The 93,499-nt window shown below is 67.3% G+C and carries 87 protein-coding genes (1 of these 87 running past the window's edge); 47 read left to right on the forward strand and 40 right to left on the reverse strand.

Translation table 11 applies throughout. The annotated features are described in order from the left end of the window. On the forward strand, positions 1 to 82 hold the final stretch of the coding sequence (locus tag ACXJKJ_RS11035) for a YbaN family protein (RefSeq protein WP_457390125.1). Its footprint begins 287 nt before the window's first position; only the last 82 of its 369 coding nucleotides appear in the window; its start codon lies beyond the left edge, outside the window; the stop codon is at positions 80 to 82. Here ACXJKJ_RS11035 and ACXJKJ_RS11040 read toward each other — a convergent pair. Further along, entirely contained in the window at positions 79 to 975 is an 897-nt protein-coding gene (locus ACXJKJ_RS11040) for a LysR family transcriptional regulator (protein WP_157281943.1), read from the reverse strand. The two genes, ACXJKJ_RS11035 and ACXJKJ_RS11040, sit on opposite strands and share 4 nt — an antisense overlap. A gap of 119 nt (positions 976 to 1,094) precedes the next feature. Between ACXJKJ_RS11040 and ACXJKJ_RS11045 the strand changes: the two genes are divergently transcribed. From ACXJKJ_RS11045 to ACXJKJ_RS11065, 5 genes are read left to right on the forward strand one after another with little or no spacing between them, the layout of a single operon-like run. After that, positions 1,095 to 2,411 carry an NAD(P)/FAD-dependent oxidoreductase gene (locus tag ACXJKJ_RS11045; protein ID WP_457390126.1) on the forward strand — a complete coding sequence of 439 codons (1,317 nt, stop codon included), beginning with the start codon at positions 1,095 to 1,097 and terminating at the stop codon, positions 2,409 to 2,411. Between the two features lie 12 nt (positions 2,412 to 2,423). Next, positions 2,424 to 3,206, forward strand: coding sequence for a 3-hydroxybutyrate dehydrogenase (locus tag ACXJKJ_RS11050; protein ID WP_457324868.1), 783 nt, complete (start codon positions 2,424 to 2,426; stop codon positions 3,204 to 3,206). A 41-nt stretch (positions 3,207 to 3,247) separates the two neighbouring features. Next, positions 3,248 to 3,748, forward strand: coding sequence for a cupin domain-containing protein (locus tag ACXJKJ_RS11055; RefSeq protein ID WP_457324869.1), 501 nt, complete (start codon positions 3,248 to 3,250; stop codon positions 3,746 to 3,748). Between the two features lie 52 nt (positions 3,749 to 3,800). After that, positions 3,801 to 4,913: a patatin-like phospholipase family protein gene (locus ACXJKJ_RS11060; protein ID WP_457390127.1), complete on the forward strand. Its 1,113-nt coding sequence runs from the start codon at positions 3,801 to 3,803 to the stop codon at positions 4,911 to 4,913. Continuing rightward, the gene (locus ACXJKJ_RS11065) at positions 4,910 to 5,827 is read left to right on the forward strand and encodes a YeeE/YedE thiosulfate transporter family protein (RefSeq protein WP_457390128.1); all 918 of its coding nucleotides are present in this window, start codon (positions 4,910 to 4,912) and stop codon (positions 5,825 to 5,827) included. Before ACXJKJ_RS11060 ends, ACXJKJ_RS11065 begins: the two co-directional genes overlap by 4 nt. On the opposite strand, the gene ACXJKJ_RS11070 is transcribed toward ACXJKJ_RS11065, so the two are convergent. The 4 genes from ACXJKJ_RS11070 to ACXJKJ_RS11085 form a co-directional block, all read right to left on the reverse strand. Then, a complete protein-coding gene (locus tag ACXJKJ_RS11070; protein WP_457390129.1) occupies positions 5,805 to 6,587 on the reverse strand; it encodes a hypothetical protein in 783 nt (260 codons plus the stop codon). The genes ACXJKJ_RS11065 and ACXJKJ_RS11070 overlap by 23 nt on opposite strands. Further along, entirely contained in the window at positions 6,584 to 7,597 is a 1,014-nt protein-coding gene (locus ACXJKJ_RS11075; protein ID WP_457390130.1) for a hypothetical protein, read from the reverse strand. The genes ACXJKJ_RS11070 and ACXJKJ_RS11075 overlap by 4 nt, the downstream gene beginning before the upstream one ends. 63 nt (positions 7,598 to 7,660) lie before the next feature. Then, positions 7,661 to 9,700 carry a M3 family metallopeptidase gene (locus ACXJKJ_RS11080; RefSeq protein ID WP_457390131.1) on the reverse strand — a complete coding sequence of 680 codons (2,040 nt, stop codon included), beginning with the start codon at positions 9,698 to 9,700 and terminating at the stop codon, positions 7,661 to 7,663. 77 nt (positions 9,701 to 9,777) lie between these two features. Further along, positions 9,778 to 10,440, reverse strand: a complete 663-nt coding sequence (locus ACXJKJ_RS11085) for a hypothetical protein (RefSeq protein ID WP_157281937.1) — start codon at positions 10,438 to 10,440, stop codon at positions 9,778 to 9,780. A gap of 115 nt (positions 10,441 to 10,555) precedes the next feature. Between ACXJKJ_RS11085 and ACXJKJ_RS11090 the strand changes: the two genes are divergently transcribed. From ACXJKJ_RS11090 to argG, 3 genes are read left to right on the forward strand one after another with little or no spacing between them, the layout of a single operon-like run. Continuing rightward, positions 10,556 to 11,116: a YaeQ family protein gene (locus ACXJKJ_RS11090; protein ID WP_056201997.1), complete on the forward strand. Its 561-nt coding sequence runs from the start codon at positions 10,556 to 10,558 to the stop codon at positions 11,114 to 11,116. Next, the gene (locus ACXJKJ_RS11095) at positions 11,113 to 11,376 is read left to right on the forward strand and encodes a GNAT family N-acetyltransferase (RefSeq protein WP_056201994.1); all 264 of its coding nucleotides are present in this window, start codon (positions 11,113 to 11,115) and stop codon (positions 11,374 to 11,376) included. Before ACXJKJ_RS11090 ends, ACXJKJ_RS11095 begins: the two co-directional genes overlap by 4 nt. Before the next feature lie 12 nt (positions 11,377 to 11,388). Beyond that, entirely contained in the window at positions 11,389 to 12,702 is a 1,314-nt protein-coding gene (argG, locus tag ACXJKJ_RS11100; protein WP_457352845.1) for an argininosuccinate synthase, read from the forward strand. Positions 12,703 to 12,864: 162 nt separating this feature from the next. On the opposite strand, the gene ACXJKJ_RS11105 is transcribed toward argG, so the two are convergent. Beyond that, the gene (locus tag ACXJKJ_RS11105; protein ID WP_457390132.1) at positions 12,865 to 13,683 is read right to left on the reverse strand and encodes a DNA ligase; all 819 of its coding nucleotides are present in this window, start codon (positions 13,681 to 13,683) and stop codon (positions 12,865 to 12,867) included. Beyond that, positions 13,680 to 14,753 carry a UDP-N-acetylmuramate dehydrogenase gene (murB, locus tag ACXJKJ_RS11110; protein WP_056201985.1) on the reverse strand — a complete coding sequence of 358 codons (1,074 nt, stop codon included), beginning with the start codon at positions 14,751 to 14,753 and terminating at the stop codon, positions 13,680 to 13,682. The genes ACXJKJ_RS11105 and murB overlap by 4 nt, the downstream gene beginning before the upstream one ends. A 73-nt stretch (positions 14,754 to 14,826) precedes the next feature. Here murB and ACXJKJ_RS11115 point away from each other — a divergent pair, with 73 nt between their 5' ends. From ACXJKJ_RS11115 to ileS, 10 genes are all read left to right on the forward strand, one after another. Next, the gene (locus tag ACXJKJ_RS11115) at positions 14,827 to 15,315 is read left to right on the forward strand and encodes a YajQ family cyclic di-GMP-binding protein (protein ID WP_056201983.1); all 489 of its coding nucleotides are present in this window, start codon (positions 14,827 to 14,829) and stop codon (positions 15,313 to 15,315) included. 110 nt (positions 15,316 to 15,425) lie between these two features. After that, positions 15,426 to 15,986, forward strand: coding sequence for a retropepsin-like aspartic protease family protein (locus tag ACXJKJ_RS11120; RefSeq protein ID WP_457325664.1), 561 nt, complete (start codon positions 15,426 to 15,428; stop codon positions 15,984 to 15,986). Positions 15,987 to 16,042: 56 nt separating this feature from the next. Further along, positions 16,043 to 18,847, forward strand: coding sequence for an XrtA/PEP-CTERM system TPR-repeat protein PrsT (gene prsT, locus ACXJKJ_RS11125; RefSeq protein ID WP_082532908.1), 2,805 nt, complete (start codon positions 16,043 to 16,045; stop codon positions 18,845 to 18,847). A 172-nt stretch (positions 18,848 to 19,019) separates the two neighbouring features. After that, positions 19,020 to 19,928 (forward strand): PEP-CTERM sorting domain-containing protein, encoded by a 909-nt coding sequence (locus tag ACXJKJ_RS11130; RefSeq protein ID WP_056201975.1) that lies wholly within the window; start codon positions 19,020 to 19,022, stop codon positions 19,926 to 19,928. A 145-nt stretch (positions 19,929 to 20,073) separates the two neighbouring features. Next, on the forward strand, positions 20,074 to 21,273 hold the full coding sequence (locus tag ACXJKJ_RS11135; protein WP_457352850.1) for an acyl-CoA dehydrogenase family protein: 1,200 nt from the start codon (positions 20,074 to 20,076) through the stop codon (positions 21,271 to 21,273). 16 nt (positions 21,274 to 21,289) lie between these two features. Further along, on the forward strand, positions 21,290 to 22,417 hold the full coding sequence (locus ACXJKJ_RS11140; protein WP_457352852.1) for an acyl-CoA dehydrogenase family protein: 1,128 nt from the start codon (positions 21,290 to 21,292) through the stop codon (positions 22,415 to 22,417). A 49-nt stretch (positions 22,418 to 22,466) separates the two neighbouring features. Further along, complete coding sequence (locus ACXJKJ_RS11145) at positions 22,467 to 23,021, forward strand: DUF3617 domain-containing protein (RefSeq protein WP_056201967.1); 555 nt, start codon at positions 22,467 to 22,469, stop codon at positions 23,019 to 23,021. Further along, positions 23,018 to 23,755 carry a 16S rRNA pseudouridine(516) synthase gene (locus ACXJKJ_RS11150; protein WP_457390133.1) on the forward strand — a complete coding sequence of 246 codons (738 nt, stop codon included), beginning with the start codon at positions 23,018 to 23,020 and terminating at the stop codon, positions 23,753 to 23,755. Before ACXJKJ_RS11145 ends, ACXJKJ_RS11150 begins: the two co-directional genes overlap by 4 nt. Before the next feature lie 21 nt (positions 23,756 to 23,776). Continuing rightward, complete coding sequence (locus tag ACXJKJ_RS11155; protein ID WP_457390134.1) at positions 23,777 to 24,793, forward strand: bifunctional riboflavin kinase/FAD synthetase; 1,017 nt, start codon at positions 23,777 to 23,779, stop codon at positions 24,791 to 24,793. Between the two features lie 73 nt (positions 24,794 to 24,866). Then, on the forward strand, positions 24,867 to 27,689 hold the full coding sequence (gene ileS, locus ACXJKJ_RS11160; protein ID WP_457390136.1) for an isoleucine--tRNA ligase: 2,823 nt from the start codon (positions 24,867 to 24,869) through the stop codon (positions 27,687 to 27,689). 235 nt (positions 27,690 to 27,924) lie between these two features. Here the strand turns inward: ileS and ACXJKJ_RS11165 are convergent, their stop codons facing one another. After that, complete coding sequence (locus tag ACXJKJ_RS11165; protein WP_056201958.1) at positions 27,925 to 28,431, reverse strand: hypothetical protein; 507 nt, start codon at positions 28,429 to 28,431, stop codon at positions 27,925 to 27,927. A 113-nt stretch (positions 28,432 to 28,544) separates the two neighbouring features. On the opposite strand from ACXJKJ_RS11165, the gene lspA reads away from it, so the two are divergent. Together lspA and ACXJKJ_RS11175 are read left to right on the forward strand one after the other, a co-directional pair. Continuing rightward, positions 28,545 to 29,039 (forward strand): signal peptidase II, encoded by a 495-nt coding sequence (lspA, locus tag ACXJKJ_RS11170; RefSeq protein WP_457324332.1) that lies wholly within the window; start codon positions 28,545 to 28,547, stop codon positions 29,037 to 29,039. Positions 29,040 to 29,122: 83 nt separating this feature from the next. Further along, positions 29,123 to 30,592: an ATP-binding protein gene (locus tag ACXJKJ_RS11175; RefSeq protein ID WP_457390137.1), complete on the forward strand. Its 1,470-nt coding sequence runs from the start codon at positions 29,123 to 29,125 to the stop codon at positions 30,590 to 30,592. A gap of 6 nt (positions 30,593 to 30,598) precedes the next feature. Here ACXJKJ_RS11175 and ACXJKJ_RS11180 read toward each other — a convergent pair whose 3' ends face one another. Next, complete coding sequence (locus ACXJKJ_RS11180; protein ID WP_457390138.1) at positions 30,599 to 31,588, reverse strand: quinone oxidoreductase family protein; 990 nt, start codon at positions 31,586 to 31,588, stop codon at positions 30,599 to 30,601. A gap of 62 nt (positions 31,589 to 31,650) precedes the next feature. On the opposite strand from ACXJKJ_RS11180, the gene ACXJKJ_RS11185 reads away from it, so the two are divergent. From ACXJKJ_RS11185 to ACXJKJ_RS11205, 5 genes are all read left to right on the forward strand, one after another. Beyond that, positions 31,651 to 32,553, forward strand: a complete 903-nt coding sequence (locus ACXJKJ_RS11185; protein WP_457390139.1) for a DMT family transporter — start codon at positions 31,651 to 31,653, stop codon at positions 32,551 to 32,553. Then, complete coding sequence (locus ACXJKJ_RS11190) at positions 32,553 to 33,143, forward strand: pseudouridine synthase (RefSeq protein WP_457390140.1); 591 nt, start codon at positions 32,553 to 32,555, stop codon at positions 33,141 to 33,143. Before ACXJKJ_RS11185 ends, ACXJKJ_RS11190 begins: the two co-directional genes overlap by 1 nt. Before the next feature lie 2 nt (positions 33,144 to 33,145). Then, positions 33,146 to 33,850 (forward strand): SDR family NAD(P)-dependent oxidoreductase, encoded by a 705-nt coding sequence (locus ACXJKJ_RS11195; protein WP_457390141.1) that lies wholly within the window; start codon positions 33,146 to 33,148, stop codon positions 33,848 to 33,850. Positions 33,851 to 33,907: 57 nt separating this feature from the next. Continuing rightward, positions 33,908 to 34,756, forward strand: coding sequence for a Tim44 domain-containing protein (locus ACXJKJ_RS11200; RefSeq protein ID WP_457390142.1), 849 nt, complete (start codon positions 33,908 to 33,910; stop codon positions 34,754 to 34,756). A gap of 82 nt (positions 34,757 to 34,838) precedes the next feature. Then, positions 34,839 to 36,857 carry a prolyl oligopeptidase family serine peptidase gene (locus ACXJKJ_RS11205; protein ID WP_457390143.1) on the forward strand — a complete coding sequence of 673 codons (2,019 nt, stop codon included), beginning with the start codon at positions 34,839 to 34,841 and terminating at the stop codon, positions 36,855 to 36,857. Here ACXJKJ_RS11205 and ACXJKJ_RS11210 read toward each other — a convergent pair. From ACXJKJ_RS11210 to rpsP, 9 genes are all read right to left on the reverse strand, one after another. Further along, complete coding sequence (locus ACXJKJ_RS11210; protein ID WP_457390144.1) at positions 36,832 to 37,353, reverse strand: histidine phosphatase family protein; 522 nt, start codon at positions 37,351 to 37,353, stop codon at positions 36,832 to 36,834. The two genes, ACXJKJ_RS11205 and ACXJKJ_RS11210, sit on opposite strands and share 26 nt — an antisense overlap. A 5-nt stretch (positions 37,354 to 37,358) precedes the next feature. Beyond that, positions 37,359 to 38,120, reverse strand: a complete 762-nt coding sequence (gene cobS / locus ACXJKJ_RS11215; protein WP_457390145.1) for an adenosylcobinamide-GDP ribazoletransferase — start codon at positions 38,118 to 38,120, stop codon at positions 37,359 to 37,361. A gap of 4 nt (positions 38,121 to 38,124) precedes the next feature. Beyond that, positions 38,125 to 39,150: a nicotinate-nucleotide--dimethylbenzimidazole phosphoribosyltransferase gene (gene cobT, locus ACXJKJ_RS11220; RefSeq protein ID WP_457390146.1), complete on the reverse strand. Its 1,026-nt coding sequence runs from the start codon at positions 39,148 to 39,150 to the stop codon at positions 38,125 to 38,127. A 168-nt stretch (positions 39,151 to 39,318) separates the two neighbouring features. Beyond that, positions 39,319 to 40,308, reverse strand: a complete 990-nt coding sequence (locus ACXJKJ_RS11225; RefSeq protein ID WP_056201928.1) for a CobD/CbiB family protein — start codon at positions 40,306 to 40,308, stop codon at positions 39,319 to 39,321. 23 nt (positions 40,309 to 40,331) lie between these two features. Beyond that, entirely contained in the window at positions 40,332 to 41,015 is a 684-nt protein-coding gene (locus ACXJKJ_RS11230) for a CoA pyrophosphatase (protein ID WP_457390147.1), read from the reverse strand. Between the two features lie 66 nt (positions 41,016 to 41,081). After that, positions 41,082 to 41,435 (reverse strand): 50S ribosomal protein L19, encoded by a 354-nt coding sequence (gene rplS / locus ACXJKJ_RS11235; RefSeq protein ID WP_056201923.1) that lies wholly within the window; start codon positions 41,433 to 41,435, stop codon positions 41,082 to 41,084. A gap of 134 nt (positions 41,436 to 41,569) precedes the next feature. After that, on the reverse strand, positions 41,570 to 42,310 hold the full coding sequence (gene trmD, locus ACXJKJ_RS11240) for a tRNA (guanosine(37)-N1)-methyltransferase TrmD (RefSeq protein ID WP_457390148.1): 741 nt from the start codon (positions 42,308 to 42,310) through the stop codon (positions 41,570 to 41,572). 8 nt (positions 42,311 to 42,318) lie between these two features. Next, a complete protein-coding gene (gene rimM / locus ACXJKJ_RS11245) occupies positions 42,319 to 42,834 on the reverse strand; it encodes a ribosome maturation factor RimM (protein WP_457390149.1) in 516 nt (171 codons plus the stop codon). An 81-nt stretch (positions 42,835 to 42,915) separates the two neighbouring features. Next, positions 42,916 to 43,173, reverse strand: a complete 258-nt coding sequence (rpsP, locus tag ACXJKJ_RS11250; protein WP_056201913.1) for a 30S ribosomal protein S16 — start codon at positions 43,171 to 43,173, stop codon at positions 42,916 to 42,918. Between the two features lie 183 nt (positions 43,174 to 43,356). Here rpsP and ACXJKJ_RS11255 point away from each other — a divergent pair, with 183 nt between their 5' ends. Continuing rightward, a complete protein-coding gene (locus ACXJKJ_RS11255; protein WP_457352881.1) occupies positions 43,357 to 43,905 on the forward strand; it encodes an N-acetyltransferase family protein in 549 nt (182 codons plus the stop codon). Next, complete coding sequence (locus ACXJKJ_RS11260) at positions 43,902 to 44,330, forward strand: TM2 domain-containing protein (protein ID WP_056201911.1); 429 nt, start codon at positions 43,902 to 43,904, stop codon at positions 44,328 to 44,330. Before ACXJKJ_RS11255 ends, ACXJKJ_RS11260 begins: the two co-directional genes overlap by 4 nt. Here ACXJKJ_RS11260 and ACXJKJ_RS11265 read toward each other — a convergent pair. From ACXJKJ_RS11265 to murJ, 10 genes are all read right to left on the reverse strand, one after another. Next, positions 44,324 to 45,334, reverse strand: coding sequence for an inorganic phosphate transporter (locus tag ACXJKJ_RS11265; protein WP_056201908.1), 1,011 nt, complete (start codon positions 45,332 to 45,334; stop codon positions 44,324 to 44,326). The two genes, ACXJKJ_RS11260 and ACXJKJ_RS11265, sit on opposite strands and share 7 nt — an antisense overlap. Before the next feature lie 90 nt (positions 45,335 to 45,424). Then, a complete protein-coding gene (locus tag ACXJKJ_RS11270; protein ID WP_056201905.1) occupies positions 45,425 to 46,072 on the reverse strand; it encodes a DUF47 domain-containing protein in 648 nt (215 codons plus the stop codon). A 58-nt stretch (positions 46,073 to 46,130) separates the two neighbouring features. Beyond that, positions 46,131 to 46,487, reverse strand: coding sequence for a DMT family protein (locus ACXJKJ_RS11275; RefSeq protein ID WP_056201903.1), 357 nt, complete (start codon positions 46,485 to 46,487; stop codon positions 46,131 to 46,133). A gap of 15 nt (positions 46,488 to 46,502) precedes the next feature. Then, positions 46,503 to 46,979 carry a 2-amino-4-hydroxy-6-hydroxymethyldihydropteridine diphosphokinase gene (gene folK, locus ACXJKJ_RS11280; RefSeq protein ID WP_457390150.1) on the reverse strand — a complete coding sequence of 159 codons (477 nt, stop codon included), beginning with the start codon at positions 46,977 to 46,979 and terminating at the stop codon, positions 46,503 to 46,505. After that, positions 46,976 to 48,511 (reverse strand): polynucleotide adenylyltransferase PcnB, encoded by a 1,536-nt coding sequence (gene pcnB, locus ACXJKJ_RS11285; protein WP_457390151.1) that lies wholly within the window; start codon positions 48,509 to 48,511, stop codon positions 46,976 to 46,978. The genes folK and pcnB overlap by 4 nt, the downstream gene beginning before the upstream one ends. After that, positions 48,508 to 49,176 carry a histidinol-phosphatase gene (locus ACXJKJ_RS11290; RefSeq protein ID WP_457390152.1) on the reverse strand — a complete coding sequence of 223 codons (669 nt, stop codon included), beginning with the start codon at positions 49,174 to 49,176 and terminating at the stop codon, positions 48,508 to 48,510. Before ACXJKJ_RS11290 ends, pcnB begins: the two co-directional genes overlap by 4 nt. Then, positions 49,173 to 49,871 (reverse strand): DnaA regulatory inactivator Hda, encoded by a 699-nt coding sequence (gene hda, locus ACXJKJ_RS11295; protein ID WP_457324811.1) that lies wholly within the window; start codon positions 49,869 to 49,871, stop codon positions 49,173 to 49,175. The genes ACXJKJ_RS11290 and hda overlap by 4 nt, the downstream gene beginning before the upstream one ends. 7 nt (positions 49,872 to 49,878) lie before the next feature. Further along, entirely contained in the window at positions 49,879 to 50,937 is a 1,059-nt protein-coding gene (locus ACXJKJ_RS11300; protein ID WP_457390153.1) for an AI-2E family transporter, read from the reverse strand. 29 nt (positions 50,938 to 50,966) lie between these two features. Beyond that, positions 50,967 to 51,824: a SirB1 family protein gene (locus ACXJKJ_RS11305; RefSeq protein WP_457390154.1), complete on the reverse strand. Its 858-nt coding sequence runs from the start codon at positions 51,822 to 51,824 to the stop codon at positions 50,967 to 50,969. Continuing rightward, complete coding sequence (gene murJ, locus ACXJKJ_RS11310) at positions 51,824 to 53,386, reverse strand: murein biosynthesis integral membrane protein MurJ (RefSeq protein ID WP_457390155.1); 1,563 nt, start codon at positions 53,384 to 53,386, stop codon at positions 51,824 to 51,826. The genes ACXJKJ_RS11305 and murJ overlap by 1 nt, the downstream gene beginning before the upstream one ends. Before the next feature lie 120 nt (positions 53,387 to 53,506). Between murJ and rpsT the strand changes: the two genes are divergently transcribed. Further along, positions 53,507 to 53,803, forward strand: a complete 297-nt coding sequence (rpsT, locus tag ACXJKJ_RS11315; RefSeq protein ID WP_056201882.1) for a 30S ribosomal protein S20 — start codon at positions 53,507 to 53,509, stop codon at positions 53,801 to 53,803. Positions 53,804 to 53,891: 88 nt separating this feature from the next. Here the strand turns inward: rpsT and ACXJKJ_RS11320 are convergent, their stop codons facing one another. Both ACXJKJ_RS11320 and ACXJKJ_RS11325 read right to left on the reverse strand, forming a co-directional pair. Continuing rightward, positions 53,892 to 54,767, reverse strand: coding sequence for an alpha/beta fold hydrolase (locus ACXJKJ_RS11320; RefSeq protein ID WP_457352897.1), 876 nt, complete (start codon positions 54,765 to 54,767; stop codon positions 53,892 to 53,894). A gap of 76 nt (positions 54,768 to 54,843) precedes the next feature. Continuing rightward, positions 54,844 to 55,182, reverse strand: coding sequence for a DUF3579 domain-containing protein (locus ACXJKJ_RS11325; protein ID WP_457352899.1), 339 nt, complete (start codon positions 55,180 to 55,182; stop codon positions 54,844 to 54,846). Between the two features lie 150 nt (positions 55,183 to 55,332). Here ACXJKJ_RS11325 and ACXJKJ_RS11330 point away from each other — a divergent pair, with 150 nt between their 5' ends. Both ACXJKJ_RS11330 and argF read left to right on the forward strand, forming a co-directional pair. Next, positions 55,333 to 56,538 carry an acetylornithine/succinylornithine family transaminase gene (locus ACXJKJ_RS11330; RefSeq protein WP_457390156.1) on the forward strand — a complete coding sequence of 402 codons (1,206 nt, stop codon included), beginning with the start codon at positions 55,333 to 55,335 and terminating at the stop codon, positions 56,536 to 56,538. Further along, complete coding sequence (argF, locus tag ACXJKJ_RS11335; protein WP_056201873.1) at positions 56,535 to 57,497, forward strand: ornithine carbamoyltransferase; 963 nt, start codon at positions 56,535 to 56,537, stop codon at positions 57,495 to 57,497. Before ACXJKJ_RS11330 ends, argF begins: the two co-directional genes overlap by 4 nt. A gap of 67 nt (positions 57,498 to 57,564) precedes the next feature. On the opposite strand, the gene ACXJKJ_RS11340 is transcribed toward argF, so the two are convergent. After that, entirely contained in the window at positions 57,565 to 58,134 is a 570-nt protein-coding gene (locus ACXJKJ_RS11340; RefSeq protein ID WP_457390157.1) for a PEP-CTERM sorting domain-containing protein, read from the reverse strand. Positions 58,135 to 58,294: 160 nt separating this feature from the next. Between ACXJKJ_RS11340 and ACXJKJ_RS11345 the strand changes: the two genes are divergently transcribed. The 9 genes from ACXJKJ_RS11345 to atpE all read left to right on the forward strand — a co-directional run bounded on the left by ACXJKJ_RS11345 (position 58,295) and on the right by atpE (position 68,805). Next, positions 58,295 to 58,750 (forward strand): copper chaperone PCu(A)C, encoded by a 456-nt coding sequence (locus ACXJKJ_RS11345; protein ID WP_457390158.1) that lies wholly within the window; start codon positions 58,295 to 58,297, stop codon positions 58,748 to 58,750. 103 nt (positions 58,751 to 58,853) lie between these two features. Further along, complete coding sequence (locus ACXJKJ_RS11350) at positions 58,854 to 61,136, forward strand: hypothetical protein (protein ID WP_457390177.1); 2,283 nt, start codon at positions 58,854 to 58,856, stop codon at positions 61,134 to 61,136. A 161-nt stretch (positions 61,137 to 61,297) separates the two neighbouring features. Continuing rightward, positions 61,298 to 62,155 (forward strand): peptidylprolyl isomerase, encoded by an 858-nt coding sequence (locus ACXJKJ_RS11355; RefSeq protein WP_457390159.1) that lies wholly within the window; start codon positions 61,298 to 61,300, stop codon positions 62,153 to 62,155. Next, entirely contained in the window at positions 62,152 to 63,111 is a 960-nt protein-coding gene (locus ACXJKJ_RS11360) for a HupE/UreJ family protein (RefSeq protein ID WP_457390160.1), read from the forward strand. Before ACXJKJ_RS11355 ends, ACXJKJ_RS11360 begins: the two co-directional genes overlap by 4 nt. Next, positions 63,108 to 63,734: a TIGR02466 family protein gene (locus tag ACXJKJ_RS11365; RefSeq protein WP_457390161.1), complete on the forward strand. Its 627-nt coding sequence runs from the start codon at positions 63,108 to 63,110 to the stop codon at positions 63,732 to 63,734. The genes ACXJKJ_RS11360 and ACXJKJ_RS11365 overlap by 4 nt, the downstream gene beginning before the upstream one ends. Then, positions 63,731 to 66,160, forward strand: coding sequence for a fused MFS/spermidine synthase (locus ACXJKJ_RS11370; protein WP_457390162.1), 2,430 nt, complete (start codon positions 63,731 to 63,733; stop codon positions 66,158 to 66,160). The genes ACXJKJ_RS11365 and ACXJKJ_RS11370 overlap by 4 nt, the downstream gene beginning before the upstream one ends. 45 nt (positions 66,161 to 66,205) lie before the next feature. Further along, on the forward strand, positions 66,206 to 66,982 hold the full coding sequence (locus tag ACXJKJ_RS11375; RefSeq protein ID WP_457323550.1) for a metallophosphoesterase family protein: 777 nt from the start codon (positions 66,206 to 66,208) through the stop codon (positions 66,980 to 66,982). 56 nt (positions 66,983 to 67,038) lie between these two features. Next, positions 67,039 to 68,442, forward strand: coding sequence for a protein kinase domain-containing protein (locus tag ACXJKJ_RS11380; RefSeq protein ID WP_457390163.1), 1,404 nt, complete (start codon positions 67,039 to 67,041; stop codon positions 68,440 to 68,442). A 120-nt stretch (positions 68,443 to 68,562) separates the two neighbouring features. Beyond that, on the forward strand, positions 68,563 to 68,805 hold the full coding sequence (gene atpE / locus ACXJKJ_RS11385) for a F0F1 ATP synthase subunit C (protein WP_056201848.1): 243 nt from the start codon (positions 68,563 to 68,565) through the stop codon (positions 68,803 to 68,805). Between the two features lie 8 nt (positions 68,806 to 68,813). Here the strand turns inward: atpE and ACXJKJ_RS11390 are convergent, their stop codons facing one another. After that, positions 68,814 to 69,485: a plastocyanin gene (locus ACXJKJ_RS11390; protein WP_457352915.1), complete on the reverse strand. Its 672-nt coding sequence runs from the start codon at positions 69,483 to 69,485 to the stop codon at positions 68,814 to 68,816. A 58-nt stretch (positions 69,486 to 69,543) separates the two neighbouring features. Between ACXJKJ_RS11390 and ACXJKJ_RS11395 the strand changes: the two genes are divergently transcribed. Then, a complete protein-coding gene (locus ACXJKJ_RS11395) occupies positions 69,544 to 69,870 on the forward strand; it encodes a YkgJ family cysteine cluster protein (protein WP_457390165.1) in 327 nt (108 codons plus the stop codon). Between the two features lie 6 nt (positions 69,871 to 69,876). On the opposite strand, the gene ACXJKJ_RS11400 is transcribed toward ACXJKJ_RS11395, so the two are convergent. After that, on the reverse strand, positions 69,877 to 71,094 hold the full coding sequence (locus ACXJKJ_RS11400; protein WP_056201840.1) for a tetratricopeptide repeat protein: 1,218 nt from the start codon (positions 71,092 to 71,094) through the stop codon (positions 69,877 to 69,879). Between the two features lie 290 nt (positions 71,095 to 71,384). Between ACXJKJ_RS11400 and ACXJKJ_RS11405 the strand changes: the two genes are divergently transcribed. The 3 genes from ACXJKJ_RS11405 to ACXJKJ_RS11415 are packed head-to-tail and all read left to right on the forward strand — an operon-like array spanning position 71,385 to position 75,526. Further along, positions 71,385 to 74,963: an alpha-1,6-glucosidase domain-containing protein gene (locus ACXJKJ_RS11405; RefSeq protein WP_457390166.1), complete on the forward strand. Its 3,579-nt coding sequence runs from the start codon at positions 71,385 to 71,387 to the stop codon at positions 74,961 to 74,963. An 11-nt stretch (positions 74,964 to 74,974) separates the two neighbouring features. Then, the gene (locus ACXJKJ_RS11410) at positions 74,975 to 75,160 is read left to right on the forward strand and encodes a hypothetical protein (RefSeq protein WP_457390167.1); all 186 of its coding nucleotides are present in this window, start codon (positions 74,975 to 74,977) and stop codon (positions 75,158 to 75,160) included. 30 nt (positions 75,161 to 75,190) lie between these two features. Next, entirely contained in the window at positions 75,191 to 75,526 is a 336-nt protein-coding gene (locus tag ACXJKJ_RS11415) for a PEP-CTERM sorting domain-containing protein (RefSeq protein WP_457390168.1), read from the forward strand. Positions 75,527 to 75,568: 42 nt separating this feature from the next. Here the strand turns inward: ACXJKJ_RS11415 and ACXJKJ_RS11420 are convergent, their stop codons facing one another. Both ACXJKJ_RS11420 and ACXJKJ_RS11425 read right to left on the reverse strand, forming a co-directional pair. Beyond that, on the reverse strand, positions 75,569 to 76,717 hold the full coding sequence (locus tag ACXJKJ_RS11420; RefSeq protein ID WP_457390169.1) for a GGDEF domain-containing protein: 1,149 nt from the start codon (positions 76,715 to 76,717) through the stop codon (positions 75,569 to 75,571). A 147-nt stretch (positions 76,718 to 76,864) separates the two neighbouring features. After that, positions 76,865 to 79,573, reverse strand: a complete 2,709-nt coding sequence (locus ACXJKJ_RS11425; RefSeq protein ID WP_457390170.1) for an alpha-1,6-glucosidase domain-containing protein — start codon at positions 79,571 to 79,573, stop codon at positions 76,865 to 76,867. Between the two features lie 127 nt (positions 79,574 to 79,700). Between ACXJKJ_RS11425 and ACXJKJ_RS11430 the strand changes: the two genes are divergently transcribed. Together ACXJKJ_RS11430 and ACXJKJ_RS11435 are read left to right on the forward strand one after the other, a co-directional pair. Then, on the forward strand, positions 79,701 to 81,326 hold the full coding sequence (locus ACXJKJ_RS11430; RefSeq protein ID WP_457390171.1) for an alpha-amylase family glycosyl hydrolase: 1,626 nt from the start codon (positions 79,701 to 79,703) through the stop codon (positions 81,324 to 81,326). Beyond that, positions 81,323 to 83,152 carry a glycoside hydrolase family 13 protein gene (locus ACXJKJ_RS11435; protein WP_457390172.1) on the forward strand — a complete coding sequence of 610 codons (1,830 nt, stop codon included), beginning with the start codon at positions 81,323 to 81,325 and terminating at the stop codon, positions 83,150 to 83,152. Before ACXJKJ_RS11430 ends, ACXJKJ_RS11435 begins: the two co-directional genes overlap by 4 nt. 49 nt (positions 83,153 to 83,201) lie before the next feature. On the opposite strand, the gene ACXJKJ_RS11440 is transcribed toward ACXJKJ_RS11435, so the two are convergent. The 5 genes from ACXJKJ_RS11440 to ACXJKJ_RS11460 all read right to left on the reverse strand — a co-directional run bounded on the left by ACXJKJ_RS11440 (position 83,202) and on the right by ACXJKJ_RS11460 (position 92,339). Next, entirely contained in the window at positions 83,202 to 83,915 is a 714-nt protein-coding gene (locus ACXJKJ_RS11440; RefSeq protein WP_457390173.1) for a PEP-CTERM sorting domain-containing protein, read from the reverse strand. Positions 83,916 to 84,032: 117 nt separating this feature from the next. Then, complete coding sequence (gene malQ, locus ACXJKJ_RS11445; protein ID WP_457390174.1) at positions 84,033 to 85,541, reverse strand: 4-alpha-glucanotransferase; 1,509 nt, start codon at positions 85,539 to 85,541, stop codon at positions 84,033 to 84,035. Then, positions 85,538 to 87,616 (reverse strand): glycogen debranching protein GlgX, encoded by a 2,079-nt coding sequence (gene glgX / locus ACXJKJ_RS11450; RefSeq protein WP_056201823.1) that lies wholly within the window; start codon positions 87,614 to 87,616, stop codon positions 85,538 to 85,540. Before glgX ends, malQ begins: the two co-directional genes overlap by 4 nt. An 86-nt stretch (positions 87,617 to 87,702) precedes the next feature. After that, positions 87,703 to 89,880, reverse strand: coding sequence for a 1,4-alpha-glucan branching protein GlgB (glgB, locus tag ACXJKJ_RS11455; RefSeq protein ID WP_056201821.1), 2,178 nt, complete (start codon positions 89,878 to 89,880; stop codon positions 87,703 to 87,705). A 2-nt stretch (positions 89,881 to 89,882) separates the two neighbouring features. Further along, positions 89,883 to 92,339 carry a glycogen/starch/alpha-glucan phosphorylase gene (locus ACXJKJ_RS11460; protein ID WP_457390175.1) on the reverse strand — a complete coding sequence of 819 codons (2,457 nt, stop codon included), beginning with the start codon at positions 92,337 to 92,339 and terminating at the stop codon, positions 89,883 to 89,885. A 362-nt stretch (positions 92,340 to 92,701) separates the two neighbouring features. Here ACXJKJ_RS11460 and ACXJKJ_RS11465 point away from each other — a divergent pair. Continuing rightward, positions 92,702 to 93,499, forward strand: a 798-nt coding sequence (locus ACXJKJ_RS11465; protein WP_457390176.1) for an ABC transporter ATP-binding protein, incomplete at its 3' end; no start/stop codon positions are given.

Genomic DNA, 93,499 nt, shown 5'->3' on the forward strand with positions numbered 1-93,499 from the left:
GGCGCCGCTGGCCGTGAAGATCGCCGTGCCCGCCATGATGGCCGCCGTGGCGATCTGGCTGTGGCGCCGCCCGGAAGCCTAGGCCACCGGCCGCCAGTCGTGGGCCACCAGTGAATCGATGACGGCCTGCTGCGCCGTGCTCAGCGGCCGCTCCGACTGCACCAGCAGCTTGACCTCTCGGACGATCGGGCAGTCGGCCGTGCGCACATGCATCAGCCCGGCCGCGTCGGCGATGGACCGGGGCATGAAGGCGACACCGAAGTTGGAGCGCACGAAGGCCTGGATCCAGTCCTCGCGGTGGGACTGCTGCACCACCTCCAGGCGCACGCCGCGCTCGTCCAGCAGGCGCTCGATGTAGCTTGAGAACTCGCAGTAGATGCGCTCGCAGTAGCGCTCCCGGTCCAGTTCGGCCATGGCGATGGCGTCGCGGCCGCTGAAGCGGTGATCCTCGCCGATGGCGACGACATAGTCCTCGCGAAACAGCAGCCGCGCGTCAAAGCGCCGCGGCGTTTCGTAGGGCGAGCACATGATGCCGATGTCRACGTCGCCGCGGTCCAGCTCGTCGGTCAGCGCCTCCAGGTTGCCCTCGCGGAAATGCAGTTCGATGGCATGCCGGTCCTGGCTGTCGACAAAGCCCGGCAGCACCTGATGGAAGTCGATGGTGCACATGACGCCCACGCGCACCACCTCGCGCTTCTCGCGCTTGAAGCGCCGCGCCTGTTCGCGGGTGGCCTGGGCGGTGTCGAAGATCTGTCGGAAGTTGGGCAGCATGGCCTGGCCCAGCTCGCTGAGCTGCACGGAGTTCTTGGTGCGGTCAAACAGCCGCCCGCCGATGGTCTCTTCCAGGCGCTGGATGGCCTTGGTCAGCGCGGGCTGGGACACGAAGGAACGCTCCGACGCACGCGTGAAGTTCAGCGTCTCGGCCACGGCCAGGAAGTAGCGGATCTGGTAGAGCTCCATGCGCGGCGGTCGCACGGGCCGGTGGTTTCCTTACACAAACCGCGATAACCGACACGCATCGGGTCATGAATTGATGAGATTTCACGGCTGACGCGKCGATCCAGACACTGCGGCCCTCGCATCCTCCAGCCGCCATGTCCACCACAGCACCTAACCCGCCAGTCCGCACGCTCGCCATCATCGGCGGCGGCTTTGCCGGCACCACGCTGGCCAAGTCCCTGCATGGCCGCCTGCCCGCGGGCTGGCAGCTGCTGCTGATCAGCGAGGAGAGCTACACCACCTTCAACCCCATGCTGCCCGAGGTGGTCGGCGCGGGTGTCTTTCCGGAGCATGTGGTGGCACCCATCCGCGAGATGCTGCCCGGCGTGCGCTTTGTGATGGGCGCCGTCAGCCGCATCGACAAGGCCGCGCAGCGCCTGACCTGCGACACCCTGCACGGCCCATTGACATTCGGCTACGACCACCTCGTGCTGGCCCTGGGCCAGCGCGCCCGGCTGGACCTGCTGCCCGGCATGGCCGAGCACGCGCTGCCGCTGAAGCTGGTGGGCGACGCCATGCACATCCGCAACCGCGTGCTGCAGGCGCTGGCTCGCGTGGAGCTCTGCGATGACGCGACGCAGCGGCGGGCCCTCGCCCACTTCRTCGTCATCGGCGGCGGCTTCTCSGGCGTCGAGGTGGCCGGCGCGCTGGCCGACTTCGTCAAGAGCGCCAGCCGCCACTACCCACGTACCCGCGCCGCCGGCTTCGGCATCACGCTGCTGCATGACGGTGACCGGCTGCTGCCCGAGCTGCCGCCGGCCCTGGGCGACGCCGCCGAACGCTCGCTGTCGCGCCGCGGCGTGCACGTGCGCTGCGGCACCCGGGCCGCGCGCATCCATGCCGACGCGGTCGAACTGTCCGACGGCCAGAAGCTGCCGAGCGCAACGGTTGTCTGCACCGTCGGCACTCGGCCCAACCCGCTCGTGGAAGCGCTGGCCCTGCCGCTGCAGCGCGGCCGCATCGCCACCGAGGCCGACGGTCGCGTGCAGGACGAGCCCGCCCTGTGGGCCCTCGGCGACTGCGCCGCCCAACCCAATGCCCGCGACGGCCTGATCTGCCCACCGACGGCGCAGTTCGCCGTCGCCCAGGCCAAGGCGCTCGCCAACAACCTGCTGCTCAAACTGCGCGGCCAGCCCACCAAGCCCTTTGCCTACGCCGCCCGCGGAATGATGGCCACGACCGGCCACCTCAAGGGCGTGGCGCTGCTGTTCGGCCTGCGCCTGTCGGGCCTTCCCGCCTGGCTGTTGTGGCGCGGCTACTACCTGCTGCGCATGCCCACGCTGGGCCGCAAGACGCGCATCTGGGTCGAGTGGACCTGGGGCCTGTTCTTTCCCCTCGACATCACGCACCTGCGCTTCACCCGCACGACCGAGGTCGACCGCGGCACCTCCAACTCATCCGTTCCCAAGTAAGGAGAACCCACCATGTTCATTGGCAAGACCGCCCTCGTCACGGGCTCCACATCCGGCATCGGCCTGGGCATCGCCCGCTCGCTGGCCGCCCAGGGCGCCAACGTCGTGCTCAACGGTTTTGGCGACGCGCCGGCCATCGAGAAGCTGCGACTCGAACTCATGGAACAACACGACGTGCAGGTGCGCTACGACCCGGCCGACATGAGCCAGCCCGACCAGATCGACCGCATGATGGGCAAGGCGATTGCCGAGTTCGGCGCCGTCGACCTGCTCGTCAACAACGCCGGCATCCAGCATGTGGCGCCGGTCGAAGAGTTCCCGGTCGACAAGTGGTACGCCATCCTGGCGATCAACCTCAGTGCGGGCTTCCACACCACCCGCCTGGCCGTGCCGGCCATGAAGAAGAAGGGCTGGGGCCGCATCGTCAACGTGGCCTCGGCCCATGCGCTGGTGGCCAGCAAATACAAATCGGCCTACGTGGCGGCCAAGCATGGCGTGGCTGGCTTCACCAAGACCGTGGCGCTGGAGTTGGCCGAGGCCGGCATCACGGTCAACGCGGTCTGCCCGGGCTATGTGCTGACACCGCTGGTCGAGCAGCAGATCCCCGACACCGCCCGCGCCCGCGGCATCAGCGAGCAGGCCGTCATCCGCGACGTGCTGCTGGCCGCCCAGCCCACCAAGCAATTCGTCACCGTCGAACAGGTCGCGGCGCTGACGTCCTTCCTCTGTTCCGACGACGCCGCCTCCATCACCGGCGCCGTGCTGCCCATCGAGGGTGGCTGGACGGCGCAGTGATTTTTCTCCCCCCCTTCCCCCCAACGCTCCAGGAGCACCCCATGAAGACCATCCGCACCCGCACTTCCCGCTTCAGCCACCTCGTGGCCGCCGTCGCCGCCCTCGTCGCCAGCCTGGCAGGCGGCAGCTCGCACGCCGGTGAATGCCCGGCCGACAAGGTCATGGCCAATGCGCTGGCCGACGCCGCCACGGCCCCCGTCGGCGTGACTGACACCGAGCTGGCGTCCATCGACCTGGTCAAGGAGAACGTGCACCTGGCCCAGCGCCGCCTGCGCATGCGCCACATGACCATTGCGCCCGGCGGCGTCGTGCCCTTCCACAGCCACGAGGACCGGCCCGCGCTSATCATGGTCAACAGCGGCGAGATCTACGAGAACTCCAGCAAATGCGCCGTGCCCATCCTGCACAAGGCCGGCGACATCTCGCGCGAGTTCCTCGGCACCAAGCACTGGTGGAAGAACAGCACCAACGCACCGGTCGAGCTGACCATCGCCGACATCGTCAACGACGGCAAGCCCGCCACGATGAAGGAACACATGTAAGCCCGCGACCCCGCCCGCCGACCCACGCCCACCTACCCAGCCGAGACCCACCATGGCCACCAAGAATGCTTCCCCCACATCGCGTCCGCAGGTCGTCCTGGTGCTCCAGGGCGGCGGTGCGCTGGGCGCCTACCAGGTCGGCGTCTACCAGGCGCTGCACGAAGCCGGCATCGAGCCGGACTGGGTCATCGGCACGTCCATCGGCGCCATCAACGCCGCGCTGATCGCCGGCAACCCACCGGAGCGGCGCATGGAGAGGCTCAACGACTTCTGGCGCCACGTCGAGCAGCAGAACCGCCTGGCCGGGCCGCTGGACTGGCTGGGTATGGGCAACCTGATGGCCAACATGACGACGGTGATGCGTGGCATCCCGGCCTTCTTCGAGCCCAACCTGGCGGCCCTGCGCGGCAGCCAGGCGCAGCTGGGCGTGGACAAGGCGTCCTACTACAGCACCGAGCCGCTGCGCGAGACACTGCGCGGCCTGGTCGACTTCGAGCAACTGCAACGCGGTGGCATGCGCCTCACTGTCGGCGCGGTGAATGTGCGCAGCGGCCAGATGCGCTACTTCGACTCGCGCGAGGAACCCGTCGGCCTGGAGCACGTCATGGCCTCAGGCGCATTGCCGCCGGCCTTCCCGGCCGTCGTCATCGACGGCGAGGCCTACTGGGATGGCGGCCTCTACTCCAACACGCCCATCGAGGCCGTGCTGGACGACAACCCGCGCCGCGACGCGCTGATCTTTGCCGTCAACGTCTGGCACCAGACGGCGCCGCAGCCTGAGTCGATCTGGCAGGTGATGGGCCGTCAGAAGGACATCCAGTACGCCAGCCGGGCCGACAGCCACATCACCCGCCAGAAGCAGATCCACCGGCTGCGCCACATCATTCGCGAGCTCGGCGGCCTGCTGTCGCCCGCGCAGCAGCGCGGCGCCAAGGAGCTCACCGCCTGGGGCTGCGGCACCACCATGCACGTGGCTCACCTGCTGGCGCCGCGCATTGAGGGCGAAGACCACACCAAGGACATCGACTTCACGCCCGCCGGCGTCAAGGCGCGCCGCTCCGCAGGCCTGGTGGACGCCCGCCGCATGATCGAGCGCGCGCCCTGGCAGGCGCCAGTGGACCCGATCGAGGGCGTCATCGAGCACGTGTTGGAAGAGGCGGCATGAACCCTTTGGCGTTCATCGGCGCCGCGGTCTGCGCGCTGCTGATGGGCGCGGCCATCCAGCGCGGCGCCACCTGTACGGTCGCCGCCGTGGGCGAACTCGTTGACCAGCGCAAGGCCAGCCGCCTGCGCAGCCTGCTGGAAGCCTCGCTGTGGGTGGCCGGCGGACTGCTGTTGTTGCGCTTGCTACCTCTTCCCCACCCAATCCTGCCCGCGCCCTTTGCACTGACCGTTTGGACGCTGCTGGGCGCCGCTCTGCTGGGCCTGGGCGCCTTCGTCAACCAGGCCTGCGTCTTCGGCGCCATCGCGCGGCTGGGCAATGGCGAGTGGGCCTATCTGGCAACGCCGCTGGGCTTCTATGTCGGCTGCGCCAGCGTGGATGGCCTGTTCGCCGCGGCCCGGCCGCAACCGCAGCCGGCCGGCTCCGCGCTGTGGGTGGCACCCGCCGCGCTGGGGCTGGTGTTTGCCGCCTTTGCGTTGTGGCGCGCCTTCGTGCGCAGGCGCCAGCCGTGGTGGACGCCGCACACGGCCACCGTCTCCATCGGCCTGAGCTTTTTGGCACTGCTGCTGCTCGAAGGCGCCTGGGCCTACACCGACGCGCTGGCCGAGCTGGCCCATGGCATGACCATGCGCAGCGCCGCGCGACTCACCCTCTTCGCCTGCCTGCTGGCCGGCGCCATCTTCGGCGGCTGGCACGCCGGGCTGTTGAAGGCCCGCCCGCCGAGCGCGGCCGGCCTGGTGCGTTGCCTGATCGGCGGCCTGCTGATGGGCTGGGGCAGCCTGCTGATCCCCGGTGGCAATGACGGCCTGATCCTGCTCGGCCTGCCTCTGCTGTGGCCCTACGCCTGGATGGCCTTCGCGACGATGTGCGCCGTCATCGCGCTGGCCCAATGGGCTAGCCGGTCCAGACGAGGCTGAGCTGCAGGCGGCGCAGCGCCGTGTGCGGCTGGCGGGCCGATTGCAGCGGTACGCCCTGCAGCGTGATGGGGCGCTCATCGCCGGCGTCCAGCGTCAGGCGTTCGGCCGTCAAGGTCCAGCGCCATCCCGGCACGAGGGAGTCGCCCACGCTGGCCCGCCAGGCACGGGCACTGCCCAGAGGCAGCTCGGCTGGGTCGCGCCCCGGCAGTTGCACGCGGTTGTGGCCATGGGGGCCACCACCGGCTTCGATGCCCACCTGCCAGCCCGATTCGCTGGTGGCCTGCAGGCCCAGCAGCAGCAGACCCTGGCGATAGCGCTCGGGATAGCCGCCGACGCTGCCGGCGTCGCGCAGGCGCCGGCGCCACTGCCAGAATTCGGCGGCGGCCAGGGCTTGCCCCTGCCAGCCGCCGATCAGCGGCTGTGGCGCCAGGCCCCCCTCGATGCGAATGAAGTCATGGGCGACATCGCTGCGCGTCTGCACCTCATTGCCCTGGTTGCTGAAGCCTCGGTAGTCGCGCGCTCCGCGCAACACGCCAACCCGCAAGGCCGCCGTGGCCGAGGCCGGCGGCGCCCAGCGCCAGGTGGCGGCCAGGCCGCTCAGCCGACCGTCTTCGGTCAGCAGGCGGCGGCCGTCGCTGGCGGTTTCACGCCATTGCTGCCATTCCTGCTGGCCCGCCAGCTCGGCCTGCCAGGGCGAATCGGCCCGGGCGGCCGGCGCCAGCAGGCCCGCGAGCAAGGCCAGTGTGACGGCCCCTTTCACTCCAGCTCGGTCCAGGTCTTCAGCACCTGCGTCTCGTAGTTGCCGTCGCCCTCGGCATCCAGTTCCAGCCGAGCCTGGCTGCCATTCACGGCGGAGATGCGCAATGTCGAACTCGCATGGCCCTTGACCATCAGCTGGCCGCTGCTCGGGTAGGCGCTGTCGCCGACGATGATGAGGGGCTGGGGTGTCGTGATCAGCACCTGCTTGTTGTCCAAATTGCTGCTGGCCAGGCTGCTGTTGTAGCTGATGCTCGTGCGCAGGCTGCCGTTGATGGTCTCGATGCGCAGCGCCAGCTTGGTGTCCGTCAGCGTCATCGTGAAATTCTGGCCGCCAGCGCGGCCACTCAGCACGAGGCGGCTGGTGGCCAGCGTCACCTCGCCCACGCCGGCAGGGGTCTGGCTGACCGTCAATGTGATCGTGCCGTCGCCCTGGGCCATGTCGCTGCCTGTCGTGACGCCGAAGGCTGTCAGCGTCATCGCCAGCGTCGCGCTGTAATTGTTGCTGTCGTAGACGCCGGCGAGGGCCTGCACGCTCAGCGCGATGCGGCCCTGCATGACGTCGCCGCCCTCCTTGCAGGATTGCGCGTCGATGGTGAGGCTGTCGCCGAGGTCGAAGTTGCCGTTGTTGTTGCTGTCGTTGACGCTCACCAACAAGCTGCCGCCCTGGCTGCAGGACACGGTCTCGCGCACCTCGGCGCCTGCCAGCAGAGCCTGGCGCCCGCTGGCCACCCGCATGGCGCGACGCGCCGTGTCGACGGCATGGCGCAGCAGGCGCGGGTCGCCACCCGTCTCAGCGCCGGTGAACACGCCGCCGGTGTCATTGAGGAAAAAGGCGCTGGACACGGTGGACTGGCCCACCACCTGGTAGTTGCTCGCGCTGATGCCGAGCATGGTGGACTCGGTCGGCGTGGGGCCGCTTGGCGCGCCGCCAGAGCCACCACCGCCGCAGGCAGCGAGGCCGAACAGGCAGGCGAGGACGGTGGCCGACAGGCCGATGTGATGTTTGGACATTTTTGGACTCCCTGGTAACGCCCGGATCGCACGCAGGGCGACCGTGACAACCGAGGTTTTACCTCAGGCCGGCAGCAGGCCTCTGTCCTTGAGCATCGGTTCGACAACCGGATCGCGACCGCGGAAGGCGCGGAAGGCCTCGCCCGGTTCTCGGCTGTTGCCGGTCGAATAGATGCACTCGCGCAGCCGTGCGGCCACCGCCGCGTCGAACACATTGCCGGCCTCGACGAAGGCGTCGAAGGCGTCGCAGTCCAGCACCTCCGCCCACAGGTAGACGTAGTAGCCCGCCGCATAGCCAGCGCTGCTGAACAAGTGCTGGAAATGGGTCAATCGGTGGTTGACGCCGACCTCGCTGGGCAGCTGCCACTTTTCAAGCGTTTCGCGCTCGAATGCAACCACGTCATCAGGTGCGGCGGGCAGCGCGTGAACCGCCATGTCGACGAGGGCGCTGGCCGTGTAGCGCAAAGTCTCGTAGCCCTGGCCGAACTGGCGCGCGGCCTGCAGCTTGGCCAGCAGCGCATCGGGCAGCGGCTCGTCGGTCTGCCAGTGACGGGCGAAGGTCTTCAGCACCTGGGGCTCGGCCATCCAGTGCTCGTAGAGCTGGGAGGGCAGCTCGACGAAGTCGCGCAGCACCTGAGTGCCCGCCAGGCGCTCATGCTCGACGCTGGACAGCAGGCCGTGCAGGCCGTGGCCAAATTCGTGGAAGAGCGTGCGCACATCGTCGAAGCTCAGCAGCGTGGGCTCGCCAGCGGCGCCGCGGRCGAAGTTGTTGTTGTTCAGGATGACCGGCGTCGCACCCAGCGCGCGGCTCTGGTTGCGCATCGCGTTCATCCAGGCGCCGCTGCGCTTGGTCGGGCGGGCGAAGTTGTCCTGCAGGAAAAGGCCGCGCAGACTGCCGTCGGCGTTGAAGACCTCATAGGCGCGCACGTCGGCGTGGTAGCCGGCGAGGTCGGGCCGGGCCTTGAATTGCAGGCCGAAGAGCCGGCTGGCGCAGTCGAACATCGCCGCCACCATGCGCTCCAGCGAGAAGTAGGGCTTGACCTCGGCCTCGTCCAGCTCGAAGCGGGCGCGCCTGGCCTGCTCGGCGTAGAAGCGCCAATCCCAGGGCTCAAGTTCATGTGTGGCACCGGCCGCGGCCATGGCACCGAGTACCGCCTCGCGCTCGCGGGCCTGAGCGGCCAGCGCCGGGTGCCAGACGCGCTCCAGCAGGCCCATGACGGCGCCCTGGCTGCGTGCCATGGTGTCTTCCAGCGCATAGTCGGCGTAGCAGGCATGGCCGTGCAGCTTCGCCTGCTCGGCGCGCAGCTCAAGGATCTCGCGGCAGATCTCTCGGTTGTCCGTGTCACCGGTGTCATCGCCGCGGCCGACCCAGGCACGCCAGGCCTGCTCGCGCAGGTCGCGCCGCGCGCTGAAGGACAGGAAGGGCACGATCAACGAGCGCGACAGCGTGATGACGTGGACACCCTCTTGAAGGCCACGGTCGACGGCAGCCTGGCGGGCGGCGGCACGCACGAAGCCGGGCAGGCCGGCGAGCTCCTCCTCGGTCGTCAACCGCAGTTGGTAGCCGCTCTCTGCGGCCAGCACGTTCTGCGCAAAGCGCGTGTTCAGCTCAGCCAGGCGGGCCATCACTGCGGCGTAGCGGGTACGCGCCTCGGGCGCCAGGCGGGCTCCGGCACGCAGGAAGTCCAGATGCACGCGCTCCAGCAGCCGGCGCTGCTCGGGCGTCAGCCCCAGGCGCTCGTGCTGTTCGAACAAGGCGTCGACCCGGGCAAACAAGCCCTGATGCATGTAGATGGCGCTGCCATGTTCGGCCAGCGGCGCGGCCAGGGCGCGCTGCACGGCCTGCAGCTCGGGCGAGGTGGCCGAGGCAGCCAGGGTGTAGAAGAGGTGTTCGAGCCGGGTGAGCTGGCGGCCGCCGGCGTCGAAGGCGGCCACGGTGTTGGCAAAGTCCGGCGCCGCGGCCTGCGCCGCGATGGCGTCGATCTCGGCGCGGTGGGCAGCCAGCGCGGCGTCGAAGGCAGGTTGGAAATGCGCCGGGGTGATGTCGGCGAAGGGCGGCAGGCCGTGTGGGCCGGCCCAGTCGTGCAGCAGCGGGTTGCTCATGCAAAGTCCTCGGGAAACAAAAAGGGCCGCTTCCTGCCGGAGGCGGCCCGCTTGCAAGGGTCAGTGAACGGCGCGGATCACTTGCCCGCGGCCGCCTTTTCCTTGCGGATGGCCTTCTCGTCGTTCTCGTCGTAGGCCTTGTTCTGGCACTCGGCCTTCCACTTGTCGTTGCCGTCGAAGTGCTTCTCGGTGCGCTCTTCGAGCGCCTTGAACTGGGCATCCAACGCGTCCACCTTGTCAGAGAAGCCCTTGCGCTTGATGCCTTGCTCGGCATCCGCGGCCTTGACGGCCTCGACCGCCGTGCCGAAAGCCGTGGTGCGCGCCGTATAGGCGTCGTTGCGAGCCTTCAGTTCGGCCTTCTCGAGCTTGGGGGCCTCGGCCGTCAGCGCCTCGTGCGCCTTCAGGATGGCTTCCTTCTCGGCCTTCACGTCGGCGATCTGCTTGCCCAGCACGGCCTCGGCGGCTTCAAGGGTGGCCTTCTCCGACTTGAGCTTGTCGGCATTGGCCTTGTAGGAAGCCTGCTCGGCCTTGATGGCCTCGGCTTCCTTGCTGTTGTTGTCCTGCTGGGTGATGCAGGCGCGCAATTCGTCGCGCGACATCAGTTTGGCCTTGGGCTTCTCGACAACCGGGTTGCTGACCTTGTTGTTCTTCGGGTCGACCTTGGCCTTGGAATTGGTGGTGACTTGTGCCTGGGCGGAGACAGCGAGACCCAAGGCCAACGTAAGAAGAATGCGTTTCATGAAGAGGGCGCAACCGGGTTGCGAAGGTTCAAAGCGGGAGGCGGAATGATGCCACGAGGCTTCGCCGCGATAATCCTCGGCTGCTCTTCGTTACAGGGGCCCCGGCCCCTTCCCCATGGCGCTCAAAGCCACCATCCACAAAGCCCAGCTGCAGATCGCCGACATGGACCGCCATGTCTACGGCGACCACGCCCTCACGATCGCCCGCCACCCGAGCGAGACCGACGAGCGCATGATGATCCGCGTGCTGGCCTATGCACTGAATGTGCCGGCCGACGATCTCAACGGCCGGCTCGAATTCACCAAGGGCCTGTCCGACGTGGACGAACCCGATCTCTGGCAACCCGACCTGACGGGCGAGCTGCAGCACTGGATCGACCTCGGCCAGCCCGACGAACGCCGTCTGATGAAGGCCCATGGCCGCGCCCGCCGCGTCAGCGTCTACAGCTTCGCATCCAGCACGCCGGTGTGGTGGAGCGGCATCGAAAACAAGCTGACGCGCGCGCCACGCCTGGCCGTATGGCAGATTCCCGCCGAGCAGTCCCAGGCCCTGGCAGCCCTGGCCGAACGCAGCATGCAGCTGCAGATCAGCATCCAGGACGGCAGCGTCTACGTGTCGACCGCCAGCGCATCGGTGGAGGTCCACCCGGTTGCCCTGAAGGCACCCACCGAATGACACCCCGGCACGAACCCGGCCACCAGCGCTTCACGCTGCCGACCACGCCCCTCAGCGTGCTCGACTACGAGCTGAGCGCTGGCCGCGTCGTGTTCACCCACACCGGCGTGCCGCCGGCCTATCGTGGCCAAGGTCTCGCCGCCAAGTTGGTTGAGGCCGGCCTGCAATGGGCCCGCGCAGAAGGCCTCAAGGTCGTGCCCGCCTGCAGCTACGTCCAGCTCTACATCCAGCGCCACCCCGAGTGGCAGAACCTCGTCTAAGAGACCCTCACCATGTCCACGATCCTGCAATCCGTTCCCGTTGGCCAGAAGGTCGGCATCGCTTTCTCCGGTGGCCTCGACACCTCCGCAGCCCTGCATTGGATGAAGCTCAAGGGCGCCCTGCCCTACGCTTACACGGCCAACCTCGGCCAGCCCGACGAGCCGGACTACGACGAAATCCCCCGCAAGGCCATGCTGTACGGCGCCGAGAAGGCCGTTCTTGTCGACTGCCGCGCCCAGTTGGTCGCCGAAGGCATTGCCGCGCTGCAGGCCGGTGCCTTTCACATCAGCACCGCCGGCGTGACCTACTTCAACACGACGCCCATCGGCCGCGCCGTGACCGGCACCATGCTGGTGGCGGCCATGCAGGCCGACGGCGTCAACATCTGGGGTGACGGCTCGACCTACAAGGGCAACGACATCGAGCGCTTCTACCGCTACGGCCTGCTGACCAACCCGGCGCTGAAGATCTACAAGCCCTGGCTGGACCAGACCTTCATCGATGAACTGGGCGGCCGCGCCGAGATGTCGGCCTTCATGACCGAGAAGGGCTTCGCCTACAAGATGAGCGCGGAGAAGGCCTATTCGACCGACTCCAACATGCTGGGCGCCACGCACGAGGCCAAGGACCTGGAGCATCTGAACAGCGGCATCAAGATCGTCAATCCCATCATGGGCGTGGCGTTCTGGCGCGATGACGTCGTCGTCAAGGCCGAAGCCGTGTCGGTACGCTTCGAGGAAGGCGTGCCCGTGGCGCTGAACGGCGTCGAGTACCGCGATCCGGTGGCCCTGCTGGCCGAGGCCAACGTCATCGGCGGCCGCCATGGCCTGGGCATGAGCGACCAGATCGAGAACCGCATCATCGAGGCCAAGAGCCGCGGCATCTACGAGGCTCCGGGCCTGGCGCTGCTGCACATCGCCTACGAGCGTCTCGTCACCGGCATCCACAACGAAGACACCATCGAGCAGTACCGCGACAACGGCCGCAAGCTCGGCCGCCTGCTCTATCAGGGCCGCTGGTTCGACCCGCAGGCCATCATGCTGCGCGAGGCCGCCCAGCGCTGGATCGCCCGCGCCGTCACCGGCGAGGTGGCCATTGAGCTGCGCCGCGGCAACGACTATTCGCTGCTGGACACCCAGAGCCCCAACCTGACCTATGCGCCCGAGCGCCTGAGCATGGAAAAGGTCGAAGGCGCCTTCAGCCCCGCCGACCGCATCGGCCAGCTGACGATGCGCAATCTCGACATCAGCGACACGCGCGGCAAGCTGGGCATCTATACCGGTGTCGGCCTGCTGGCCGGCGGTGGCCTGCCCAAGCTCGAGTGATTTCCCGCTGAGGGCTGGCGAGGCCCTGGTGAATACTGTATAAATCAACAGTATTCGCTTTTGAGGAGCCCGCCATGCACAGCCAGTACCGCCAGAACTACGTCCCCGGCCGCCCGCTGCCTCTGTGGTTGCAGAAGCTGCTGAGCTGGCTTTGACAAGCCTTCAGAACGCCTCGGCCACCCGCAGGAAGCTCGCAAAGCGCGGCTTGCCACTCGGCGTCAGGTCGCGATAGCGATAGGTGACAGTCGAGCCGATGGGCGGCGGGTCGCGGCGTTGGGCGTCGCTGAAGCCGGTGCCCAGCTTGAAGCGCTGGCCCTCGGGTGTCTGCAACTCCAGTGCTCCCAGCTGACCCGCCAGCCGTCCCTTGCCCGGCTCATGGCCGACAACAACGGCTTCAGCATCCGCCAGTGGCTTGAGCTTGAGCAGCAGATCGCTGCGGCCCGAGGCCAGCGGCGCGTTGGCCCGGTGCAGCATCAGGCCCTCGCCACCGGCGTCGACCACCTGCTTGAGCCTGGCCCGAAGTTCGGCGTTGGAGTTGAGGCGCTGCTGCTGCACCGGCATGACGACGCCGCCGGCCATCGTCGCGAGCTTGGCCGCGCGCCGTTCGAAATCTCCGTCGCCCGCTGGCAGCTCGAAGACGCGATAGCTGACGAGCCGCCATTCGGCGTCCACCGGCTCGGTGCGCCGTACGGCCGCCGATAGCGCATCAAAGCTGCGCCGCCCCATCCACAGTTCACCGTCGAGCGGCTGCCTGGGAAGTTCGGCCAGGAACCAGGCCGGCGCAGCGACGGTGCGACCGCTGCGGAACTTCAAAGCCTGCCCATCCCACAACGCCCGCACGCCATCGAACTTCTCGCTGACGAGATAGGGCCGCGGGTCGATGCCGGCCGGCGCATTGCGCGCTAGCAGCGGCTCCAGCGCCCAAGCTGGAAGCCCGGCAGCCCCCAGCAGGCCCAAGAGTGCACGCCGGGTTAGCCTCATAGGACGACCGGCTCCGGCTCCAGCCGGATGCCAAAGCGCCCGTAGACGCTCTCCTGGATGGCCCGTGCCAGCGTCACGACTTCCGCGCCGCGCGCGTCCGCCTTGTTGACCAGCACCAAGGCTTGTTTTTCGTAAACCGCCGCTCCGCCCACTGTCTTCCCCTTCCAGCCGCAGGCGTCGATCATCCACCCGGCGGCCAGCTTCACGCTTCCGTCGGGCATGGGATAGTGAACGATGCCGGGGTCGCGGCCAATGATGTCGCGGCACTGCTCGGCCGTGACGACCGGGTTCTTGAAGAAGCTGCCGGCATTGCCGATGACGGCAGGGTCGGGCAGCTTGGCGCGGCGCACGGCGCAGATCCAGTCGTAGATCTGGCGCGCATCCGGCGCGGTGATGCCGGTCTCGGCCATCTTGCGTTCAATTTCGAGGTAACCGAGCACCGGCTGCCAGGGCCGGGGCAGGCGAAAGCGCACACGGGTGATGACGCTCTTGCCCGCCAGACCGCCGAAGTCGCTGTGCTTGAACACGCTGTCGCGGTAGCCGAAGCGGCAGACCTCCGCCGGCAGCAGGGCCGGCCGCCCGGTGATGAGATCCATGACCTCGACGGCCTCCAGCCGGTCCTTGACCTCGATACCGTAGGCGCCGATGTTCTGCACCGGTGCGGCCCCCACCGTGCCGGGGATCAGCGCCATGTTCTCCAGGCCTGGGTAGCCGTGGTCCAGCGTCCAGGTGACCAGCTCATGCCAGACGACGCCGGCACCTGCCTCGACGATCCAGGCGTCGTCGCGCGCTTCCAACAGCCGGATGCCGGTAATTTCCACCTTCAGCACGACGGCATCGACATCCTTGGTCAAGACGAGGTTGCTGCCGCCGCCCAGCACGAACTTGGGCGCACGGCCCAGTTCGGGGTGATCGACGACGCGGCGGACGTCGGCCGCCTCGCGGATGCGCACCAGGCGCTTCGCCACGGCCGGCAGGCCGAAGGTGTTGTAGGGCTTGAGATTGACGTCCGCCTCGATATGGAGGGGGAGCGGCACTCCGTTCGAGGGGGTCTGTAACTGCGTGGACATGGGACAATTTTTGGATGGTTTGCGCGGCGCGCAAACAGCAAAATTTTCGCCGATTCATCTACCGACCTCCCAAATGCCCAGCTTCGACACTGTTCTCGAGCCCGATCACGTCAAGATCCGCAATGGCGTGGACAACGCCATCAAGGAAATCGGCACCCGTTTTGACTTCAAGGGCACGGGCGCCAAGGTCGAGCTCAAGGACAAGGAAATCCACGCCACGGGCGACAGCGAGTTCCAGCTGGAGCAGATCGAGGCTGTGTTGTACGGCAAGCTGACCAAGCAGGACGTGGTGATCAGCTTCCTCGACAAGGCCGAGAAGATCGAAAAGCTCGGTGGCGACAAGGTGCGCCAGGTCTACAAGATCAAGGAAGGCATCGAGGCAGCGCTGGCCAAGAAGATCGTGAACTCGCTGAAGGAAAGCAAGCTCAAGGTCCAGGCCAGCATCCAGGGTGATGCCGTGCGCGTGACCGGCAAGAACCGCGACGACCTGCAGACCGGCATCGCCCACCTGAAGAAGAACTTCAGCGACACGCCGCTCACCTACAACAATTTCCGCGATTGAGCATGCGCCGCTTTACGGGGCTCATTGCGCCCCTTCTCCTGTTGCTGGCCACGAGCCGCGCCCCGGCGCAGCCGCTGCCACCCCCGCCATCGCAGGTCCAGCTCAATGGCATGCTGGGATCACGCGCGGCCCTGTTGGTCATCGACGGTGAGCCGCGCACTGTCGAGGTCGGCGCCATGGTCAAGGGCGTCCGGTTGATCTCACTGGAGGATGGTCGCGCCGTCGTGGAATACGGCGGTCGGCGCCAGGCTCTCGCCCTCGGCGCCGCACCGGGCCGAGTGCTTGCGCAGAATGCCGCGCCGCCGCGCCAGATCGTGCTGCCCGTAGGCCCCGGCGGACATTTCACGACGCTGGGCATGATYAACGGCCAGGTCACGAGCTTCCTCGTCGACACCGGGGCGACCAGCATCTCCATCGGCCAGATCGAGGCCGAAAAGCTGGGCCTGCGCTATATGTACGGCAGGCGCATCGTCACCCAGACGGCCAATGGCGTCGTGCCGGCCTATCAGCTCCAGTTGGCGAGCGTGCGCATCGGCAGCGTCGAGGTTCGCGACGTCGAGGCCATCGTCATCCCCGGCCTGATGAGCCATGTGCTGCTTGGCAACAGCTTTCTGAACCGCTTCCAGATGCGGCGCGAGAACGACGTCATGACTTTGGAGCTGCAGCACTGATAGCAGCGGGCGGCTTCTGCAAGAATCCGGCGCCCCTCCCTAGCCGGTCCGCCTCGATGCCCCTTCAACCCGCCTTGCTGTCTGGCCTGCTGGCCGCCCTGTTGATTGCCGGCGCCCCCGCCGCGCTCGCCCAGGACGCCGCCAAGGCCTCGCGCTTCTACGAAGACGCTCTGCAGCGGTATGAAAAGCGGGACATTCCCGGCGCCATCGTGCAGCTGAAGAACGCGCTGCAGGCCGACAAGAGCCAGCTCTCGGTCCACGTGCTGCTGGGCAAGGCCTTGCTGGCCGACAGCCAGCCGGCGGCGGCCGAATTCGAGCTGGGCGAGGCCATCCGCATGGGCGTCAACCGCGCCGAGGTTGCCGTCGCCCTGGTCATGGCGCTGAATGCCCAGGGCAAGCAGTCCCAGGCGCTGGAGGACCCACGCATTCAGCCCGCCGGCCTGCCATCCGGCATCCAACAGCAGCTCATGCTGGAGCGCGCTCTGGCTCAGTCCGATATGGGCGATACCAAGGCCGCACTGGCAAGCGTGCTGGATGCACGTGCGCTGAACACCAGCGACGTGAACAGCTGGATCGCCGAAGTCCCGCTGCGGGTGCGCGGGCGCCAGTTCAACGAGGCCCATGCCGCGGCCGACCAGGCACTCAAGCTCTCACCCGACAACGCCGAGGCTCTCTATCAAAAGGCATCCGTCTTCCATGCCAACGGCCAGGTCGCCCCGGCGCTGGCCGGCTATGAGCGTGCCCTCAAGGCCCAGCCCAAGCATGCCGAATCCCACCTGGGCCGCGCCGGCCTGCTGATCGACCTGAACCGCGACGCCGAGGCGCTGGCCGAGGTCAACGAGCTCCAGACCATCAAGCCCAACGATCCGCGCGGCGCCTATCTGCGTGCTGTGCTGGCCGAGCGCGCCAACGACGCGCCCACTTCACGGGCCGCGTTGAAACGGATCACCGACCTGCTGGACCCCGTCCCCATCGAGTACATCCGCTACCGCACCCAGTTGCTGATGCTCAACGGCCTGGCGCACTACAGCCTGGGCGAGCTGGAAAAGTCCAAGCCCTTCCTGGAACTGGCCTCCCGCCAGCAACCCGGCAGCCCTCTCGTCAAGCTGCTGGCCCAGGTCGCATTGAAGGAACCCAACGTCAACCGCGCCGTCGAATTGCTGGACGCCTACGTGAAGGCCCGGCCGGGCGACGGCCAGGCATTGCTGATGCTGGCTTCCGCCCACATGAGCCAGGGGCGGCACTCGCGCGCCGTCGCGCTGATGCAGGACGCGATCAAGGCCAAGGATTCGCCGGAGTACCGCACGGCTTTGGGCCTGTCCCTGCTGCAAAGCGGGAAGGCGACACCCGCAGCCGACGAACTTGCCAAGGCCTACAAGAGCGACCCCAAGCAGACCTATGCCGGGCTGGCGCTGGTCACCCTGTATCTGCGCGAAGGCCAGGCCCCCAAGGCCCTGGCCGTGGCCGATACCCTGGCGCGCGCCAACCCGAACAATGCAACCGTCCTCATGGTCCAGGCCTATGCCAAGACCCAGGCGGGCGACTATCCCGGCGGACGCTCCGGCTATGAGAAGGCGCTCAAGCTCGATCCGCAGCTGATGGAGGCCCGCCTGGGCCTGGTTCGCATCGACACCGTGACTGGCAATTTCGAAGCCGCCAACAAGCGGCTGCGGGAAGTTCTGAAAAATGACGAGCGCAATACCAATGTGCTGTTCGAACTGGCCCTGCTGAACGAACTGTGGGGCAAGGACGACGAGGCACTCAAATGGCTGGAAAGTGCCGCAGAGGCCAGCAGCGCCCGCGAAACGCGCGCCAATTTCGCCCTCGTCGCCTGGCACCTGCGCAAAGGCCAGCCGGCCCGCGCGGTCGACGCGGCCAAGTTCTTGCTGGCCAAGCTGCCCGAGGATGTCGAAGCCCTGCAGGCCTATGCCAGCGCCCAGGCTGCCAACGGCGACGCGGCCGGGGCCAAGACCACATTGACCAATGCCGCCCGCCGCGCCGCCTTCGATGCACCGCGCCTGCTGGAAGTCGCGCGCCAGCAAGTCGGCATCAAGGACTACGCCGGCGCTGCCTACAGCCTTGACAAGGCTCTGAGCGGCAACCCCGACTATCTGCCGGCCCAGGCCATGCTCGCCAGCATCGAGCTGACGCAGGGCGATGCGGCGAAGTCGGAGCAGCGCGCCAAACAGGTCATCCAGGCAGCGCCCAAGTCGGCGCTCGGCTACAACCTGCTTGCCGAAGTCGCCACCTACCGGGGCCAGGCCACGGCCGCCATCGACGCGCTGCGCAAGGCCCATGACATCGAGAAATCCCAGGCCAGCCTGGTGCGTTTGATGCGCGCCGTCGGCAACCAGAGTGGTCCCAAGGCCGCCGTCGAGCTGGGAGACGCCTGGCTCAAGCGCAGCCCCAGCGACCTCGCGGTGCGCAACGCCGTCGCTGTGCAGCACTTGCACGCGCGCGACTTCGCCGCTGCGCGCAAGCAGTACGAAGCCATCCTGAAGCAGCGTCCCAACCATGCCGAAACGCTGAACAACCTCGCCAACGTGCTGATGGAGTCGAAAGACCCCGGCGCCTTGGAGATGGCCGAGCGCGCCTACAAGGTCGACATCCGCAACCCCATGTTGATGGACACCGCCGGTTGGGCCAACCACCTCGCCGGGAAACCCGATCGCGCGTTGCAATTGCTGCGCGACGCCCGCCTGCGCGCGCCCGACAACCCCGACATTCGCTACCACCTTGCCGCGGTGCTCGCCAAGGCGGGGCGCAGCGGTGAAGCGCGCGAGGAACTCCGCGCCGCTTTGCGCACCGTGAGTTTTGCCTCGGCCGAGGACGCCAAGAAATTGCTGGCCACCCTCAACTGAGGGGGCGAAAGGCCTTATTTGGCTGTCGGTTGTTCTTACAATTTCCAACAGTCACCACCCTGATCAAATTGGCAAGACATTGAAAGTCAAGGAGTTTTCTGGTTTGGCATCAAGCTTGCTAGAAACCTCTCGAATGCGAATAAAAGCTGGTGACAGCCCAAAAGGAAAACCGATGAAAGCCCAAAAGTCCCGCTGGATTGCCCTGAGCGCCCTCGTCGCCGGCTTGAGCCTGGCTTCGAGCGCCCAAGCCTACTGGGGCCTGGACACCACGCCCACCACCACGGTCGGCGATAGCGGCAACGCCGCCTACACGGTTCAGATGTCGGGCTTCTACGCCTCCAACGACGTCAACAACAAGGTCAATGGCAACTGGACCAGCAGCGCGCTGACCCAGTTCGCGGGCAACGGCCAGGGCATGTACACCGGCACCGACAACGGCTCGCCCTACCACGCACTGGACAATAACCAGAATACCGAGGCGGTGCTGTTGAGCTTCAGCGCTTCGACCGTGCTGAGCAGCGTCGGCCTTGGCTTCACGTCCAACGTCGAGATCAGCTGCAAGAACACCACCACGCAGGCGATGACGTACCAGAACGGCGGCACCTGCGGTGCAGGTACCACGCAAGTCGGCACCGGCCTGGTTGATGTGTCCGTGTTCCGCTGGACCGGTGCCGCAGCGCCCACGCTGACTGGCGCTGCAGCCGGCACGATGGCTGGCTGGGAACTGGTTGGCAACTATGGCGACATGGTTCAGGACACCAGCAATCCCTACAACTCGGTCAACGGCGCCGGCAAGACGTCCAGCTGGTGGCTGATTAGCGCCTACAACTCCGGTTTTGCTCAGACGGCCGGTGGCGCCAACAGCATCGCGACCGAAAACCGCGCCACGCTGACCAATGGCGACGATTTCTTCAAGCTCTACGCCGTGGCCGGCACCAAGTGCACGCAAGCCGTCGATTCCAAGGGCGTCTGCGGTGGCACCAACCTCAAGCTGCCCGAGCCCGCCTCGCTGGCCCTGACCAGCGTCGCTCTGGTCGGTGTCGCCGGCCTGCGTCGCCGCAAGGCAAAGCTCGCCGCCTGATCCGAGTCATCTCGACTGAAAGCCGCCTCCGGGCGGCTTTCTGCTTTCTGGAAACCAGCTCGCTGTTCTGTCCCAGGCCGGACAGCCAGGATGCGAACGACCGTGCTAAAAGCCGGGTATTCCCATCACGACAATACGGCGAGACATGGACCTCAACTTCACCGATGCGGAGCTGGCCTTCCGCGCCGAGGTGCGCGACTGGGTGCGCGCCAACCTGCCGGCCGATATCGCCCACAAGGTACGCAACGCGCTGCGCTTGAACAAGGACGATCTGCAGCGCTGGGCCAAGATCCTCGGCGCCAAGGGCTGGCATGGCTGGGCCTGGCCCAAGCAGTTCGGCGGCCCAGGATGGAACGCCGTGCAGCGCCATCTGTTCGAAGAGGAATGTGCGCTGGCCTGCGCGCCGCGCATCGTGCCCTTCGGCCCGGTCATGGTCGCGCCGGTCATCATGGCCTTTGGCACGCCGGAGCAGCAGCAGCGCTTCCTGCCCGGCATCATGAGCGGCGAGGTCTGGTGGAGCCAGGGCTATAGCGAACCCGGTTCGGGCTCTGACTTGGCTTCGTTGAAGTGCCGCGCCGAGCGCCAGGGCGACAAGTTCATCGTCAACGGCCAAAAGACCTGGACGACGCTGGGCCAGTACGGCGACTGGATCTTCTGCCTGGTGCGCACATCGACCGAAGGCAAGCCGCAGACCGGCATCTCATTCCTGTTGATCGACATGAAGACGCCCGGCGTCAGCGTCAAGCCCATCATCATGCTCGACGGCGAGCACGAGGTGAACGAGGTCTGGTTCGACAACGTCGAGGTGCCCGCCGAGAACCTGATCGGCGAGGAAAACAAGGGCTGGACCTATGCCAAGCACCTGCTCTCCCACGAGCGCACCAACATCGCCGACGTGAACCGCGCCAAGCGCGAACTCGAGCGGCTCAAGCGCATCGCCAAGGCCGAAGGCCTCATGGACGACCAGCGCTTCCGCGACCAGATCGCGCTGTGCGAAGTCGACGTCGTCGCGTTGGAGATGATGGTGCTGCGCGTGCTTTCGGGCGAGCGCACCGGCAAGCAGCCGCTGGACGTCGCGGGCCTGCTCAAGATCCGCGGCAGCGAACTGCAGCAGCGCTACACCGAGCTGATGATGCTGGCCGGTGGCCCGCTGGCCCTGCCCTATGTGCACGAGGCCATGGAGGCCGGCTGGCAAGGTGACCAGTGGCTGGGCGGTGCCTGGATCGGCGGCGCCACGCACGCCATCCCGCTGACCGGCAACTACCTGAACGTCCGCAAGACGACGATCTACGGCGGCTCGAACGAAGTGCAACGCAACATCGTCGCGCAGACGGTGCTTGGCTGAGCGGGAGACAGGACAAATGGATTTCGATTTCAGTGAAGACCAGGAAGCCCTGCGCGACGCGGTGCGCCGCTTTGTCGACAAGGACTACGCCTTCGAGCGCCGAACAAAGATCGAGCGCGCTGGCGGTTTCGACCGCGCCGCCTGGGACGGCCTGGCGGGCCTGGGCCTGACCGCGCTGGCAGTGCCTGAGGCACACGGCGGCATGGGCTTCGGCGCCGTCGAGGCGATGGTGGTCATGGAAGAGCTCGGTCGCGGCCTCGTCATGGAGCCGGTGGCGCAGGGCGCGCTGATCGCACCGGCGCTGCTCGGACGCGCGCCCGATGAACTGCAGGCCGCCTGGCTGCCACGCATCGCCGGTGGCGAGGCCCTCGTCGTGCTCGCGCACCAGGAAGCCAAATCGCGCTACCGCCTGAATCAGGTAGCCACGCGCGCCGTCGATGGCAAGCTGACCGGCGTGAAGAGCCTGGTGCCGGCTGGCGACGTCGCCGACGCCTTCATCGTGCCGGCCCGCGTGTCCGGCACCGACGACGCCCCGCACGGTGTTGCCCTCTACCTCGTTGAGCGCTCGGCGGCTGGCGTGCACACGCGGCCCTATTCGCTCTATGACGGCTCGCGCGCGGCCGAGGTCCACTTCGACAACACGCCCGCCCAGCTCATCGCCGGTCCCGACCAAGGCCTGGCCCTGCTGGAACTGGCCGCCGACATCGGCATTGCCGCGCAGGCTGCCGAGGCCATCGGCGTCATGGAAAAGTACCTCGCGCTGACCGTCGAGTACATGAACACGCGCAAGCAGTTCGGCGTCGTGATCTCCAGCTTCCAGGCGCTCAAGCACCGCATCGCCGACGTGAAGATGCAGCTCGAACTGGCCCGCTCGATGAGCTACTACGCCACACTGCGCCTGGGCGACACGCCCGCCGTGCGCCGCCGCGCGCTGTCGCAGGCCAAGGTGCAGCTTGGCAACTCGATGCGCTTCGTTGGCCAGCAGTGCACCCAGCTGCACGGCGGCATCGGCGTCACCGACGAATACGCCGGCAGCCACTACTTCAAGCGCCTGACCGTCATGGAGATGCAATGGGGCGACACCATGCATCACCTGGGTCAGGTCAGCCAGAGCATGTTGGATACTGCGGGCGTGTTTGCCTGAGCGTGAAGGAGCCAAGGTCTCACCACGCTTTCATTCGGGAGACCTTGCCATGATCGCTGCTCGCTGTATTGCCCTTTCCCTGGTCGCGCTGGCGACTTCCGCCTCGGCCCAGATGATGAAGCCGGGCCTGTGGGAGATGAAACAAACCACCCAGGTCGACCCCGAGCGCAAGGCGCAGATGGAAAAGGCCCAGAAGGCCATGGAGAGCATGCCCCCGGCTCAGAAGCAGATGATGCAGGAGATGATGGCCAAGCGCGGCGTCAGCATGGATTTCGCGGGTGGTGCGGTCACTGTCAAGAGCTGCCTCACCGAGGAGCAGGTCAAGCGCGACCTCACGCCCTCTCATCCGGCCGGCAACTGCACCCACGATGTCCGCCGCAGCGGCAATGTCATCCACAGCCATTTCGTCTGCACCGACCCGGCCACCGAGGGTGAGGGCACGACCACCTTGCAAGGCAACACCGCCTTCACCAGCGACGTCAAGCTGACCCGCCAGCGCGACGGCAAGACCGTGACCACGGCCGTCAGCGGCGAAGGCCATTGGATCAGCGCCGACTGCGGCAACATCCAGCCCATTCAGGCTCGGCCCAAAGCCACGCCGTGAAACAGCGGCTCTCACAGATCCTCTTCAGCCAGGGCTTCGGAACGCGGCGCCTGTGCGCAGGGCTGGTATGGAACGGCGAGGTGTCGGTCAACGGCGAAGTTGTCGACGACCCGGAGGCCGAGTTCGAGACTCAAGGCTTGCGCTTCACGATCAGCGGCCTGGAATGGCCGGTCTTCGACAAGGCACTCATCCTGCTGAACAAGCCGGCTGGCTTCGAGTGCTCGCAAAAGCCCAAGCACCACCCCAGCGTGCTGAGCCTGCTGCCCGCACCGCTGCGCGAGCGCGGCGTGCAACCCATAGGCCGGCTGGATGAAGACACGACCGGCCTGCTGCTGCTGACCGACGACGGCACCTTGATCCACAAGCTGACCTCGCCCAAGCACCATGTGCCCAAGGTCTACGAAGCGCGCTGCAAGCATCCGCTGACGGCGACCATGGTCGAGCAGTTGCTGGCCGGCGTCGAGCTGAAGGAGCCAGAGAGCAAGCTTCCGGCCAAGTTCCAGCGACCGCCCGAGATCAGCAAGGCCGAAGGCGCCGAGATCGCCGACGACACGCTGCTGCGGCTGACCCTCATCGAAGGCAAATACCACCAGGTCAAGCGCATGGTCGCGGCCGTCGGCAACCGCGTCGAGGCCCTGCACCGACCGCAGTTCGGCGCGCTGACGCTGCCGGCCGACCTGGCGCCCGGCCAATGGCGCTGGGTGGCGAGCCCTGCGGAGGTCTGGGGCCAATGACGCAGCGGGGACAATGAGCCCATGCGAGTTTTCAGAGGCTTCCACCACCCCGGCATCGCACCTGCCTGCGCACTGACCATCGGCAACTTCGACGGCGTGCACCGCGGGCACCAGGCCATGCTGGCGCTGCTGCAGTCAGAGGCCCGCCACCGCGGGCTGCCGACCTGCGTGCTGAGCTTCGAGCCGCATCCGCGCGACTTCTTCGCCGCCAAGGCCCACAAGCCCGAACTCGCGCCCGCCCGCATCGCCAATCTGCGCGACAAGCTCGTCGAGCTGGAGCGCTGCGGTGTCGACCAGGTCGTCATCCTGCGCTTCGACGAGGCCCTGGCCTCACTGCCGGCGCCGGACTTCATCCGCCAGGTGCTTGTCGACGGCCTGGGCGCTCGCTATGTGCTGGTCGGTGACGACTTCCGCTTTGGTGCCAAGCGCCAGGGCGACTATGCGACGCTGGATGCCGCCGGCCAGGCGCGCGGCTTCGACGTGGCCCGCATGATGAGCTACGAGGTGCACGGCCTGCGCGTCAGCAGCTCGGCCGTGCGCGAGGCGCTGGCCGCTGGCGACATGGCGGCCGCCGCGGCGCTGCTGGGTCGGCCCTACGCCATCTCGGGCCACATCACGCACGGGCGCAAGTTGGGCCGCCAGCTGGGCGAGAGCGCCCCCGGCGCGGCCGACGGCTTTCGCACCTTGAACCTGCGCTTCGACCATGACAAGCCGGCCGCCCAGGGCATCTTCGCGGTGCTGGTGCATGGCCTGACGCCCGAGCCGCTGCCGGGCGTAGCCAGCCTGGGCCGGCGGCCCACCGTCGAAGATGCCGGCCGCGTGCTGCTGGAGGTGCATTGCCTGCGGTGGCCCCTCGGCCCCGAGGGGGGCTACGGTAAACTCGCCCGCGTGGAACTGCTGCACAAACTTCGCGACGAAGCCAAGTACGACGGGCTTGAAGCGCTCACGGCTGCCATCGCAGCCGACACGGCGGCGGCGCGCGCCTTCCTGGCCACCCACGCCGCCCAGCGACGCCAGACCACGCGCGACCGAATTTGAAGCGGCTCCCCGCCGCTCTTCGCTCCGCCCTCCCCGCTTCTTGATCGCCAGGCACGCCGCCTGGCCGCATGCCATGACCACCCCGGACTACCGCTCCACGCTCAACCTGCCCGACACGCCCTTCCCGATGCGCGGCGACCTGCCCAAGCGCGAACCGGGCTGGGTCAAGGCCTGGGACGAGCAAGGCCTGTACAAGCGCCTGCGCGACGCCCGCGCTAGCGCGCCGAAGTTCGTGCTGCACGACGGCCCGCCTTATGCCAATGRCCAGATCCACATCGGCCAYGCGGYCAACAAGATCCTCAAGGACATSATCGTCAAGKCGCGCYASCTGGCSGGCTTCGACGCGGCTTACATCCCAGGCTGGGACTGCCACGGCCTGCCGATCGAGAACCAGATCGAGAAGACCTTCGGTCGCGGCTTGCCGCGCGACGAGGTGCAGGCCAAGAGCCGCGCCTACGCCACCGAGCAGATCGACGGCCAGCGCACGGACTTCAAGCGCCTGGGCGTGCTGGGCGAATGGGACAACCCGTACAAGACGATGAACTACGCCAACGAGGCCGGCGAGATCCGCGTGCTGAAGCGGATGTTCGAGCGCGGTTTCGTCTACCGCGGCTTGAAGCCTGTGTACTGGTGCTTCGACTGCGGCTCGTCCCTGGCCGAGTTCGAGATCGAGTACGCGGACAAGCAGTCGCCGGCCGTCGATGTGGCCTTCCTGTCGGCCGAGCCCGAGAAGCTGGCCGCCGCGTTTGGCGTGGCGCCGCTGACGAAGGACGCCTTCACCGTCATCTGGACGACCACGCCCTGGACCATCCCCGCCAACCAGGCGCTCAACCTGAACCCCGAGCTGCCCTACGCGCTGGTCGACACGGCCAAGGGCTACTTCGTCGTCGCAGAGGCGCTGGTGGAGAAGTGCCTGGCGCGCTGGCAGCTCGAAGGCAGCGTCGTCGCCGTGGTGCCAGGCCGCAAGCTGGAGCTGCAGAAGTTCAAGCATCCGCTGGCCCACGTCGACCCCGGCTATGACCGCGAAAGCCCGGTCTACCTGGCCGACTACGCGACTGCCGAAGACGGCACCGGCGTCGTCCACTCCGCACCCGCCTATGGCCTGGACGACTTCCAGTCCTGCGTCGCCCACGGACTGGCCTTCGACGACATCCTCAACCCCGTGCAGGGCAACGGCGCCTACGCCGCCGACCTGCCGCTGTTCGGCGGCCAGCACATCTGGAAGGCCAATCCGGTCATCGCCCAGGCGCTGCAGGACGCCGGCCGCCTGATGGCGCAATCCAAGCTCACTCACAGCTACCCGCACTGCTGGCGACACAAGTCGCCGGTCATCTACCGCGCCGCGGCGCAGTGGTTCGTGCGCATGGACGACGGCGACGGCCTGTTCACCCAGGACAAAGCGCCCAAGAGCCTGCGTGAGACGGCGCTGGCCGCCATCGAAGCCACCAGCTTCTACCCCGAGAACGGCCGCGCCCGCCTGCACGACATGATCGCCGGCCGGCCCGACTGGTGCATCTCGCGCCAGCGCAGCTGGGGCGTGCCCCTGCCCATCTTCCTGCACAAGGACACGGGCGAGGCGCATCCGAAGACCCTCGAATTCATCGAACGCGCCGCGCAATTGGTGGAGCAGAACGGCATCGAGGCCTGGTCCAAACTCGACGCCGCCGAATGGCTGGGCGAGGAAGCCGCCCAGTACACCAAGGGCAACGACATCCTCGACGTCTGGTTCGACTCCGGCTCCACCTTCGAGCATGTGCTCAAGGGCAGCCACCAGGGAGCGGGCCACGACAGCGGCCCCGAGGCCGACCTTTATCTCGAAGGCCACGACCAGCACCGCGGCTGGTTCCATTCGTCGCTGCTGATCGCCTGCGCCCTCTATGGCCGCGCGCCCTACCGGGGGCTGCTGACGCACGGCTTCGTCGTTGACGGCCAGGGCCGCAAGATGAGCAAGTCCATGGGCAACGTCGTCGCGCCGCAAGCCGTGTCGGACAAGTTCGGCGCCGAGATCCTGCGCCTGTGGACGGCCGCAACCGACTACTCGGGCGACCTCGGCCTGGACGAGAAGATCCTGGCCCGCGTCGTCGACAGCTACCGCCGCATCCGCAACACGCTGCGCTTTCTGCTCGCCAACGTCAGCGACTTCGACCCGGCAACGGACACGGTCGCACCCGGCGATCTGCTGGAAGTCGACCGCTACGCGCTGGCTCGTGCCGCCGAATTGCAGGCCGACATCCTGGCCCACTTCCAGCGCTACGAGTTCCACCCGGTGGTGTCGAAACTCCAGGTCTACTGCTCCGAGGACCTCGGCGCCTTCTACCTGGACGTGCTGAAGGACCGCCTCTACACGACCGCGCCCAAGAGCCTGGCCCGCCGATCCGCACAGACGGCGCTGTGGCAGATCACGCACGCCATGCTGCGCTGGATGGCGCCCTTCCTCAGCTTCACGGCCGAGGAGGCGTGGGCGATCTTCGGCAAGGGCGAGAGCATCTTCACGGAGACCTATTGGGACTTTGGCAAAACCGACGCCTCGCTGCTGGCCAAGTGGAATCGCATCCACGAGATCCGTGACGAGGTCAACAAGGCCATCGAGGCGGTGCGCACGACGGGCGCTGTCGGCGCCTCGCTGCAGGCCGAACTGGTGCTCAAGGTAAACGAGCAGGACCAGATGCTGTTGGCCAGCCTGGGTGACGACCTGCGCTTCGTCTTCATCACGTCGGCCGTGCGCCTGGCATCAGCAGGCGAACTGGGCGTCGTCGTCACGCCCAGCGCCCATGCCAAGTGTGAGCGCTGCTGGCACTACCGCGCCGACGTCGGCAGCATTGCGGCTCACCCGACGCTCTGCGGGCGCTGCGACAGCAACCTCTACGGCGCGGGCGAGACCCGCACCGTCGCGTAAGCACGCGCTGGTTTTTGACGCGGACCGACGCCGGGCCGTCCCAAGTCGGCCCGCAGGCGATGTGCATGCGGCTCAATGCCGCATGCATCGCCGTCCCCTCGGGGGCTGAGGCCGGACACGGCAAGTCCTGAGGACTTGTCGTGCCTGCCGAAGAGCAGCCGCTCTGCCGGCTGCGCGGTCTGCAAGACCGGCTGGCCTCACCGGCGTTCAGCCGGAGTGAGGCCGGACGAGGGGCTCACGGAAACGCAGGCACGTTCGGCTCCATCCCCTCGAAGTGCGCTTCGGGGTGGGTGCGAGCCAGCAGTTCCTCGATCTCGGTGATGCGCGAGCGAGGCACGTCGACGATGAGCAGGTATTGGCCTTGCTCGATGGCCGCCTCGAAGCGTTTCAAGCGCCGGCTCGGCGTGGAGCTGCCGATCATGCTGGACGACCAGGTGCCCAGCATGGCGCCTACGGCCGCCAGGCCGATGACGACCGCCGCCGGAGAGGCCGCGCTGATCGCCAGGGCCGCCGCAACGCCGCCCGCGGCGCCGAGGCCGGAGCCGATCAGCGCGCCGTTCTGGGCCGCCTCGACCAGGTCCGAGGTCTGCAGCACATTGGCCGCGTGAAGACCGTCCATCGCGGCACCTTCGGCGGCGACGAAATGGATGTGGTGTTCGGTGATGCGGGCGAGCAACAGCTCGTCCATCGTGCGCCGCGCGCTGCTCAGGTGGGGCAGCAACCAGTAGATGCGCTTTCGCATGGGATCCTCCAGCGAGCAGGGAGAGTTCCGCTTCTACGCCGCTTCTCCTGCGCCTACAAGCCCCGGCTCGGCGGCAAGTTACATTGGCGGCCCTCGCCTCGCGACCCCATTCCATGCCTTCTCGCTCGTCGTCCTCGTCCTCCGGCCTGACTTCCTGGCTGCTGATTGCCGCCCTCATCATCCTGGCCGACCAGCTCACCAAGGTGCTCATCCTGCGCACCTTCCAGCTCGGTGACGTGCACCCAGTCACCAGCTTCTTCGACGTCGTGCGCGCCCACAACTTCGGCGCCGCTTTCAGCTTCCTGCATGGCGCCTCCGGCTGGCAACGCTGGTTCTTCCTCGGCCTGGGCCTGGCCGCGGCCGGCTTCATCATCTGGATGCTGCGCCGCCACGGCCACCAGAAGCTGTTCGCTTGGGCGTTGACGCTGATTCTGGGTGGCGCGCTAGGCAATGTCATCGACCGCGCCATCCACGGCTACGTCGTCGACTTCATCCAGGTTCACGCTCGAAGCTGGTATTTCCCCGCTTTCAACGTCGCCGACAGCGCCATCACCGTCGGCGCCGTCCTGCTGATCCTGGACGAATTGCGCCGCGTGCGCCGCGGTTGAACCTGCGCGGCGCGGCCGCGCAGTAGTTCACGGGCGACAGATGTGACGAGCGGTGACAATCGCGCGCCTCTCAACGCGTCCGCATGCTCCTCGACTTCGCCAGCCTGAGCCACTACGACTGGCTCGACGTTCCTCTGTGGGTCTTCGACCCCGAACAACAGCGCAACCTCTGGGCCAATGCCGCAGCCCTGCGCTTCTGGCATGCCGACAGCGCCGAGGAATTCCTGTCGCGCGACTTTTCCGAGCATGGCGATGCCGTGCGCGAGCGCCTAGCCGTCACGGCGGCCGACCATGCGCAGGGCAAGATCGTCCGCGAGCAGTGGACTCTCTATCCCAAGGGCGAGCCGACGACGGTCATGCTGGTGTCGCGCGGCATGCGCACGCCGGAACGCCGTCAGGTCATGCTGTTCGCGGCCGATTCGCTGGGCGGTGGTGCCGATCTCGCCATGCTGCGCGGCGTTGAGGCTGTGCAACACACCTCGGTGCGCATCGCCGTTTTCGGCCTCGGCCAGGGCGAACTGCTGATGCGCAACCCGGCTGCGGCCCTGACGTTCGGTGACACGCCGCCCGGCCCCGACCAGACCGAGTTCACCCGCCTGTTTGCTCACATTGGCGATGCCGCCAGCATCCTGGGCCGCGTGCAGCGCGGCCAGACCTGCCACCAGGACGTCGAGTTGCAGACGCTGGCCGGCCTGCGTTGGCATGCACTGGACGCGCGGCCCATGCGCGACCCGGTCACCGGCGACACGGTCATGCTCTTCAATGCCCACGACATCGCCGATCTCAAGGCCAGCCAGGCGGCCCTGGTCGCCGCGCGCGAGGCCGCCGAGACCGCCAGTCAGGCCAAAAGCAGCTTCCTGGCCAATATGAGCCACGAGATCCGCACGCCGATGAATGGCGTGCTCGGCCTGACCGAACTGGTGCTGCAGACCGAACTCAATGAGCGCCAGCGCCGCTTCATCGGCATGGCCCACCAGTCGGCCAAGGGGCTGATGACCATCATCAACGACCTGCTGGACGTGGCCAAGATCGAGGCCGGCCGCATCGTCATCGACGAGCAGCCCTTCAGCCTGCACGACTGCCTCGGCGAGTCCCTGCAACCCCTGCTGCTACAGGCGCATGACAAGGGCATCCAGCTGCACGCCCGCGTACAGCCGGGCGTGCCGTCCTGGCTGGTCGGCGACGCCCTGCGGCTGCGCCAGGTGCTGATCAACCTGATTGGCAATGCACTGAAGTTCACCGAGCGCGGCGAGGTGCGCGTGGAGATCGCCCTGGCCGACGCGCGCGACGATGACGGCCCCGACCGCCTGCGCCTTCGCATGGCCGTCACCGACACCGGCATCGGCATGACGCGCGACCAGATCGGTCAGATCTTCGATCCCTTCACCCAGGCCGATGGCAGCATCACGCGCCGCTACGGCGGCACGGGCCTGGGCCTGACCATCGTGCAACGCCTCGTCAGCCTGATGAGCGGCGAGATCACCGTCGAGAGCGAGCCCGGCGTCGGCTCTTCCTTCAGCTTCGAGCTGCAACTCGGCCAAGTGCCGGCTTGAAGGTTCTCAGGGCAGCAGCACGGCGCTGCCCAGCAGTTGGCGGGCTTCCAGATCGCGGTGAGACTGGGCCGCGTCGGCCAGTGCATAGCGCTTGTCGATGCGGATGCTGACCTGGCCGCTGGCCACCATTTCGAATAACTCGTCGCCCATGGCCTGCGTGGCTTCGCGCGTAGCGATGTGCGTGAACAGCGTCGGCCGGGTCACATAAATGGAACCCTTGGCCGCCAGCGTGCTCACACTGAAGGGCGGCACGGGGCCCGAGGCACCGCCGAAGCTGGCCAGTAGGCCAAAAGGCGCCAGGCTGTTCAACGAGCCCTCCCAGGTGTCGGCACCGACCGAGTCGTAAACGACCTTCACGCCGCGCCCGCCGGTGATCTCGCGCACCTTGGCGGCGAAGTCCGTATCACGGCGGTAGTTGATGGCATGCGTCGCGCCGTTGTCCAACGCCAGTTGGCACTTTTCGTCGCTGCCGGCGGTGCCGATGAGCTGCAGGCCCAGTGCACGCGCCCATTGGCAGGCGATCAGCCCGACACCGCCGGCCGCCGCGTGAAAGAGCACAAAGTCGCCCGGCTGCAGACCACCCTGGGGCAGGGTCTTGCGCAGCAGGTATTGCACCGTCAGGCCCTTGAGCATCATGGCCGCGGCGGTCTCGAAATCAATGGCGTCGGGCAGCTTGAGCACGCATTTGGCGGGCATCACTCGGGCCGTCGCGTAGGCGCCCGGCGGGTTGCTGGCGTAGGCGGCGCGGTCGCCCGCCTTCAGGTGCGTGACGCCCTCGCCCACCGCCTCGACAATGCCTGCGCCTTCCATGCCCAGCCGCGCCGGCAGCGGCAAGGCGTAGGTGCCGTTGCGGTGGTAGACATCGATGTAGTTCAGCCCGCAGGCCTCGTGGCGGATGCGGATCTCACCCGGACCGGGGGCGCCGACCTCCACGTCCATCAGCTTCAGTTGCTCGGCCCCGCCCGGGGCTTCGATGACAACGGCTTTTTCACTCATGCGGCGTCTCCTGTTCGCGGGTCCGGTATCGTGCCAGCCCTTTGGCCCACGCGGCGCCACCGATGAAACTGACCCCACGCCTTGCTCTGCTGTTGACGCTGCCGCCACTGCTGTGGGCCGGCAACGCCGTCATCGGCCGCATGGTGCGCAACGACATCCCGCCGATGGCGCTGAACGCGTTGCGCTGGCTGCTCGCCTTCGTACTGCTGGCTCCGCTGGCCCGCCACCTGCTGGCCGACCCGCGGGAGGCCTTGAAGCGTTGGCGCGGTCTGGCCTGGCTGGGCTTTCTTGGCATGGGTTGCTACAACTCGCTGCAATACCTGGCGCTGCACACCTCGTCGCCACTGAACGTCACGCTGATCACCGCCAGCATGCCGGTCTGGATGCTCGGCGTGGGCGCCGTCTTCTACGGCGTGAAGCCGGCTCGCCGCCAGTTGGCCGGCGCAGCCCTGTCGCTGCTCGGCGTGGCCGTCGTCATCGCACGCGGCGACCCCGCTGCCCTGCTGGCCGTGCAATTCGTGCCTGGCGACCTGTTGATGCTGCTGGCCCTCTTCACCTGGGCCATCTACTCCTGGATGCTGGCTCGGCCGGCGCGCGGGCTGCGCCGAGGTGAGCGGCCGGACTGGAACTGGGCCGAGATGCTGATGGCCCAGCTGATGTTCGGTGTTGTCTTCTCGGGCGTGGCTGCCGGTGCCGAGCAGGTCGTTGCACCGGCCGCCATCCACTGGAGCCCGACGCTGGTCGCCGTGCTCGCCTATGTCGCCATCGGTCCGTCGCTGATTGCCTACCGCTGCTGGGGCCTGGGCGTGGCCGAGGCCGGGCCGGCGTTGGCCGGTTTCTTCGTCAACCTGACGCCGGTGTTCGCCGCCGTCATCTCGGCGGCGCTGCTGGGCGTCGCGCCGGCCTGGTATCACGGAGTCGCCTTCGCGCTGATCGCAGCAGGCATCCTCGTCTCGTCACGTTGATGCGGGTGCTGCACGCCGACGACCGCCTGGTCGTCATCGACAAGCCCGCTGGCCTGCTCAGCGTGCCGGGCCGCCGCGAGCCCGATTGCGCCAGCGCACGCGTGCAAATGCTCTACCCCGACGCGTTGGTCGTGCATCGCCTCGACCAGGCCACTTCGGGCCTGCTGCTGTTCGCCCGCGGCCTCGACGCCCAACGCGATCTCAGCGCCGACTTCGCCGGGCGCCGCATCGACAAGCTCTACGTCGCCGTCGTCGCCGGCCATCTCGAGGGCGAAGGCCTCATCGACCTGCCGGTCGGCGCCGACTGGCCCAACCGGCCGCGCCAGCAGGTCAACTTCGAACACGGCAAGCCCTCGCAGACGCGTTGGCGCGTGCTCGGCCATGAAGGCGATCACACGCGCGTGGCCCTCGAGCCCCTGACCGGTCGCACCCATCAATTGCGCGTGCATCTCGCCGCCATCGGGCATGCCATGCTGGGCGACACGCTCTATGCCGCGCCCGACATCGCTGCCGCCAGCCCACGCCTGCTGCTGCATGCCAGCGAACTGCGAATCGGCGACCATCACTTCATCTGCCCACCGGAGTTCTGAGCATGCATCTCTACATCGTCACCGGCAGTTCACGCGGCCTGGGCGCGGCACTGGTTCAACAGCTCACGCAAGCCGATAACACGGTGATCGGCATCGCTCGCAAGACCAACCCGGCGCTGCAAGCGGAGCAATGGGCGCTTGATCTGGCGGACCCGATTGCTGCTGCGGAACACCTGCAGGCCTGGTTGCGCGCCAACAAGCGCTGGGAAAGTGCAACGCTGGTCAACAACGCCGCCCTGCTCAGCGAGCCCGGCCCGCTGGCGTCCTCCGACCTCACCAGCCTGTCGGCCGCGCTACGCGTCGGCCTGGAAGCGCCAACGCTGCTGAGCCGTGTCTTCCTGGCCGAAACGGTGGGCGTGCCGACGCGACGCATCCTGAGCATCTCATCGGGCCTGGGCCGTCGCGCCATGGCCGGCAGCGCAGCCTATTGCGCCATCAAGGCCGGGCTGGACCATCTCAGCCGCGCCCTGGCCCTGGAAGAGCCTGGCGTCGGCGTCGTCTCACTGGCGCCAGGCGTCATCGACACCGACATGCAGGTGCAATTGCGCGGCGCCGACCCCACCCGGTTCCCCGAGCAAACCCGCTTCCAGGGCCTGAAGGATGGCGGCCAGTTGCAGACAGCGGACGCCACGGCCGCGGCGATTGTTCGCTTTCTCATGCGGCCAGACTTCGGGAAAACCGTGGTTTCCGATATCAGAGACGCTTGAAAATCCTGATCCGAACCTGCATCTGCCGGTTCGTTTCCAAGCTTCTGGAGAACTCGCTTGAACCGCATCTTTGCTGTGACCCTCGCCACCCTGCTGGCCGTCACGCTGCCCGCCCATGACGCCGAGGCCAAACGCCTCTCCAGTGGTGGCCTGAAGCGCAGCGTGCCTACCCAGACCGCGCCACAAACGCCGCCGGCCCAGCAGCCTGCGCCCCAGCAAGCCGCTCCCGGCAAACAGGCTGCTGCAACACCCGCGGCCGCTCCCGCTGCGGCGCCCAAACGCTCCTGGCTTGGCCCCATTGCCGGCCTGGCCGCAGGCCTGGGCCTGGCCGCGTTGGCCAGCCACTTCGGTTTTGGCGGCGAACTGGCCAGCATCATGACGATGGTGCTGCTCGGCCTGGTGGCGGTCTTCGTGATTCGCTTTCTGGTGCGCCGCTTCGCCGCGCCGAAGCCGCAGCTCGCCGGCGCCAACGGCGCCAACTTCCGGGCAGCCGAGCCGGCGTGGAATTCGGCAGCGGCCACGGTTTCCGGCGCTGCCGCAGCCCCCGCGGACTTCGACGCCGCGGGCTTCGAGAAGCTCGCCAAGCAGGTCTTCATCCGCCTGCAGGCCGCCAACGACGCCGGCGACCAGGCCGACCTGCGCCGCTTCACGACGCCACAGATGTACGCCAACATCCAGCACGATCTGCTGGAGCGCGGCGCACAGGCTCAGCGCACCGAGGTGCTGCAGCTCGAAGCCAACGTCGTCGATGTCGCGACGGAGACCGGAGAACAGATTGTCTCCGTGCGCTTCTCGGGCCTGGTGCGCGAGAAGAGCGAACAGGCCGCGGAGGACTTCGACGAGGTCTGGCATCTGGTCAAGGCCGGTGACGGCTGGCTGATTGCCGGCATCCAGCAGACCGCATGACCCAAGGCATAGCGGGTTAGACCCGAGTCCGGGCCAGTCGAGAATGGGCGCTTCGAGCGCCCATTTCCTTTTGAGGCCCCACATGATTCGTTTGCGTCTTTCTCTTTGCGCACTCGGCACAGCATTGCTGGCCGCCTGCGCCTCTTCTCCTGCGCCGGCACCGGTCTCCACGGCCGTGGTTGCGCCCAATGCGAACCTGGTCATCCAGGGCATCCCGCCCGTGCCCCAGAGCCTGGCTGACGCCATCGGCCGCTACAACGACTTCCGCGGCCATGCCTTCGCCGACTGGCACCCGACCCAGCGCGAGATGCTGGTCAGCCACCGCAAGGCCGGTGCCAACACGGCGCAGATCTTTCGCATGACGACACCGCTGACCGATGGCGAGCAGCTCACCGACGGCATCGACCCGGTCGTGCGCGCGACCTACGAACCGCGCAACGGTCAGTACATCGTCTTCGAGCGCGCCACCGGTKGCAACGAAGTCGCGCAGCTCTATCGCCTGCCGCTGAACCAGGCCGGTGCCCAGCCGGTGCTGCTGACCAACCCCGACGAGCGCCACTCAATCAACACCTGGCTGCGCAGGAGCGGCCAGCTCGTCTACTCATCGGTGCCCATCGACCGCACCGCCCAGGGCGGCACGCGCACCAAGATCACCACCACGCTGTGGTTGATGGACCCCGAAAAGCCCGAGGCGCGGCGCAAGCTGGCCGAGCTGGACGGCGGCGGCTGGTTCGCGGGCAGCCCCTCGCCCGACGAGCGTCTGGTGTCCTTGACGCGCTATCTGTCGGCCAATGAATCGCAGATCTGGATGCTGGACCTCGCCAGCGGCGTTGCCAAGCAGGTCGCACCGGCCGTTGGCAGCCAGGAGGCCAAGGCCACCTACTCGCCCGCCGGCTGGGCGCCCGATGGCCGCTCGCTGTGGATTGCCAGCGACCGCGCCGGCGAGTTCCGCGAGCTGATGAAGCTGGATCTCGCCAGCGGCCGCATTGACCGTGTCAGCAGCCACATCCCTTGGGACGTCAGCGGTGTCACGCTGACCGAGGACGGTGCCAGGCTGGCGGCCCAGTTCAATGTGGATGGCCGCGACGAGCTGCATTTCTTCGATGCGGCGACTGCCAAGGAAGTACCGGCCGCCGCCCTGCCGAAACTGCCCGAGGGCAATGTCGGCGCCGCTTCCTACCACCACGGTCGCGGTGAGCTCGCTTTCTCAATCAGCAATGCCCAGGGCCCGAGCCAGATCTATTCGCTGGGCACGGACGGCAAGGTCCAGCAATGGACGCGCGCCACAGCCGCGCCTGGTGTCGACACTGCCGCTTTCAGCGAGCAGAAGATCGTGCGCTGGAAGAGCTTTGACGGCACGACGATCTCGGGCCTGCTCACCGCCCCACCGAAGAAGTTCTCCGGCAAGCGCCCGGTGCTGATCTCCATCCACGGCGGCCCCGAGTCGCAGGCCAGCTTCGGCTTCCTGGGCCGCAACGCTTACTACGTGCAGGAGCTGGGCATGGCCCTGATCCAGCCCAATGTGCGCGGCTCCAGCGGCTACGGCAAGAGCTTCCTGGCGATGGACAACGGCTTCAAGCGCGAGGACTCGGTCAAGGACGTCGGCGCTCTGCTCGACTGGATTGCCACCCAACCCGACCTCGACGCCTCGCGCGTGCTCGTCACCGGCGGCAGCTACGGCGGTTACATGACGCTGGCCGTGTCGACGAACTACGCCGACCGCATCGCCGGCTCCATCGATGTCGTCGGCATCTCGCACTTCGTGACCTTCCTGAACAACACCGAGAGCTACCGCCGCGACCTGCGCCGGGTTGAATACGGCGATGAGCGCGCCCCGGCGATGAAAGCCCATCTGGAAAAGATCTCGCCGTTGACCAACGCCGCCAAGATCAAGAAACCCCTCTTCGTCATCCAGGGCAAGAACGACCCGCGCGTGCCCTACACCGAGGCCGAGCAGATCGTCGCGACAGTGCGCCAGGGTGGCACGCCGGTCTGGTATCTGCGCGCGGAAAACGAAGGTCACGGTTTCCAGAAGAAGGACAACCAGGACTTCCAGTTCTACGCCACCGTGCTGTTCATGCAGCAGACGGTGCTGAAGTAGGCCGGCCATAGGGGGGCGGCCTGGGCCAGCTCGATGGCATTGGAGGCGCGCCCTGCCAGTGCCGAGCGGTGATCCAGCCGCCATGCCCCACCCCCAAGGCGCAGGGCGGCTGCCATGCTGCCGCCCGCGCCAGCAGCGCATTGAGCGACTCGCCACCGTCGAACTCGAAGCCGCTGAAGTCGCGCGTCCAGCGCTCGAATTCCGCCGCGGAGATGGCGCTCCAGGGCTGGCCGTCCCAGCGGCCGAAGTCCATCTCCGCCAAGGCTGGGTCGACGCACCACAGGAAGCCCCATCGCTTCAGYCAACGCCCCACCGACGCGGCGCGCGCAAGCGGCGACGTGACGACCTCGCGCGGCAGCCCCTGCAGGCGTGCATGCGTGCGAATGCGATGGGCCAGGCGCTTGGCTTTGCGCGGGTCGACGGGAAGGTCGGTGCGGCCACCGATGCAGCGACCCGCAGCACCGATGGGCTTGGGGTGGCGCCAGATCGTGAACACAGGCTTCAGAACGAGGCCGTGAAGGCCAGCAGCACGGCGATCTCGGCCAGTTGCTCGGTCGCGCCCAGCCCATCGCCGGTGTAGCCGCCGAGGCGGCGCTTCAGCCATTGGTGCATCAGTACTGCGGCAACCGCTGCTGCGCCTGCGGCGGCCAGCAAGCGCGGCAGATCAACGCCTCCGGCGGCGAGCGCCAGCAACAGCAAGCCGCACCAGCCCAGCGCGATGGCGAAATTGCGGGGCGCTGCGGCCATTGCCAGTGGCTTGGCCTTGGCATGCTCCGCATCGCCGCCGTAGGGCAGGCTGACCATCACGCCCACGGCCGCCGCGCGAGCAAAGGCGTGGCTGGCCAGCAAGGCGGCCACGGCACCCAGCAGCGGCCGCGTCGCCAATACGGCCAACAGCGCGGCGCGTAGCAACAAGCTCAGGCCCAGCGCCAAAGCGCCATAGCTGCCGATGCGCGAGTCCTTCATGATCGCCAGCGCCTTGTCGCGGCTGACCACGCCGCCCAAGGCATCGAAGGTGTCGGCCAGGCCATCCTCGTGAAACCCGCCGGTCAACGCGACGGTGGCCGCCAGTGCCAGCACCGCGGCCACCCAGGCCGGCCACAAATGACCGGCCCCCGCCAGCACCACTGCGCCGACGCCGCCGACCAGCGCGCCCACCAGCGGGAAGTGCCGCACGCAATCGTTCAGCCAGGCCGGCTCGAAGCCCTCCAGCCGCACCGGCAGCCGCGTCAGGAACTGCAATGCAACAAGGAAAAGCCGCACAGGGCTACTCGCGGTTGCTGACGCCGGCGCTGTCGAAGCTGGCCATGTCGGCCAGCAGCGCACAGGCGGCCGTCAGCAGTGGCCAGGCCAGCGCCGCACCACTGCCCTCGCCCAGGCGCAGGTCCAGGTCCAGCAGCGGGCGCACACCCAGTTGTTGCAGCCAGCGCGCATGGGGCCCCTCGGCCGAGCGATGGGCGAACACGCAGGCCGCCAACAAGCCGGGGCGCAGCGCCTCGGCCAGCGCGACGGCAGCCGTCGTGATGAAGCCATCGACGACGATGACTCGGCGCTGCGCGGCGGCGGCCATGACGCTGCCGGCCATGGTGAGGATTTCGAAACCGCCGAGAGCCGCGGCGAGCTGCAACGGGGTCTCGGCGTCAGTGTTGGCCGCGAGCGCCTCTGCAAGCACGCCAAGCTTGCGGCCCAGGCCTGCGTCATCCAGACCGGTGCCGCGCCCCACACATTCGGCCAGCGGCAAACCCGTCAGGCGCTGCATCAAGAGGCTGGCCGACGAAGTGTTGCCGATCCCCATCTCACCCAGCAGCAGCGCATTGCCGGGCAAGCGCTCGACGAGGGCCATGCCATTGCGCAGCGCACGCTCGGCCTGTTCGGCCGTCATCGCCGGCCCGACGCTCGCGTCGGCCGTGCCCGCAGCAATGCGCAGGTCGACGGCCCCGTCGGCCAGCGGCGCATCGACGCCACAGTCGGCGATCGTCAGCGCCAGACCTTGTTGACGCGCCAGCACGGACACGGCCGCACCGCCGGCCAGCATGTTGGCCACCATTTGCGGGGTGACCTCACGCGGGTAGGCCGATACGCCGCGCCGGGACAGGCCATGGTCGGCCGCGTAGACGACAAGCTGCGGCTCGCGCAGCGCGGGCCGCTCCACACCCTGGATCAGCGCGAGCTGCAGGGCCAGGGCCTCGATGCGGCCGAGGGCGCCCAGAGGCTTGGTCTTGTGGTCGATGGCGTGCTGCACGCGCGCAGCAAGTCCGGGCTCGGCCAGCGCCGGCAGGTCAGGGAAGTTCATTTCAATTGCTTTGCTTGATATCGACGGGCCGAGCGCTGGGCCGCTCCCGAGCCGGCCCGCTCAGGCGATGTGCTTGCCGGTCAAACCGGCAAGCATCGCCGTCCCCTTGGGGGACCGGCCGGGCTCGCCCGCGTTCAGCGCGGCGAGACTGGACGAGGGGCACCATGACTAGCCGACGAGGTTGGCCAGGGTCAGCAGCGCGAGCAGCAGCATCCACAGCACGACGGAACGCCAGACGAGGCCGACGACGCTTTGCAGATGACCGAGCTGCGGCGGTGCGCCGGCCGTGGAGCCGGCGGCGCCGGTGAACTCGGGTTCGGTACCGGCATCGAAGGTCTTGCTGCGATCCGGCGTGACGCCAGGCGCCGCCGCGCCGCCAAGCTGCAGGCCCACAGCGCCAGCAGCGGATGCGAGGATGATGCCCTCGTTGGAATGCAGCCAGAGGCTGGCGTCGCGGCGCCAGCCATTCACGGCCTCTTCGAAGTTGCCGACGATGGCAAAGCCGGTGGCTGTCAGCCGTGCGGGCAGGTGGTCAATCCAGGTGAAAGCCTGACGCGACAAGGCCAACAGGCGGGTGTTGGTCGGTGCGTCCAGCGTGCGGCTCTTGAAGGCCCAGTAGCGGCCAGCGAATTCGGCCATGCGGTAGACCACCGCGCCTGCCGGCCCCAGGCCGATGGTCGAGCAGACGATGAACCAGAAGAACACGCCGAAGACATGGCGATGCGCGGCGAGCAGCGAATGCTCGATGACATGTCGGATTAGCTCGGTGCGCGGCAACTCGCTGGCATCCAGGTGGCGCCATTCGGCCAGCAACTGGCGCGCGGTGGCGTCGTCGCCGCGCTCGAGGGCATCACGGATGTCGGTGTAGTAGTGGCTGAACTGCCGGAAGCCCAGCGTCAGATACAGGATGAGGACGTCCAGCCCTAGGGCGAGCAGCACGCTGAAATGGCGCAGCGCCCAGTAGATCAGCGCAACGGCCAGGCCCGGCACCAGAACCGTGATGGCCCAGACGACGGCAGCATGATGCTCGTCGCCAGCGTCGAAGTTGCGGCCCGTCCAGCGCACCCAGCCGATGACCGACTGGTGCACGCGGTTGCCATGCCTCAGGGGCTTGAGTTGCTCACACAACAGGGCCAGCAGCACCGCGAAGAAATTCATGGGCCGGGATGATAGTGGCGCGCTCAGGCGCCGCTGAGAAGACGGTAGAAGTTGCGCAACATCGCGGCGGTCGCGCCCCAGATGAAGTACTCGCGTTCGGGCCCTTGCCAGGGCATGGACAGAAAGCGCCGCTCGGCGCCCGCGAACTCGAAACGGTGGTGGCGGTGGTGGGCCGGATCCATCAGGAAGGCCAGTGGCACCTCGAAGGCTTCGGCAACCTCGAAGTCGTCCAGCGTCAGCGTGAAGCCCGGCTCCACGAGGGCCACCACCGGCGTCACCTGGAAGGCCGTCACTGTCGAATAGACCGGCAACTGGCCAATGATCTCGATGTGCTGGCGCGACAGGCCGATCTCCTCCTCGGTCTCGCGCAGCGCGGTCGCGACGGGACCTTCGTCCTCGGGCTCGACACGGCCGCCGGGGAAGCTGATCTGGCCGGCGTGATCGCGCAGATGGTCGGTACGCCGGGTCAGCAGCAGGTTCAAGCCTGCCTCTCGCTGCACCAGCGGGATGAGCACGGCGGCACCAGACGGCTCGCGATTGGCGAAGAGACCCCCGTCGCCGACGAACTCAGGCGTCCAGGCCGCCACCTCCGCCAGGCGCGCCCGTATGGCCGAAGCCGTCAGCGCCAAGTCTGGCACTGCCGGGAGATGATCATCGATGCTCGTGACCGGCACGAGTTGGGGCTGGGTGATGGCGGGGCGGGTCATGCGACAGAAAAACAAAAGCCGCCGAGAGCGTACGCCCTGGCGGCTTTGGCGGTAGGAACCGGCTGATTAAGCCAGCTTCTCTTTGATTCGAGCCGACTTGCCCGAACGCTGGCGCAGGTAGTACAGCTTGGCGCGACGGACGTCACCGCGGCGCTTGACTTCGATCGTGGCGATCAGCGGGCTGTAGAGCTGGAAGGTCCGCTCGACGCCTTCGCCGCTGGAGATCTTGCGGACGATGAAGCTGCTGTTCAGGCCGCGATTGCGCTTGGCAATCACGACGCCTTCGTAGGCCTGCACGCGCTTGCGGGTGCCTTCAACGACGTTGACGCTGACGATCACCGTGTCGCCAGGGGCGAAGGGCGGGATGGTCTTGTTCAGGCGAGCAATTTCTTCTTGCTCAAGGGTTTGGATCAGGTTCATCTGTACTCCTGGAGATCTTGGCGAGACGCTATTTATCGGGATGTTTGCAGCTGGCTCCCAGTGAAGGAACCCAGCCACTCGACCCGCCAGAGGATCGGACAGCCAAATATTGTAGCCTGGACTGCGGGTTTAGCCTAGAGCTTGGCCAGGAAGGATTCATCGGCCTTGCTGAGGCGGCCGGCGGCGCGGGCGGCGGCTATCAGGTCGGGCCGGCGCGCGGCTGTCAGCGCCAGGGATTGCTCGCGGCGCCAGCGCCGGATGTCGGCATGGTGGCCCGACAGCAGCACGGGCGGCACGCCGCGACCATCGGCCAGGACTTCGGGGCGGCTGTAGTGCGGGCAGTCCAGCAGGCCATCAGAGAAGCTGTCCTGCTCGTGGGATTTGGCGTCGCCAAGGACCCCCTCCTGCAGCCGTGCGACGGCGTCCAGGAGAGCGAGCGCCGGGAGCTCGCCGCCCGAAAGCACGAAGTCGCCCAGGCTGAGTTCCAAGGTCACATGACGGTCCAGCACGCGCTGGTCGATGCCCTCGTAGCGGCCGCAAAGCAGGACGGCACCCGGGCCCGCAGCGAGATCCTGCACGCGGGCCTGATCGATTCGCGCGCCGGTCGGGGTGAAGTGGATGACGACGGGCGCCGCCTCGCCACGATCCGCCTTGACAGCGGTGAGCGCCTTTTCAAGCGGCTCGGCCAGCATGACCATGCCTGGGCCGCCGCCATAGGTACGGTCGTCGACGCGGCGGTAGTTGTCCTCGGCGAAATCGCGCAGCAGCCACAGCCGCACGTCGACCTGACGGCTCTCGAAGGCGCGCCGCGTGACGCCATGCGTCAGATGCGGCGCGAACAGCTCCGGGAAGATCGTCAGGACATCGAAGCGCATGGCTTCGGTCAGAAGTCCAGGCCCCAGTCGACGCGGATACGCCGGTCTTCCAGGCTGACGTCGTCGATGAAACGCCCGACGAAGGGGATCAAGCGCTCCTGGTCCGGCTTGGCGGGCTCTTCCACTCCTGGCGGCAGGATGCGCAGCACCGCATGCGGGCCGGTGTCGATGAGGCCGATCACTCGGCCCAAAGCCTCAGACTCGCGATTGATGACGTCCAGGCCGATCAGGTCAACCCAGTAGTACTCGCCGTCGGGTGTGCGCGGGAAGTCGCTGCGGGGAATGTAGATCTCGTGGCCCCGCAGCGCTTCGGCGGCATTGCGGTCGTCCACCCCTTCGGCGATGGCGACGATGCCCTCGCCCTGTTCGCGCACCGATTTCACGGCCAACACCAGTTGGCCGGGCTTGGGGCCGGTCGACTTCAGATACCAGCGCTTGGCGCTGAACAACGCGTCCGCGTCGGCCGAGTAGGCCTGCACCTTGAGGCCACCTTTGATGCCCCAGGCATCAAGGATGCGGCCCACCGGCAGCAGATCTTCGGGCCAGGAAGCAAAAGACGGCGCCGAGGCGCCGTCTTGCTGAGGCTTGTTGCCTGCCACGCCTGCTTAGGCGGCGACAGCAGCCGTCTTGGCATCGCCAACCAGGCGGGCCACCGTGGGCGACAGCTGGGCGCCGACACCGATCCAGTAGCTCACGCGGTCCTGCTCGACGCGAAGCTTCTCGGCGGAGCCGGAAGCGACGGGGTTGTAGAAGCCAACACGCTCGATGAAACGGCCGTCACGACGCTGGCGGCTGTTGGCGACGACGATGTTGTAGAAGGGGCGCTTCTTGGAGCCGCCGCGGGCCAGACGAATCACAACCATGATGTTTCCTAAAAATTGGGTGACCACCGCACGAGGAGACACTCAAGTAGCGACAAGTCGAATGGCAGGAACCCCTGCCGGGGTAGGCTCTGTAGATACGCCGCAGCCATCTGCGACCAGAGCCGAAAACCCAGCATTATAAACTCGATCAAGCTCCTCTTGCGCAGTCCCCAAAACCGACAAATGTCACAGCCCGCCCCCATCACCCTGCCCCTGACGATCCGCCCCAGCACTGACGCCGACTTGGCCGCCATCCAGGCCATTTACGCCCACGCCGTGCTGGAAGGCACCGGCACCTTCGAAACCGAGGTGCCCGGAGTCGACGAGATGGGCCGCCGCCGCGCCGAGGTGCTGAGCCGCAATCTGCCCTGGCTGGTGGCCGAGCGCGGCGGCGAAGTGCTGGGCTATGCCTATGCCAACTACTTCCGCCCCCGCCTGGCGTATCGTTTCTGTGTCGAAGACTCGATCTACCTGTCACCCGCCGCACAGGGCCAGGGCGTGGGCCGGCTGCTGCTGGCCGAACTGATGGCCCGCTGCGAAGCGGCCGGCGCGCGCCAGATGCTGGCCGTCATCGGCGACGCGGCCAATGCCGGCTCCGTCGGCGTGCACACGGCGCTTGGCTTCGAGCACACCGGCGTGCTGAAAAGCGCAGGCTGGAAGTTCGGCCGCTGGCTGGACGTCGTGTTGATGCAGCACACCTTGGGCCTGGGTGACAGCGCCGCCGCCGAATGAGCGGCGTCACCAAACACAAGGCCGTTGCGACCTGGCTGGCCTTGCTGGTCGGTGTCTTCGGCCTGCACCGCTTCTATCTGTATGGGCTCAAGGACCGCTGGGCTTGGCTGTTCCCCGTGCCGACGCTGCTCGGTCTGCTCGGCGTACAGCGCATGGACACCCTCGGCCAGGACGATCGCCTGGCGTGGTTGCTGATTCCGCTGCTGGGCGCCAGCCTCGTCGCCGCCCTGCTCGGCGGCATCGTCTACGGGCTGATGCCGGATGAGCGCTGGAACGCCCGCTTCAATGCTGGCCGGCCGGCCAGCACTGGCGGCTGGGCCGCCGTCATCGGCGTCGTGCTCTGCCTGCTGTTCGGCGGCACGGCGCTGATGGCGACCATCGCCTTCAGCGCCCAGCGCTATTTCGAATCGCAGGCCGGTCAGTAGAGAATGAAACTGACCCAGTAGCAGATGCCGGCCATCAGCGCCGCGGCCGGGATCGTGAAGATCCAGGCCCAGACGATGCTGCCGGCCACGCCCCAGCGCACGGCCGACGGACGCTGCACCGAGCCCACGCCGACGATGGCGCCGGTGATGGTGTGCGTCGTCGACACCGGGATGCCCAGAGCCGTCGCCAGGAACAGCGTGATGGCCCCGCCCGTCTCGGCACAGAAGCCGCCCACCGGTTTGAGCTTGGTGATGCGCTGCCCCATCGTCTGCACGATGCGCCAGCCGCCAAACATCGTGCCCATGCCGATGGCGATGTAGCAGGCGACGATGACCCAGCTGGGCGGTGCCTTGTCGCCGACGCTGACCATGCCGGCGGCGATCAGCAGCATCCAGATCAGGCCGATGGTCTTCTGCGCGTCGTTGCCACCGTGGCCCAGGCTGTACAGGCCAGCCGACACGAGCTGCAGCCGCCGGAACCAGCGGTCGATGCGTATCGGTGACTTGTGCCGGCAAACCCAGGCCACGATGACCATCATCAGTGAACCCAGTAGATAGCCCAGCAAAGGCGACACGATGATGAAGGCAACGGTCTTCCAGATGCCACCAGCGACAAGGGCCGACGGCCCCGCCTTGGCGACGACGGCGCCGGCAATGCCACCGATCAGCGCATGCGAGGAACTGGACGGGATGCCCCACCACCAGGTGATGAAGTTCCAGGCGATGGCGCCGATCAGCGCACCAAAGACGACATGGTGATCCACCACGCCCGGCTCGACGATGCCCTTGCCCACGGTGGCCGCCACCTTGAGCTGGAAGATGGCGATCGCGACGACGTTGAAGAAGGCGGCGAACAGCACGGCCTGCTGCGGCTTCAGCACGCCGGTGGAGACGACGGTGGCGATGGAGTTGGCCGCGTCGTGGAAGCCGTTCATGAAGTCGAACAGCAGGGCCAGCACGACCAGCAGGGCCACCACCCAGAAGGCGATCTCAGCGGATGCCATGTCAGCGGCGCGCGGCCGTCCGAAGGCGCTGACACGCCCCCTCGGGGGGCAACGAACGAAGTGAGTGTGGGGGTCGATTCATCTCGGCGGTCAGGAGTTCTCGAGGACGATGCCCTCGATCAGATTGGCGACGTCTTCGCAGCGGTCGGAGATGGATTCGAGCTGCTCGTAGATCGCCTTGAGCTTGATCAGCTCGCGCACGTCCTCCTGCTCGCGAAACAGACGAGACATCGCCGAGCGCATGACGCGGTCGGCGTCGGACTCCAGGCGGTCGATCTCCTCGCAGGTCTTGAGGGCTGCTTCGGTCGTGGCAGGTTTGCTGAGGTGCGGCAGCAGCGTCACGGCATGCTGCACGCGCTCGCAACAGCGCACCGACAGCGTGCACAACTGCAGAACCTGCTCGGGCACGGCGCGCACATCGTAGAGCGACAGCGTCTCGGACGAATCCTGCAGCAGGTCGACGATGTCGTCCATCGCGTTGATCAGGCCGTGGATCTGCTCGCGATCAATGGGCGTGATGAACGTGCGGTGCAACAGCCGGTTCACCTCCGCGGTGACGCGGTCGGCGGCATGCTCGGCCTTGTCGACCTCGTCGGCGTACTGCGCGCGCAGCGCTGGGTCGGCATAGTTTTCAATCATTTTCTGGAAGGCGCGCGCACCTTCCAGGATGAAGCCACCGTGCTCATTGAACAGCTCAAAAAAATTGCCCTCACGGGGCAGCAGCTTGCCAAACAGCATGGGCGTCCTTGATCTCTCGAAGGGTCGGAGTTTACCGGGCGCCGTCACCGAACCGTCATCAAGCCGACCTGAAGATGAAGTAGACAGCGCCCATCAGACACAAACCCGCCCAGAGGAAATCCAGCTTCAGCGGTTCACCCATGTAGTACAGGCTGAAGGGCACGAAGACGGCAAGCGTGATGACTTCTTGCGTGATCTTCAGCTGGGCCAGGCTGAAGCCGGCGCCATGGCCGATGCGGTTGGCCGGCACCTGAAGCAAGTACTCAAACAGCGCGATACCCCAGCTGATGAGGGCGGCTATCCACCAAGGCTTGGTCGCCAGGCCCTTGAGATGGCCATACCAGGCGAAAGTCATGAAGACGTTGGACAGCAGCAGCAAGCCGACGGTCTGCCAGCCGGCGAGGGTCGAGAACATCGTTGTTTCTCCGAGTCAGAGGGACAGTGGGCCGAGCCGCTCGATGCGCTGGGTCTGCCAGCCCTTCCCCGCCGCCAAATGCACCAGCTCCGGCGCTATCTCCAGCAGCGGGCGCAACACGAAGGCGCGTTCGCCAAGGCGCGGGTGGGGCAGCGTCAGCCGTGGCGTGTCGAGGGTCAGCTCGCCATAGAGCAACAAGTCGAGATCCAGCGTGCGCGGCGCATTGCGGTAGGGCCGCTCCCGGCCGTGCGCCAGTTCGATGGCCTGCAGCGCGTCCAATAGTTCAATGGGTAGAAGCGTCGTGTCCAGTGCCACGACGGCGTTCAGGAAGTCCGGACCGCCAGCATCCACCGGCGCGCTGCGCCAGACGCTGGACAGCGCCGCGACATGGCTGCCCGGCAGCGCCGCAAGGCGCAACGCTGCCTGCGTCAACGTGGCAGAAGGGTCGGCGCCCAGGTTGGCGCCCAGTCCGACGTAGGCGCGCGAGCTCACTCGGCGGCAGTTGCGGGCGCTGCGGCGCCCTCCCCGCCACCCGGCTTGCGGCGGCGACGGCGGCGTTTCTTGGCCGGCGCGTCATCGGCCGCCGGCTCGGTTTCTTCACCGGCCGGCGCCTCGGGACGCGGTGCACGCACGACGCGAGGCTGCTTCTGCTGGGTCGCACGGGCGTCGGCCAGCAGGGCCTGACGGTCGTCATCGCTGCCCAGCGCAAAGTCCTCCCACCAGTCGGCCAGGGCCGGGTCGATCTCGCCGACGTCGGCGCGCAGGCGCAGGAAGTCAAAGCCGGCACGGTAGCGCGGCTGCTCGATGAGGCTGAACACACCCGAGCCGGTACGGCGCTCGAAGCGGGTCTGCATCATCCAGATTTCGCGCATGTCGGCCGCCAGCTTGCCGCGGCCGGAGATGTCGCCGATGCGGGCATCGAAGACGGCGTCGATCGCCTGGGCCAGTGCCGGCACTGGCGGCTCGCCGCCGTTGCGGATCTTGGTCCAGCGGTCCAGCACTTCATGCCAGAGCATGCAGGCGAGCATGAAGCTGGGGCTGACGCCGCGGCCTTCCTGCACGCGCCGGTCGGTGTCCTCGAAGGCCTGCCGCACGAAGTTGCCGCGAATGCCCTCGTGCAGGTCACCGGTTTCGGTCAGCATGGCGTCCAGCACTGCGAACACGCCGCGGCCCAGACCCAGCTTCTTCAACTGCGCGATGCTGGCCAGGGAATGGCCGGTCTGCAACAGCTTGATCATCTCGTCGAAGAGGCGCGAGGCCGGCACATTGGCCAGCAGCGCCGACGAGGCTTTCACCGGTGCCAGTGTCTTGGGCTCGAGCGTGAAGCCCAGCTTGGCGGCGAAGCGCACGGCGCGGATGATGCGGACCGGGTCCTCGCGGTAGCGGGTTTCGGGATCGCCGATCATGCGCAGCAGCTTGGCCTTGGCGTCGGCGAGGCCACCGTGGTAGTCCACCACCAGTTGGCGCTGCGGGTCGTAATACATCGCGTTGACCGTGTAGTCGCGACGGGCAGCATCCTCGATCTGCGGGCCCCAGACGTTGTCGCGCAGCACGCGGCCGCTGGCATCCACAGCGTGATGCTTGCCATCCAGCTCGGCTTTGCCCGTCTTCTCGTTGCCGGCGATGGCTTCCGATTCCGTCGGCAGCGCGCGGAAGGTCGAGACCTCGATCACTTCGTGCTCACGACCGCGGCCGTAGACAACGTGAACGATGCGAAAGCGCCGGCCGATGATGAAAGCGCGGCGAAACAGCCCCTTGACCTGTTCGGGCGTCGCATTGGTCGCGACGTCGAAGTCCTTGGGCCGCATGTTCAGCAGCAGGTCGCGCACGGCGCCGCCGACGATATAGGCCTCGAAACCCGCGTCGGTCAGCGTCTTGACGACCTTGACCGCGCGCTCGTCGAGCAGGTCGGGGTTGATGCCGTGGACTTCGGCCGTCACCTCCACCCGTTTGCCCAGCGGGCTGGTCTTCTTGGGGGCTGCGGCGGGTTTGCCAAGCAGTTTGTCGATGAACTTTTTGATCATGCGAAGAGGTGCAACTGGGGCCAGCCCCGTTCGGCGGCGATCGCGGCGAGGGTCGGGCTGGGATTGGTCGCCACGGGGTCGCTGACGCGTTCAAGCAGGGGCAGATCGTTGGTCGAGTCGCTGAAGAAGTTCACGCGCTCGAAATCGCGCCATTGTGCCCCCAGGCCCTGCAACCAGCCCTCGACGCGCGCGATCTTGCCCTCGCGGAAGCTCGGGATGCCGCGAATGGCTCCGGTGTAGCGCTGCTCGGCGTCGCGTTCCAGCTCGACGGCGATCAGGTGCTCGATGCCAAAGGCCGCGGCAATCGGCGCGGTGACGAATTCATTGGTCGCCGTGACCAGGGCGATGAGGTCGCCCGCTGCACGGTGCTTCTCTACCAGAGCGACGGCCTCGGGCCGCAGCGCCGGGCGCATGACCTCGGCCATGAAGCGCTCCCGCATGGCCAGCGCCTCGGCCAGCGGGCGGGAGCGCCAGGCGGACGTCGCGAAGTCGATATACGCCGGCAGGTCCAACGTTCCCGCGTTGTACTGGGCAAAGAACTCGTCGTTCTTCGCACCCCAGACCACGCCGTCCACCCAGCCCACCTCCACCATGAAACCACCGAAGGCATGGTCGGAATCCATGGGGATCAGCGTCCCATCCAGGTCAAACAGCGTGAGATTCATAAATTAGGGTCAGAGTCGATTTTTTCTTCAACGGCCTCGTCGGCCAGCATGGCCTTCAGCAGCGGCAGCGTCAGCGCGCGCTTGGCTGACATCGCGAATTCATCCAGCCGCTCGAGCAAGGCCATCAGCCCCTTGAGATTGCGCTCGAAGCGGGTCAGCAGATAGGACAGCACCTCGTCGCCGAGCAGCAGGCCGCGGCGATCCGCCTCGCGGCGCAGCACGGCACGCATTTCGGCCTCGCGCAGCGGTTCAAGCGCAAAGCTCGGGCCCCAGCCCAGGCGCGTACGCAGGTCTTCGCGCACGGCCAGGTCGACGGCTGGCGCATCGGCCGTTGCAACGACGGTATAGCCCTGCCCCGCCGTCGCTACAAAAAGGGCAAATGCGGCATGCTGCTGGCCGGCGTCAAAGCGCTGGCAATCGTCCAGCAGCAACAGGCTCTCGTGGGCTGGCAGCTCCCAGGGCAAGGCCGTCTCGGCGTCGTACCACGCGACGCGCTGGCCGGCCGCCTGCCAGCGCTCGGCCAAGGCCTGCAGCAGATGGCTCTTGCCCGAGCCGGTCGGGCCCCAGAGCAGCGCGGGTGGATCGCCCGGCTGCAGGCCCAGCAGGTAGGCCAGAGCCTCGGCATTGGCGCCGGGCAGGAAGTTGTCGAAGCTGTGCGCGGGCGGCGCCAGCAGCGCAAGCGGGATCTGCCTCATTGAACGGCTAACGGAACAGCGAACTCTCGAGATAGGCGCGATGCAGGCGCTTGACCGCGACTGCCGCCACAGCCGACAGCGGCAGCGCAATCAGCACGCCGACAAAGCCGAGCAGATGACCGAAGGCCAGCAGCGCGAAGATGACCATCAGCGGGCTCATGCCGATGCGCTCGCCGACGAAGCGCGGCGTCAGCACGAAGCTTTCCAGCAGTTGGCCGATGCCAAAGACGATGGCGACGGCGAGAACGCCATAAAGATTTGCGAATTGCAGCAAGCCTGCCAGCAGCGCCAGCACCAGGCCCAGGCCAAAGCCCAGATAGGGAATGAAAACCGCCAGGCCGGTGAAGACGCCGATGGGCAAGGCCAGATCGAAGCGCGCCAGCGCCAGGCCGACGCTGTAGAAGATGGCCAGAGCCCCCATGACTAGCAATTGACCGCGCAGGTACTGGCCCAGCGTCTCATGGCATTCGTCGAGGAAGCTGCCAACCGAATCGCGCGCCGCTGGCGGCACGAGAGCGCGCATGCGCTCGACCAGGCCGGGCCAGTCGTCCAGCAGATAGAAAAGCACGACGGGCAGCAGCACCGCATTGCCGATGAAGGCGAGCAGGAAGCTGCCGCCGATGCGGGCCGAGCTCAGCGCCGTCGCCAGCCACTCTTCGAAATTGGCATCCAGGTACTTCAGCACGAAGGCCTTGATGCTGGCCGGGTCGAGCTGCATGTAGATGCCGTGCTCCGCCAGCCAGGGGGAAAGCTTGTCATTGGCCAGCTTGGCCAATGCAGGAATCTGCTCGCGCAGCGCCGGCAGCTCTTTGCTGAGGATGGGCAGCACCAGCAGCACCAAGGCCAGCAGGGCCATCGCAAACAGCAGCTCGACCATCAGCACCGCCAGCGACCGCGGCACGCGCCGGTTCACCAGGGCCTGCACGGCGGGCGCCAACGCGTACGCCAGCACCAGGGCCGCGATGAAAGGCGCCAGCACGGGTGACAGCAGCCACAGCAGAAGAAAGACGCCCAGGGCGACACCGCCCCAGGCCAGGGCGGTGCGTTGGTGCTTGCTGAGCTTCATCATGGTGGTGGGCGGGCGGGCGCGGATTGTCACTGAAGCGGCGGCCGGGCCTGGTCAAGCAGCATCGCCAGGCGGGTTCGCAATCCCGCGGCGTCGGGTGCATCGCCCCGCTCGGCAAGATAGAAGGCCAGATCGTCGGCGGCAGCGGCAAAGGCGCGCAGCGTCGCCAGCACCAGGCCGCGATCGCGGCGCTCGACCGGGTCGCCCGGCAGCAGGATGACGAGGCGCTGTTGCACGGCTAGCAGCCGCGGCCAGTCCTCGGCGGCGCGGTGAACTTCCTTCAGATTGCGCAGCATGCGTGCCAGGATCTGGCGCTTGGATGCAGCGCGCAGGAAGAACTCCAGCGGCAACTCCAGGTCGGCGGGCAGCTCGCTGCCATGGCGGTAGACGGCCAGGCGCTCGTCCAGCCGCGTGGCTGACAACGATTCGCCCGTGAAGGGGTCGATAACGACCTCGCCAAGCCCGACGCGGCATTTGACGAGGAAATGCCCCGGGAAAGCGACGCCCGCAGCGCGCAGGCCCGCCTGCTCGGCAAGCTCCAACAGCAGCACGGCCAGCGTGATGGGAATGCCACGCCGCGTCTCCAGCACGCGATGCACGAAGCTGTTCTCGGCCGCGTAGTAATTGTTCAGATTGCCGGCAAAGCCGAGTTCGCCGTGGAAGAAACGTGTCAGCTGATGCAGCCGCTCGGCCGGCACAGTCTCCGGCGTGATGCGCTCACGCAGGCGGCGCGCCAGCGCATCCACCTTGGACAGCGCAGCCTGGACATCAAGCTGGGGATATTCGTCCTGGGCCAAGCTGATGGCGGCCTCGAGCAGATTGAGGCTCTCATCCTCCGCCACCAGCGTGGCAAAGTAGTCCAGCGGAGTCGGCGCTGCGTACTTCATCAGCTTGGGCGCCCGAGCGCACGGGGCCGCATGCCAACCAGCAGCAGCACCGCGAAATAGACGATGGCGCTGCCCGCCAGGCTGGCCGCCATGACGAGGCCGCGCCGGATCTCGTGCGCGCCGAGGCCGAGCCAGTCCAGCCTGCTGGCCAACTCCCATTGCAACAGGCCCATGGCTGCACAAGCCAGCACCACACGCAGGCCGAAGGCCAGCCAGCCGGGCTCGGGGCGGTAGCTACCCAGCTTCTTCAGCCCCCAGAACAGCCAGCCCGCGTTGACCAGCGCGCCCAGGCCGATGGACAGGGCCAGGCCCGCGACACCGATCCACGGCACGAAGACAAGGTTGAATCCCTGCGTCAGCACCAGCACGGCGACGGCGATCTTGGCCGGCGTGCCGGTGTCCTGGCGAGCGAAGAAGCCGGGCGCCAGCACCTTCACCGCGATCAGGCCCAGCAGGCCAACACCCCAGCCCATGACCGACTGCGCTGTGTGGGCCACGTCGGCCGCCGTGAAGGCGCCGCGGTGGTAGAGCACGGCCGTCAACGGTTCGGCGAAGACCAGCAGGGCCACGGCGCAGGGCAAGGCAAACAGCATCACCATGCGCAGGCCCCAGTCGAGCAGGCGGCTGTAGCGCTCGCTCTCGCCCGAAGCCTGAGCAGCGGACAGCTGCGGGGTCAGCACCGCGCTGAGCGCCACGCCGAGCAGGCCGATGGGGAATTCCATCAGGCGGTCGGCATAGTTCAGCCAGGATGTCGCACCCTCGCCGAGGCGGCTGGAGATCTGCGTGTTGATCATCAGCGACAGCTGGGACACACCGACACCCAGCAGCGCCGGCCCCATGCCCAGCATGACGCGGCTGACACCCGGATTGGCACGTGCCTCCCGCAAGCCTTGCCAGCTGAACCGCATGCGCGGCGTCACGCCGATGGCCCGCAGCGCCGGCCACTGCGCCAGCAATTGCAGCACGCCGCCGAGCATGACACCGAAGGCCATCGCATAGATACCCGGATAGCCCGCGCGCTCAAGCGGCCCGACCAAGGCCCAGCCGACGGCGACGACGCTGAGGTTGAGCAGCACCGGCGTTGCCGCCGGCACGACAAAGCGTCGCCAGGTGTTCAGGATGCCCGCCGACAGGGCCACCAGCGACATGCAGCCGATATAGGGGAACATGAAGCGCGTCATGACGACGGATGCGTCGAACGCCGGCTCCGGCAGCCCGCCGCCGAGCAGCCAGACCAAGAGGGGCGCTGCGACCACACCAATCACCGAGGTCGCCATCAGCGCCCATAACAGCACGGTCGCGACGGCGTCGATGAGGCGCTTCGTTGCCGCTTCGCCCTCGGTGGCCCGCGTCGCCGCCAGCAGCGGCACGAAGGCCTGCGAAAATGCGCCCTCAGCAAACAGACGTCGCAGCAGGTTCGGGATCCGGAACGCGACGAGAAACGCATCGGTCATTCCGGTGGCGCCGAAAAGGCCCGCCACCATGGTTTCGCGGACAAGGCCGGTGATGCGCGAGGTCAGGGTCAGCAGGGAAATGGTCGACGCAGCGCGCAGCAGATTCATGGCGGCGGATTATCTGTGTCGTGAATGGCGCCTTCTTCGATACTCGTCCCAGGCACTTGGCTTTAACCCTGATTTCGGGCTATACTCGTCGTCTTTGCACCAACTGGGTATAGATACAGCATGGCTACCAGCTCCAAAGCCAAGAAGAAGACGGTTCGCCTGGCGTCGGGTCTCAAGCGCGTCCGCCAGGACGCCAAGCTCAACGCCGCGAATACTGCGCTTCGCTCCAAATACCGTACGGTCGTCAAGAACGTGCAAAAGGCTGTGACCGCGGGCGACAAGTCCAAGGCCGCTGACCTGTTCAAGGCTGCCCAAGCCGTCATCGACTCTGTCGCCGACAAGGGCATCTTCCACAAGAACAAGGCTGCTCGTCACAAGAGCCGCCTGTCCGCCAAGATCAAGGCGCTCGCCGCCTAAGAAACAATCCAGCTCTGGTGCAAGCAAAGAGGCCCGCGCAAGCGGGCCTCTTTGCATCTGCGGCCCGCACCTGCGGGCCGCTTGCATTTCAATGCCACTCGCCTGGCACGACGCCCTGGATGCTGCGGTCGCGCAGCCACTCGGCGACGGCCCGGGCCACCCACTGCGGGTCATCCAGCGGCAGATCGTGGCCGGCCTTGGTGTGCAGGCGCAGCGGCGCTCCCCAGGCACGGCTGATGGCCTGCGAGCAACGCCAGTCGACGAGCCCATCCGCTTTGCTGCACAACAGCAGCATGGGCGCAGCCGGGCGAGTGCGGCTGGCGCGATAGCGCATGCTGGCGAGCAACTGGCGGGCCGTGTTGCGAACACCGAGCGGGTGCTGGCGCTGCAACTCCACCCAGCGGTCGATGATGGCCGGAGTCGGCGTCAACCGCGTCGTCAGGCTGAGCACCCTCTCCTCCCGCATACGGGCGCTGAAGCGACTCAGGGACAGCAGCAACAGGCCAAGATAGTTCAGCGGATGCGGCTTGCGAAACAACTCGCTGAAAGGCCGCAGGCTGGGGTTGATCAGCACGCCGGCCTCAACCTCGCTGGGATAGCGGCTCGCCCATTCGCTCAGCACCGCCCCGCCCAGCGACATGCCGACCAGCGACACCGGCCCATTGACGCCGAGGCGTTGCAACTGTTCACGGCAAGCATCAACGATGGCCAACACCTGGGTAGGACTGGCCTGGCGGCGCAGCGCACCCGTACCGGGCAGATCCAGCAGCAGCAGCCGGGACGCCGGTTGCAACGCACGCAATTCGCGCAGCAGATGTTCGGGGAAAACCCCCCAATGCCCGCTGGCGCGTGACAGGCCGCGCAACAGCACCCAGACCGGCGTCAGCGTGCGCTCCGCCGCCACGGCCGGCGCGGTGGGGAGCGGATCTGCGGCGATGGTGGCGGCGCTGGCGTTTATCGGCATGTTTCCAAACATTGCCGGCGAGGATAACGGCGCCCCGCCCAGGTGCGTCCTGGGACTCTTGCTAGGAGAGACGAAATCAAGCGCCCGATTTACCGCCTGGGCCGTCGGGCAGCAGGCAGGCGTCGGCAACTTGCAGGTTGTTGTCGCGCGCGAAGTTCATGACGAAGTCCCAGGCCATGGGTTCGAGGCGCTTGAGCTCTTCGTTGACGACAACGCACTTCACGCCGTTGATGACGGTGGGGACACACAGCGGCGAATAGCCGATGTAGGCACCAATGCCGCCGCGCGCGCCGCCGGGTCGAAAGCAGGACATTGCGCCCGCCAGCCGCTCGGCCCAGTCGCTCGGTCGGAAGGTTTTTCCATCCTGGGTGACACCTTGGATGAAGACTTCGCGCGGCGGGGGGGCAACGGTCATGGACAGAGGGGCTTCGCGGTACAGCGGGGCGCCGCTGCCAAAGACCGGTATTGTGCCTCGACGCCAAGCCATCTGCTGCGGCGCAGCAATTGCTGCGGCATCAACCTTAGAATCAAAAGTTCCTTTTTTCTCGACTCATCAGGAGACCCGATGAACGCTGTCCCTCCCTCGTCCGAGCCCCATGTCATGCYGACCTATGGCCGCCTGCCCGTTGCGCTTTCGCACGGCCAGGGCTGCTGGGTCTGGGACACGGAAGGCCGACGACTGCTGGATGGACTGGGCGGGATCGCGGTCAACACGCTGGGCCACAACCACCCGCGCCTGGTGCCGGCGTTGCAAGATCAGCTCTCCAAGCTGATCCACACCAGCAACTACTACCGCGTGCCGCTGCAGGAGCAACTCGCCGCCAAGCTCTGCGAGGTTTCGGGCCTGGCCAATGTCTTCTTCTGCAATAGCGGACTCGAGGCCAACGAGGCGGCGTTGAAGATCGCCCGCAAGTTCGGCCATGACCGCGGCAATACCTCGCCCGAGGTGCTGGTCTTCGAGGGCGCCTTCCACGGCCGCTCGATCGCGACGCTGTCGGCCACGGCCAATCCCAAGATCCAGGCCGGCTTCGGACCGCTGGTGCCGGGCTTCGTGCGCGTGCCGCTCAACGACATTGCCGCCCTCGAGGCCGCCCTGGCCGCTCACCCCAACATCACGGCCATCTTCCTGGAGACCATCCAGGGCGAAGGCGGCATCAACCCCGCCCGCATCGAGTTCCTGCAGGCCCTGCGCCGCGTCTGCGACGAGCGCGACCTGCTGCTGATGCTGGACGAAGTGCAATGCGGCATCGGCCGCACCGGCAAGTGGTTCGCCCACCAGTGGGCCGGCATCAAGCCGGACGTGATGCCGCTGGCCAAGGGCCTGGGTTCGGGCGTGCCCATCGGTGCTGTCGTCTGCGGCCCGCGCGCCGCCGACGTGCTGAAGGCCGGCAACCACGGCACCACCTTCGGCGGCAACCCGCTGGCCATGCGCGCCGGTGTCGAGACGTTGAAGATCATGGAAGAGGACGGCCTGCTGGCCAATGCCGAAGCCGTGGGCGCCACGCTGCGCGGCGCCCTCGCCGAGGGCCTGGCTGGCGAGTCGGGCCTGGTCGAGATCCGCGGCCAGGGCCTGATGCTGGGCATCGAGTTGGATCGCCCGGCCGGCCCGCTGCTGGGTCAAGCCCTGGATGCCGGCCTGCTGATCAGCGTGACGGCCGACCGCGTGGTGCGCCTGCTGCCACCGCTGATCCTGACGCACGACGAAGCGCGCGAAATCGCTGCCCGCCTCGTGCCGCTGATCAAAGCGCTGCTTGCGCAGCCCAAGCCATGAAGCCGGGGGATGCACTGATGCGTCACTATCTGCAGTTCAAAGACCTGCGCGCCGAGGAATACGCCCACCTGTTCGACCGCGCCGGCATCATCAAGCGCCGCTTCAAGAACTACGAAAAATACCAGCCGCTGCAGGACCGCACGCTGGCCATGATCTTCGAGAAGGCCAGCACGCGCACGCGCGTCAGCTTCGAGGCGGGCATGTACCAGATGGGCGGCTCCGTTGTGCACCTGACGACGGGCGACAGCCAGCTCGGCCGAGCCGAGCCGGTGGAGGACTCGGCGCGCGTCATCAGCCGCATGGTCGACATCGTCATGATCCGCACCTTCGAGCAGAGCAAGCTCGAGGCGTTTGCGGCGCATTCGCGCGTGCCGGTCATCAACGGCCTGACCAACGAGTACCACCCCTGCCAGATCCTGGCCGACCTGTTCACCTTCATCGAGAACCGCGGCATGGACCGGCGCGGCGCCATCGACATGGACTGCCTGAAGGGCCGTGTCGTCGCCTGGGTGGGGGACGGCAACAACATGGCCAACACCTGGCTGCAGGCGGCCGAGATCCTGGGTTTCAAGGTGCATGTCAGCACACCCAGCGGCTATGGTGTGGACCCGGCAGTGGCCGGCATCAAGGACGCGAGCTGCTACCGCGTGTTCAACGACCCGCGCGAGGCCTGCGACGGCGCCGACCTGGTGACGACCGACGTCTGGACCAGCATGGGCTACGAAGCCGAGAACGAGGCCCGCAAGGCTGCGTTCGCGGATTGGTGCGTGGACACGCAGATGATGGCTCGCGCCAAGCCGGACGCCCTTTTCATGCACTGCCTGCCGGCTCATCGCGGCGAGGAAGTGGCGGCGGACGTCATCGACGGACCGCAGTCGGTCGTCTGGGATGAAGCGGAGAACAGAATGCACGTGCAGAAGGCACTCATGGAGTACCTGCTGCTTGGACGCATTGGCTGACACGCCTCATCTCGAAAGCAAAAAGCCGGCTGCGAACAGCCGGCTTTTTCTTTTGGGCGCTCGCTGATCAGGCGCGACGGCGGCGGGCCAGCACCAGGGCGCCCCCGGCGAGCAGCAGTGCGATGCTGCTCGGCTCGGGGACGGCGGAGATGTTGTCCAGCGCGGCAACGCCGTTCGTGCCAGTCAGGTCGAAGGACAGTGCCGTGCCGCTGTAGCTCAGGATCTTCTGGGACCAGGTCGAGTAGTCACCGGTCGCGGTCAGCGTGATGGTGCCCAGAAGCGAGCCTGAACCGTTCAGGCCCGAATAGGCGCTGATGGTGGCCGTGTCAGTGCCGGCGTAATAGAAGCTCAGCCCGCCGGCAACGCCAGCGGCGACATTCATGTAGGCAGCCGTATTGACGACCCCACCGAGCTGCACGAAGGCCACACCGAGCGGCGACGGTGCATTGCCGAAGTAGCTGAAGTTGGCGTCGTTGGACAGCCCCAGCACATTGGTGAAGGTCACGCCGTCGGCCGCGTAGGTGTTGGCCACCTCGTCGCCATAGGACCAGTTCTTTTCAAAGTCCACGGACAGCGGAGCGGCCGCGAAAGCCGGCGAGGCCAGGCCAAGGGCCAGGGCGAGAGTGGCGAGCTTCATTGAAAACTCCAGAGCTTGAAGGTTGAGGCGGCAAATGGAAGAACGCCGCTGCGTTTGAATCGGGCCGGAGTGTGGTGGTCAAAGACGACAGGCGCGTGACGCCCGAGAGTCATCGGCTTCGTCACAGCGCCGTCACCTGCGCCTGCGATGGTTGCCGCCCATGCCCGCCTCTCCCCTGCCCCGCCGCCGACTGCTGCTCGCCGCCAGCGCTGCCTACCTGGGCTTGGCCCGCCCGGCACGGGCCTGCGAGTTCTTCAGCAGCCATCTGCGCATCTGGCACCCCTGGACTCGCACCGCCCGCGTCGACGCCGACACGGCCGTGCTGTGCATGCGCTTCGATGAGGTGCAGCGCGCGGATCGCTTGATCGGCGTCGAAACCCCGGTGGCTGCTGGAGCACGCCTGGCCGGGCCCGGCGCACCCGCCAAGGCGCAAGACTTGTCCCTGCTGATCCAACCAGGCCAGACGCTGGAGCTGACCGAGGACGGCCTGCACATCGAGCTGCTCGATCTGCAGCAGCCGCTGCAGATCGGCCGCAGCTATCCCCTGCGGCTCATCTTCGAGTCTGCCGAGCCCGTCAACGCCACGCTCAACGTCGACTTCGCCGGCTTGCGCTGAACGCGTCTCAGCAGCGTCGCGATGCCGTCACGCCAGGGTCACGGCCGCTTCCTAGCATCCGCCCCGTTCCACGCCTCCCCTATTCCCTTTCGGAGCCGCTTCCATGCCCCACTATTTCACCAAGAGCCAGATCGCCTTGGCCGCCGTGGCTGCCCTCAGCAGCATCGTCGTCATCGCGCCGACCGTCGCCACCGCCGCAGGCAAGACGCCGGGCAAATATGTCTCCGGTGACTTCCACAACCACACCACCTGCTCGGACGGCTCGATCTCGATGCAGAAGCTGGTGAAGAAGGTCACCGACAAGTCCGAGACGCCCTGGGGCCTGGACTGGTTCGTGCAGGCCGGCCACGGCGGCAATGGCAACCGCAATTGCACATTGGTCGAGGACGCTTCGCTGTCCACGCCGGCCTTCCCCTATGTCGCCGGCCAGGGCCCGACGACGACCTGGGCCAACAGCATCGGCGCGGCCAACCTCAAGGGCAACGGCGGCGGCGTCGGCGGCACGGGCAACATGTGGCGCTGGCAGTCGCTGCAGGAGTACCAGTACCCCGTCATCGAGTACCTCGCGGCCCAGAAGAACCTGCCGCTGTTCCTCGGGCTGGAGTCTGTCGTCGCCGGCCATGAGCACAGCTCGATGTCGGTGATCACTGGCCAGATGCCGGCCTCCGTCGACTCCGTCACGCTGCCCACCGCCCCCGGCTATTCGCCGCTCGGCAACGCCAACGCGCTGGCCCAGTGGTCCTACTGCTTCGACCGCAACGACACCGACACCAGTCGCGGCAACGTGACCGGCTCGAGCACGGGCAACAACTGGACTTGCGCCAACCCGAACAGCGCCGACTCCACCTCCGCCATCCTGGGCTGGAGCGCCACCGGCCAGAAGCTCATTCCCGCCACCGGCACCGGCGTCGGCACGCGCGGCCACCTCAAGACCGTCGAAGCCATGAAGTGGATGGCGAACTTCCACGGCAATGCCAGCTACTACGTGCCCGCCCACCTGGAGCGCGCCGGCCCGTTCAACCCGAACGGCAACAACGGCTACAACATCGAGCACCTGCGCAACTTCAACAACGCCGCGCCCAACGTCGCCTTCGGCTTCGAGTCGCAGCCGGGCCACGGCGCGTCTGACAACCGCGGTGAGTACCAGGTCAAGCGCAACAATATCGGCGGCGTGCTGACCGACTCCGTCGGCGGCACCACCTACGGCGGCACCGGCGTCTATGCAGGCCAGGTCGGCGGCGTCTGGGACGCCCTGCTCGGCGAAGGCCGCGGCTTCTGGTTCTTCGCCAGCTCCGACTGGCACAACCGCGGCCAGTTCGGCCCGGATGACCGCCGCTCGTCGCAGGACTTCTACCCCGGCGAATACCAGCGCACACACGTGCTGGTCCGCAACGGTGCCGACAAGCTGCGCCCGCAGACCATCGTCGACGGACTGCGCACCGGCAACGCCTGGGCGGCCTCCGGCCAGCTGATCGACCGCCTGGCGTTCGTGGCCTGCGCTTCGTACCCGGGCATCGCCGCCCGGACGAACGCCTCCGTCGAGGCGATTGCCGTCGCCGCGGCGACCAACGCCACCGACATCGACAAGACCGGCTGCGTCACCATGGGCGAGAAGCTCGCGGTCCGCCCTGGTGCCGAGATCGTCGTGGCCGTCGTGCTGCGCGACCCGGACGGTGCGAACTTCGCCCCCTACTCGTTCCCGAACCCATCGCTGCTGCAGGTCGGCATCAACCAGCCGATCAACAAGCCGGTGCTGGACCACGTCGACGTCGTCCGTGGCCTCGTGACCGGCTACAGGACGCCCGGCTCGGCCGACTACGCCGGCGAATGGCCGCGTAACACCGACTGGCTGCGCGCCGACGGCAGCACCGCAGGCCTGTCGGCCGTGCCGGCCGCCGCCAAGAACACGTCGGCCGCCATCCTGAAGACCTTCAGCGGCAACGGCGGCTCGGCCTGGACTCAAGTGTCGTCAGGCGTGGACAACAGCGTCTTCCTGAAGATGAGCTTGCGCATCCCGGCGGTCCAGGCCTCGCAGTACGTGCGCCTGCGCGGCACCAACATGCCGGCTGCCGTGCCCTACGAGACGGACGCCAACGGCAACCCGCTGGCCGACCTGTTCACCAACGCCAACGACACGACGATGCTTCGCATCCCCTGTACGACGGTAGCCACCAACCTGCCGGCCGCTGGCGCAACCTGGACGCAGGCCAACGGCACCATCAACGGCTGCCCGGCTCACCTGGCCACGGCCACCGGCGCGGGCAACCCGATCGTGGGCCAGAAGGCGGTGTCCTACGACGTCGCGGCCTGGGCCGACCTCTGGTTCTACAGCAACCCGATCTACGTCGAAGTGGCCAATTCGGTCGCCGTCGCAGGCGTCAAGTAAAGGAGCCGGGAGCCCTGCTCCCGACAACACTTGCCAGGGCGCCGCAGCGATGCGGCGCCCTTTTTTCGTCGCGCGTGCGCGTCCCCAGCGGCCACGCTTGTCGTCAATTTGTCTTGCAGCGTCGATAGCATCCGCCGCCTGTGCCCCGCCCCCAGAGACCGATGTCCGCCCAGCTTTCCTTGACCCCCACCGCCAAGGCGCCGCCCCGCCTATCCGGCCTGCCGAACTGGACCCGCGAACCGCTGTTGCACTTCCTGCTGCTGGGCGCTGCCCTGTTCGGCGCCGACCGCCTGCTCAACCGCGACACCGCGGGGTCCAACGAGATCGTCATCAGCGCCGAAGTCGATCGCGAGGCCCGCGAGCTGTTCAAAGCCAAGCGCGGCCATGAGCCCAACGCCGAAGAGACCGCCGCGCTGCGCAAGGTCTGGCTCGACAACGAGGTGCTCTACCGCGAAGGCCTGGCGCTGCAGCTCGACAAAGGCGACACCGCGATCCGAGAACGCGTCATCTTCAAGGCGCTCAGCGTGGTCGACGGCGGCACCCAGCTGCCGCCGGTCAAGGAGCCGGTGCTGCGCGACTGGTTCGAGAAACACCGCGCCCGCTACGACGAGCCGGCACGGTTCGACTTCCAGGAGGCCGTGCTGGGCGACGAGGCGAACGAGGCGGCCGTGCGCACTTTCGTCGACCTGCTGAACAACGGCGTGCCGGGCGACACCAAGGCCGGATTGCGCGTCTTCAAGGGGAGGCCGCACAGCAACCTGTTGCAGAGCTATGGCGAGGACTTCGCGAAGGCACTGGAAGGAGCCACCGCGGGCCAATGGCTGGCGCTCCAGTCGCGCGAGGGCTGGCACGCCGTGCGGCTGGACGCCAGCAGCGGCGCCAGACCGGCCAGCTTCGAGGCGCTGCGCGGCGTGGTGCTGCAGGACTGGACGGACGCGACCCTGGCCGTCCAACGCAGCGCCGCAGTGGCAGCCCTCGCCAGGAAATACACCGTCAAGGTGGAGGCGACTGCCCCATGAAGCGCGGGTGGATGTGGTTGCGTGCCATGCTGTGGCTCGCCGTTGCGGCCGCCGCCCTGCCCGCCTCGGCACACGAAATGAGCATGGCCGAGCTGCAGTTGCGCGAAACGCAGCGCGGCGAATTCGTCTGGCAGTGGTCGGCGGGCGAAAAGCGCCCGGTGGGACAGGATCTGACGGCGGTGTGGCCACAAGGCTGTGCGGCCCAAGCCAACGCGCTGCGCTGCGGCGAGCAAGGCCTGGCCGGCACGATGTCGGTCAAGGGCGTCGGCGAACGCTACTCCGCGGCCGTCGTCAAGGTCGTCTGGATGAACGGCGACACCCGCGTCTACACGCTGACCAAGGCCCAGCCCACGGTGCAGCTCTACGGTGCCGCCAACGACCCGCGCGGCATGGGCGAGATCGCCAGCGCCTACACGCTGCTGGGCGTCGAGCACATCCTCGGCGGCATCGACCACCTGCTCTTCGTCATTGGCCTGCTGTTCCTCGTCGGCTTTCGCCGCCGCCTGGTCTGGACTATCACCGCCTTCACGGCCGCCCACAGCCTGACGCTGGCGAGCAGCGCCCTGGGGCTGCTGACGCTGCGCTCGGCACCGGTGGAGGCCAGCATCGCGCTATCCATCGTTCTGGTGGCTGGCGAGGCGCTGCACAAGCGCGACACCCTGGCGGGGCGCTGGCCAGCCCTGGTCGCCTTCCTGTTCGGCCTCGTGCACGGCCTGGGCTTTGCCGGCGCGCTGAAGGAAATCGGCCTGCCCGAGAACCATCTGCTGGTCGCGCTGCTGACCTTCAACGTCGGCGTCGAACTGGGCCAGCTGATGACTGTCGGCTTCTGCTGGTGCCTGTGGCGCCTCAGCGCCCGCTGGCCGGCCACGCAGCGGCTGCGCACGGTGCTGCTCTACATGATCGGCAGCGCCGCGGCTTACTGGTCGTGGCTGCGCATCGCGGCAGTTCTGGCATGACAGACGAAGTCATCGGCCTTTTCCCGGTGCCGCTGCTGCGCGCGCCGGGCGTGCTGCCCGTGCCCCTCGTCAATGCGCTGATCGACCACTTCAGCACTCGCGCGCTGCAGGCCAACAATAGCTCGGGAGCCCTGTCGCACACCCAGATGCTGCAGCCCGGCGACAGCCCGTTGCTTGTGCAGGCCGCGGCGCTGATCACACCCAAGATCGCCGAGTTCGGCCGCCACCTCTTTGGCGAGACCCTGGGCTGGGCCATCAAGGAGATGTGGGTCAACGTGCTGGACACCGGCGGGCGCCAGGCCATGCACAACCACGCCAACAGTTTTGCCTCCGGTGTGGTCTACCTGACCGCGACCGACGACTCGGCCCGCACCGTGTTCATGAAGTCGCCCGGCGGCCATGACTTCGCGCTGAAGAACGACCACGCCGGCGTGACCGCCGGCCCCTACAACGCCGAGAAATGGGTCGGCCCCGCGCCCAGCCCGGGCGACATGGTGCTGTTCCCCAGCTATCTGATGCACGCCGTGCCGCCCAACGCTGGCGGGCGTCGCATCAGCTTGGCCTTCAACGCGATCCCGACGCGTTTGGAGAGCTGGGGCTATACGCTGAGCTTCAACGCTTGAAGCATCTGGCTTTACTGCTGATGGCCGCGTCCGGCTTTGCCGGGCTGGGCTACCAGATCGTCTGGACGCAGCAGCTCGGCCTCGTGCTGGGCCATGAATCGGCCGCCGTGCTCGCTGTCGTCGCCGCTTTCTTTGGCGGGCTGTCGCTGGGGTCATTGCTGCTGGGCCCACGCATCGACGCGAGCCCACAACCGCAGCGCTGGTATGCCGCCTGCGAGGCGCTGATCGGCCTCTGGGGCGCGGTGCTGATGGCTGCCATGCCCATGGCCAGCAACGCGGCGCTCGCGCTGATCGGCCCCGATGCCGCGCCACTGTGGCAATGGAGCGTTGCCTTTGCAGCGAGCTTTCTCCTGCTGCTGCCGGCCACCGTCGCGATGGGCGCCACGCTGCCGGCCATGGCGCGCATCGGTACCGCCGGCGTCGCGCCGCTGTATGCCGCGAACACACTGGGCGCCGTCGCCGGCGTGCTGGCCACCGCCTTCTGGCTGATTCCGAATTGGGGGCTGACACGCAGCGCAGGGCTTTGCGTCGCCCTCAACCTGGGCTGCGCATTGCTGGCCGGCGTTTCATTGCAGTCCCGCCCCGCGCCGGCGCCTGCCTCACCGACATCGAGCCGGCCACTCGTCCTGCTGGCCCTGAGCGGGTTGCTCGGCATCGCCTACGAAGTGCTGGCCGTGCGCGTGCTCAGCCAGGTGGCCGAGGACACCGTCTACACCTTCGCGTTGCTTCTGGCCGTCTATCTCGCTGGCAGCGCACTGGGCGCCGCAGCCCATGCACGCTGGCCAGCGCTGCGCAACGCGCCGCGCCTGCTGCTGGCCCTGGCCGTGAGCATCCTCCTCGGCATGGCCGCGCTGTGGAGCGCCGACGCGATCAAGTCATGGTTGCAGCCTGAGACGCTGGCCGCAGCACTGGCCACCGAGGCTGTGCTCGCCGTCGCCGTGTTCGCGCTGCCGACGCTGCTGATGGGCGCGCTGTTCTGCCAGCTCAGCGCCGACGCGTCCGCGGCCGGCATCGCGTTCAGCCGCGCACTCGGCGTCAACACGCTGGGCGCCACGCTGGCCGCGCCGCTGTTCGGCGTGCTCATCGCGCCGGCCCTCGGCCCCAAACTCGCCTTGATCCTCGTCGCAGCGGGCTATCTGCTGCTCCTGCCGGCCTGGCGCAGCTTCGGCTGGTCGCTGCCTGCTGCCGCCACCGCCGCGATTGCCGTTCTGGCACCGCCGCTGGCCTTCGTCGACCGCCCCGAGGGCGGCCGCATCCTCAGCTACCGAGAGGGCGCAATGGCCGCCGTCAGCGTCGTCGAGGACGCCACGGGCGTGGCGCGGCTGCGCATCAACAACCGCCAGCAGGAAGGCAGCAGCGCGACGCTGCATGTCGATGGCCGCCAGGCCCTGCTGCCGCTGCTGCTGCATCCGGCGCCGCAGCGCGCCCTCTTCCTCGGCCTGGGCTCGGGCATCACGGCCGGCGTGGCCGCGCGGCTGCCTGACGTGCAGGTGGAAGCCGTCGAGCTGCTGCCCGAAGTCATCGAAGCCTCCGCGCTGTTCCGCCCCGCGCTGAGCGATGGCCCCAGCCCGCGCCTGCATGCCGCCGATGCGCGCCGCTTTGTGCGTACCACTGCGCAGCACTATGACGTCATCGTCTCCGACAACTTCCATCCCGCCCGCAGTGGCTCGGGTGCTCTCTACACGGTCGAGCATTTCCGCGCCGTGCGCGAGCGGCTTGCGCCGCAAGGCCTGTTCTGCCAATGGCTGCCGCTGCACCAGCTCGACCTGGAAACGCTGCGCAGCATCACGGCGGCCTTCCTGCAGGCCTTCCCCGATGGCGCCGCCATCCTCGCCAGCAACAGCCTGGACACGCCCACGCTGGGTCTTGTCGGGCGAATCGGAGATACCCGCTTTGCGCCGAGGGTGGTGCCGGTGCTGGCGGGGCATTTCGGCCTTGGCGACAGCTTCGCCGTGCTCGGCAGCTTCATCGCCGACGCCCCAGCGCTGCGCCGCCTCGCCGCGGACGCGCCGCTGAACACCGACGACCGCCCCTGGGTGGCCTACCGCGCACCCCGCGTCACCTATGCGCCCGACTCCGCACCGCGCGACCGCCTGCTGGCGCTGCTTGGCGAGGTGAGTGTCGACATGGGCACGCTGCTCGCCCAGCCGGATGCCGCAGCGGCCGCGCGCCTCTCGGCCTACACCCAGGCCCGCCGCGACTACCTGGACCTGGGCCGCCGCACCACACCCAGCGCAGACCCGGCCGTCATGCTGGCCCGCGTCGGCCCGCCGCTGCTGGCCGTACTGCGCCGAAGCCCCGACTTCCAGCCCGCTGCCGAACCGCTGCGCCGAATCGCGCAAGCGCTGGCCCCGCGCGACCCGGCAACCGCGCAACGCCTGCTCGCATCCCTGGCCGATATCCGCCCCGATCTCGCCTCCCCCTGACCCGGTGTTGGGCCGGCGTCAGCCCTTCGTGGCAAGCTGCGGCCCATGCGTTGGGCTTTCATCACAGACATTCATGCCAATAAACAGGCCCTGCAAGCCGTCCTGGCGGACGCGCGGGCCCAGGGCGCCACGCGCTATGCGCTGCTGGGCGACTTTGTCGGCTACGGCGCCGACCCGGCCTGGGTGGTCGATCAGGTCATGGCCCTGGTCACCGATGGCGCCATCGCCGTGCAGGGCAACCACGATGAAGCCGTGGTCCATGGCGGCACCCCGGGCATGCACCCCGATGCCCGCGCGGTCATCGACTGGACGCGCGCCCAGCTGAACGAAGACCAGTTGCGCTTTCTCGCGCGGCTGCCGTTGCAGGCTCACGGCGAGCCGGGCCATTGCCTGTTCGTGCATGCCAATGCCTTCGATCCCAATGGCTGGGAATACGTGCAAGGCCGCGCCGAGGCCGTGAAGAGCCTGCACGCCAGCGCGGCGCGCATCCAGGTCTGCGGCCATATGCACGAGCCCATGCTCTTCCACCTCTCCGGCACCGGCAAGGCGGGCGACTTCCGGCCGGTGGCCGGCGTGCCCATGCCGCTGCCGGCGCACCGCCAGTGGCTGGTCATTCCCGGCTCCTGCGGCCAGCCGCGTGACGGCAACCCGGCGGCCTGCTACGCGTTGCTCGACCCCGGCAAGTCCGATCTGGACGATGCCCGCATCACCTTCCAGCGTGTGGCCTACGACGTTGACGCGGCCGTCGCGGCCCTGCGCGCAACCGACCTGCCGCCGCTGATAGCTGAGCGTCTCGCCGGCCGCCTCACCCGCGGAGAGTGATGAGCACGACAGCCCCTGCCTCACCCGCCCCGCCAGCTCCGCTAGAAGCGGGCCAGGTGCTGGACGATTTCCGGCTGGAGGCTCGCCTGCACCAGGGCGGCATGGCCAACCTGTGGCGGGTCAGCCGCGTGGAAGGCAGTGACAGCGGCGCCGATGACGGCATCGAACTGCTGATGAAGGTGCCGCGCATCAAGGGCGGCGAGGATCCGGCCACCATCGTCGGCTTCGAGGTCGAGCAGATGCTGATGCCACAGCTCAGCGGCCCGCATGTGCCACGGTTCGTCGCCCGCGGCGACTGGACACGCCAGGCCTTCATCGTCATGGAGCACATTCCTGGCGACACGCTGCGCCCGCGGCTGGACGATGCGCCGCTGCCGCCCGAGGAAGTGGCCGACATCGGCGCCCGCGTCGCCACGGCCCTGGCCGCGCTGCACCGCCAGCATGTCGTGCACCTGGACATCAAGCCGAGCAACATCATGTTCCGCGCCGACGGCACGGCCGTGCTGGTCGACTTCGGCCTGAGCCGGCACGAGCAGCTGCCCGATCTGCTCGAAGAGGAGTTCACGCTGCCCATGGGCACGGGGCCCTATATGAGCCCGGAGCAGGTGCAGTTCGTGCGCAACGACCAGCGCAGCGACCTGTTTGCGCTGGGCGTCATGCTTTACCACCTGGCCACCGGCGAGCGCCCCTTCGGCCAGCCGGACTCGGTGCGCGGCCTGCGCCGGCGCCTCTTCGTCGAGCCCGTGCCGCCGCGCGCCATCCGCCCCGAATTGCCGCCCTGGCTGCAGGAAGTCATCCTGCATTGCCTGGAGGTCAAGCCCGAGCGCCGCTACCAGAGCGCCGCCCAGCTCGCGCTGGACCTGCGCGAACCCGCCGGCGTGGCGTTGACCGCGCGCGCTGAGAAGCTGCAAGTCAGCGGCAGCATGAGCCGGCTCAGGCGCTGGTTCCTCGCGCTGGGCGCCGAACCCGCGCCCGCGGCGCCGGCCGGCCAGCAACTGGCGCGCAGCCCCATCGTCATGGCGGCGGTGGACGTGGACAACGCCACGCCCGAGCTGCTGGCCCAGCTCTGCGAGACGGTGCGCCGCATCGTGCAGACCGAGGCCGGCGCCCGGCTGGCCTGCGTGTCCGTGATGCGCGTGAACCGCATCGGCATTGATGAGCTGACCGACCAGCATGGCCAGAGCCTGCATGTGAAGCAGCTCATCGCGCTCAAGCACTGGGCGCGGCCCATCAGCAAGGCGCTCAGCCTCGAAGACGGGCGGCTGACCTTCCACGTGCTGGAGGCGCCCGACGCAGCCGGCGCCATCATCGACTTCGCCCACCGCAACGGCGTGGACCACATCGTCATGGGCGCCCGCGGCGCGTCGGCGCTGCGGCGCTACCTGGGCAGCGTATCGGGCCAGGTCGTGGCCGAGTCGGACTGCACGGTCACCGTCGTGCGCGAGCCGGCGGGTGGATAGCGGAAAAACAAGCCTCTAGTTGACCTGAACCGGCGACTGAACTCAATGACTTGCGAGGTCATCGACGCGCCGCAGTGACGCGGCCAGACTCCTTCTCGCCAACACAAAGGAGTAATCAAGATGCCTGCCTTCGATGTCCTGCCCCTCGCCGTCGCGCTGCTGATCGGCATTCCCGCCTTCGGTTCCTGCCTGGGCATCGGCCTGGCCAGCATGAAGCTGCTGGAGGGCATCGCTCGCCAGCCCGAGATCGCGCCCGAGCTGCAGACCAAGTTCTTCCTGGCGGTCGGCGTGACCGATGGCGCCTTCATCATCGCCACCGGCATCGGCCTGTGGTTCGCGACGGCGAACCCCTTTGCCCACTGAGCCTCGGTTCAGCCGCCGAAATAAGGATCGCCCGCGGGCCGCTTCTTGCGCGCCGGAGCGATCTGCGTGGTGATCGTCACCGCGCTGCCGGTGGCGGCGACCTTCACGTCCGTCGGCGAACCTTCGACGAGCTGGTCGGGGTGCCAGATGCGCACCCGGGCCGGGCCTTCCGGCAGCCCCTGCAGCACAGCCTTGCCGTCCTCGCCGCCGAGCTTGGCCCAGGGCGTGTCGGCCACGTAGATGTGGCCGCGCATGGAGCCGTGGATGTGGCAACCCAGCAGATAGGCGCCGGGCTGGCTCAGCACCTTGCTGTCAGAGGCCGGTGGCTTGTTGCCAACGCGGCCGGCGAGTCGGAACTGGGTGTTCTGGCCCGGGTCGACGTAGACACCGCCGGCGCCCATCAGCCCGAGGATGACGTGATGGTCCCAGGTGTCCAGGTTGCTGAAGCTGACCTTGGCGCCCAGGCCGACGACGCTGACCGTGGGCACGAAGCGCAGCTTCTCCTGCACGACGGTCGCCTCCATCACCGTGGTGGGCCGCAGGCCCTGCACCGCACTGTCGACCAGCACGACGGCGTCTGCCAGCGGCTTGCCGTTGCGATCCATCACGGTGACGGTCAGATCCGCGGCCTGGGCTGCGCCGGCGGCCAGCAGCAGGAGGGTGCCAAGGAATGCGCGCATGGTGGGCTGGGATGAGGTGGGGTCGATCCAGTGTCTCACCGCTACCTACACTGGCTGGATGAGTGACAACCCCTGTTTGAGCTGCGGCGCCTGCTGCGCGAGCTTTCGGGTCGACTTCGACCGCAGCGAGCTGGAGAGCGAAGGCGGCGGCGTGCCCGATGGCCTGGCGGTGGAGCTCACCGGCCGCCTGGTGCGCATGCGCGGCACCGACCATGCCCAGCCGCGCTGCGCGGCGCTCAGCGGCAAGGTGGGCGTGAAGGCCAGCTGCGGCATCCACGAGTGGCGCCCCTCGCCCTGCCGCGAGTTCGGCGAGCGGGCGCCCATGGGCATTGGTGACGAGGYCTGTGCCCGGGCCCGAGCCCGGCACGGGCTCGCTGCGATCTGATGGCGACTAGGATCCCGCCGGCCCTCGCAGCGGTATGCGCTGCTGGCGCTGCTGCTCGCGGATCTCGTTCAGCCAGGCCAGCTTGGCGCCGTACATCTCGCGGTCCTTGACCGTCGCGCTGTTCTCCAGCGCCTTGGCGATCTCGCCGCGCGCACCCGACACATCGCCCATGCCGTAGTTGGCCAGGCCCAGCCAGAAATGGAACTCGGGCACATAGGCCGCTCGCGCCAACTCCTTGCGGAACAGCTGGCGGGCGGCCGCGTACTCGCCCGCCCGCATGGCCGCCAGGCCTTCGTCGAAGAACTTGTAGGGCGCAATGGGCTGGATCTGGGCGAGCTGGTTGGAATAGACCAGAGCCTCCTCCCGGCGACCAGTGTCGCTGAGCACGAGAACGAGGTTGGACATTGCCTGGGTGTTGAGCGGCTCGCGGTCCAGCACCAGGCGCAGCGTCGCCTCGGCGCGGTCCATCAGGCCCTTGCGGCGGTAGAGCACGGCCAGGGTGTTGTAGGCCGACAGCCAACGTGCATCGGTGCGGATGGCCTCGCGCGCCCACCAGTAGGCGTCATCGACCTTGCCCACCGTCAGCGCCTCAGCGGCACGGTTGTTCAGGAACATCGCCAGGATGGTGGACTCGTCGACGACCCGGCCGCGATGGCCGCGCACCTGGTCGGGCGGCAGGAAGTCGATGGTCAGCAGCTCCGGGTCACCGAAGACGGTTGTGCGGCCGACGGCCAGCGGCCGGGCCAGGCTGATGTTGACGTGGCCGGCGACGAAGAAGATGCCGTTGGAACGGGTCCAGCTCTCTTCCAGGAAGACGCTGTTGAAGCGCACCGGCATGTTCAGGTGGCGGGCGAAGGCCGCCGTCATCAGCACCAGCGACATGCAGTTGCCACGCTTGGCCTCGAAGGCCTCGGCCGCCGTGCGGGTGTTCTCGGCGTCGTAGTCCAGCTGCAGCCGGCCCTTGGTGTAGAGCGCGTCGATGAGGCCATCGCGCAGACCCTTGTTGCGGATCTCGCTGGCCATCTCCGTCTCGGCGAAGCGCTTCATCGCCGGGCTCAGAGCCAGCGCCTCCTGCGCATCGATGTGGACGCTAGGCGGCTTGAACGCGGAATCGACGAAAACGTCGGTGGTCGGCGGTGGCCTGGTTTCGACGGCGCAGCCACTCAGGCCGACCGCCGTGGCGATCACGGCCAGGGCGGCGCTCAAGGTACGGATCTTGTTCATGGCAGTCCCCTGCTCTCGCTGCAGTCTCCTGGTTGAAGCTTAGTCCTGCGCTGCCCGCATGTCGTGAGTCATCCTCACGATTTCCTCAGTCGTCACATCTTTCGTTTCCTTCCAGACGCAAGGCATCATGATTGAAATAAAACTACACATAGATCAAATAGATCCATGAGCCTTCTGGGCGAATCTCTCTATACATAGTGGAAATTCATGAACTTCCCCTCGGGATTTCACCAGCTTCCATATGTAGTTTTGCTTCAATAGCATCCGCGCACTTCCAAGGAGTGCACGACATGAAGGCATGGGCAGGCTGGGCGCTGCAGGCGCGACAGGCGATCACGGGCTTGGCAATCGGCGCGCTGGCGCTGCTGGGGGCCTGTGGCGGCGGGAGCGTCGAACCACAGGCCACCATGAGCAGCGTCAGCAGCGCGGCAGCCGAAGACAGCAGCGGCGTTGAGCTGCTGGCCGGCGTGCCAGTCGCCCAGCAGGCGCCACGCGCCAAGATTGCCGCCGTGGCTACGCCCGGTGCACCCGCCACCTCGCTGCGCGTGCACTACCGCCGCTCGGGCGGCGACTACGCCGGCTGGCAGATCCACACCTGGAACGCCGCCCAAAGCCCGAACTGGAACGGCGGCTGGAACGCGGCCGGCAGCGACGACTTCGGCGTCTATTACGACGTGCCCCTGGCCGCGGGCAGCGGCACCGTCGGCTTCCTGCTGCACAACGGCGACAACAAGGACAACGGCGGCGCCGACCAGAGCTATGCGCTCCAGGCCGGCGCCAACGAGATCTGGCGCTTGGCAGGCGACAGCACCAGCTACGCCAGCAACCCGCTGCTGCTGCCGGTGCCCGACATCAAGACCCTGCGCGTGCACTACAAGCGCTTCGACAGCGGCTACAGCGCCTGGGGCCTGCATCTGTGGAACGGCAGCGGCCTGAACGCTCCGGCACTGCCCTCAGGCGTCAACATCGAGAACTGGGGCCAGCCCGTCCCGCTGAACGCCATGCCCGGCTACGCGGCTGGCGACGGCGAAGTCGTGTTCGACATCCCCGTGCTGAACCCGCAGGGCGACGTGAACCGCAAGGCCCTGGAATTCATCATCCACGGCATGCCGCCCAACGAGAACGACAAGGATGGCCGCAACGACAACATCCATGTCGAGTACGCCGCGCTGAACATCCAGAACCAGGTCGGCCAGATCTGGCTGGTGGAGCGCGACGCCACCGTCTACTTCGCGCCGCCGGACCTGCGCCAGGTCTCCAGCACCGATGCCCGCGCCGTGTGGCTGAACAAGACGCTGGTGAAGTGGCCGCGCATCGCCACCAGCAGCCCGGTTCGCCTCTATTACTCGGCCACTGGCCAGATCAGCGTCGGCCTCGAAGCGCCGGTGCAAGGCGCTGACGGCTACATCACGCTGGACGCCTTCACCGGCACCGTGCCCGCCGCCGATGCGCTGCGCTTCAAGTACGTGGCCAGCGGCACCGTCTTCAACGTTCGCGCTGCCGACATCGCCCGCCTGCCCGCCCTGCACCAGCAGCAACTCGTCCTCGTGCAGGAAGACGCCAACGGCAAGGTGCAGAACGCCACCACCGCCCAGATYGCCGGTGCGCTGGACGACCTCTACGCCGCTGCCAACAACGTGCCCGACCTGGGCGCCGTCGCCAGCAACGGCAACACCAGCTTCAAGCTCTGGGCACCCACCGCGCAGAACGTGTCCCTGGTGCTGACGACGGCCCTGGGCAACTCGGGACTGACCCGCACGACCACAGAGCCCATGGCGCGCAACGCCGCCACCGGCGTCTGGAGCCTCAGCAAGCAAGGCCATCTGCAAGGCGCCACCTACCGCTACCAGGTCCAGGTCTTCGTCAAGGGCACCGGCCTGGTGAAGAACCTCGTCACCGACCCCTACTCCCTCGGCCTGACCCTGGGCAGCCAGCAGAGCGTTGTCATGGACCTGCAGGCCCAGGCCACCAAGCCCAATGGCTGGGACCAGAGCGCGCCGCCCACCACCGTGGCCGCGCCGTCGGACCTCAGCATCTACGAGCTGCACGTCCGTGATTTCTCGATCAACGACGCCACCGTGCCCGCCGCCAGGCGCGGCAAGTACCTGGCCTTCACCGAAAGCCAGTCCAATGGCATGAAGCACCTGACGGCGCTGGCCGCCGCCGGCCTGACCGACGTGCACCTGCTGCCCGTCTTCGACATCGCCAGCGTCAACGAGAAGAGCTGCGTGACACCCGCCCCCAGCGGCGCGCCCGACAGCGACTCGCAGCAAGCCACGGTGGCCGCCACCGCCGGCACCGACTGCTTCAACTGGGGCTATGACCCGCTGCAGTTCAGCACGCCCGAGGGCAGCTACTCCAGCAATGCCAACGACCCGCTGACCCGCGTCGTCGAGTTCCGCCGCATGGTGCAGGCACTGAACGCCGCCGGCCTGCGCGTGGGCATGGACGTGGTGTTCAACCACACCACCTCGTCGGGCCAGAACGCCAACTCGGTGCTCGACAAGGTCGTGCCCGGCTACTACTACCGCCTCAGCGCGACCGGCGGCATCGAGCGCTCGACCTGCTGCGAGAACACCGCGGCCGAGAACCTGATGATGGCCAAGCTGATGATCGATTCGGCCGTCACCTGGACGCGCGACTACCGCATCAGCTCGCTGCGCTTCGACATCATGGGCCACCACCCGCGCTCGGTCATCGAGGCACTGAAGGCGCGCGTCAAGGTCGCCACCGGCCGCGAGGTGCAGATCGTCGGCGAGGGCTGGAACTTCGGTGAAGTGGCCAACGGCGCGCGCTTCGTGCAGGCCGAGATGCTGTCGCTCAACGGCTCGGGCATCGGCAGCTTCAACCCGCTGATCCGCGACGCGGTGCGCGGCGGCGGCTGCTGCGATTCCGGCAACGCCCTCGTCGCCAACCAGGGCTATGTGAACGGCTTTTTCTACGACCCCAACGCCAACGCCTCCGGCCAGAGCCGCGGTGAGCTGATGTGGTTTGCCGACCGCCTGAAGGCATCGCTGGCCGGTTCCATCCGCAGCTTCCAGATGCAGACGAGCTGGGACGCCAACCTGCGCCTGGACCAGATCGACGTCGGCGGCATTCCGGCCGGCTGGGTGCTGGAGCCCGGCGAAGTCGTCAACTACGTGGAGAACCACGACAACCTGACGCTGTTCGACAACAACGCCTTCCGCCTGCCCACCGGCACCAGCAAGGAGGACCGCGCCCGCGTGCAGATCCTGGCCAATGCCATCAATGCCTTCAGCCAGGGCGTGGCCTATTTCCACGCCGGCGTGGACACGCTGCGCAGCAAGAGCCTGGACCGCAACAGCTACGACAGCGGCGACTGGTTCAACCGCCTGGACTGGAGCTATGCCGACAACAACTTCGGCGTCGGCCTGCCGCCCTCGCGCGACAACGGCGACAACTGGGGCCTGGCCCGTCCGCTGCTGGCGAATGCGCTGATCAAGCCCCATGCCAATGACATCGCGTGGACCCGCGACGCCTTCCGCGACCTGCTGCGCATCCGCAAGAGCAGCACGCTGCTGCGCCTGCGCACGGCCGACGACATCAAGTCGCGCCTGAGCTTCCTGAACACCGGCTCCAACCAGGAAGCCACCGTGCTGGTCGGCCGCCTGAATGGTGTGGGCTATGCCGGCGCCAACTTCGACGAACTCGTCTACCTGATCAACGTCGACAAGACGGCCAAGCAGCTCACGCTGCCCACGCTCGCCGGCCACGCGCTGGAACTGCACCCGGCGCACACCGCCGACCAGCACGCTCGCGCAGCCACGTTCGACCGCACCACCGGCGCCTTCAACGTGCCGGCCCGCACGGCCGTCGTCTTCGTCGCTCGCCCCGCGGCATCCAACTGAGAACCCAAGGCATGAACAAGCAACTCCAACGCCTGGCCACTGCGGCGACCCTGGCTTTCGCCGGACTCACCGCCCAGGCCGCGCCCGTCGTCGTCGACGTGAGCGGCGCGCAGAGCATCAACCTGCTGGGCGAAGCGGGCAACACTGTCTGGCTCATCGACATCGGCGCCAACGCGGTACTGAACTCGCTGGCCTGAACGCTGGACCTGAACGCTTTCGCGCCCAGCGTGTTGTCGGAGATGCAGCTCAGCTTCGGCAACTCCAGCGGTCTGGACTTGTTCACCTTCGCGCCGGGCGCCCTGGACAGCACCAGCGGCAGCGGCAGCTACGCCGGCTCGCTTGACCTGACGCTCCTGGGCGTCAGCGCTGGCGCCGACGGCCTGCTGCGCATCGAGTTCAGCGAGGGCTTCAAGGACTTCGCGCTGAACGTCGCCGAGGGCCAGTGGGTCAGCGGCAATCTCAGCTTCGACGTCAGCACCGTGCCCGAGCCGGCTACTGCGGCGCTGGTGCTCCTGGGCCTCGGCCTGATCGGCGCGCATGGGCACCGCACCCGGCGCGGCTGAGTCGCGCACCATTCAAATCAAAGGCCCTGGCTGCCGCGCGTTTCAGCGTTTCGCATATTCGACGCGGTTACGGCCGGAATTCTTGGCACGGTAAAGCGCCTGGTCTGCGCGCGAGATCGATTCCGATATGTCTTCCACCGGCCGATACTCGGTCAGCCCCATCGACACCGTGACCTTGAAGTCATCTCCAAATCCGGGGAATCTGATGGCTTCGATCAGCCGACGGATTCTCTCTGCGCAGGCCTTTGCGCCATCTGCACCCGCCTGCCCCAGGATCATCATGAACTCCTCTCCGCCAAAGCGCGCTGAAAAATCGCAGCCACGCAAAGTCTTTTGCAGTGCGTTGGCCACCTCCTTGAGCACCTCATCTCCTTTGAGATGCCCAAAGCTGTCGTTGACCAGTTTGAAATGATCAATATCGACAACCACGATTGAGAATAGCTGGCCGGTGCGGTCGGCGCGATTCTTCTCGACGGACAGCACATCCATCAAATGGCGCCGATTGAACAGGCCCGTCAATTCGTCATGAATCGACATATCGTGCACCATCTTCAATGCCTTTTCCAGTTCGGCATTGAGCTGGTGCGCAGCGTCCCGGCTTTGTTCAGCAGCGCTTTTCGCCGCCTTCACCTCGGATCTTTGACGGGCATACTGGTCGGAAAGATTGCAGATAAAAAGGGCGGCGGGGAGAAAACAGAGTGCGTAGAAAATCTCGACACCCAGTGGTCCAGGCTGCTTCAGATGAACGATTGCAACATATGAGCCGGCCATCTGCAGCAATGTCGCGCTGGCAGTAACGATGAGGGACTGGATCAGATTTGCGTTCGACAAGAGAAACGACAGCGCCATCAGGGCGCAAAACAGCGCAGCGCCGCGTACTTCCCTGAGAACGAGAAACCAGGCCGAATACATGACGAGCCAGACGGCAAACTGGCCGAAGAAGACGAAGTTGGCGAATTTCTTGGTAGCTACATTCTTCAGCCTGATCCACAGCAGGAATATCGCCGTAACACCTAGCGATATCGACGCAAGGAGCAAGACCTCAGGAAGCCTGACCGAAGAAATTCCTGCAAGGTAGGCCCCCAGAGTCGCAATCTGTGTGATGGCATACGCGACAAAAACAAGCGTCGTATATTTGAGAAGGATCTTCCTTCTGCGGACGTTCTTGTCGAAATCTTGCGCAGCTTGCATGGTTGACGTCGCCTGACCTCTGTTGACCCATTCCTTGAATCCTCAACCGGCAAGCCCGCGCACCAGCGTGTCGTCGCGTCTCACCGGAAGCCGTTGGCGGAATATCGTTGCTTGTTCGCGCCGCTGCAAATCCCGCCAACGGCGCCCTCAATCCAGCACGAACACGGCCGCACTGCGGGCCGGCACATCGAAGACACCGCGAACCGCCTTGGCCTCGCGCGCCACGCGCCGATCCGCCGCCTGTGAATGGCGCTGCGCCGGGTGCAGGCGCCAGACGGCAGAGGCCTCCTCGGGGAGGTTCAGCGTCTGCGCCGTCGGCGCGACGTTGATCAGCGTCATCACGGCTTTGAAGCCAGCGCCCGGCAGGCCCTTTCCGTCGATGCGCGTCGCCACCAGCACCGGGTTCTGGCTTGGGCCGCTGCCGGGGAAGCTCAACCGCTTCTTGATCTCGGCGGCGCTGCTCAACCGCAGCAGCGGCGTGCTGGCGCGGATCTGCAGCAGGTCGCGAAAGACGTCGCGGGCCCAGGCGATCTCGGCCGGGCCGGGGGAAATGGCCCCATCGGTCAGCCGCTCGCGGGCCAGCGCCCAGTCGCGGCCGTCCTTGCCGAAGTTGTCCTGCCTGGGCGGCAGGCCGGTGCCGAAGTGGTTGCTCTTGTAGCTCCAGTCCAGCCGGTTGAACCAGTCGCCCGAGTCGTAGCTGTTGCGGTCCATGCTTTTGCTGCGCAGGATGTCCTGGCCGGCATGGAAGTAGGCAATGCCCTGGCTGAAAGCCACCACCGCAGCGCCCAGCATCTGCACGCGGGCGCGGTCCGCGCGGCTGGTCGCCAGCGGCAGCTTCAACGTGTTGACGTCGAACAGCGTCTGGTTGTCGTGGTTCTCTACGTAGTTGACGACCTCGCCCGGCTCGGACGCGAAGCCGGCCGGCTGGTCGCCGCCGTAGAGGATGGCATCGAGGCGCTTGGTCTCGCCACGCCAGGTCGTCAGCTCATAGCCGCGCAGCGAGCCGGCCAGGCCGACACGGATCATGTCGGCGGCGGCCAGCAGCTCTTCCGGCTTCGCGTTCGACAAGGCATTGGGCGCGTACACCAGGCCATTGAGCCAGCCCTGGTTGCGCACGCTGTCGTCGCCGCCCTCGCCTGCGCTGCCACCTCGTGCGGCATCCCGGCCGCGGTCGCTGAACGAGCCGATGCCGCTGCCGTTCAGGCTCAGCTGCGAGGCCTGCACAAAGCGTGCGCCGTTGCCCACCTCGCCGAAGTTCCAGCCCTCGCCCAGCAGTTGCACCGGCCGGCCGGCTTCGGCATTGACACGCTTCTGCAGCCTCTCCATCGCCTCGCGCGGCTGGTGGCCCATCAGGTCGAAGCGCATCGAGTCGATCTTGTAATCGCGCACCCACAGCGCCGCCGAGTCGATCATCAGCTTGGCCATCATGCGGTGCTCGGTGGCCGTGTTGTCGCAGCAGGTCGAGCGCTCGATCTCGCCCTTGGCGTTGAGCCGCTGGTAGTAGCCGGGCACGAGGCGGTCCAGCACCGACTTGCGGGCCTGGCCGGCGGCCGACATGTGGTTGTAGACCATGTCCATGCCGACCCGCAGCCCCGCCCCGTGCAGGGCCATGACCATCCGCCGGAACTCGACGACTCGTTTCAGCGGATCGGTCGCATAGCTCCCCTCGGGCGCATTGAAGTGCCAGGGGTCGTAGCCCCAGTTGAAGCAGTCGCCGGCCGCCACGGCCATGACGGCGGCCTGCTGGGCCTCGCCGTCGGCGGGCGCGTCGGGCACCGTCGGCGTCATACAGCCGCGCTCCGGCACGCTGGCGAGGTCGAAGACCGGCAGCAGGTGCACGTCGGTCAGGCCGGCCTTGGAAAGCGCCTTGAGGTGCTTCATGCCGTTGGACTCACCTTGCGTGAAAGCCAGGTATTTGCCGCGCCATTCGGGCCGCACAGTCGTGTCGCTGACCGAGAAGTCGCGCACATGCAGTTCGTAGATGACCTGGTCGGTGGCGAGCCTCACGCGTGTCGGGCGCGGCAAGGCGTCCCAGCCACGCGGCTTGAGCGCGGGGGCAGCAAGGTCGGCGACGACGCTGAGCCGCGAGTCGGCCGTCAGCGCAACCGAATAGGGGTCGGTGACGAGGTTGCGTACGCGACCGTGCGTGGGCGTGACGACGTCGACGAGGTAACGATAAGACTGGCCGCTCAGGTCGCCGGGCAGCTCGGCGCGCCAGACACCGATGGCGGCATCGAGACGCATCGCATCGACCGCCACCGCGGGCGACTCGGGCCCGGCATGGCGACACAGCAGCACGCGCTGGGCCGTCGGGGCCCAGACGGCAAAGCGCGTCTGCGCCTTGGCGGGATGGGCGCCAAAATCCGTCACGCGCTCGGCCGCGGCATAGAGGTCGTCCAGGGCGCCGGGCAATTGCAGGCCCGTCGCGCCGATGACCCGGCCGTCGGCAGCTTCGTGCACCAGCATCAACTGCTCACGCAGCAGGGCCGCGGCATCCGCGCCGCCCGCAATGGCGAAGCGCGGCCCCTCACCGATGAAACGGAATCGCGCCGGCAGCGCCGCCGTGGCGAGCACGAGTTCGACCGCGCCATCGGCGCCAGTGACCCTGTCGCCAGCCGGCGCCTTCAGCCCCGCCGCCCGGGCGTGATACAGGCGTACGCGGTCGCCGCCCTGCAGCTTCAGCCCCGGCCACTGCACGGTCCGCGCATCCAGCCAATAGGCCTCGGCTGCCGGCCGCGCAGCAGGTGCGGGGATCGGCACTTCGGCATTGCAGTCGTCCAGATCGTCGGCGCGCGCTGCACCGGCAATCAGCGTCAGGCCCAGCGCCATGCAGCACAGCAGGGGGCGAGATGGCATGAAGGTCTCCTTGTTGTTTTTAAATAGTAGCAAAACTACATTCATCGAAATCCCGCTAGCGAATCACCCAATGTCGTCGCTATGCTCGACATCAGATTGATAAGTAGTTTGATTACATGACCGCCTCATGGACAAGTTTTCTCGTCCACACCGCCACCTGCTGAACACCATGCAAAAGCAACTGCTGCTCACCCTCGCACTGGCCGCAGCGGCCACGGCACAAGCCCAGATCGACACCCGCGCCGTGCCTTCCCAGCCGCGGGCCAGCACCCTGCCGGCGAACTGGCAGCACGGCGTCTTCATGGAAGTCTTCGTGCGCGGCTACCAGGACAGCAAYGGCGACGGCATCGGCGACCTGAAAGGCCTGACCCGGCGACTGGACTACCTGAAGAAGCTCGGCGTCGGCGGCCTGTGGCTGATGCCCATCACCGCCAGCTCCGATCACGATCACGGCTACGCCACGACCGACTTCCGCGCCATCGAACCGCAGTACGGCACGCTGGCCGACTTCGACGAGCTGATCCGCGAGGCGCACCAGCGCGGCATCGCCATCGTCATGGACTACGTCATCAACCACGCGTCCTGGCAATTCCCGCCCTTCCAAGAGGCCGTGACCGACCGCAACAGCCCCTGGCGCAGCTGGTTCGTCTGGAATACCGCGCCGGGCCTCGGCTGGGACATCTGGGGCAAATATCCCTGGTACGACGCCGCCACCAAGCCGTGGGACTGGCCCGGCGAACTGAAGGACCTGCCCGCGCCGAAGCCTGGTGCGCCGGACGTGTTCTTCGGCACCTTCGGCCCGGAGATGCCCGACTTCAACATGCGCAACCCGGCCGTGGTGCAGTACCACGAGGACTCGCTGCGCTTCTGGCTCAACCGCGGCCTGGACGGCTACCGGCTGGATGCCGTGCCTCACCTCATCGAGAACAACGCCAAGGACTGGAACGACCAGCCCGAAAGCCGCGTGCTGACCAAGCGCTTCCAGGACCTCATCAAGAGCTACCCCGGCCGCTACGTCGTCTGCGAGGCCACAGCCGAGCCCATCGCCTACGGCAACCCCGACCTCTGCGGCGGCGCCTTCGCCTTCAACCAGAACTACGAAATCATCAAGGCTGCCAAGGGCGAGGTTGCGGCGGTGCAGAAGGTGGCCGACTACTACCGCAGCATGTCGCCGACGATGGCGACCTTTCTGCACAACCACGACATCTTCACCGGCCAGCGCGTGTGGGATCAACTGCATGGCGACGAGGCCCGCTACCGCCTCGCCGCGGCGAGCTATCTGCTGTTGCCCGGCACGCCCTTCGTCTACTACGGCGAGGAGATCGGCCAGGCTGGCATCGACGGCAAGGGTGACGATCCGCTGCGTTCGCCGATGAGCTGGACCGCGGCAGGTGGTTTCACGACCAACCCCCAGCCCTTCCGCCCGCTGGCCCTGAACCGCAGTGCCCATAACGCCGAAAGCCAGCAGCGCGACGCCGGCTCGCTGTTCAACTTCTACCGTGAGCTGATCGCGCTGCGCCGCGCGTCGCCGGCACTGACATTGGGCCGCTACGAGTCCGACCGCGTCGACGGCGCCGTCTGGAGCTTCCAGCGCGTACAGGGCAAGGAGCGTGTCCTCGTTGCCATCAACTACGGCGACACACCGGCCACCATCGAACTGACGGCGCATGCCCGGGCGCTCTATCCCAAGGGCGCCGTCTCCGCCACGCTGCAGCCGCTTTCGGTGCGCATCTACAGCTTGCAAGCGCCATGAAGTCCCTGATCACCCTGACCACCGCCCTGTTGATGAGCCTGAACACGATGGCCGCCGGCCTGCAGCATGTCGAACCGCCCAACTGGTGGGTCGGCATGCACGACACCTCCCTGCAACTGATGCTGCATGGCAGCGGCATTGCCGGCGCCCAGCCGACGCTGGCGCCCTACCCCGGCGTGAGGTTGAAGGGCAGCCACCGCGCCACCAGCGCCAACTACCTCTTCATCGACCTCGACGTGAGCCCCGACGCCAAGCCGGGCGAACTGCTGCTGAACGTGGCCGGCACGACGCTGCGCTACCCGCTGCTGGCCCGCGCGCCGGGCTCGGCGCAGCGCCAGGGCTTTGGCCCCAGGGACGCCATCTATCTCGTCGTGCCGGACCGCTTCGCCCAGGGCGGCAGCGGCAAGCCCGCCGACATGAAGGAAGGCATCCACCGCGACGACCCCGGCGGCCGCCACGGCGGCGACCTGGCCGGCATGCGCCAGCACCTGGGCTATATCGCCGGGCTCGGGTTCACCCAGGTCTGGCCGACGCCGCTGGTCGAGAACAACAGCGCCAGGTACAGCTATCACGGCTATGCGGCGACGGACTTCTACAAGATCGATCCGCGCTTCGGCACGAACGACGACTTCGGCGCCTTCGCCACCGAGGCTCGGGCCCAGGGCGTCGGCGTCATCCAGGACATCGTGCTCAACCACATCGGCAGCGGCCACTGGTGGATGGCCGACCTGCCGGCGCCGGACTGGGTCAACCAATGGCCAGCCGGATACACCGAAACCCACCACGCGCGCATGACGCTGCAGGATCCCTACGCCTCGGCCAGCGACCGCCTGCGCTTCACCGACGGCTGGTTCGTGCCCGGCATGCCCGACCTGAACCAGCGCCGCCCCGAGCTGGCCACCTATCTGACGCAGATGACGCTGTGGTGGATAGAACGCTATGGCCTGTCGGGTATCCGCACCGACACCTACTCCTACTCCGACCGCGACTTCCTGACCCGCTGGTCGGCCCGCGTCATGCAGGAGTACCCGCGCCTGAACATCGTCGGCGAGGAATGGAGCCCGCACCCGGCCGTCGTGTCCTACTGGCAGCGCGGCAAGAAGAACCACGACGGCTATGTGTCATACGCACCCAGCCTGATGGACTTCCCGCTGCAGGGCAATCTGCTGGCCGCACTGACCGAGGACGACGGCGCCCACACCGGCCTGACCAAGCTCTACGAGGGCCTGGCGCATGACTTCGTCTACCCCGACCCGGCCAACCTCGTGCTGTTCGACGGCAACCACGACACGCCGCGCCTGTTTTCGCTGCTCAAGCGCGATGTCGGCCTGACCAAGATCGCGCTGGCCTACCTCGCAACGACGCGCCGCATTCCGCAGCTCTTCTACGGCAGCGAACTGCTGATGCAGAGCCCCGTGGAGCGCGACGACGGCCGGGTGCGCGCCGACATGCCCGGCGGCTGGAAGGGCGACACGGTCAACGCCTTCACCGGCGCTGGCCTGACCGCCGAGCAACGCGAGATGCAGGACTGGGTGCGCCGCCTGTTCAACTGGCGCAAGGCCGCGCCGGTCATCCACGATGGCGCACTGATGCAGTACGCGCCGCTGGAGGGCTGCTATGTCTTCTTCCGCTACGGCGGTGGCCGCACCGTCATGGTCGCCTTGAACAAAGGGACCAAGCCGGTCGAGCTCGTGCTGTCGCGCTTCAGCGAGCGTGTGGCAAGCGGCGACCGCGCCCGCGATGTGCTCAGCGGCCGGGATTTCCCACTCGGCGCCACGCTGACCGTGCCGGCGCGCAGCCCTCTGATCCTGGAAATCTCGCGCTGAATTGAAAAGGGCTCCTTGCGGAGCCCTTGTTGCGTTCGGCAAGAGCCGATCAGCGCATTTGGCGGCGACGAGCCAGCAGGCCGACCATGCCCAGGCCGGCGAGCAGCAGCGCGTAGGTCTCGGGTTCCGGCACGGGGACGGCGGTGAACTCGAACGTCAGCTTGTTCTGCGGCTGGGCGCCGATGGCAGCGAAGCTGCCGCCCATGGCGTTCAGCGTGATCGAGGCGCCGGTCACTGCGAAGCTGCTGAAACCTCCGAGCGGGACGCTGGTGGAGCCCGAGAAAAAGCCGAGGGACGGCGAGCTCGGGGTCTGGGTCAGGGCGCCAGCCGGCAATGCAACAACCGGGCCTCCGTCAATCGACATGCTGCCCGTCGCCGTGATCGACGTCGTCGCGCCAACGCCGCTCTGGAAATAGACGATATTGCCGAGGCTGGACGTGAGCGCGCCGCTCAGCGCGTAGCCTGGGTTGACCCAGATCGTGAAGTCCGGAACAGCGAAGGTGGCCGAAGCAGGAGCGCCGCCAATGCTGGTGACATTCACGGACGGATCAACCGACCATGAGAAGCCGACCAAACCGCCACCGCCACCGAACCAGCTGCTGATCGAACCAAAGCTCGTCGTGGTTTCGTCGTAGGTGACCGAGTAGGCGCCACCGTTGAACGTCGTGGTAGCTGAAGCCAGGCCCGAAACCAGCAAGGCTGCTGCTGCGGCGATAGTCTTGATTTGCATGATTGAGCTTCCCCTGAAAAACGACCGGGGCAAGGCCCCGCGAAAAACTAGGGGGATGCTATCGAGCGATAGCTTTCTAGGGGGACCGCTCTGGCCAAAACAGCGATGTTAGGGGGGCAAAACCGCCCCCGGTTCGCGGGGGAGAGCCGCTCAGGGCAGACGCAACAGCTCGAAAGGCCCACGGCCCGAGGCGGCAGTGATGAGTCCGAGCACACGCGCCGGCTCGCTGCCCAGCATGCCCCAGTGGAAGCGCCAACCCCAGTTGCCGCCCAGCACGCCGGGCACATTCATGCGGTGGGCGCTGCCCAGGCCAAGCACGTCCTGCAGCGGATACACGGCCATGTTGGCCACCGAATTCGCGCAAGCGCGGATCATGGCCCAGTGCACGTCGTGGTCGCCGCAGGCGAGGTAAGAGCCGGCAAAGGCGCGCTCGCGAGGCTTGGCCTGGTCCCACCACCCGCGCACGGTGTCGTTGTCATGCGTGCCGGTGTAGGCCACCGAGGCCCTGGGCCACATATGCGGCAGGAATTCGTGCTGCGCTGTAGCGCCGAAGGCGAACTGCAGGATTTTCATGCCGGGGAAGCCGCAACCATCGCGCAGCGCGTGCACGTCATCGGTGATGAAGCCCAGGTCCTCCGCCACGATGGGCAGCGGGCCCAGGGCTTGTCTGATGGCGTCGAAGAGGGCCATGCCCGGGCCGGTCAGCCACTGGCCCTGCGTGGCGTCGGGGCTGCTGGCGGGAATCTCGTAGTAGCCGGCAAAGCCGCGGAAATGGTCGATGCGAAAGACGTCGGCCTGCGTCAGCGCGCGCTGGATACGGGCCGTCCACCAGGCGTAGTTCTCGTCGGCCATCTTGTCCCACCGGTAGAGCGGGTTGCCCCAGCGCTGGCCGAGCGGGCCGAGGTCATCGGGCGGCACGCCGGCCACCACCGTGGTCTGGAAGTTGTCGTCCAGCTCGTAAAGGTCCGGGCGCGACCAGCAATCGGCGCTGTCGTGCGCGACAAAGATGGGCAGATCACCCATGATGTGGACGCCGCGCTCGTTGGCGTAGCTCTTGAGCGCTCCGGCCTGCACGTCGAACTGCCACTGCACGAATTGCCAGAAGGCGATCTCGTCGGCGTAGTCCTTGCGCGCCGCCGCCAGTGCCGCGGACTCACGCTTCTTCAGGCCTTCGCTCCATTCCCACCACGGCTGGCCGTTCAGCGGCGAGCGGATGGCCATGAAGAGGACGTAGTCGTCCAGCCAGCTTTGCGCTTCCAGGCACCACTTGGCGAAGGCGATGCGGTCCGCGTCCGCCGCGTTGGCGAAGAAGCCCTTGGCCGCGGCGCGCAACTGCTGCTCGCGCCAGGGCGTGACCGTGCCGTATTCGACCAGAGCACCATTGAAGGAGGGAACATGGGGTTGAGCCAGCCAGCCCTTGGCGATCAGCGGTTCCAGCGCCACCATCCACTGGCTGCCGGCGAAGGCCGACACGCCCTGGTAGGGGCTGTCGCCGGGGCCGATGGGCGTCGTCGGCAGCAACTGCCAGACGGACTGGCCGGCGGACTGCAACCAGTCGACGAAACGATAAGCGTCGGGGCCGAAGTCGCCCATGCCATGGGGGCCGGGCAGCGAGGTGATGTGCAGCAGCACACCCGAGGAGCGTTGGTTCAGGTTCATGCGTGGCGCAGTACGACGAGGGAACGGGCCGGCACATTGAGCGGCTGGCCGGGAAGAACGAGGGGCGCGGCCGATTCGCCGCTGCTGTCGAGCACGAGCTGCCAGGGCCCGTTGCAGAGCAGGAAAGGCAGCGCCGCCGGGTCGGGGTTGAAGACGATCATCAGCCGCGGCGCGCCGGCATCCGCTTCGCGCAGCTGGGCGCCGAAAGCGCGCTGGCCGGCGTCGTGCCAGTCGTGCGGGCTCATCTCGTGACCGCTGGGCGCGTACCAGGCAATGCTGGCGTCTCCCGGGCCACTGGCAAACCAGCGCGGGTGGCGCAGCAGCGGCTCGCTCGCGCGCAGGGTCAGCAGTTGCGCGACGAGCTCGGTCGTGCGGCCTTCAGCCTGGTCCCAGTCCAGCCAGGTGATGCCGTTGTCCTGGCAATACGCGTTGTTGTTGCCGCCCTGGCCATTGCCGATCTCGTCACCGGCGCACAGCATCGGCGTGCCTTGCGCCAGCAGCAGCGTGGCCAGCAAAGCGCGGCGAACGCGTTCGCGGGTGGCGCTGATGGCGGCGTCCTCGGTCGGGCCTTCGGCACCGAAGTTGGCGCAGAGCTCGCCGTCGCGGCCATCACGGTTCTCTTCGCCATTGGCGTGGTTGTGCTTGGTGGAATAGCTCGTCAGGTCTGCCAGCGTGAAGCCGTCATGAACGGCCACGAAGTTGACGGAGGCGGTGGGCAGCCGCTGCCCATGGTGAAAGACATCACTCGAGGCCATGAAGCGCCGCGCCAGCTCTCCGCGCCCGACGCCCGGTCCGGCGCCGAGCCAATAGCCGCGCACGGCATCGCGGAACTTGTCGTTCCACTCCAGGAAGCGGCCGGGGAAGCGGCCGACCTGGTAGCCGTCGTAGGCGGCGTCCCAGGGCTCGGCGATCAGGTGCACGCCGGCCAGCAACGGGTCCTGGCGCAGCGCGGTGAAGAAGGCGGCATTCGGGTCATAGCCCTGGTTCGTGCGGCCCAGCACCGGCGCCAGGTCAAAGCGGAAGCCGTCGACGCCCATCTCGGCGACCCAGTAGCGCAGCGAGTCCAGCACGAACTGCGTCACGCGCGGGTGGGCACAGTTGACGGTATTGCCGCAGCCGGTCAGGTTCTCATTGCGGCTCTTGTCATCCGCGACGAGCCGGTACCAGGTGGCGTTGTCCAGGCCACGCAAGCTCAGCGTCGGGCCGAACTCGTTGCCCTCGGGCGTGTGGTTGTAGACGACGTCCAGCACCACCTCCAGGCCGGCCTCGTGCAGGGCGCCCACCATCTGGCGAAACTCGGCCGTCACGGCGGTCGGGTCGTTGCGGTGAGCCGCATTCGCCCAACGCGGGTCCGGGCAGAAGAAGCCCAGCGTGTTGTAGCCCCAGTAGTTGTGCAGGCCGCGCTCGGCGAGGTGGGGCTCATCGATGCAGTAGTGCACCGGCAGCAGCGACAGCGTCGTCACACCCAGGCGCTTGAAATGAGCGATGGATGCGGGGTGGGCCAGGCCGGCATAGGTGCCGCGCAGTTCCTCGGGCATGCCGGGCAGCAGCCTGGAGAAGCCTTTGACATGGGCCTCGTAGAGCACGACGTCGGCCGGCGCGCGGCGCGGCTGGTGGGCGCGTGAGTGGCCGACCGGCGGCGGCGCCACGCGCGCCTTCAGCGCCTGCGTCGCGTTGTCGCGCGCATCCAGCGAGCGCGGGCCGTCCGGGTGGCCCAGCTCGTAGCCGTGGTGCTCGGCCCGCCAGCCGAAGTGGCCGACGATCTCGCGCGCGTACGGGTCCAGCAGCAGCTTGTGCGGGTTGAAGCGGTGGCCCTGTTCGGGCACATAGGGACCGTGGGCGCGCAGGCCGTAGACCAGGCCGGGGCCAACGCCGGGCAGGAAGCCATGGAACACGCCGTCATGCGGGCCGTCCAGCGCGTAGCGCCGCAGCTCGCGCTGGCCTTCGCCGTCGAAGACGCAGAGCTCGATGCGCGTCGCGTGCTCGCTCGCGAAGGCGAAGTTGACGCCGCCGTCACGGGCGAGCGCTCCCAACGGCTCGTGCCAGCCGGGTTGCAGATCAGGCAGATGAGCCATGGACTCAGCGCCCGCTGGGCCGCCCCGAGGGCGTTGGCGCCCCCTCGGGGGGCAGCGAACAGAGTGAGCGTGGGGGCTTCATTACTTCAGATCGGAACAAAAAACAATGTAGCCAGCGGCGGCAGGTTGATCGTGATGGACAGGCGCTTGCCATGCGCCGGCATCGCCTGCACGGGCAGGCCCGCCGCGGCGACGCCGTTGCCCATGTTGCTGCCGCCGTAGTAGGCCGAATCGGTGTTGAGGGCCTCGCGCCAGGCGGTCACGCCGTCGGGCACGCCCAGCGAATAGCCCTCGCGCGGCACAGGCGTCATGTTGCAGACGACGACGACCATGCGGCCCGTGCCGTCGCGGCGCACCCAGGCATAGATGGAATGCTCGGCGTCATGGGCACTGATCCACTCGAAGCCGCCCTGCTCGCAGTCCAGCCGGTGCAGGGCCGTGTGGTCGCGGTAGAGCTTGTTGAGGTCGCGCACCAGGCGCTGCACACCGGCATGGCGGTCGTCTTCCAGCAGGCCCCAGGGCAGGCTCTCGGCATGGTTCCACTCCTGGCGCTGGGCGAACTCCTGGCCCATGAAAAGCAGCTTCTTGCCGGGGTGGCCCCACATGAAGCCGTAGTAGGCGCGCAGGTTGGCGAACTTCTGCCAGTCGTCGCCGGGCATCTTGGCCAGCATGGAGCCCTTGCCGTGCACGACCTCGTCGTGCGAGATGGGCAGCATGAAGTTCTCGCTGAACGCATAGATCAGGCCGAAGGTCATCTTGTCGTGATGCCAGCGGCGGTTGATCGGGTCCTCGGCCATGTAGCGCAAGGTGTCGTTCATCCAGCCCATGTTCCACTTGTAGTGGAAGCCCAGGCCGCCCGCGTATGTGGGCGCCGAGACGCCGGGGAAGCTGGTGCTCTCCTCGGCCACGCTGATGGCGCCCTCGATCTCGCCGACATGCTCGTTCATCTCGCGCAGCATGGAGATGGCTTCGAGGTTCTCGCGGCCACCACGGATGTTGGGAATCCATTCGCCGGCCGGCCGCGAGTAGTCGCGGTAGAGCATGCTGGCCACCGCGTCAACGCGCAGGCCGTCGACGCCCCAGCGCTCGATCCAGTAGGTCGCGCTGCCGACCAGGAACTCGCGCACCTCGGTGCGGGCGAAGTTGTAGATCAGCGTGTTCCAGTCGCGGTGGAAGCCTTCCTTGGGGTCGGCGTATTCGTAAAGGCGCGTGCCGTCGAACTCTGCCAGGCCATGGGCATCGGCGGGGAAGTGGGCGGGCACCCAGTCCAGCAACAGGCCGAGGCCCTGCTCATGGCAAGCCTTGACGAAGCGGGCGAAGCCCTCGGGCGGGCCGAAGCGCGCACTGGGCGCGTACATGCCCAGCGTCTGGTAGCCCCAGGAGCCGTCGAAGGGATGCTCGCTGACGGGCATGAGTTGCACATGTGTGAAGCCCATGTCGACCACGTAGGCGGGCAGGTGCTCGGCGAGTTCGTCCCAGGTCGGGAAGTCACCGGCCACACCGCGGCGCCAGGAGGCGGCGTGCACCTCGTAGACGCTGATGGGCGACTCGCGCCGGTTGGCGCGCTCACGCTGGCGCGGCAGCGGCGTCGGCTCGGGCAGGGCCGCGACGACGCTGGCCGTCTCCGGCCGCAACTGGGCGCGGCGGGCATAGGGGTCGGCCTTGAGCGGCAGCAGCGCGCCGTTGCCATTGACGATCTCGAACTTGTAGAGATCGCCTTCGATGGCATGAGGCACGAAGATCTCCCACACGCCGGCCAGGTGGCGCAGCCGCATCGGGTGGCGCCGGCCGTCCCAGTTGTTGAAGTTGCCGACGACGCTGACGCGCTTCGCATTGGGTGCCCAGACCGCGAAGCGCACGCCGCTGACGTCGCCGTACTGCACGACATGTGCACCCAGGCTCAGCCAGGGCCGGAAGTTGCGGCCTTCGGCAAAGGCCTTGAGCTCATCGTCGCCGAGCTGGGGGTAGAAGTTGTAGGGGTCGGCATAGACGCCCTCGCCGCCCCCGGTCCAGCGCACGGCCAGGCGGTAGTCGAAGCGGTGCTTGCGGCGCGGCACCTGCGCCTCGAAGAAGCCGCCGCGGCGCTCCTCCAAGTCGACGATGTGCTTCTTGCTGCTGGCATCCAGCAGCGCCACTTCCGCGGCGCCGGGCAGCAGCGCGCGCACCCAGAGCCGACCGTTGTCATCCGCGTGCAGGCCCAGCCGGCCGAAAGGATCGGCATGGCGGCCCGCCAGCAGGGAATCAACGTCGGCGTCGTTCAGCATCGTCAGGTGTTCAGACTCTTCACGGACCAGACACGGTCCACATACTCGGCGATCGTGCGATCGGACGAGAACGGGCCCATGCCGGCGATATTGCGCAAGGCGCGTTCGGCCCAGGCCGCACGGTCGGCAAACAGCGCATCGACCTTGGCCTGGGTGGCGACGTAATCGGCGAAATCGGCCATCAGCAGGTAGATGTCGCGGTGCAGGATGCTGTCCACCAGCGCGCGATAACGATCGGTGTCGCCGTTGCTGAAGACGCCCGCCGCGATGGCATCGATGACGCGCTTGAGCTGGCGATTCTCTTCGACATACAGGCGCGGGTCGTAGCCCAGCTGCTTGATCTTGGCGACGGCATCGGCGCGCAGGCCGAACACGAACATGTTCTCCACGCCCATGGCCTCGGCCATCTCGATGTTGGCGCCGTCCCAGGTGCCAATGGTGACCGCGCCGTTCATGCCGAACTTCATGTTGCCGGTGCCCGAGGCCTCGGTGCCGGCCGTCGAGATCTGCTCGGACAGGTCGGCCGCCGGGATGATGCTTTCGGCCAGCGTGACGCTGTAGTTGGGCAGGAAGACGAGCTTGAGCTTGTCGCCCACGCGCGGGTCGCTGTTGATGACACGGGCCACGTCATGTGCCAGGCGCACGATGCTCTTGGCCGTCTGGTAGGCCGAGGCCGCCTTGCCGGCGATGACGACGGTGCGCGGCACCCAGTTGGCATCGGGGTTGTCGCGGATGGCCTGGTAGCGGCTGATGACGTGCAGGATGTTCAGCAGCTGGCGCTTGTATTCGTGGATGCGCTTGATCTGGATGTCGAACAGGCTGTCGACATTGACCGAGATGCCCAGCTCACGGCGGATGACGGCGGCAAGGCATTCCTTGTTGGCGCGCTTGACGGCCAGGAACTCCTCGCCCAGCTCCTTGTTGGCGGCCAGCGGCGCCAGTTCGCCCAGCTCGGCCAGGTTCTTGCGCCAGCCCTCGCCGATGCGGCTGTCCAGCAGGCCGGACAGCAGCGGGTTGGCCTGCTCCAGCCAGCGGCGCGGCGTGACGCCATTGGTGACGTTGTGGAAGCGCTCCGGCCAGATGCGAGCGTAGTCGGCAAAGATGGTCTGCACCATCAGCTCCGAGTGCAGCGCGGCCACGCCGTTGACGCGGTGCGACGAGACCAACGCAAGCGCGGCCATGCGCACGCGGCGCTCGCTGCCGTGGCTACCTTCGTCAATGAGGGACACCCGCGAGGCGAAGGCGTGATCGCCGGGAAAGCGGGCCTGCACCTCTTCCAGGAAACGGTGGTTGATTTCGTAAATGATCTCGAGGTGACGCGGCAGCAGGTTCTCGAACATGCGCACGGGCCAGGTCTCCAGCGCTTCGGGCATCAGCGTGTGGTTGGTGTAGGCCACGGCTTGGCGCGTGATCTTCCAGGCCTCGTCCCAGCCCAGGCCATGCTCGTCCAGCAGCAGGCGCATCAGCTCGGCGGGTGCGAGCGCCGGGTGGGTGTCGTTGAGATGGATGGCGTTGGTCTTGCCGAGGTTGTGCAGCGAGCCGAACTCGCGCAGATGGCGCGCGATCAGGTCCTGCAGCGAGGCGCTGACGAGGAAGGCCTCCTGCTTCAGGCGGAGCTCGCGGCCGGCTTCGGTGGAGTCGTCCGGGTAGAGCACCCAGTTCAGCGCATCGGCCAGCACCTGGTGGCGGGCAGCGCGGGCGTAGTCGCCCTCGCAGAAGGGCTTGAAAGCGATGGGCGCCGCCGTGGCCTGCCACTGGCGCAGCGTGGAGACGCGCTCGCTGTGGTGGGCGGGCACGATGAAGTCGAAGGCCTGGGCCTCGATGCTGTCGGCCGGCTGCCAGCGGCGCACGCCCGAGGCATCGACCTCGATGCGGCCGCCAAAGCCAACCTCGTAGCGCAGGTCCTGTCGAGGCAGCTCCCAGGCGGGCGAGTCGCGCGTCCAGTCGTCGGGCTGCTCCAGCTGGCGGCCCTGGCTGATGACCTGGGCAAAGGTGCCATAGCGGTAGCGCAGGCCGTAGCCGAAGGACGGCAGCTCCAGTTCGGCGAAGCTGTCCAGGAAGCAGGCCGCCAGACGGCCCAAGCCGCCATTGCCCAAGGCCGCATCGGGCTCGCGCTCCAGCACATCGCCCAGGGCCAGACCCTGCTCGGCCAGCTTGGCTTCCAGCGGGTCGACCAGCTTCAGGGCGGCCAGCGCATTGGACAGCGCGCGGCCCATCAGGAATTCCATCGACAGATAGTGCACGCGGCGCACGGGCGCCTTGTCGCCACGCTGGGCGTCAGCGGCCTGCGTGGTGGCCCAGCGGCGGGCGAGCGTCTCGCGGCAGGCGATGGCCGCCGCGTGCAAGGCCGCCTGCGGCGTGGGGCCATGGCTGGATTGGGACAACTCGCGCTCGTAGGCGGTCTCGAAGGCGGCGCGCAAGGCCTTGTCTTCGGCGGAGAGGGCAGTCGGCTTCTTCATCGCGGTGGAGGCCTTGGCGGCGGGCTTGCGTTGAACGGGTAACGCGAAGCTCTTGGGTGTTGGGGAGTTCATCAGTGCCGGCCCCCAGCGACGGAGGCAAGAATGCTACTCGACGGGCAGCGTTGGCTGAAGTATCGACCAGCTCCGCCCCGTTGTGTAGTTTGACTACATCGGGAAAACCCGGAACGTTTTGCAAAGCATTGATTTTCAAGGATTTCGCAAAGATTCAAGCGAGTCAACTCTGTTGTTGCAAGCTCGTCACGAATGTATATTGTCTACAAAGGCGGCCAAAGAAGAGAAATTTAGCCGTCGAACGACGAGACAAGCCGACCACCAGACGGCCGGCGACTGAAAGGTTAGAAGTGGCAGACGTTCGACTGACCGGTGTGGAGAAAGCCTACGGCGACATCCGCATCCTTCACGGCATCGACCTGGAGATCCGCGACGGTGAGTTCATGGTCTTCGTCGGCCCCTCGGGCTGCGGCAAGTCCACGCTGCTGCGCACCATCGCCGGCCTGGAAGAGATCACCGGCGGCGAGCTGACCATCGGCGGGCGCGTCGTCAACGAGGTGCCACCCAGCGAGCGCGGCATTGCCATGGTGTTCCAGTCGTATGCGCTCTACCCGCATATGAATCTGTACGACAACATGGCTTTCGGGTTGAAGCTGGCCAAGGTGCCCAAGGCCGAGATCGAGACGGCCGTGCGCAACGCGGCCAGGATCCTGCACATCGAGCACCTGCTGGACCGCAAGCCGAAAGACCTCTCCGGCGGCCAGCGCCAGCGCGTCGCCATCGGCCGCGCCATCGTGCGCAAACCCGAGGTGTTCCTGTTCGACGAGCCGCTGTCCAACCTCGACGCGGCCTTGCGCGTGCGCATGCGCTATGAGTTCGCCAAGCTGCACGAGGATCTGAAGACCACGATGATCTACGTGACCCACGATCAGGTGGAGGCCATGACGCTGGCCGACCGCATCGTCGTGCTGTCGGCCGGCAAGATTGAGCAGGTCGGCTCGCCGCTGGAGCTGTACGAGCATCCGCGCAACCTCTTCGTGGCAGGCTTCATCGGCAGCCCGAAGATGAACTTCATCGACGCGGAGCTGGCGGCCATCGAGCCGGGTCATGTGGATGTGAAGCTGGCCGGCAGCGGCGTCGTGCTGCGT

Source organism: Roseateles sp. P5_E1 (assembly GCF_054049335.1).

What these genes read in the sequence shown, in the direction of transcription:
- ACXJKJ_RS11325 (WP_457352899.1), bottom strand. Translation starts at nt 55,182, where the DNA reads ATGACCGTTGCCCCCCCGCCGCGCGAAGTCTTCATCCAAGGTGTCACC.
- ACXJKJ_RS11255 (WP_457352881.1), top strand. Translation starts at nt 43,357, where the DNA reads ATGTCACAGCCCGCCCCCATCACCCTGCCCCTGACGATCCGCCCCAGC.
- ACXJKJ_RS11420 (WP_457390169.1), bottom strand. Translation starts at nt 76,717, where the DNA reads ATGCAAGCTGCGCAAGATTTCGACAAGAACGTCCGCAGAAGGAAGATC.
- ACXJKJ_RS11410 (WP_457390167.1), top strand. Translation starts at nt 74,975, where the DNA reads ATGAACAAGCAACTCCAACGCCTGGCCACTGCGGCGACCCTGGCTTTC.
- ACXJKJ_RS11135 (WP_457352850.1), top strand. Translation starts at nt 20,074, where the DNA reads ATGGACCTCAACTTCACCGATGCGGAGCTGGCCTTCCGCGCCGAGGTG.
- ACXJKJ_RS11145 (WP_056201967.1), top strand. Translation starts at nt 22,467, where the DNA reads ATGATCGCTGCTCGCTGTATTGCCCTTTCCCTGGTCGCGCTGGCGACT.
- ACXJKJ_RS11265 (WP_056201908.1), bottom strand. Translation starts at nt 45,334, where the DNA reads ATGGCATCCGCTGAGATCGCCTTCTGGGTGGTGGCCCTGCTGGTCGTG.
- ACXJKJ_RS11185 (WP_457390139.1), top strand. Translation starts at nt 31,651, where the DNA reads ATGAAACTGACCCCACGCCTTGCTCTGCTGTTGACGCTGCCGCCACTG.
- ACXJKJ_RS11345 (WP_457390158.1), top strand. Translation starts at nt 58,295, where the DNA reads ATGCCCGCCTCTCCCCTGCCCCGCCGCCGACTGCTGCTCGCCGCCAGC.
- ACXJKJ_RS11155 (WP_457390134.1), top strand. Translation starts at nt 23,777, where the DNA reads ATGCGAGTTTTCAGAGGCTTCCACCACCCCGGCATCGCACCTGCCTGC.
- trmD (WP_457390148.1), bottom strand. Translation starts at nt 42,310, where the DNA reads ATGCGCTTCGATGTCCTGACGATCTTCCCGGAGCTGTTCGCGCCGCAT.
- ACXJKJ_RS11305 (WP_457390154.1), bottom strand. Translation starts at nt 51,824, where the DNA reads ATGAAGTACGCAGCGCCGACTCCGCTGGACTACTTTGCCACGCTGGTG.
- ACXJKJ_RS11290 (WP_457390152.1), bottom strand. Translation starts at nt 49,176, where the DNA reads ATGAATCTCACGCTGTTTGACCTGGATGGGACGCTGATCCCCATGGAT.
- ACXJKJ_RS11180 (WP_457390138.1), bottom strand. Translation starts at nt 31,588, where the DNA reads ATGAGTGAAAAAGCCGTTGTCATCGAAGCCCCGGGCGGGGCCGAGCAA.
- pcnB (WP_457390151.1), bottom strand. Translation starts at nt 48,511, where the DNA reads ATGATCAAAAAGTTCATCGACAAACTGCTTGGCAAACCCGCCGCAGCC.
- ACXJKJ_RS11195 (WP_457390141.1), top strand. Translation starts at nt 33,146, where the DNA reads ATGCATCTCTACATCGTCACCGGCAGTTCACGCGGCCTGGGCGCGGCA.
- ACXJKJ_RS11105 (WP_457390132.1), bottom strand. Translation starts at nt 13,683, where the DNA reads ATGAGGCTAACCCGGCGTGCACTCTTGGGCCTGCTGGGGGCTGCCGGG.
- ACXJKJ_RS11050 (WP_457324868.1), top strand. Translation starts at nt 2,424, where the DNA reads ATGTTCATTGGCAAGACCGCCCTCGTCACGGGCTCCACATCCGGCATC.
- ACXJKJ_RS11115 (WP_056201983.1), top strand. Translation starts at nt 14,827, where the DNA reads ATGCCCAGCTTCGACACTGTTCTCGAGCCCGATCACGTCAAGATCCGC.
- glgX (WP_056201823.1), bottom strand. Translation starts at nt 87,616, where the DNA reads ATGGCTCATCTGCCTGATCTGCAACCCGGCTGGCACGAGCCGTTGGGA.
- ACXJKJ_RS11075 (WP_457390130.1), bottom strand. Translation starts at nt 7,597, where the DNA reads ATGTCCAAACATCACATCGGCCTGTCGGCCACCGTCCTCGCCTGCCTG.
- ACXJKJ_RS11165 (WP_056201958.1), bottom strand. Translation starts at nt 28,431, where the DNA reads ATGCGAAAGCGCATCTACTGGTTGCTGCCCCACCTGAGCAGCGCGCGG.
- ACXJKJ_RS11095 (WP_056201994.1), top strand. Translation starts at nt 11,113, where the DNA reads ATGACACCCCGGCACGAACCCGGCCACCAGCGCTTCACGCTGCCGACC.
- rplS (WP_056201923.1), bottom strand. Translation starts at nt 41,435, where the DNA reads ATGAACCTGATCCAAACCCTTGAGCAAGAAGAAATTGCTCGCCTGAAC.
- ACXJKJ_RS11065 (WP_457390128.1), top strand. Translation starts at nt 4,910, where the DNA reads ATGAACCCTTTGGCGTTCATCGGCGCCGCGGTCTGCGCGCTGCTGATG.
- ACXJKJ_RS11400 (WP_056201840.1), bottom strand. Translation starts at nt 71,094, where the DNA reads ATGAACAAGATCCGTACCTTGAGCGCCGCCCTGGCCGTGATCGCCACG.
- ACXJKJ_RS11060 (WP_457390127.1), top strand. Translation starts at nt 3,801, where the DNA reads ATGGCCACCAAGAATGCTTCCCCCACATCGCGTCCGCAGGTCGTCCTG.
- ACXJKJ_RS11085 (WP_157281937.1), bottom strand. Translation starts at nt 10,440, where the DNA reads ATGAAACGCATTCTTCTTACGTTGGCCTTGGGTCTCGCTGTCTCCGCC.
- ACXJKJ_RS11140 (WP_457352852.1), top strand. Translation starts at nt 21,290, where the DNA reads ATGGATTTCGATTTCAGTGAAGACCAGGAAGCCCTGCGCGACGCGGTG.
- ACXJKJ_RS11460 (WP_457390175.1), bottom strand. Translation starts at nt 92,339, where the DNA reads ATGAAGAAGCCGACTGCCCTCTCCGCCGAAGACAAGGCCTTGCGCGCC.
- ACXJKJ_RS11270 (WP_056201905.1), bottom strand. Translation starts at nt 46,072, where the DNA reads ATGCTGTTTGGCAAGCTGCTGCCCCGTGAGGGCAATTTTTTTGAGCTG.
- ACXJKJ_RS11320 (WP_457352897.1), bottom strand. Translation starts at nt 54,767, where the DNA reads ATGCCGATAAACGCCAGCGCCGCCACCATCGCCGCAGATCCGCTCCCC.
- murB (WP_056201985.1), bottom strand. Translation starts at nt 14,753, where the DNA reads ATGTCCACGCAGTTACAGACCCCCTCGAACGGAGTGCCGCTCCCCCTC.
- lspA (WP_457324332.1), top strand. Translation starts at nt 28,545, where the DNA reads ATGCCTTCTCGCTCGTCGTCCTCGTCCTCCGGCCTGACTTCCTGGCTG.
- ACXJKJ_RS11375 (WP_457323550.1), top strand. Translation starts at nt 66,206, where the DNA reads ATGCGTTGGGCTTTCATCACAGACATTCATGCCAATAAACAGGCCCTG.
- ACXJKJ_RS11365 (WP_457390161.1), top strand. Translation starts at nt 63,108, where the DNA reads ATGACAGACGAAGTCATCGGCCTTTTCCCGGTGCCGCTGCTGCGCGCG.
- malQ (WP_457390174.1), bottom strand. Translation starts at nt 85,541, where the DNA reads ATGAACCTGAACCAACGCTCCTCGGGTGTGCTGCTGCACATCACCTCG.
- ACXJKJ_RS11260 (WP_056201911.1), top strand. Translation starts at nt 43,902, where the DNA reads ATGAGCGGCGTCACCAAACACAAGGCCGTTGCGACCTGGCTGGCCTTG.
- atpE (WP_056201848.1), top strand. Translation starts at nt 68,563, where the DNA reads ATGCCTGCCTTCGATGTCCTGCCCCTCGCCGTCGCGCTGCTGATCGGC.
- ACXJKJ_RS11425 (WP_457390170.1), bottom strand. Translation starts at nt 79,573, where the DNA reads ATGCCATCTCGCCCCCTGCTGTGCTGCATGGCGCTGGGCCTGACGCTG.
- cobT (WP_457390146.1), bottom strand. Translation starts at nt 39,150, where the DNA reads ATGAACTTCCCTGACCTGCCGGCGCTGGCCGAGCCCGGACTTGCTGCG.
- ACXJKJ_RS11190 (WP_457390140.1), top strand. Translation starts at nt 32,553, where the DNA reads ATGCGGGTGCTGCACGCCGACGACCGCCTGGTCGTCATCGACAAGCCC.
- ACXJKJ_RS11360 (WP_457390160.1), top strand. Translation starts at nt 62,152, where the DNA reads ATGAAGCGCGGGTGGATGTGGTTGCGTGCCATGCTGTGGCTCGCCGTT.
- argF (WP_056201873.1), top strand. Translation starts at nt 56,535, where the DNA reads ATGAAGCCGGGGGATGCACTGATGCGTCACTATCTGCAGTTCAAAGAC.
- ACXJKJ_RS11225 (WP_056201928.1), bottom strand. Translation starts at nt 40,308, where the DNA reads ATGAATTTCTTCGCGGTGCTGCTGGCCCTGTTGTGTGAGCAACTCAAG.
- argG (WP_457352845.1), top strand. Translation starts at nt 11,389, where the DNA reads ATGTCCACGATCCTGCAATCCGTTCCCGTTGGCCAGAAGGTCGGCATC.
- rpsT (WP_056201882.1), top strand. Translation starts at nt 53,507, where the DNA reads ATGGCTACCAGCTCCAAAGCCAAGAAGAAGACGGTTCGCCTGGCGTCG.
- ACXJKJ_RS11355 (WP_457390159.1), top strand. Translation starts at nt 61,298, where the DNA reads ATGTCCGCCCAGCTTTCCTTGACCCCCACCGCCAAGGCGCCGCCCCGC.
- ACXJKJ_RS11130 (WP_056201975.1), top strand. Translation starts at nt 19,020, where the DNA reads ATGAAAGCCCAAAAGTCCCGCTGGATTGCCCTGAGCGCCCTCGTCGCC.
- glgB (WP_056201821.1), bottom strand. Translation starts at nt 89,880, where the DNA reads ATGCTGAACGACGCCGACGTTGATTCCCTGCTGGCGGGCCGCCATGCC.
- murJ (WP_457390155.1), bottom strand. Translation starts at nt 53,386, where the DNA reads ATGAATCTGCTGCGCGCTGCGTCGACCATTTCCCTGCTGACCCTGACC.
- ACXJKJ_RS11275 (WP_056201903.1), bottom strand. Translation starts at nt 46,487, where the DNA reads ATGTTCTCGACCCTCGCCGGCTGGCAGACCGTCGGCTTGCTGCTGCTG.
- ACXJKJ_RS11230 (WP_457390147.1), bottom strand. Translation starts at nt 41,015, where the DNA reads ATGACCCGCCCCGCCATCACCCAGCCCCAACTCGTGCCGGTCACGAGC.
- ACXJKJ_RS11350 (WP_457390177.1), top strand. Translation starts at nt 58,854, where the DNA reads ATGCCCCACTATTTCACCAAGAGCCAGATCGCCTTGGCCGCCGTGGCT.
- rpsP (WP_056201913.1), bottom strand. Translation starts at nt 43,173, where the DNA reads ATGGTTGTGATTCGTCTGGCCCGCGGCGGCTCCAAGAAGCGCCCCTTC.
- ACXJKJ_RS11300 (WP_457390153.1), bottom strand. Translation starts at nt 50,937, where the DNA reads ATGAAGCTCAGCAAGCACCAACGCACCGCCCTGGCCTGGGGCGGTGTC.
- ACXJKJ_RS11435 (WP_457390172.1), top strand. Translation starts at nt 81,323, where the DNA reads ATGAAGTCCCTGATCACCCTGACCACCGCCCTGTTGATGAGCCTGAAC.
- ACXJKJ_RS11390 (WP_457352915.1), bottom strand. Translation starts at nt 69,485, where the DNA reads ATGCGCGCATTCCTTGGCACCCTCCTGCTGCTGGCCGCCGGCGCAGCC.
- ACXJKJ_RS11090 (WP_056201997.1), top strand. Translation starts at nt 10,556, where the DNA reads ATGGCGCTCAAAGCCACCATCCACAAAGCCCAGCTGCAGATCGCCGAC.
- ACXJKJ_RS11175 (WP_457390137.1), top strand. Translation starts at nt 29,123, where the DNA reads ATGCTCCTCGACTTCGCCAGCCTGAGCCACTACGACTGGCTCGACGTT.
- ACXJKJ_RS11340 (WP_457390157.1), bottom strand. Translation starts at nt 58,134, where the DNA reads ATGAAGCTCGCCACTCTCGCCCTGGCCCTTGGCCTGGCCTCGCCGGCT.
- hda (WP_457324811.1), bottom strand. Translation starts at nt 49,871, where the DNA reads ATGAGGCAGATCCCGCTTGCGCTGCTGGCGCCGCCCGCGCACAGCTTC.
- prsT (WP_082532908.1), top strand. Translation starts at nt 16,043, where the DNA reads ATGCCCCTTCAACCCGCCTTGCTGTCTGGCCTGCTGGCCGCCCTGTTG.